Origin of the sequence: Pseudomonas sp. CHM02, from assembly GCF_000612585.1 — a bacterium.
Taxonomy (GTDB): Bacteria; Pseudomonadota; Gammaproteobacteria; order Pseudomonadales; family Pseudomonadaceae; genus Aquipseudomonas.
On the sequence record NZ_JFCA01000006.1, the window covers coordinates 1 to 115,343 of the forward strand.

Consider the following 115,343-nt stretch of genomic DNA (forward strand, 5'->3'; position numbering starts at 1 on the left):
CCGGCAAGCCGGCTCCTACGGTGGGCGGCGATGGCTTAGGCGGCGAGCTTGCCGTTGGCGATGGCCGCCGATGCGGCCACCATGGCGCGCAGCAGCACCGCACACCCTGCCGCCAGGTCATCCGGCGCGGCATTCTCGATTTCGTTATGGCTGATGCCGCCTTCACACGGCACGAAGATCATCCCCGCCGGGCCGAGTTCGGCGACGAAGATTGCGTCGTGCCCTGCCCCGCTGACGATGTCCATGTTCGACAGGCCCAAGCCATTCGCCGCGTTGCGCACCGCGTCCACGCAGCCTTTGTCGAAGTACAGCGGCGGGAAGTCTGCGGTGGGCTCCATTTCAAAACTGAGTCCATGTTTGGCGCAGGTGTCTTCAATCACCTTGCGCACTTGGGCAATCATCGAATCCAAGCGCGCCGGTTCCAGGTGACGGAAGTCCAGGGTCATGCGCACTTCGCCTGGGATGACGTTGCGCGAGCCGGGGTAAGCCTGCAGGCAACCGACCGTGCCACACGCATGGGGCTGATGCCCCAGCGCTGCCGCGTTGACCGCCGCTACCACCGCCGCAGCGCCCACCAGGGCATCCTTGCGCAGGTGCATCGGCGTTGGCCCCGCATGCGCTTCAACCCCACGCAGCTTCAGGTCAAACCACTTCTGCCCCAGGGCACCGAGCACTACGCCGATGGTTTTGTTCTCGTCCTCAAGAATCGGCCCCTGTTCGATATGCGCCTCGAAATACGCCCCCACTTTGTGCCCACTGACCGGCCGCGAGCCCGCATAGCCAATCGCATTCAATGCATCGCCCACGCTGACGCCGTCCACATCGACCTTGGCCAGGGTGTCGGCCAGGGTGAATTTCTCGGCAAACACCCCCGAGCCCATCATGCACGGCGGGAAGCGCGAGCCTTCTTCGTTGGTCCACACCACCACTTCCAGCGGCGCCTCGGTTTCCACTTTGAGGTCGTTGAGGGTGCGCAGCACTTCCACGCCCGCGAGCACGCCGAAGCAGCCGTCGAACTTGCCACCGGTGGGTTGGGTGTCGATGTGGCTGCCGGTCATCACCGGCGGCAGGTTGGGATTGCGCCCGGGGCGACGGGCGAAGATGTTGCCGATGCCGTCGACGGTCACGGTGCAGCCGGCGGCCTCGCACCACTGCACGAACAGGTCGCGGGCCTTGCGATCCAGGTCGGTAAGGGCTAGGCGACACACACCGCCCTTGGGCGTGGCGCCGAGCTTGGCCAGGTCCATCAAGGATTGCCACAAACGGTCGCGGTTGATGTGCTGATGGGTGGATTGCAGAACGTCGAGGGCAGCGTTCATGGGGGATCTCCTCAGGCTACATTTCTTATGGATTGAGCCGATTCCATCAATGGAATGCGGTCATACATGTGGGAGCGGGCTTGCTCGCGAAGAGGCCGTGTCAGTCGCTGCAAATGTCGCCTGAAAGACCGCATTCGCGAGCAAGCCCGCTCCCACATGTGGATTGCATTTCAAATTATTTACAGTGGTGTTTTCACCGCGACCGGGCTGGCCCCGCGCTTGGCATTGAGCCCGTAATACAACAGGCCACCCAGCGCCGAACCGGTAAACCAGCCATAGCTGTAGAACCAGCTGAACGCATCGCTGCCCAGCGACAGCAAGGTCAGCACCACCGGCACGCCAAAGGCGATGAAGCCGCTCCAGTTCCACGCCGGATACACGTCGTCGCGGTACAGGCCCGCCAGGTCAAGCTGCTGTTTGCGGGTGATGAAATAGTCCACCACCATGATCCCGGCGATCGGCCCCAACAGGCTTGAATAGCCGAGCAACCAATTGGAATAAACGGTCTCCAGGCTCACATCGGAAACGATCAACCCGAGTTTTTTCAGCAGTTCATGGGCCATCAACGCCAGCCCGACCAGGCCGGTGAGGATCACCGCCGTGGTGCGATTGATCAGCTTGGGCGCGATGTTCTGGAAGTCGTTGGTGGGCGAAACAATGTTCGCGGCGGTGTTGGTGGACAAGGTGGCGACGATGATCAGCGCCATGGCCACGGCCACCCACACCGGGCTCTGGATATGCCCAATCAGGGTCACCGGGTCGGAGACGCTGACGCCCACCAGTTTCACCGAGGCCGCGGTCATGATCACGCCGAGGGCGGCGAACAGGAACATGGTCAGCGGCAGGCCGAATATCTGCCCGAGGATCTGGTCCTTCTGGCTTTTGGCGTAGCGGCTGAAGTCGGGAATGTTCAATGACAGGGTGGCCCAGAAGCCCACCATCGCGGTGAGGCCGGCCATGAAGTAACCGGTGAGGCTCGCACCCTCGGGACGCTTGGGCGGGATCGCCATCAGTTCGCTGATCGACACGTTAGGCATCGCCCACACCAGCAGGCCAATCCCCACCGCCACCAGCAGCGGCGCCGACAGGGTCTCCAGGCGCTTGATCGACTCGGCGCCGCGCAGCACCACCCACAAGTTCAGGCACCAGAAAATCATGAAGCCAATCACTTCACCCGTGCCGCCGAGGGACTTCCAGCCCTCGAAAATCGAGCCCAGGAACAGGTGGATCGCCAGCCCGCCGAACATCGTCTGGATGCCAAACCAGCCGCACGCCACCAATGCGCGGATCAGGCACGGGACGTTGGAACCCAGGATGCCGAACGACGAACGCAGCAACACCGGAAACGGTATGCCGTACTTCGTGCCAGGGAACGCATTGAGGGTCAGCGGGATCAGCACCACGATGTTGGCCAGCAAAATGGCCATCAGCGCCTCGCCCACCGACAACCCGAAGTACGCGGTGAGTACACCGCCCAACGTATAGGTGGGCACGCAGATCGACATGCCGACCCACAGCGCGGTGATGTGCCACGTGTTCCAGGTGCGTTCATGCACCTTGGTCGGTGCCATGTCGTGGTTGTAGCGGGGGCTGTCGAGGACGTCGGGGCCGGCGTCGAGTTCGTACAGGCCGTTGCGCTCAATGACTTGCGATCTGTTCTGTTGCATGGCCGCTCCACGGTTTTTTCGAATTATTTTTGCTCGCCTGCGGTTGAGTACAGGCGGCCGGAGTACCTCGTAAACAACATGACATCACGGGTCCGGCCAGCCGCCACTGCACTCAATAACCGTGCCGACAACCGTTACCGCACCCACACCGCTTATATAACTGGCTGATGTTAATCAGCTTTCCGATTGAGCCTTCGGTACTTGCCGCGTTACTCAGGCTGGATAACGTGGAAGTTGCCCGAACGATCAGGACTCAATCTGGTGCAACACAATTATTTTTATTCACTGCCTTCGTCAAGAGGCATGTCTCAAGCGTCTGATTTGCAATAAGAAATGTTGCTCAATTTAAGAACCTGTCAAGTGCGTCAAAATGGTGAGAGGGCGCTACATTTTGGTGATTTCTATTTTTTATCCTTACTAATCAACACCTTAAATACAATATAAGCTTATAAAAAATCTTCTTGCCCAATCGAAAAACTCGGGCTAGTTTCTATTCCTGTCACCGATGACAGGAATGAACCGACCATCGGTAAGCAGTATTACAACACTTAGAACTGGCACAAGCCGGTCAAGCCTGTGAGGAACTCGACATGTCGCTGTTGATCCGTGGCGCCACCGTTATTACCCATGATGAAAGTTACCGCGCCGACGTGTTATGCGCAGGCGGTCTGATTCGCGCCATTGGCACGGATCTGGATATTCCGGCCGGCACTGAAATAATCGATGGCAGTGGCCAATACTTGATGCCCGGCGGCATCGACCCCCACACCCATATGCAATTGCCCTTCATGGGCACCGTGGCCAGTGAAGACTTTTTCAGCGGCACGGCAGCCGGCCTGGCGGGCGGCACCACGTCGATCATCGACTTCGTGATTCCCAACCCACAGCAATCCTTGCTGGAAGCCTTCCACCAGTGGCGCGGCTGGGCGGAAAAGTCCGCCGCCGACTACGGCTTTCACGTGGCGATCACCTGGTGGAGCGAGCAGGTGCGCGAGGAAATGGCCGAGCTGGTCAGCCAGCACGGCATCAACAGCTTCAAGCATTTCATGGCCTACAAGAACGCGATCATGGCGGCGGACGACACCCTGGTCGCCAGTTTCGAGCGCTGCCTGGAACTGGGCGCGGTGCCCACGGTGCATGCCGAGAACGGCGAGCTGGTGTATCACCTGCAACGCAAGCTGATGGCCCAGGGCATCACCGGGCCCGAAGCGCACCCGCTGTCGCGTCCGTCCCAGGTGGAAGGCGAAGCTGCCAGCCGCGCGATCCGCATCGCCGAGACCATCGGCACGCCGCTGTACCTGGTGCATGTGTCCACCAAGGAGGCGCTGGATGAAATCACCTACGCGCGTGGCAAGGGCCAGGCGGTCTACGGTGAAGTCCTCGCCGGCCACCTGCTGCTGGACGACAGCGTCTACCAGCACCCCGACTGGCAGACTGCCGCCGGCTACGTGATGAGCCCGCCCTTCCGCCCGCGCGGGCATCAGGAGGCGCTGTGGCATGGCCTGCAATCCGGCAACCTGCACACCACCGCCACCGACCACTGCTGCTTCTGCGCCGAGCAGAAGGCCGCTGGTCGCGACGACTTCAGCAAGATCCCCAACGGCACCGCGGGTATCGAAGACCGCATGGCGCTGCTGTGGGACGAAGGGGTCAACACCGGGCGCCTGTCGATGCAGGACTTCGTGGCGCTGACCTCCACCAACACCGCGAAGATCTTCAACCTTTACCCGCGCAAAGGCGCAATCCGCGTGGGTGCGGATGCCGACCTGGTGCTGTGGGACCCACAGGGTACGCGGACCATTTCCGCCAAGACCCATCACCAGCAGGTCGACTTCAACATCTTCGAAGGCAAGACCGTGCAAGGTGTGCCGAGCCACACCATCAGCCAGGGCAAGCTGGTCTGGGCCGATGGCGACCTGCGCGCCGAGCGCGGGGCCGGGCGGTATGTGGAACGGCCGGCGTATCCGGCGGTGTTCGAGCAGTTGAGCAAGCGGGCTGAGCGTTCCAGGCCCACTGCTGTGAAACGCTAAAAGCGGCCTTCGGCCTATCGCGGGCAAGTCGAATCGTCGCACCGCCGGCTCCCACATTTGAACGATGTGAACCCGATCCCATATGGGAGCTGGCTTGCCTGCGAAAAGGCCAGCAAAGGCAACACAAAAACCAATGCCCATCAGAGGCAGCACCTCAATAACCGTGAGGCCACCACCGTGATCCAGACCCTGACCCACCTCCCACATCCCGTTGAGGATGGCGCCACCCTCGCCAGCCATTTCACCGACCTGGCACCGCCCCTCAACGCCCGCCAGGCACAACTGGAAGCCTCGCGTTGCCTGTATTGCTACGACGCGCCGTGCGTGAACGCGTGCCCCAGCGAGATCGATATCCCGTCGTTCATCCGCAATATCCACACCGAAAACGTACAAGGCGCGGCGCAGAAAATCCTCTCGGCCAACATCCTCGGCGGCAGTTGCGCGCGGGTCTGCCCCACCGAGATCCTGTGCCAGCAAGCCTGCGTGCGTAACAACGCCGAAGAGTGCGCGCCGGTGTTGATCGGCCTGCTGCAACGATACGCGGTCGACAATGCACACTTCACCGAACACCCCTTCCACCGCGCTGCGCCCACCGGTAAGCGCATCGCGGTGGTAGGTGCCGGTCCCGCTGGCCTGGCCTGCGCCCACCGCAGTGCGTTGCACGGTCATGACGTGGTGATTTTCGAAGCCCGGGAGAAAGCCGGTGGCCTGAATGAATACGGGATCGCCAAGTACAAACTGGTGGACGACTTCGCACAGAAGGAGCTGGATTTCCTCCTGCAGATCGGCGGCATCGAGATTCGCCACGGCCAGCGCCTGGGGGACAACCTCAGCCTCAGCGAACTGCATCAGCAATTCGATGCGGTCTTCCTGGGGCTGGGCCTGGCCGCGAGCAAACAGCTGGGCCTGCCCTTTGAGGACGCCCCCGGCCTGCTCGCCGCCACCGACTACATCCGCGAGCTGCGCCAGGCCGACGACCTGACTCAACTGCCGCTGGCCGACCGTTGCATCGTGCTCGGCGCCGGCAATACCGCCATCGACATGGCCGTGCAAATGGCCCGCCTCGGCGCCCGTGATGTCAACCTCGTCTACCGCCGAGGCCTGGCGGACATGGGCGCGACCCATCACGAGCAGGACATCGCCAAAGCCAATCAGGTTCGTCTGCTGACCTGGGCGCAACCGGAAGCCGTGCTGCTGGACGAACAGGGCCACGTACGCGGCATGCGCTTCTTGCGCACGCGCATGGAAAACGGCCGCTTGCACCCCACCGGCGAAACCTTCGAACTGGCCGCCGATGCGATCTTCAAGGCCATCGGCCAGGGTTTTGATAACGAGGCGCTGCACGACCCGCTGGCGCAGCAACTGCACCGCGTCGGCGGGCGCATCTTCGTCGACGAACAACTGCGCACCAGCATTCCCGGGGTGTACGCCGGTGGTGATTGCGTCAGCCTCGGCCAGGACCTCACCGTGCAGGCCGTGCAACATGGCAAGCTGGCTGCTGAAGCCATGCACGCCCAACTCATGCTGAATGTGGAGGCTGCGTGATGGCCGATCTCTCGATTGTGTTCGCCGGTATCAAAGCCCCCAACCCGTTCTGGCTGGCCTCCGCGCCGCCCACCGACAAGGCCTACAACGTGGTGCGCGCCTTCGAAGCCGGCTGGGGCGGCGTGGTGTGGAAAACCCTGGGTGAAGACCCGGCAGCGGTCAACGTATCGTCACGTTACTCGGCGCACTACGGCGCCAACCGTGAAGTGCTGGGCATCAACAATATCGAACTGATCACCGACCGTTCCCTGGAGATCAACCTGCGGGAAATCACCCAGGTGAAAAAGGACTGGCCCGATCGCGCACTGATTGTGTCGCTGATGGTGCCGTGCGTGGAGGAATCCTGGAAAAACATCCTGCCGCGGGTGGAAGCCACCGGTTGCGACGGTATCGAACTGAACTTCGGCTGCCCCCACGGTATGCCCGAACGCGGCATGGGTGCGGCGGTGGGCCAGGTGCCGGAGTATGTGGAACAGGTAACGCGCTGGTGCAAGACGTATTGCTCGCTGCCGGTGATCGTCAAGCTCACGCCGAATATCACCGATATCCGCGTGGCGGCGCGGGCAGCGTATCGCGGGGGGGCGGACGCGGTGTCGCTGATCAACACCATCAACTCCATCACCAGCGTGGACCTGGAACGCATGGTCGCCCTCCCCGTGGTCGGCACCCAGAGCACCCACGGTGGTTACTGCGGTTCCGCGGTGAAGCCGATTGCGCTGAACATGGTCGCCGAAATCGCCCGCGACCCGCAGACCCAGGGCCTGCCGATCTGCGGCATTGGCGGCATCGGCAACTGGCGCGACGCGGCGGAATTCGTCGCCCTGGGCTGCGGTGCGGTGCAGGTGTGCACGGCGGCGATGCTGCATGGGTTTCGGATTGTGGAAGAGATGAAAGACGGATTGTCGCGATGGATGGACAGTCAGGGCTACCAGAGCTTGCAGGACTTTTCCGGGCGGGCGGTGGGCAATACCACCGATTGGAAGTACCTGGACATCAACTATCAGGTGATCGCCAAGATTGACCAGGAAGCCTGCATTGGCTGTGGGCGTTGCCATATTGCCTGTGAGGATACGTCGCACCAGGCCATTGCCAGTCTGAAACAGGCGGATGGCACGCATAAATATGAGGTGATCGATGATGAGTGCGTGGGCTGCAACCTATGCCAGATCACGTGCCCGGTGGCCGATTGCATCGAGATGGTGCCGATGGATACCGGCAAGCCGTTTTTGAATTGGACGCAGGATCCGCGGAACCCCTACCGGGAGGCGGTGTAGGCAAACCTGTGGTGAGCGGGCTTGCCCGCGCTGGGCTGCGAAGCGGCCCCAAATCAGGCACTGAGTTCTGTCTGAAGGACCGAGGTGTTTTTATTGGGGCTGCTTCGCAGCCCAGCGCGGGCAAGCCCGCTCACCACAACAACCAGCGTCACCATAAGGCTCAAGGCTCCAACCCAATCCCCCGCAAGATCACACTTGTCACCGTCTGGATCGCCTTCTCGAACTGCATGTCCGACAACGGCTGGTGATCGTTGAGGATCTTCACCTGGTGATCGAAGTCGGCATAGTGCTGCGTCGAGGCCCAGATCATGTACAGCAGGCTCGACGGCTCCACCGGCAGGATGCGTTTGTCTTCCACCCACTGGCGAATCTTCGCTTCCTTCATCTTGGCCCAGTCGTACAGGCTCTCGTCCAGCGCCTCACCGAGGGTCGGCGCGCCGTGGATGATTTCGTTGGCCCAGACTTTCGAACCATATGGCCGCGTACGCGAACGCTGCATTTTGGCGCGGATGTAACTGCTGAGCACCACCCGGGGGTCATCGAAGGTCTCGAAGCTCAGGGCGTCCTGCTTCCACACTTCCAGCAGGTCGAACAGCACGGCGCTGTACAGCTCGCTCTTGGTGGTGAAGTAGTAATGCAGGTTGGAGCGCGGCAGTTGCACTTCTTCGGCGATATCGGCCATGGCGGTGCTGCCATAGCCTTTCTCGGCGAAGATTTTCTCCGCCGCCAGCAGGATTTTTTCGACGTTGACCCGACGAATTCCGATCTTGTGATTGCCCATAAGGGCTCCCTGACAACAACTTGGCTTAAAGACTACCATCGGCTCTAGGTCGGGGCGACAGGCCATAATGAAACTTCTGACGCGAACCTTTCGCCTGGAAAACGGATTGGTTAGGATCGCGGTCCCCATGAAGGATCATTGCAATGACTATTCGACCTCGCGTGGCCGCTGACGACCCAGTGCTGGGAGCGCTGTGGGAGCGCTCGGTACGCGCCACCCATGACTTCCTCCCCGAGGATGACATTCAACGCTTGCTGCCCCTGGTGCGCGATACTTACCTGCCGATGCCCGCACTCGATGTGTGGGTTTACGAAGACCCACAGGGTATCGCCGGTTTTATCGGCACCGGAGGGCAAAATGTCGAAATGCTGTTTATCGACCCGGACCGTCGTGGCCAGGGCATCGGTCGCCAGTTACTGGATCACGCCCGCGCCCGTCACGACACCCTCACCGTCGATGTGAACGAACAAAACCCCCAGGCCGTGGGGTTCTACCTGCATTATGGTTTTATCCAGGTCGCGCGCTCGCCGCTGGATGGCGAAGGCAAGCCCTTTCCCTTGCTGCACATGGCTCTACCGACTCCCTGAACCTGAAGGTATTGAACAATGCTGATCAAGAAAACCCTGACCACCGTCGCCCTGCTCGCCTCCCTGCTGGGCGCTTCGGCGGCGTTTGCCCACGCCCATCTCAAGAGCGCCGAACCTGCGGCAGACAGCAGCGTGGCTGCGCCCAAGGACCTGCGCCTGACCTTCAGCGAAGGCGTCGAGGCCACGTTTACCAAGGTGTCCCTAAGCAAGGACGGCACCGAAATCGCGATCAAGGGCCTGGAAACCCAGGACGCCGACAAGAAAGTCCTCGTCGTCACGCCCGCCGCACCGTTGGCCGCCGGCACCTACAAGGTGGTGTGGAACGCGGTCTCGGTCGACACCCACAAGAGCAATGGTGAATACAGCTTCAAGGTCGGCCAATAACCCATGGCGACCCTGCTGGTGCTGTGCCGCTTCCTGCATTTCATCGTCGTGCTGTTGATGTTCGGGGCCTGTGTGTTCAGGCCCTGGCTGATGGGCGCTGAACCGCAACCGGCACTCGACCGGCAACTTCACCGTATCACCCGTGGGCTGGCCTGGCTGGGACTGGGCTCCGGTATCGCCTGGTTGCTGTTGATCACCGCCAGCATGGCCGGCAGCTGGGACGCGGCTTGGCAGCCGGCCACGGTGCAACGGGTACTGGGCAAGACCTTCTTTGGCCAGGTGTGGACCTGGCACCTGTTGCTTAACCTGCTGCTGGTGATCGTGCTGGTCAAACCCTGGCCGGCGTTGCGCCTGCCAGTGATCGCGTTGCTGCTGGCGACGCTGGCGCCGGTCGGGCATGGCGCCATGCTCGATGGGCTCGGCGGGCAATTGCTGATGCTCAACCAAGTGGTGCATCTGGTCTGCGTGGGGGCGTGGCTCGGCGGGTTGTTACTGCTCGTACTGATCCTCAGGCAGTCGCACCGCTACCCGTTGCAGCCGATCCTCAAGCGCTTCAGCGGTGTGGGTTATGGCCTGGTCGCCGGCTTGCTGGTGACCGGCTTGATCAATGTGCGCGTCCTCACCGGGCAACTGTGGCCCACGCCGTTGTTCAACGGCTTCGCCCTGATCCTGTTGATCAAAGTGCTGTTGGTACTCGGCATGCTGGCGCTGGCCTTGATGAACCGGCTGCGTATCGAACGCTGCGAAGAGCGACTGGCCACGCTGAAGACCAGCGTGATGCTGGAATGGTTATTGGGTGTTTCAGCGGTCGCCGCCGTATCTCTGCTGGGCATCCTCCCACCGATGGTCATGGCGGGCTAAAAACTGAGGTTGAAAGGCAATCAGTGTGGGCGCTGTTGATCGATCCACGCCAAGTCATCATACAACTTCTGCTTGACAACCCTCGAAGCCCTCGCAAATATTCCGTCAAATGTTGTACGACGACGTACGACAAACAATAAAAACAACAAAAGAAACGGAGCTTCACAGTGAGTCAATTCGCCTGCAATTCCTCCTCGCGTATCGGTTTTATCGGCCTCGGCAGCCTGGCGTTCACCTTGCCCCTCATCGCTCAGGCCGAAGGCTTCGTCGACGATGCCAAGGCCACGCTCAACCTGCGCAACGCCTACTTCAACCGCAACTTCACCCACCCGACCTACCCCCAGGGCAAGGCCGAAGAGTGGACGCAGAACTTCATTCTCGATGCCAAATCGGGCTTCACCCAGGGCACCGTGGGTTTCGGCCTTGATGTGCTGGGCCTGTACGCCCAGAAGCTCGATGGCGGCAAAGGTACTGGCGGCACGCAGTTGCTGCCGATCCATGACGATGGCCGCCCCGCCGACAACTTCGGCCGCCTGGGCTTGGCACTGAAAACCCGGCTGTCGAAGACCGAGCTCAAAGTCGGCGAGTGGATGCCGGTGCTGCCGATCCTGCGCTCCGACGATGGCCGCTCGTTGCCCCAGACCTTCCGTGGCGGCCAGGTCACCTCCAGCGAAATCGCCGGGCTGACGCTCTATGGCGGCCAGTTCCGCGGTAACAGCCCGCGCAACGACGCGAGCATGGAAGACATGTTCATGAACGGCAAAACCGCGTTCACCTCCGACCGTTTCAACTTCGGCGGCGGCGAATACACCTTCAACGACAAACGCACCCAGGTCGGTGTGTGGTACGCCGAACTCACCGATATCTACCAGCAACAGTATTTCAACCTGACCCACAGCCAACCCGTGGGCGACTGGACCCTGGGCGCCAACCTCGGTTTTTTCAACGGCAAGGAAGACGGCAGTGCGCGTGCCGGCGACCTGGACAACAAGACCGCCTTCGCCCTGCTCTCGGCCAAGTACAACGGCAACACCTTCTACGTGGGCCTGCAGAAACTCACCGGCGACAGCCTGTGGATGCGGGTCAACGGCACCAGCGGCGGCACCCTGGCCAACGACAGTTACAATGCCAGCTACGATAACGCCAAGGAAAAATCCTGGCAGCTGCGCCATGACTTCAACTTCGTGGTGCTCGGCATTCCGGGGCTGACCATGATGAACCGCTACATCAGCGGCAGTAATGTGCACACCGGGGCGATCACCGATGGCAAGGAATGGGGCCGCGAATCGGAACTGGCCTACACGGTGCAAAGCGGTGCGCTGAAGGATCTGAATGTGCGCTGGCGCAATTCGAGCTTGCGTCGGGATTTCAGCAACAATGGGTTCGATGAGAATCGGCTCTTTATCAGCTACCCGATTTCGTTGCTATAAACCCACCCGCGCCTATGGGCAGGCGCGTGTTGACAAGGCAGGGAAGCAATAACGATACTTCCCACATAGTCATACGACAACCTACAACAACAATGGAACCCTCATGACCACCACCACTACCCCACCTGTTCCATTCAACCGCCTGCTGCTCACCGGTGCCGCCGGTGGCCTGGGCAAGGTGCTGCGCGAACGCCTGCGCCCTTATGCCCAAGTGCTGCGCCTGTCCGACATCGCCAACATGGCCCCCGCCGCCGATGCGTCCGAAGAAGTGCAAACCTGCGACCTCGCCGACAAACAAGCCGTGCACCATCTGGTAGAAGGCGTCGATGCAATCCTGCATTTTGGCGGCGTATCGGTGGAGCGCTCTTTTGAAGAAGTCCTCGGCGCCAACATCTGCGGCATCTTCCATATCTACGAAGCGGCCCGTCGTCATGGCGTGAAGCGCGTGATCTTCGCCAGTTCCAACCACGTGATCGGCTTCCACAAGCAAGGCGAGATCCTCGACGCCCACTCGCCACGCCGCCCGGACAGCTATTATGGTTTGTCCAAGTCCTACGGCGAAGACATGGCCAGTTTCTACTTCGATCGCTACGGCATCGAGACCGTGAGCATCCGCATCGGCTCTTCGTTCCCGCAACCGCAGAACCGTCGCATGATGCATACCTGGCTGAGCTTCGATGACCTCACACAACTGCTGGAGCGCGCGCTGTACACCCCCAACGTCGGCCACACCGTGGTCTACGGCATGTCGGCCAACCTCGACACCTGGTGGGACAACCGCTACGCCGCTCACCTGGGCTTTGCCCCCAAGGACAACTCCGAAGTGTTCCGCGCCCAGGTCGAAACCCAGCCCCCGGTGGCCGACAATGACCCGGCCAAGGTCTACCAGGGCGGTGCGTTCTGCGCGGCCGGGCCGTTCGGTGACTGATCGATGAGTGCCGAACTGATTGTCGACGCGCGCAATGCCGTGGGCGAATGCCCGGTGTGGGTGCCCGAGGAAAACGCCCTGTATTGGGTGGACATCCCCAATGGCGGGCTGCAACGCTGGAGCGCCGCCACCGGCCATATCGCTGCCTGGAAAGCCCCGCAGATGCTCGCCTGCATTGCCCGCACCACGGCGGGCAACTGGGTCGCGGGGATGGAAAGCGGTTTTTTCCAGCTCACCCCGCACAACGATGGCTGCCTCGACACCACGCCTTTGGCGAGTGTCGAGCACCCACGTGCGGACATGCGCCTGAATGACGGCCGCTGTGATCGCCAGGGCCGTTTCTGGGCCGGCAGCATGGTGTTGAACATGGGCCTGAACGCGGCCGAGGGCATTCTCTACCGCTACGCGTCCGGCGCGGCGCCCCATGCGCAACTGGACGGGTTCATCACCCTCAATGGCCTCGCCTTCAGCCCGGATGGCCGCACGATGTATGCCTCCGATTCCCACCCGCTGGTGCAGCAGATCTGGGCCTTCGACTACGACATCGACACCGGCACACCGTCCAATCGCCGTGTGTTCGTGGACATGCACCAGCACCTCGGCCGCCCCGACGGCGCCGCGGTCGATGCCGATGGCTGCTACTGGATCTGCGCCAACGACGCCGGGCGGATCCACCGTTTCACCCCCGACGGCCACCTGGATCGCTCCTTGGTGGTGCCGGTGAAGAAGCCCACCATGTGCGCCTTTGGCGGCAGTCGCCTGGATACACTGTTCGTCACTTCGATCCGTGATGATCAGCGTGAGCAGTCCCTCTCCGGCGGCGTGTTTGCCCTCAATCCCGGCGTCCAGGGGTTGGCCGAACCCTCCTTCGCGCTCTAGGTGCCTGACGATGCTGATCGAACTGGAAGACCACCTCACCCACCTCACCCTGGCGCCGGCCGTGGGTGGCAGCATCGTCAACTGGCGCGTGCTCGCGACCGGCGAGCCGTTGTTGCGGCACAGCGATGAGCACGCAGTGAACACCGGCCTGCCGGGCAAGCTGGGGTGCTATCCGCTGGCACCCTGGTCCAACCGGATTGCCGAAGGCGGTTTCGACAACCCCGGCGGTTGGCTGGCCCTGACGCCCAACAGCGCGCTGGATCCGCTGCCGATTCATGGTTCGGCCTGGCAGCAGGCGTGGCAGGTGGTCAGTCGATCAACGGATGAAGTGGTGCTGGAAGTGCGATGCGACACGCCGTTCGCCTATCGCGCCGAGCAGCGGTTTCGCTTGAACAACGGGGAGCTGAGCATTGCGCTGCAGGTCACCCATCTGGCTGAGCAGCCTGCGTGGCATGGCTTGGGATTGCATCCTTACTTGCCACGCAGGCCGGGTACGCGGCTGCAGGCTACGGCGTCCCAGGTATGGATGAGTGACGCCTCCAAGTTGCCCACGGGGTTGGCACCGGTGCCGCAGGCCTGGGACTTCCGGGCATTGAAGGCCCTGCCCGAAGGCCTGGTGGACAACGGCTTTTGCCAGTGGGACGGGCACTGCCGGATCGAGCAACCGGAGCTGGGCTATGCGTTGGAATGCCGGGCGAACGGCGCCGATTACTTCCTGCTGTACTGCCCGCCGGGGTTGGGGTTCTTTTGCATCGAGCCGGTGAGCCACCCGGTGAATGCCCATCACCTGCCGGGCAGGCCGGGCTTGAAACTGCTGGAACAGGGCCAGTCAACCCAACTGGATTTCGCTCTGAAATACAGCCCCTTGTAGGCGCCCGGCTTGCCGGCGATAGCGCCCGAATGTCGGGGGGTGATTCGAGGTCCCCATCGCCGGCAAGATAGTGTGTCAGGGCGGGCTGTTTTTCAGACGGCCTGCGGTGTCGATACTGACGACCACCGACAACCCGGGGCGCAACCGCTCGCTCTCGGCCTGATCCGGATCAACCGTAATTCTCACCGGCACGCGCTGGGCGATCTTCACGAAGTTGCCGGTGGCATTGTCCGCCTGCAACAGGCTGAACTCCGAGCCGGTGGCCGGGGAAATATGCTGCACCGTGCCATGGAATTTACGATGGTTCAGGGCATCGACCGTGAAGGTCACCGGCTGGCCGACCTGCACATTGTCCATCTGGGTTTCTTTCATATTGGCGATTACCCACAGTTGCTTCGGCACCAGCGCCATCAACTGCGCACCGGAGTTGACGTAGGCTCCCAGGCGCACGCCAATCTGCCCCAGTTGCCCATCGCGTGGCGCGGTGATGCGGGTGTTGGACAGGTCGATGCGCGCCAGCTCCACTGCCGCCTCGGCACTCGCCACGGCCGCTTCCAGGGAGCCGCGATTGACGATCACCGTCTGCAGGTCCTGGCGCGCGATTTCCAGGCTGGCCTGGGCCTGGGCCACGGCCGCGATGGTCTGCGCGTTGGCGGCGCGGGTCACGTCCAGCTCACGCTTGGACACCGAACCGTCACTGATCAGCTCTTCATTGCGACGCAAGTCGGCCGTGCTCTTGCGCGCCTGCGCCTGGCTGTCCGCCAGTGCCGCCTGGCGCAGCTGGATGGTGGCTTCGGCGCTGTTGCGCTGCTGCACCACATTGGCCAGCGACGCCTTCTGCACCGCCAATTGCGCCAGCGCCTGGTCGAGGCGTTGCTTGTAGATGCGGTCGTCGAGGCGCACCAGCAGGTCACCGGCCTTCACGTACTGGAAATCCTGTACCGGCACTTCGAACACATAACCGCTGAGTTGCGGGCCGATAATCGTCACCTGCCCTCGCACCAGGGCGTTCTCGGTGGTTTCCACCGCACTGCTGAAGGGCGGCAACTGCCAGGCATACAACACGATCAGCACCCCGACGATGGCGATCGCGGCAAAGCCCAGGGACGAGATGATGCGCACCCGCAACGAGCGTGGCTCGGTGACCGTGGCGCCGGGCGGCGTGGTGCCCTCCGGCGTGGAGGCGATGGCGTTGGTGGTCGTGGTGGTAGAAGTCGGTTCGGTCATGAAGAAGCGCCGCTGGGTTGAACGGAAGGGGCTGCTGCCTTGGTGGTGCTCATCAGCCACAGACTGCGGATAAAGATCCAGATCATGGTGAGTATCGCGATGATCGCGATCAGCATGAACACATCGTTGTAGGCCATCACGTTTGCCTCGCGGGTTGCCGCCGTGGCCAGGCTGCGAATGCCCATCAGGTTGCGCAGTTCGGGGTCGGCGACGATGCCACCGTAGGCCGAGCCGCCGCTCTGCACCCGCGCGGCCACACGCGGGTCGAGCAGGGTCAGGTGTTCGACGATCATGCTGGAGTGATACTTTTCGCGCACGATCTGGAACGTCCCCAGCAGTGCCGCGCCAATCAGGCCGCCGAGGTTCTGGCAGATGCCGAACATCACCGAAAAACTCACCAGGTTGCGCGGGTTGGTCAGCACGTTCTTGGTGCCCAGCACCATGGTCGGCCCGAGGAAGAACGTACCGCCGAAGCCTAGCAGGAACTGGCTGATGTACAGGTTCTGTGGCCGCGTGAGGTTGCTGGAAAAGCTGTCCATCACCGACCCCGTGGCCATCAGCGCCAGGGAAATCACCAGCGGCATCAGCAAATGCGCCGGGTTGATCGTCAAGGCACTGACCACCAGCCCGGCAATCGCCCCGGCCAGCATCACCACGTACAGCGTGTGCATCTGCTGGTAGCTCATGTTCAACATCTGCATGAACCCCACCGCGCCGGTGGACTGCTCGGAGAGCACCATGCGGATCAGGATCACCGCCAGTGCCAGGCGAATCATCACGCCACTGCCGAGCCAGCGGGTCATGAGCATCGGGTTGGCGCGGTTATGTTCGATGGCCAGGCCGGCCATGATCAGCACCAGGGAACAGGCCGACGCCACGCCGATCCAGGGTGCTTCCAGCCACCAGTCGATACGCCCAAGGGACAGCACGGCGCAAAGCAAAGCGACACCGCTGGCGAGGATGGCGAAGGTGAGGAAGTCGAGTTTTTCGAAGGTCTTGAAGCGGTCGCCGGGGGGAAGCTTAAGCAGGAATACGCAGCCCAGGCAGATCAGCGCCATGCCCAGTTCAAACAGATACAGTCCGCGCCATTCGGCGATTTGCAGCAGGTCTTCGGAAAACAGGCGCGCCAGGGGTAACGCCAGCTGCGCGGTGCCCAACCCCAGCACCAGCGCCTTCAAGCGCCACTTGGCCGGGAATGCCTGGATCATGTAATACAGACCCAATGAACTCAGCGCCGCGCCCACCATCCCGTGGGCCGCCCGCACGGCGATGGCGGAGTTGAGGTCGTTGACGAACAAATGGCCGAAGGTCACCAGCGCGTACAGCACCAGGAACACTTCGGTGAATGCGCGCAAACCAAACTGTTGGCGGAACTTCACCAGCAGCAGGTTCATGCAGACATTGGTCATCACGTAGGCGGCGGGGAGCCAGGCCATTTCCGCCGTGGTCGCGCCGAGTGCGCCTTGCAGGTATTGCAGGTTGGCGATGACCAACGCATTTCCCAAGCCCCCGGTGATCGCGACCAGCACGCCTACCAACGCGAACAGCCAGCGCTTGTGCGTCGGGTGCAACGGTGTCGACGGCGAACCGGGCAGGCTCGGCCGCTCGTGGGGCTCCCAGGTGTGGGGGGTGTATTTGTTCATTCAATGACCTAGATGACCCGACGAGGAACGTCGGTAGAACCATTACTCAGGGAGTAGTAAACCTGAGCGGAGTTCATCTTGCCATGTTGGGGTTGGGGGTGCAGCTATGGCCTGGGTCCCTATCCGTTACCCAGGTAGCGGCCACGCTGGGTTTTCTGCTCTTGCGCGGCTCAATTTCTGGAAGAGCGCCAGCAGTCACCAAATGCGCGATGGCATCAACCCGGTGTGCCTGATGCACCGAGTTGCCCGCATCGCAGGCAAGCCAGCTCCCACAGAAAAGCAGGTAGGTGATTGATCTCTCAACCAAGTGCGACGGCCTCAAAACCCACTAATTACTCAGCGCCGAACTCGGTCAAAGGTGGGAGCTGGCTTGCCTGCGATAGCCTCAACCCGGTAGGCCTGATCTACCGAGATGCCCGAATCGCAGGCAAGCCGCCCCCCTACACCGGCCCCTTGCGCACTGAAGACACCCACCCAATTTCAAACCCAGCCCAGCCAACTCCAATAAGTCGCCGCAAACACCAGCATCAACAAATAACCCACCACCGTCACCAAGACCCCCACCTTGGCAAACTGCCGCGCCGTAAACGTCCCAGTGCCCAAACACACCATATTCTGCGGCGCATTGATCGGCAGGATAAACCCATAACTCATCACAAACCCCAACAGCATGGTCATTCCCAGGCGGCTGAACTCCCCCGGCAACGTCTGCAACACCGCAATCAGAATCGGCAGCAATGCCGAGGTCAACGCCGTGGCGCTGGCAAACCCCAGGTGAATCACGATCAAGAACGCCCCAAGAATCGCAAACACACCCAACGGCCCGACCTGATCCAACCCCGTGTGGGCCACGACCGTAGCCCCCAACCATTGCCCGGCCTGGGTCGTCAGCAGCGCCGTGCCAAGGCTGATGCCAACCCCGAACACAATCACCGTGCCCCAAGGAATTCGCGACTGCACGTCCTTCCAGGTCATCACGCCTATACCCGGCAACAGCAGGAACACCAACCCGGCGTAGGTGGTCGAGGTGGTGTCGAAACTGTGCAAGCGCCCTTCCGTGGCCCACGCCAGCAGCAATAGCACCGAAACGGTCAACAGGCGCTTCTGCGGCCCGGTCATCGGCCCTATCTCCACCAGCGACTGCGCCACCGCCTCCTTGCCACCGGGAATGCTGTCGGTTTCCGGCGGCAGCAATTTGAGCACAAGGAACAGCAACACCGCCGACATGATCAACGCCCACGGTGCGCCAGCGACCAGCCAGTCGATCCAGGACACACGCTGGCCGAGCATCTTGTCCATGAAGCCGACGGTGAGCAGGTTTTGCGCGGCGGCGGTCTGGATGCCGACGTTCCAGATACTGGTGCCCTGGGCCACCACGATCATGATGCCGGCGGCGATGTTAGAACGCTTGTCCACGCCAAACGCAGCGATCACCCCCATCATGATCGGCACCACGCAGGCACTGCGCGCCGTGGCGCTGGGTACTACAAGACTGAGCAGGATGGTCACCGCAATCGCCCCCAGCAGGATGCGCCGGGTGCTGGTGCCGACGCGACTCAGGGTCACCAGGGCAATGCGCCGGTCCAGCCCGGTGTGGGTCATGGCCGCCGCGATAAACAGTGCCCCCGCTACCAGCGCCAGCGCGGGGTTGGAAAACCCGGTGAGCGCCATGCTGATGGCCGGGCTGGTGCCGATCAGATGGGTGGGGTCTTGCAGCGACGGCGCGGTGCCAAGCAGAAAGGCCATCAGCGAGGTGATCATGATCGCGCTGGCTTCATAAGACACCGCTTCGGTGATCCACACCACCACGGCAAACGCGAGGATCGCCAGCATGCGGTGCCCGGCCACCGGCAAGTCGGCGGGCAGCGGCAGCAGCACCCCGGCCATCACCAGCACAGCGACTACCAGGCCGAGGGGCAGCTTGAAGGATGCAGCGGTTGTCGCGGGGGCGTTCATGGCGGGCTCCGTCAGCCTTCGAATCAAGCTGTGAGCATGGCGCAAAATGCCGCAGGCGGTGTTGACAGGTATCAACACCCTAGGCCGACACCTGCCTCAACACGGTCCTGCCTCCGGCTCAGAGCAACGCGTTGAACAGCATTCCGGCCGCCACCAACAGACACAGGCTGGCAAACCCCACCTGCAAGGTGCGTGCGGGAATCACCGAACACAGGCGCCGACCAGCGAGCATGCCGACGATGCTCGCGCCGATGAACACCCAGCCCAGTGGTTCGATGCGCACACCGGCATGCAACGCACCGGCCACGCCGATCAACGAGAGCAGGCTGATCACCATCAGGGACGTGGCGACGATGCCGCGCATCTGCACGTCAGTGAGTTGCTTGAACGCCGGCACGATCAGAAAGCCACCGCCGACGCCCAGCAGGCCGGACACCGCACCGGTCACTGCGCCGAGGGCGGCCAGGGTTGCGCTGCATTTGGCGGTCCAGGCCAGGCGCCCGGTCTGCTGGTCGAGCATGCAGTTCTTCTGGCCCCAGGACGCGGCGCCATGGTCACTTGGCCCTGCTTCACGTTTTTCACGCTGCAACATGCGCCAGGCCACCAGCACCATCAATGCACTGAACAGGCCCATCAGCAGCGCTTCCGGCAGTTGGTGGGCAAGAAACACCCCCACCGGCGAAAACAGCGCGCCCAGCAAGGCGATCAGCAACGCGGCGCGGTAACGCACCAGGCCGTGGCGCAAACCGTCGATGGCGCCCACCGCTGCCGCTGCGCCCACGGCGAGCAGCGACACCGGTGCGGCCTGGGTCATGCTCAAGCCCAACCCCAGCACCAGCGCCGGCACTCCGAGGATGCCACCGCCTGCGCCGGTCAGGCCCATGACCAGGCCCATCAATAATCCCAACACACTGGCCAGCAGCATTCAGTCCACCTTGCTCAGGCGGGTCAGCCACTCGCGGCCCTTGAGCATGCCGTTCCAGTAGAACCATGGCAGCAAGGTGGCCTTCAGGAACCACATCGAGCGGCGCGCCTGGGTCGGGTCCAGGGGAAAGGTCGGCAGCAGCTTGCCGCCGTAGCCAAACTCGGCCAGCACCACCTTGCCCTTCTCCACCGTCAGCGGGCAGGAACCGTAGCCGTCGTACTTGAGCGGCAGCGGCGCCTGTCTGCGCAGGGCCAGCAGGTTTTCGGCGACCACCACGATCTGCTTGCGCACTGCAGCGGCGGTCTTGGCGTTGGTGGTACCGCACACATCGCCCAGGCCAAAGATGTGCGGGTAGCGCAGGTGCTGCAGGCTGTGGGGGTTCACTTCGCACCAGCCGGCGGCGTCGGCCAGCGGGCTTTGGCGGATGAAATCCGGGGCCACTTGCGGTGGAACCACGTGCAGCATATCGAAGGACTTTTCTGCAACGCTGACGTGGCCTTCGGCGTCTTTCACTTCGAACCAGGCCTTGCGGGCCGGGCCATCGACTTTCACCAGATTGGAGTTGAATGCCAGGCGAGCGTTGTACTTTTCCACGTACTTCATCAGTGGCGGTACAAAGGTCGCCACGCCGAACAGCGCGGCGCCGGCCAGGTCGAATTCGACGTCGATGGTGTTCAGCACGCCCTGTTTGAGCCAATGATCGCAGGACAGGTACAGGGCTTTCTGCGGTGCACCCGCGCATTTGATCGGCATGGCCGGCTGGGTAAAGATCGCCTTGCCGCCCTTGAGTTGCTGCACCAGCTCCCACGTGTAGGCGGCGTGCTGATAGCTGTAGTTGGAGGTGACGCCATGCTTGCCCAGCGTATCTTGCAGCCCTTCGACCTTCTCCCAGGCCAGGCGCAGGCCGGGACACACGATCAGGTTGTTCCAGCTAACGCGCTGGCCATTGTCGAGGACCAGCACCTGCTCGTCCGGCAGCACTTCGGTGACGGCCGCCTGTACCCAGGTAACACCATTGGGCAGTACGTCGGCCAGCGGACGACGGGTCTTTTTCACGTCGTAGGCGCCGCCGCCCACCAGCGTCCAGGCGGGCTGGTAGCAGTGATGGTCGCTCGGTTCGATCAGGGTGATGTTCAGGTGGGGGTCGCGCTTGAGCAAGCTGGCCAGCAGGCCGATGCCTGCCGAGCCGCCGCCGATGACTACGATATCGCCACTGATGGTTGGGCCCCAGTGTTGTTCGGTCATGGTCTATCGCCTTTTTTATACATGCACACAAGGGTCGCTGCCGGATGGCGTCACGCCCAGCTTTTTATGACCGCGCCGCAGTACAGCCCGGACAAGGTCTTCATCACTTGAATCACTTCATGGCTGGCCAGCCCGTAAAAGATGTACTTGCCTTCCCGACGGGTGGCGACCAACCCTTCGTCGCGCAGGATGCCCAACTGTTGTGACAGCGTGGGCTGACGCACGCCGGTCAGGGCTTCGAGCTCGCCGACATTGCGCTCGCCCTGGGTCAGTTGGCACAGGATCAACAAACGGTCCTCATTGGCCAGGGCCTTGAGCAAGGAACAGGCCTTGGACGCCGATGCACGCAGTTGGGCGACTTCGCCCTCACTCAGAGTAGATTCCATTTGCCTCGGGTCCTTTATGTCACTTAAGCTCAAAACATTATGTGTAAACGTAAACTGATTGTAACCACTTTTTTCTTCATCGGGGACAGCCGCCATGCCAGCGTTGATTCACGCTTTTCTGGACGAGGCATCGTCGACCTTCACCTACGTCGTCTATGAAACCGACGGCGGCCCCTGTGCCATCGTCGATTCGGTGCTCGACTACGACCCGGCCTCGGGGCGCACCGACACCGCCCAGGCCGACAAGGTCATCCGCTTTGTGCGCGAGCACGGCTTGCAGGTGCACTGGCTGTTGGAAACCCACGCCCACGCCGATCACCTGTCCGCCGCGCCCTACCTGCGCCGCACGCTGGGCGGCAAGATCGCGATCGGGCAATCCATCAGCAAAGTGCAGGACGTATTCAAGAACCTGTTCAACCTGGAGCCGGAGTTTCGGGTCGACGGGTCACAGTTCGATCACCTGTTTGCACCGGATGAAATCTTTCACATCGGCAGCCTGAAGGCTCAGGCCCTGCACGTGCCGGGGCATACCCCGGCAGACATGGCCTACTTGATCGAGGATCGGTTGATTCTGGTGGGCGATACGCTGTTCATGCCGGACGTCGGCACGGCGCGCTGTGATTTCCCTGGCGGCGATGCGCGGCAGTTGTATGCGTCGATGCGCAAGCTGTTGGCCTTTCCGTTGGAAACCGAGTTGTACGTGTGCCATGACTACCCGCCTGAAGGCCGTGCGGCGAAGTGCCTGACCACGGTGGCCGAGCAGCGCGCGGGGAATATCCATGTGCATGACGGGGTGGATGAGGCGGCGTTTGTGGAAATGCGCACCCGGCGCGATGCCGGGCTGGGAATGCCGACGCTGTTGCTGCCGGCGATCCAGGTGAATGTGCGGGCGGGGAATATGCCGCCGGCGGAGGACAATGGTGTGGTGTACCTGAAGATTCCGGTCAACCACCTCTAACCCAGGTTGATGCCGTTGGCCGGTAGCGGCAATGCGGTTTTGTAGCGCACCTGTTTCAGGGCGAAGCTGGAGCGGATATTGGCGACACCCGGCACTTTGGTCAGAAAGTCCATCATGAAGCGCTCCAGCGACTGGATCGTCGGCACCAGTACACGGATGAGGTAGTCCGGGTCGCCGGCCATCAGGTAGCACTCCATCACTTCGGGCCGGTCGGAGATCGCGCCTTCGAACTGCTGCAACGCCAACTCATTCTGCTTCTCCAGGCTCACATGAATGAACACGTTGACGTGCAACCCCAGCAGGTCGGCATCCAGCAGCGTGACCTGGTCACGAATCAGGCCCAGTTCTTCCATCGCCTTGACCCGGTTGAAACACGGCGTGGGCGACAGGTTGACCGAGCGGGCCAGGTCGGCGTTGGTGATCCGCGCATTCTCCTGCAGGGCGTTGAGAATGCCGATATCGGTACGGTCCAGTTTGCGCATGAGACAAAATCACCTGTTTATTATGTTTATGCAGGTTTTTTATCCGCAAATGATCGCGGGTGCAACGAAACAGAGATAAATATTCTTCTACGCCACGCCTATGATTGTTGTAGGACAAGATTTCTCCTACCCGGAGCCTGACTGTCAGCTAGCGCGCCCACTACAAGAAATTCACAAGATAGAGCGTAGAAAGCCATGACCCAGCAGTACGAACCACTGCGCCTGCACGTGCCTGAACCCTCGGGACGCCCAGGCTGCAAGACCGACTTTACCTACCTGCGCCTGACCGACGCCGGCCTGGTGCGCAAACCCGCCATCGACGTAGAACCCGCCGACACCGCCGACCTGGCCAAGGGCCTGATCCGCGTGCTCGACGACCAGGGCCAAGCCCTCGGTCCCTGGGCTGAAGGCGTCCCCGTCGAGATCCTGCGCAAAGGCATGCGTGCCATGCTCAAGACGCGGATCTTCGACAACCGCATGGTGGTCGCCCAGCGTCAGAAGAAAATGTCGTTCTACATGCAAAGCCTTGGCGAAGAAGCCATCGGCAGCGCCCAGGCCCTGGCCTTGAACATCGACGACATGTGCTTCCCCACCTACCGCCAGCAAAGCATCCTGATGGCCCGCGACGTGCCGTTGGTGGACCTGATCTGCCAACTGCTGTCCAACGAGCGCGACCCGCTCAAGGGCCGCCAGTTGCCGATCATGTATTCAGTGAAAGACGCTGGTTTCTTCACGATTTCCGGCAACCTCGCCACCCAATTCGTACAAGGCGTGGGCTGGGGCATGGCCTCGGCGATCAAGGGCGATACCAAGATCGCCTCCGCCTGGATCGGCGACGGTGCCACCGCCGAATCCGACTTCCACACCGCCCTCACCTTCGCCCACGTGTACCGTGCGCCGGTGATTCTCAATGTGGTCAACAACCAGTGGGCCATCTCCACTTTCCAGGCGATTGCCGGCGGTGAAGCCACCACCTTCGCCGGACGCGGCGTGGGGTGTGGTATCGCCTCCCTGCGCGTGGACGGCAACGACTTCATCGCGGTGTACGCCGCTTCTGCCTGGGCTGCCGAGCGTGCGCGCCGCAACCTCGGGCCAACGCTGATCGAGTGGGTCACCTACCGCGCCGGCCCGCACTCCACTTCCGACGATCCGTCCAAATACCGCCCAGCCGATGACTGGAGCCACTTCCCTCTGGGCGACCCGATCGCCCGCCTCAAGCAGCACCTGATCCAGATTGGCCAGTGGTCCGAAGAGGAACACGCGGCGGTCAGTGCCGAACTTGAAGCCGAAGTGATTGCGGCGCAAAAACAAGCCGAACAGTACGGTACCCTCGCCGGCGGCCAGATTCCAAGCGCCGCGACCATGTTCGAAGACGTCTATAAAGAGATGCCGGAGCACTTGAAGCGCCAGCGTCAAGAGTTGGGGGTCTGACATGAACGATCACAACAACAGCATCAAACCGGAAACCGCCATGACCACCACCACCATGACCATGATCCAGGCCCTGCGCTCGGCCATGGATGTGATGCTCGAACGAGACGACAACGTGGTGGTCTTCGGCCAGGACGTCGGCTACTTCGGCGGCGTGTTCCGTTGCACCGAAGGCCTGCAGACCAAGTACGGCAGCTCGCGGGTGTTTGACGCGCCGATCTCCGAAAGCGGCATCATCGGCGTGGCCGTGGGCATGGGCGCCTATGGCCTGCGCCCGGTCGCCGAGATCCAGTTCGCCGACTACGTCTACCCCGCCACCGACCAGATCATCTCCGAAGCCGCCCGCCTGCGTTATCGCTCGGCCGGCCAGTTCACTGCGCCGCTGACCATGCGCATGCCGTGCGGCGGCGGCATCTACGGCGGCCAGACCCACAGCCAGAGTATCGAAGCGGTGTTCACCCAGGTCTGCGGCCTGCGCACGGTGATGCCGTCCAACCCCTATGACGCCAAGGGCCTGCTGATCGCCTCGATCGAAAACGATGACCCGGTGATCTTCCTGGAGCCCAAGCGCCTGTACAACGGCCCGTTCGACGGCCACCACGACCGCCCGGTAACCCCGTGGTCGAAACACCCGCAAGCCCAGGTGCCGGACGGTTACTACACCGTGCCGCTGGACGTGGCCGCCATCGTGCGCCCGGGTTCGGCCGTGACCGTGCTGACCTACGGCACCACCGTGTATGTGTCGCAAGTCGCCGCCGAAGAAACCGGCATCGACGCCGAAGTCATCGACCTGCGCAGCCTGTGGCCGCTGGACCTGGAAACCATCGTCAAATCCGTGAAGAAGACCGGCCGTTGCGTGGTGGTGCATGAAGCCACCCGCACCTGCGGCTTTGGTGCCGAGCTGGTGTCGCTGGTGCAGGAACATTGCTTCCATCACCTGGAAGCGCCAATCGAACGCGTCACGGGTTGGGACACGCCCTACCCGCACGCGCAGGAGTGGGCGTATTTCCCAGGGCCGTCCCGAGTGGGCGCGGCGTTGAAACGGGTCATGGAGGTCTGAATGGGCACGCACGTTATCAAGATGCCGGACATTGGCGAAGGCATCGCGGAAGTCGAACTGTCGGTGTGGCATGTGAAGGTCGGCGACATGGTCGTCGAAGACCAGGTGCTGGCGGATGTCATGACCGACAAGGCGATGGTGGATATTCCCTCGCCCGTGCACGGCAAAGTGATCGCCCTCGGCGGCGAGCCAGGTGAAGTCATGGCCGTGGGCAGTATTTTGATCAGCATTGAAGTGGAAGGTGCGGGCAACGCCAAGGACGCGCCGGTCGTGAAAGAAGCACCGAAGGAAGTGCCGAAGGCTGCACCGGTGGTTGAAGCCAAGCCTGCGCCGGTGGCCACTGAAAGCAAACCAGCGCCGGCCGTCGCAGCCCGGGCCCCAGTGGCACGCGAAGCCGACGAACGCCCATTGGCCTCTCCTGCCGTGCGCAAACACGCATTGGATGCCGGGATTCAACTGCGTCTGGTGCAGGGCACTGGCCCGGCGGGCCGGATTCTGCATGAAGATCTGGACGCCTACTTGCTCCAGGGTGCGGCGCCCACCAAAACCGCTGCCAACCCCTACGCCGAACGCAACGACGAAGAACAGATCCCGGTGATCGGCATGCGCCGCAAGATCGCCCAGCGCATGCAGGACGCTACCCGTCGTGCCGCGCACTTCAGCTATGTGGAAGAGATCGACGTCACCGCCCTCGACGAGTTGCGCGTGCACCTCAACGAGAAGCACGGCGCCACGCGCGGCAAGCTGACCCTGCTGCCGTTCATCGTGCGCGCCATGGTCGTGGCGTTGCGGGACTTCCCGCAGATCAATGCACGTTACGACGATGAAGCCCAGGTCATCACCCGCCTTGGCGCGGTGCACGTAGGTGTCGCCACCCAGAGCGACGTAGGCCTGATGGTACCGGTGGTGCGTCACGCCGAAGCCCGCAGCCTGTGGGGCAACGCCGAGGAAATCGCGCGTTTGGCCACTGCTGCGCGCAATGGCAAGGCCAGCCGCGATGAACTGTCCGGTTCGACCATCACCCTGACCAGCCTGGGAGCCTTGGGCGGCATCGTCAGCACGCCGGTGCTGAACCTGCCGGAAGTGGCCATCGTGGGCGTCAACCGTATCGTCGAACGGCCGATGGTGATCAAGGGCCAGATCGTGGTGCGCAAGATGATGAACCTCTCCAGCTCGTTCGATCACCGCGTGGTCGACGGCATGGACGCGGCGCAATTCATCCAGGCCATTCGCGGCCTGCTCGAACAACCCGCCAGCCTGTTCCTGGAGTAAGGCATGACTCAGACTTTGAATACCACGCTGCTGATCATCGGCGGCGGCCCTGGCGGTTACGTGGCGGCAATTCGTGCCGGGCAACTGGGGATCCCGACCCTCCTGGTGGAAGGCCAGGGGCTGGGCGGCACCTGCCTGAACATCGGCTGCATTCCCTCCAAGGCCTTGATCCACGTGGCCGAACAGTTCCAGCAAACCCTCCACCACAGCCAGGGTTCGCAACTGGGCATCGAAGTGGGTGTGCCGACCCTGGACATCCGCAAGAGCGTGGAATGGAAAGACGGCATCGTCGACCGCCTGACCACCGGCGTCGCCGCGCTGCTGAAAAAACACAAGGTGCAGGTGATCCACGGCTGGGCCAAGGTCGTGGACGGCAAGACCGTCGATGTCGGCGACCAACGCATCCAGTGCGAACACCTGCTGCTGGCCACCGGCTCGAAAAGCGTCAACTTGCCGATGCTGCCGATTGGCGGTCCGATCATCTCGTCCACCGAAGCGCTGGCGCCGACGCGGGTGCCCAAGCGCCTGATCGTGGTGGGTGGCGGCTACATCGGCCTGGAACTGGGGATCGCCTACCGCAAGCTCGGCGCCGAGGTCAGCGTGGTCGAGGCCCAGGATCGCATCCTGCCGGCCTACGACGCCGAGTTGACCCAACCGGTGAACGAATCCCTCAGGCAACTGGGGGTGAAGCTGTACCTCAAGCACAGCGTCAGCGGTTTTGCGGACAATAAACTGCAGGTGCGTGACCCGAATGGCGACACCCTGTCGCTGGAAACCGACCAGGTACTGGTCGCCGTTGGTCGCAAACCCAACACCCAGGGCTGGAACCTCGAGGCGCTGAACCTGGAGATGAACGGCGCGGCGATCAAGATCGACAGCCGCTGCCAGACCAGCATGCGCAACGTGTGGGCCATCGGCGACCTGAGCGGCGAGCCGATGCTGGCACACCGCGCCATGGCGCAGGGTGAAATGGTCGCCGAACTGATCAGCGGCAAGTCCCGCGAATTCAACCCGGCCGCGATCCCGGCGGTGTGCTTCACCGACCCGGAACTGGTGGTGGTCGGCAAGACACCCGATGAAGCCAAGGCCGCTGGCCTGGACTGCATCGTGTCGAGCTTCCCGTTCGCGGCCAATGGCCGGGCCATGACCCTGGAGTCGAAAACCGGCTTCGTGCGCGTGGTGGCACGCCGTGACAACCACCTGATCGTCGGCTGGCAGGCCGTGGGGGTGGGTGTCTCGGAACTGTCCACCGCGTTCGGCCTGAGCCTGGAAATGGGCGCGCGCCTGGAAGACGTGGCCGGCACCATCCACGCCCACCCGACCCTCGGTGAAGCCGTGCAGGAAGCCGCGTTAAGGGCCCTGGGCCACGCGCTGCACCTGTAAACACGAGGTGAGGCCATCGCGGGCAAGCCCGGCTCCCACAATGGAATGCATTGCAAATGTGGGAGCTGGCTTGCCTGCGATAGCGGTGGATCAGCCATTACAGAGGCTGAATGGTCCGCCCACCCGCTCCCACACCGGCCAAGAATGAAGTATTGTTGCGCCCATCCAGAAAAAAACCGACAAGCCTGCCTTCGACCAGGCGGTTGACCAGAGATAGAGGGTGTCATGGGTAACGAAAGCATCAATTGGGACAAGCTGGGTTTTGACTACATCAAGACCGACAAGCGGTTTCTCCAGGTCTGGAAAAACGGCGAATGGCAAGCTGGCACCCTGACCGACGACAACGTGCTGCACATCAGCGAGGGCTCCACCGCCCTGCACTATGGCCAGCAGTGCTTCGAAGGCCTCAAGGCGTACCGCTGCAAGGACGGTTCGATCAACCTGTTCCGCCCGGACCAGAACGCCGCCCGCATGCAGCGCAGCTGCGCACGCCTGCTGATGCCGCATGTGTCGACCGAAGACTTCATCGAAGCCTGCAAACAAGTGGTCAAGGCCAACGAGCGCTTCATCCCGCCGTACGGCAGTGGCGGCGCGCTGTACCTGCGCCCGTTCGTGATCGGCATCGGTGACAACATCGGCGTGCGTACCGCACCGGAATTCATCTTCTCGGTGTTCGCGATCCCGGTTGGCGCCTACTTCAAGGGCGGCCTGGTGCCACACAATTTCCAGATATCCACCTTCGACCGCGCCGCGCCACAGGGCACCGGTGCCGCCAAGGTCGGTGGCAACTACGCCGCCAGCCTGATGCCTGGTTCTGAAGCGAAGAAATCCGGTTTCGCCGACGCGATCTACCTGGATCCGATGACCCACTCGAAAATCGAAGAAGTCGGCTCGGCCAACTTCTTCGGGATCACCCACGACAATAAGTTCATCACGCCGAAGTCGCCTTCGGTGCTGCCAGGCATCACCCGCCTGTCGCTGATCGAACTGGCCAAGACCCGCCTGGGCCTGGACGTGGTCGAGGGCGAAGTGTTCATCGACAAGCTCGACCAGTTCAAGGAAGCCGGCGCCTGTGGTACTGCTGCGGTGATCTCGCCGATCGGCGGCATCCAGTACAACGGCAAGCTGCACGTGTTCCACAGCGAGACCGAAGTCGGGCCGATCACCCAGAAGCTCTACAAAGAGCTGACTGGCGTGCAGACCGGCGACGTCGAAGCGCCAGCAGGCTGGATCGTCAAGGTCTAACCCATAACAACGCGAAACCAAAATGTGGGAGCGGGCTTGCTCGCGAAAGCGGTCTATCAGCACTGAAATCGGTGACTGACACTCCGCTTTCGCGAGCAAGCCCGCTCCCACATTTGTTCTCAGGTGTTCTCAGGACCGTGTCGGGATGTTTTCGGCAATCTTCTTGCCCATGCTGATCCTCGGCTCCACACGGTATCCCAACGCCTCGTAAAACCCCGCCACCCCGTCATTGCCACTGGTGATCTGCAGGTTGATCTTCATGCAGCCCAGCGCCGTCAATGCCTGTTCCGCATACCGCACCAGCGACGACCCCAGGCCATGCCGCCGATAGTCCGCGTGCACCGCCACCGAATACAGCCAGCCGCGATGGCCGTCGTAACCCGCCAGAATCGTACCGATCACGGTTTTTTTGTCTGTCGCGACGAAAAACAGCCCATCGTTGACCGCCAGCTTTTTATCGATCGCCAGCGTTGGCAGGTTATGTGCCGTGTCATAACCAAACGCCTCCTGCCATAACGCCACCACCTGCGCCCGGTGCTGACGGTCGCGATACGGCCCGATGGGATGCCGGGACAGCAGCGCCTTCTCCATCACCAACGTACGCTCGTTGCCGTGGTAGACGTCGCGCACGGTGTGAAACCCCAGCTTGGTGTAGAACGGTTCGGCGGTCAGCGAAGACGGCACACTCAAGACCGTCACGCCCGCTTCACGGGCGCGCAGTTCGATCTCGATCATCAACAGCCGACCAATGCCCTGCCCTTGCAGCGCCGGGTTGACGAACACCGAGCGCACCACATTGGCGTCGAGGGCGGCGGTGGCGACGATTATCCGCTCCTGAACCGCCACCAGCACCACGCGACGCTTGAGCAGTTCCAGCACCGCCTCCGGCGTGAAGTTAGCGGCGACCCGCGCAATCACATCCGCCGGATAATCCCGCGCATTGCTGCTGTGCAGGGCCGCCAGGATGACCTGGCTGATCCCCTCGGCATCGGCGGTTTGGGCAGTACGAACAGCGGTAGACATGAAGGCTCCCTGCTAAAACCAATCTCACAAGCGACCCATACTAATGTAGGAGCTGGCTTGCCAGCGATAGCGGCCTGTCAGGCTGCCTTTTCCTTGACTGATCCACCGCTATCGCCAGCAAGCCGGCTCCTACGGTTTGACGCCATTCCAGCCGTCACAGCCGATTCGGCTGTCATACCCCGGATTTCAGCTTTACCGGCTGAGCCACCCGCCTGTTTCAGCCGGGATTCTGCGGCGATAACCCACACAATAGCCGCACTGGCCCGGCCCATGGCCCCGCTCTGCGTGCAGCAGAAAACGCTGGCCGTCCCCGAATAACAAGGAGCATTTCCATGACCCGCTATATCGACGTCAACGACCTCTGCTACCTGGTCTCGCAAAAAGGCCTGCAAACCTGCATCACCGAAATGGCCGAGTACATCCGCGCCGACTACCTGCGCTGGCAGGATTTCGAAAAATGCGCACGCCTGGCCAACCACTCGCCGGACGGCGTGATCGAGCTGATGCCGGTGTCCGACGCCTCGCTGTATGCATTCAAATACGTCAACGGCCACCCGAAAAACACCCTGGCCGGGATGCTCACCGTGATGGCCTTCGGCGCGCTGGGCGATGTCGACACCGGTCTGCCGGTGCTGCTGGCGGAAATGACCCTGACCACCGCGATTCGCACCGCCGCCACTTCCGCGCTGGTCGCCCGCTACCTGGCCCGCGACAACAGCCGCAGCATGGCGCTGATCGGCAACGGCTCGCAGAGCGAATTCCAAGCCCTGGCCTTCCACGCCATGCTCGGCATCAATGAAATCCGCTTGTTCGATATCGACGCCAAGGCCACCGCCAAGTTGGCGGCCAACCTCAAGGCCTTCCCGGCGATCAAGGTGATCCTGGCCAGCAGCGTGGCCGAAGCGGTCAAAGGCGCGGACATCGTCACCACCGTTACCGCCGACAAGGCCTACGCCACCATCCTCACCGACGACATGATCGAACCCGGCATGCACCTCAATGCCGTCGGCGGCGACTGCCCAGGCAAGACCGAGCTGGACCGACGCATCGTCGAGCGCGCCCGAGTCATCGTCGAATACGAGCCACAAAGCCGCATCGAAGGCGAAATCCAGCATATGCCGGAAGACTCGCCGGTGACCGAACTGTGGCAAGTGATCAACGGCCAGAAGCCCGGCCGCGAGAATGCGCGCCAGGTCACCTTGTTCGACTCGGTAGGCTTTGCCATCGAGGATTACTCGGCGCTGCGTTATGTGCTGGATGTAGCGCAGGCGCTGGACATAGGCAGTGAACTGGAGCTGGTGCCAGACCTCGCCGACCCGAAAGATTTGTTTGCCCGCCTGGCCCAGCCGCCCGTCGCGCAGCAAAAAAAGCGCGCCTGAGGTTTGCAGGCAAGCCCTCTACCGCATACAGACGTTGACGGAGGAAGGCCGTACCATGTGGAGGGTCTGGCAAACGTGCAATGTTTGCCGCCATTTTTTCCAACCGTTTGAAGTGAATGCCATGGATACCAAGGCCCCCGGCCCCCACTCCGCCCCCGTACTGGATCGCATCGATGAAGCCATCATCGAAGTGCTGCGCCACCAGGGGCGTATCACCTACGAAAAACTCTCGTCGCTGGTGCACCTCACCCCCAGGCCCTGCCTGGAACGGGTGCGCAAGTTGGAGCGACGCGGGGTGATCCGTGGGTATGGGGCGATCATCGATGTGCAGATGGTCTCGCCAGGGCTGTCGCTGCTGGTGCTGGTGGCCTTGTCCAATCAAAGCGGGCGCTCGGCACAAAAGGCCTTCGAAGCCTGCGTGAAGGCCTGCCCCCAGGTGTTCGACTGCCAACTGATCAGCGGGCCGTTCGACTACAGCCTGCGCATGCGCTGCCGGGACATGGAGCACTACCGGGTGCTCACAGAGACCTGGTTGAACAATGACGAGTTGCACATCGATAAGTTGGTGGCGCATCCAGAGTTGGCGGTGGTGAAGAACACCGCCACCGAGCTGGCCTGAAACCCAGTCCACCCAACACTGCATCCCCTTGCCGGCGCCTACAGGGGGGTGTTGATACGTTTCCCGGGCTTGCTACCAATCAGCTTCGCCTGCCCATCCCGCTGCTTCCCCGTCCGCGCCTCGCTGATCAACCCCTGTATCAGCTTGCCCTCCGGCAGGTTCTTCCAGAACCGGCTCGGCAAGTGCCCTTCCATGACTTTGGGATTCAACCGCGCCGGGTTGAAGATATGGCTGTAGTACGTCAGCCACATGGCACTGTGAGGATCCTCGACATTCTGCGCCAGTTGCCGCCACGCCTCGGGGCACTCACGCTGATGAATCAACTGCTCGCCATCGTAGTAAACCCCATCCAACGGCGTGGCGATCATCCAGCGATGACGACCCATGCGCCCGATAAAATGCTGGCTGGCTGATTTCAGGATGTCATGGGCCGGCTCATGCCAGGCCACGTACTCGGGCAATTCCGGCCCCGCCTCCGCCGGCAAGGCAATAAACCGCACAAAGGCATGCAGGTGGTGCGCTTCGCGGCTGACTTGCTTGATCCGTCGCTGCAACTCGCTGCCCAGCTTGTCCCCCGCCAGCATCGCGGTGCGGTCGCCATGACTGACCCGCCACAACACTTCATACAGCAGGCTCCAGCGCTGGTCGCCGTGGTAACAGGCAGCCGCCTCCAACAGTTCCACCAATGCCTTGGGGATCCGCGCTTGAAACGGCCCCAGCCCCTCGGGGATCGGCTCGTCGGTGGCAAACAGGTCGGCCACCTCCGCCTCGCCCCAGCTCACCTGGCTGGGGTCAACCTGATGACTGAGCAGCCAGCGCGCCTGCTCGCGCCAGGTGCTGAACAGGTTGTCGCATTCCAGGCTGATCATCCCCACAGCCCCATTTGCTGCGGTTGCGGACGGTCACGCAATTGTTCGCGCAGCAACACGCTGGTGCTGTCGGCCTGTTGCGGGTGGTAGTCGCTGGTGATGAAAAACGGTTTGGCCTTGGCCAGCACGCAGCGCATGCGCGCCAGGTCTTCGAAACGGATCTTGCGCTCGCGGCGCAGGTCCACCAGGCGCTGGGTGGTGCGCAGGCCGATGCCTGGAATGCGTGCGATCAAGGTCGGTTCGGCGCGGTTCAGGTCCAGGGGAAACACGTCGCGGTTATCCAGGGCCCAGGCCAGCTTGGGGTCGATATCCAGGGCCAGGTGGCCGGGGCCTTCGAACAGTTCGCCCGCGCTGAAGCCGTAGCTGCGCAGCAGGAAGTCGGCCTGGTACAGGCGGTGCTCGCGCATCAGCGGCGGCGCGGCCAGGGGCACGCTTTTCGGGCTGTTGGGGATGGGACTGAACGCCGAGTAATAGACGCGGCGCAGCTTGAAGTTGCCGTACAACGCCTCGGCACCGTGGAGGATGGTGCTGTCATCGGTGTCGTCGGCGCCGACGATCATCTGCGTGCTCTGCCCGGCCGGGGCAAAACGTGGTGCACGCGGCTCGTTGAGCACGGTCTGCTCGCCGGTGTAGATGGTCTGCATGGCCTGCTTGATCGAGACGATCTGTTTTTCCGGCGCCAGGGTGTGCAGGCTGGCCTCGGTGGGCAGTTCGATATTCACGCTCAGCCGGTCGGCATAGCGCCCGGCTTCGGCAATGAGCGCCGGGTCCGCGTCGGGGATGGTCTTGAGGTGGATATAGCCGCGGAAGTCGTGCTCTTCGCGCAGCAGCTTGGCCACGCGCACCAACTGTTCCATGGTGTAGTCGGACGAACGGATGATGCCGGAGCTGAGAAACAGCCCGCTGACGCAGTTGCGCCGATAGAAATCCAGGGTCAGGGTGACCACCTCCTCCGGGCTGAACCGCGCGCGGGGCACGTCACTGGAGCGGCGATTGACGCAGTACTGGCAGTCGTAGAGGCAGAAGTTGGTGAGCAACACCTTGAGCAATGACACACAACGCCCGTCGGGCGTGTAGCTGTGGCAGATGCCCATGCCATCGGTGGAACCCAGCCCGGCCTTGCCCTCGGAGCTGCGCTTGGGCGCGCCACTGCTGGCGCAGGAAGCGTCGTACTTGGCGGCGTCGGCGAGGATGCTGAGTTTTTCGATCAACTGCATGGAGGGTTACCGATACTGGTTTTTTGTACAGTATCAGCCAGCCCTCCAGGTCACAAGTGCAGCCTGTCAGCTCGCGGTGGCGAGCAACAGGTCCTGCACCGAACGCCCTTTGCCGCGCCCACGGTCCAGCGCATACAACGACGCCGCAATCTCATCCGCGCGAATCGGCAGCACCGACAGCAAGGTATCGCTCAAGCCGTGGCTGGCCTGGCTGAACCCTTGGATGTAGATGCCGGCGTTGCAACGCTCGTCAGTGACAATGCGGTAGTCGCGCGCGACTTCGAAGTCACCCAGGTAGTCTTCCAGCGGTGCGAGCAAGGCGCGGTGCGTCTGGCGCTCATAGCCAGTGGCCAGGATTACCGCGTCGTAGTGATTGATGCTGGTGTCGCCGCTGGCGTTGTTGCGCAGCACCAATTCAATGCCCAGCGGGCCTGGGGTGGCCTTCTCGACCACGGTCATGGTGCGGAACGCCTGGCGGGCGATGCCGGAGACTTTCTGGCGGTAGAAGATGCCGTAGATGCGTTCGATCAGGTCCAGGTCGACCACCGAATAGTTGGTGTTCTGGTACTCGGCGACCAGGCGCTCGCGCTCGGCGCCTTCCTGCTGGAACACCAGGTCGGTGAAGGCCGGCGAAAACACTTCGTTGACGAACGGACTGTCATCGGCAGGCTTGAGCGCCGAACCGCGCAGGATCATGTCGACCTGCACCGACGGGAAGCTGTCGTTCAAGTCGATAAAGGCTTCGGCCGCGCTCTGGCCACCGCCGATGATGGCGATGCGCATGGCCTTGCCCTCGACACACGGCTGCGTGGCCATGCGCTCCAGGTATTGGGAATGGTGGAACACCCGGCCGTCCCCCTTGAGGGCCTTGAACGCTTCGGGAATGCGTGGCGTGCCACCGGCGCTGACCACCACCGAACGCGTAGTGCGCACATGCTGCTCGCCCACGGCGTTGCGGGAAATCACGCGCAGTGCTTCAACCTGCTGCTGATGCAGGATCGGCTCGATGGCCAGCACTTCTTCGCCATAGTGCGCCTGGGCCTGGAACTGCCCGGCGACCCAGCGCAGGTAGTCGTTGTACTCCATGCGGCACGGGTAGAAGGTGCCCAGGTTGATGAAGTCCACCAGGCGGTCGTGGGCTTTCAGGTAATTGACGAAGGAGTACGGGCTGGTGGGGTTGCGCAGGGTTACCAGGTCCTTGAGGAACGAGATCTGCAGCTCGCTCTGGGTTACCAGGGTATTGCCGTGCCAGCGGTAGTCGGCCTGTTTGTCGAGAAACAGCACGTCCAATTTGCCCTGGGCCTTTTCGCGCTCCTGCAGGGCGATGGCCAGCGCCAGGTTCGAAGGGCCGAAACCGATACCGATCAGGTCGTGAACCGCGGGCGAAGCAATTGCCTGTGTCATTCCAGTGTCCTCTGGATAAGCCCCTTGGCGGTGGGGCGGGAATACCTTCAAGACCTGAACAACAGGCCATGTGTTGATAGGAAACGAGGACAGTGAAATAAAATTTAACTGATCAGCGATCAGTGCGCTTCCCACTCGCGCATCCGCACCCGGCAGTGCTTCATGGCGTTGACGATGTGTTTTTCCACCAGGGCGCGGGAAATGCACAGGCGCTCGGCGATCTGCAGGTGGGTCAGGCCATCGAGTTTGCGCAGCAGGAAGCTGTCGCGGCAGGCTGGCGGCAGCTCGGCCAGGGCACGCTCGAGCAGTTCCAGGCGCTGGGCGTGGTCGTGGGTGGCGTGGGGTGAACTGGTGGCAAACCGTTCCTCGCTGTCCAGCACGTCCAGGGGCTCGACCTGGCGCAAGGCGTTGCGCCGATGGCCGTCGATCACCAGGTTCAGGGCGGTGCGGTACAAAAAGGCACGGGGTTGTTCGATGGGGGTGTCGCTGGAGCGTTCCAGCACCCGGACATACGCGTCATGCACCACATCCTCGGCCACCTGACGGTTGCCCAGCTTGGCGTTGAGGAAACACACCAGCTCGCGATAGTAGTTTTCCAACATGACTCCCGACCGCCGGGTGGCGGCATTAGGCCCTTGGGTGCAAATAAAGACAGCATTCAGGTGATGGCAGTTTGAGTGCGTGCAATTTATAGTAATTCTCATCTACTTTTAAAGCAGACTTGCATCAACGGACGACTTTTTTCTTCAAGGGAGCTGTAACTGCTTATGTAACCGCCTAAATCCCCGTGCATTTTCCTCGTTTACTTGTCAGCTCCCCGCAACTGCGGTCCGAACTTTCCTGGCTGGAACCAAAGCATGAAACGCCCTCGACCTGCCCGACGCGCCATGTTCGTTATCGCGTGCCTGATTCCCCTCATTGCCATCGCGGCCTGGCAGGTGCTGCCGCCGGGGCGTGACACCCTCACCACCGTCACGGTCACCCGCGGCAATATCGAAAACAGCGTCACCGCACTGGGCACCCTGCAACCTCGCCGCTATGTGGATGTGGGTGCCCAGGCGTCGGGGCAGATTCGCAAGATCCACGTCGAGGCCGGCGACCAGGTCCAGGAAGGCCAGTTGCTGGTGGAGATCGACCCTTCCACGCAAAAAGCCAAGCTCGACGCCAGCCGCTACGCCATCGAAAACCTCAAGGCGCAGCTGCAGGAGCAAAAGGCCCAGCACGAACTGGCGCGCCAGAAGTACCAGCGTCAGCAACGCCTGGCGGCCGGCAACGCCACCCGCGAAGAAGATGTGCAAACCGCCAAGGCCGAACTGAGCGCCACCCAGGCGCGGGTCGACATGTTCCAGGCGCAGATCCAGCAAGCCCAGGCCAGCCTGCGCAGCGACGAGGCCGAGCTGGGTTACACGCGTATCTACGCGCCGATGACCGGCACCGTGGTGGCGGTGGATGCGCGGGTCGGCCAGACCCTCAATGCCCAGCAGCAGACCCCGCTGATCCTGCGCATCGCCAAATTGTCACCGATGACCGTGTGGGCGGAAGTCTCGGAAGCCGACATCGGCCACGTCAAACCGGGCATGACCGCCTATTTCACCACCCTGAGCGGCGGCAACCGGCGCTGGACCAGCACCGTGCGGCAGATCCTGCCGATCCCGCCCAAGCCGTTGAATGAAACCCAGGGCAGCGGCAGCCCCAACAGCTCGAGCAAAAGCGGCAGCGGCCGCGTGGTGCTGTACACCGTGTTGCTGGATGTGGACAACAGCGATAACGCGCTGATGGCCGAAATGACCACCCAAGTGTTTTTCGTCGCCAGCCAGGCCAGGGATACGCTGACGGCACCGGTCGCTGCGCTCCAGGGAACGTCGAACGCCAACCAGCAGCTCGCCCAGGTCGTGGGGAAGAACGGCCGTATCGAGCAGCGCCAAGTGCAGGTCGGCATCAGCGACCGCCTGCGCGTGCAGGTGCTCGATGGCCTGAACGAAGGTGATCAACTGCTGATCGGCCCGGCCGACGGCAACGGGGGTTGAGTTGACCACGCCCCTGATCGAACTCAAGAACATCCGCAAGTCTTACGGCGGCGGCGACAGCCCGCAGGTCGACGTATTGCGCGGCATCGACCTGGCGATCCATGCCGGGGAATTCGTCGCCATCGTCGGCGCCTCCGGCTCCGGCAAGTCCACGCTGATGAACATCCTCGGTTGCCTCGACCGTCCGAGCACCGGCGACTACCTGTTCGCCGGCGAGAACGTCGCGCACCTGGACAGCGACGAATTGGCCTGGCTGCGCCGCGAGGCTTTTGGTTTCGTATTCCAGGGCTACCACCTGATCCCCTCGGGGTCGGCCCAGGAAAACGTCGAGATGCCGGCGATCTATGCCGGCATCAGCGCCGCCGAGCGCCATGCCCGCGCCAACGCCCTGCTCACGCGCCTGGGCCTGGCCGAGCGCACCGGCAACCGTCCGCACCAGCTTTCCGGTGGCCAGCAGCAGCGGGTCTCCATCGCCCGCGCGTTGATGAACGGCGGCCATATCATCCTCGCCGACGAACCCACCGGCGCCCTCGACAGCCACAGCGGCGCCGAGGTCATGACCCTGCTCGACGAGCTGGCCAGCCAGGGCCACGTGGTGATCCTGATCACCCACGACCGCGAAGTCGCGGCGCGGGCCAACCGCATCATCGAGATTCGCGACGGCTTGATCATCAGTGACTCGGCCGATGACAGCGACACCGCCCCCGTCGCCACGACGGGCGCGCTGCAAGCCGTGGACCTGCGCCAGCGCCTGGCCGACGGCGCCGAGCACAATGGTGCCTGGAAAGCCGAGCTGGTGGACGCGGTGCAGGCCGCCTGGCGGGTGATGTGGATCAACCGGTTCCGCACCGCGCTGACGCTGCTGGGTATCAGCATCGGCGTGGCGTCGGTGGTGGTAATGCTGGCGGTGGGCGAAGGCAGCAAGCGCCAGGTGATGGCGCAGATGGGCGCGTTCGGCTCCAACATTCTCTACCTCAGTGGGTCGTCGCCCAACCCGCGTACGCCCATGGGGATCGTGACTCTAAACGATGTGCACGCGCTGGCGGCCCTGCCCCAGGTGCAGCGCATCATGCCCGTCAACGGCAGCGAAGCCGGCGTGCGCTTCGGCAACGTCGACTACATGGCCTATGTGGGCGGCAATGACACCAACTTCCCGGCGATTTTCAATTGGCCGGTGGTCGAGGGCAATTACTTCACCGCAGCCGACGAGCGCGCAGCGGCCACCGTGGCGGTGATCGGTCATCGCGTGCGTGAGAAGCTGTTCAAGGGCGAGGTCGACCCCATCGGCCAATACATCCTGATAGAGAACGTGCCGTTCCAGGTGATCGGCGTGCTCGCGGAAAAAGGCGCCAGCTCCGGCAACAAGGACAGTGACGACCGTATCGCCATCCCCTACACCGCCGCCAGCGTACGCCTGTTCGGCAGCTACAACCCCGAGTATGTGGTGATCGCTGCGGCCGATGCGCGCAAGGTCCACGAGGCCGAGGTGGCCATCGACCAGTTGATGCAAAAACTGCACAACGGCAAGCGCGATTACGAGCTGACCAACAACGCCGCGATGATCCAGGCGGAGGCCCGCACGCAGAACACGCTGTCGTTGATGCTCGGTTCGATTGCCGCGATTTCCCTGCTGGTGGGCGGCATTGGCGTGATGAACATCATGTTGATGACCGTGCGCGAGCGTACCCGTGAAATCGGTATCCGCATGGCCACCGGTGCACGCCAGCGCGACATCCTGCGCCAGTTCCTCACCGAAGCGGTGATGCTCTCGGTGGTCGGCGGCCTGTGCGGCATCGCCCTGGCCCTGCTGGTGGGCGGCGTGCTGGTGCTGGCCAAGGTGGCGGTGCAGTTTTCCCTGGTGGCCGTGCTCGGCGCGTTCGGTTGCGCCCTGGTCACCGGCGTCGTATTCGGCTTTATGCCGGCCCGTAAAGCTGCCCGGCTCGATCCGGTTAAGGCGTTGACCAGTGAATAAACGATCCCTCTACCTGCCCGGCCTGTGCTTGTTGCTCAGCGCCTGCGCCGGCAGCCCGCCGGCCATCGACAGCGGTATCGCACCGCCCACCGCCTGGCAATATGCCGAGCGCGACGCGGCGCAAGTCACCAATCAACGCTGGTGGACCCAATTCGGCAGCCCGCAGTTGAACCGCCTGGTCGACCAGGCCCGCCGTGACAGTTTCGACGTGGCCGCCGCCACGGCGCGTGTGCGCCAGGCCCAGGCCAGTGCGGTGATAGCCGGCGCACCGTTGTTGCCGGAGGTGAAGTTCAACCTCGCCACCAGCCATCAGAAATTGCTGCGCGGCCAAGGTGGGCCGGACCTTGACGCGTCACAAAGCGATGATGCCGTCGACAACTTCGGCGCCAACCTCACCGCCAGCTACGAAGTGGACTTCTGGGGTGGCCGCGCGGCCGCCCGTGACAGCGCCCTGCAGAGCCTGCGTGCCAGCGAGTTTGACCAGGCCACCGTGGAACTGACCTTGCTCAGCAGCGTGGCGGACCGCTATGCCCAAACCCTCGCCGCCCACCAGCGCGAGCAGATCGCCGCGCTGAACCTGACCAATGCACGCAACGTGCTCGACCTGGTGCAAACCCGCTACGACGCCGGCTCCGCCACCGCCCTGGAACTGGCCCAGCAAAAAAGCCTGGTGGCCAACCAGCAACGCCAACTGCCGCTGATCCAGCAACTGGCCGAAGAGTCACGGATCACCCTGGCCGCCCTGCTCGGCCAACCGGTGCAGGCGTTGAATCTGGGTACCGAGCCCTTCCAGGCACTCACCTGGCCGACCATTGACGCCGGCATGCCCAGCCAATTGCTCAGCCGCCGGCCGGATATCGCCAAGGCCGAGGCTCAGTTGGCAGCGGCCCAGGCCGACGTCACCGTGGCCCGCGCCGCCATGCTGCCCGCCGTCACCCTCGGCGCGACCCTGGGCTCGGATGCCTACAAGGCCATGGATATCCTGCGCAGCCCCTACTACACGCTGACCGCCGGCCTGGTCGGTCCGATCTTCAACAACGGCCGTTTAAGCGCTGAACGCGACAAGGCCCGCGCCCGCCAGGACGAACTGCTGCAAACCTATCGCGGCGCGATCATCAACGGCTTTGCCGATGTGGAAAAAGCCCTCAGCAGCATCACCCGCCTCGACCAGCAACGCCAATGGCAAACGGAAGAACTGCAACAGGCGCAGAGCGCCTTCCAGATCGCCGAAAGCCGCTACCAGGCAGGCGCCGAAGACTTGCTCACCGTGCTGGAAACCCAGCGCACCCTGTATGCAGCGCAGGACCAGAACGTGCAACTGCGGCTGTCGCGCCTGCAAGCCAGCATCGCGCTGTACAAAGCACTGGGCGGTGGCTGGCAGACAGCGATCCGATAAACAAAACTCCGATTTCTTACACGATCCGTCTTTTCACCCTACATTCTTCGACCCAAGGTCCTTGGTAAAAAAGCCGCCACTACACGGCCGCCCAGGACCTTCCGATGATTGTTGCAAGACACCTGCTGTGCGCCTGCCTCTGGCTGGTGGCAAGCCTTGCCCAGGCCCGAGCGCTGATTCCACCCACCGCCATCGACTGGCTGCTGGACTGCCCTCTCCCCGCCGTCGAACGCCTGGACCCCGAGGTGTTGCAACGCACCCAATGCGGCATCGTGACCGTACCGCGCAATCATGCCGCGCCCCGGCAAGGCAGCCTGCGCCTCTACCTGACCCGCGTCGGCGCCCTTGACCCGCTGAACCGCGAGGGCGTGGTGTTTGCCCAGCCTGGCGATGCCGCCAGGAAGAACCGGGGCGGTACCTTTGTCGTTCACCTGGCCCGTCTCTGGCGTTCCTACTCCAGCCCGGCCTATCGCACGCTGGTCAATCGCTACGACGTCATCGAACTAGGCAACCGCGACCTCAGCAACGACCACGACATCGAACAGGCCGCTCAGGACCTGGAATTCTTACGCACCCAACTCGGCGATGCCCAGTTGCTCTACCTGGGCCACGCCACTGCCGCCCGCCTGGGCGACCGGTACGCCGCACTGTTTCCCGAGCGGGTTGTACGCATGGTGCTGGTCAACGCACAACCGGCCGAGACGAGCCCTCCCCCGGTCGAACGCCTGCGCCTGAAAGAATCTGCCAGGCAGGACGCCAGCGGGTGTATCAACCGTTGGGTCGGCGACTTCCTGGTCTACGGCAAGCAACCACCGCGATCCACACGTTGTCTTGATTCTGGATCGGAGGAGTAGCAACCCGTTTACGACCTGTTGCCATCGAAAACGACACCCGCCGTTGACGCTGCACTCCGATCGTTATTAAGTGCTATTTATCCGCATTAATACGATAAATCGAACCCATGCTAAGCCGCCCGCTACGACGCAAACGCCAGAAGCTGTCCGATGTGATTGTCGAGTCGGTCAAGCGCTCCATCGTCACCGACGCCTTGAAGCCCGGCGACCGCCTGCCCACCGAGCGCGAGCTGATGGAAAGCTTCCAGTGCTCCAAGGGCTCGGCCCGCGAAGCGCTCAAGGCCCTGGAAGTGGAAGGCTTGGTGAGCACGCGCACCGGCCCCAGCGGCGGCGCCTACCTGAACCAGGCGGGCACCGAACCGGCCAGCCGCGCCCTGCGCAACTACCTGCACTTCCAGCATCTGGATGGCGAGCAGGTGTACCAACTGCGCAAAGTCATCGAAGTGGAACTGGCGGTGTCAGTGCTCGGGCGCTTGAGCGAAGACGATTACCAGGCCCTGCAAGACAACGTGGATTTCTGCAGCGCCCCGGAAGACAGCGAGGCCGGCCAACGCGAGCAACGCCTGGCGGAACTGGAGTTCCACAACCTGCTGGCCAAGGCCTGCCCCAACCCGTTGCTGAGTTTCATGGCGCAGTTCCTCAACGACCTGCTGCGCGACCTGGTGGTGCTGAAAAAAGCCTACAAGCCCAAGCGCAAACAGTTCGATGCCGCCAACCTGGATTATCACAAGCAGTTGCTGATCGCCTTTCGTGCCGGGGATGAAAGCGCGGTGCGCAGCTTGATGCATGAACACATGTGCGATGCCGAACACCACATGACCGCCCTTGAAGGCGAGGTCAGCCCGCACTTTCTACTGGAGTTCGATCACCACCACTGACACACCACGGTACCTACTGTGGCCCCCCAATCAATGTAGGAGCTGGCTTGCCAGCGATGGCATCGACTCAGTTCAACTGACCCACCGGGTTGCCTGCATCGCCGGCAAGCCGGCTCCTACAGAGACAGTGTTTGCCCCAACCAATAACAGGCCTGCCCACAGGCCCTTGCTCCACCGTATCGCCATTGCCACTCCTGCCAATAACTAAACCAGGGAGTCACCCCATGCAGCGTCGTACGTTGTTGAAAGCCAGTCTCACCGCAGCCGCCGCCCTCAGCCTTCCGCTGAGCGTGCGTTCGGCATTCGCCGCCGAGCCTTTTACCTTTTACGGCCTCAAGTCCATGTCTGGCGCGTTTGCCAGCTATGGCAAATTTGCCGACATGGGTTCACGCCTGGCCGTGGAGCAACACCCCGTACTGCTCGGCCGCTCGCTGAACTACAAGGTCATCGACACCGAAGGCAACGCCGGCAAGGCCGTGCGCAAGGTGCAGGAAGCCATCCAGCAGGACGGCGCGCGGTTCTTCCAGGGCTGCACCTTGTCATCGTCGGCACTGGCGGTGGCCAAGGAAGTGGACAAGGTCGGTGGCGTATTCATGACCCCGGTAGGCGCCGATGAAGTCACCGGCAAGGACTGCAACAAGGCGACCTTCCGCTGGTCGGTGCCCACTTATGGCGCGATCCGCGAAACCATGCTGCCGCTGATCAAGCTGCTGCCGGACGCCAAACGCTGGTACACCATCACCCCGCAATACGTGTTCGGCGAAGCGCTGCTCGAAGGCGCCAAGAATGTGCTCAAGGAAAACGGCCTGGAACACATTGGCAACAGCTACCACTCGTTGCAGGAGCAGGAATTCTCCGGCTACCTGACCAACGCCATCGCCGCCAGGCCCGATGTGCTGGTGCTGCTCAACTTCGGCAGCCAGTCGTCCAACACCCTGCGCCAGGCGGTCAACTTCGGCATCAAGGAACGCATGAAAGTGCTGCTGGTGTGGTCCGCCGGCCTCGACCAGTTCCAGGAGCTGGGCAGCGATGTGCTGGAAGGCGTGTACCTCGGCGCGCAGTACTGGCACCAGGTCGACACCCCGCTCAACCGTGAACTGGTCAAGCTCACCCAGGCCAAATACGGCATCAACCCCACCTACCCGCTGGCTGCCGACTACATCAGCACCAAGGTCATGCTCGACACCATCATCGCCACCGGCAGCTTTGACGGGCCGACCGTGGCCAAGGCCATGCAGGGCCTGAGTTTCGAGGGCCCCACCGGCAAGGAATCGATCCGCGCCGGCGACCACCAGGTGATCAAGGATTACTACCTGCTGATCGGCAAAGCCACGGCCGACATGGCCGACAAGGATGACCTGGCCAAGGTGCTCAGCGCCGGCCAGTCGTTCCCGCCCGTGGAGGCCACGGGCTGCACGCTCGGCTGATCCCCTGAATTTTGTAGCGCAGGGCCGCGCAAGCGGCGTCCTGCCGAGGGTTCCTGCATGCTTAATCTTTACCTGTTCCAGATCCTCAACGGCCTTGGGCTGGGGATGATCTACTTCCTGATCGCGGTCGGGCTGACGATCATTTTCGGCCTGCTCAACTTCGTCAACTTCGCCCACGGCGCGTTCTTCCTGTTGGGCGCCTACATCTGCTACACCGCCGTGAGCCTCACCGGCAACTTCTGGCTGGCGCTGCTGATCGCGCCGCTGGTAGTGGCCGCGCTGGCCTGGGCCATCGAGCGATTGCTGATCCAGCGGATCTATCACCTGCCGCACATGTTCCAGATCCTGGTGACCCTGGGCATCGCGCTGATCATCCAGGAAGCCAGCGTGATGATCTGGGGCCCGGTGGGCAAGAGCGTCGCCGTGCCGGAACTGCTGCGCGGCGTGCTGGTGGTGGGCGACTTCGTCTACCCCTACTACCGCCTGTTCCTCATCGTGTTCTCCGGGCTGGTCGGCCTGGGCCTGTGGCTGCTGCTGGAGCGCACGCGCTTCGGCGCCCTGGTGCGGGCCGGCAGTGAAAGCACCGAAACCGTGTCGCTTTTGGGCACGAATATTTTCCGCCTGTTCTCCATGACCTTCGCCCTCGGCGTGGCCCTGGCCGGCGTTGCGGGCGTGCTGTTCGCCCCGTTGCGCGGCGCCCAGCCCTTTGTCGGCCCGGAGATTCTCGGCGTCGCCTTCGTGGTGGTAGTGATCGGCGGCATGGGCTCGTTCAGCGGTGCGCTGGTCGGCGGTTTGCTGGTGGGCGTGGTGCAAAGCCTGATGACCACACTCTGGCCCCAGGGTGCGAGCCTGATGATCTACGGCGCCATGGCCGTGGTGATTCTGGTCCGTCCCTACGGCCTGTTCGGGAGAGCCTGACATGAGCGAGAAAAATCCCCTGCCGTTTGCCAAGACCCAGTCCAAGGCCATGTTGCTGTGGGTGCTGGCGGTGCTGATCGGCCTGCCGTTGATATTGCCCTCGGCGACCCTGGCCACCGAGATCCTGATCTTTGCCATGGCCGCCCTGGCCTGCAACCTGTTGCTGGGCTACACCGGGCTGCTGTCGTTCGGCCAAGGCATCTTCTTCGGGGCCGGCGCGTATTGCGCGGCGCTGCTGATGATCCACCTGCAACTGGGGCTGTTCACCGCATTGCTCGGCGCCGCCATCGCGGGAGGGTTCCTCGCATTGCTGGTGGGCGCCCTGGCGATCCGCCGCACCGGCATCTACTTCGTGATGCTGACCCTGGCCTTCAGCCAGATGGCGTACTTCGTCGCCTACACCCTCAGTGACTGGACCGGCGGCGACAACGGCCTGCTCAGCGTGCCGCGCCCGGAGATTCGCCTGGGAGACACCGTGCTGCTGTCGCTGACCGACGCCCGCGCGTTCTACGGCTTTGTCGCGGTGCTGTTCCTGCTGATCTTCATCGGTGCCCGCCGGGTGATCGCCTCGCCCTTTGGCAGCACGCTGATGGCGATCCGCGAAAACGAAACCCGTGCCTCGGCCATCGGCTATGACACACGCCACTTCAAGATCCTGGTGTTCGTGCTGTCCGGCGCGGTCACTGGCATCGCCGGCGCGCTGTACGCCATGCTGCTGCACTTTGTGCCGCTGTCGAACATCGACCTGGCGATGTCCGAGAACATCCTGATCATGACCATCGTCGGCGGCACCGGTTCGCTGTTCGGTTCGTTGCTGGGCGCCGGCTCCATCGTGCTGCTCGGGGATTTCCTCTCCGACCTGTGGCCACGCTGGCTGATGCTGCTGGGGGTGATCCTGATCCTGGTGGTGATCTTTATGCGCGGCGGTTTGTGGGGCGGCCTGGCGTCGCTGTTCGAGAAGGTGCGCGGCAGCCGCAAGAGCGCCGCTGTCGCCAAGGAGAAAGTGCTATGAGCATCCTGCTGGAAACCAAGGACCTGGAATTGGCCTACGGCGCCTTCCATGCGGTGAATGGCGTCAACCTCAAGGTCGAGGCCGGTACCATCCACACCATTATCGGCCCCAACGGCGCCGGCAAGACCAGCCTGTTCCACTGCCTCACCGGCGAACGCCAGGCCACCGCCGGGGCGATTCATTTCGACGGCAACAACCTGATGCGCAAGCCGGCCCACGGCCGTGTGGGCCTGGGCATGGCGCGCTCGTTCCAGCTCACCAGCCTGTTCCAGAACCTCAGCGTGCGTGAAAACCTGCGCCTCGCCGCCCAGGGCCGCGACGGTGCACGCGCACTGAATTTCTGGCGCCGCGTGGACAGCAAGCGCGAACACCTAGAGATGGCCGACCAGGTGCTGGAACGTCTGCAACTCACCGCCCGCGCCGACACCCTGGCCGGCGAGTTGTCCCACGGCCAGCAACGGGTGCTGGAGGTGGGCATGTCGATCTGCTCCAAACCCAAACTGTTGATGCTCGACGAGCCCACCTCGGGCATGGGCATCGATGACATCCCGATCATGACCCAGTTGATCAGCGACCTTGGCCGCGACCACACGGTGCTGCTGATCGAACACAACATGAGCATTGTCATGTCCATCAGCCAACGCATCACGGTGATGAGCCACGGCCAGATCCTGGTGGAAGGCACGCCGGAATTCGTGCGCGCCGATGAACGTGTGCGCACGGCGTACCTTGGGGAGGCTGCCTGATGCTGATCGTCGAGAATATCCATTCCTACTACGACAAGAGCCACGTGCTGGAAGGCGTGTCGCTGACCGTCAACCCCGGCGAACTGGTGACGCTGCTGGGCCGTAATGGCGCCGGCAAGACCACCACCCTGCGCAGCATCCTCGGCATCATCTGCCCGCGCCAGGGCCAGATTCACTTCAATGGCCAGGCGCTGGTGGGTCAGAAAATCTTTGAAATCGCCCGCCAGGGCCTGGCGCTGGTGCCGGAGAACCGCGGAATTTTCCGCCTGCTCACAGTCGAGGAAAACCTGCGCATCGCCACGCGCAAGACCAGCCGCTGGCAGCTCGAAGACGTCTACGGCATGTTCCCGCGCCTCAAGGAGCGGCGCAAAAACGCCGGCCACGCACTGTCTGGCGGCGAGCAACAGATGCTCGCCATCGCCCGCGCCCTGCTCAACGACCCCAAGCTGCTGATCCTCGATGAACCCACCGAAGGCCTGGCCCCGGTGATCGTCGACGAACTGGTGAAGATCCTGCGCAAGGTCAAGGAAGACGGCCTGCCGGTGCTGCTGGTGGAACAGAACCTGATGGTCTGCGACAAGCTCGCCGACCGCCATTACGTGCTCGAACAGGGCCGCGTGGTGTACGAGGGCAGCGCCGAAGCCTTCCGCGCCGACCCTACGATCAAAAACCGTTATTTGGCCCTGAGTGCCTGACCGGAGATTGCACATGAATAGTTTCGCGCAACCGCTCAAGAGCAACGCCCCGCTGATCAACCGCGACCGCCTGTGGCAATCGCTGATGGACCTGGCCCGACTCGGCGCCACCGCCAAGGGCGGCGTGTGCCGCCTGGCCCTGACCGACCTCGACCGCCAGGCCCGCGACCTGTTTGTGCAATGGTGCGAGGCGGCTGGCTGCAGCGTCAGTGTCGACGCCATCGGCAATATCTTTGCGCGCCGTGCCGGGCGCAACCCCGCCCTACCCCCGGTGATGACCGGCAGCCATATCGACACCCAACCCACCGGCGGCAAGTTCGACGGTTGCTACGGGGTGATGGCCGGGCTGGAAGTGATCCGCACCCTGAATGACCTGGGCATCGAAACCCAAGCGCCGATTGAAGTGGTGGTGTGGACCAACGAAGAAGGCTCGCGTTTTCCGCCCTGCATGATGGGCTCCGGGGTGTTTGCCGGTAAGTTCGACTTGCAGGACACCCTCGACAAAGTCGATGACCAGGGCCTGTCGGTGGGCGCCGAATTGCAGCGCATCGGGTATGCCGGCTCCCGCGCGGTACTCGGCCACCCGGTGGGCGCGTATTTCGAGGCGCATATCGAGCAGGGCCCGGTGCTGGAAGACCAGGCCACTACCATTGGCGTGGTCATGGGTTGCCTGGGCCAGAAGTGGTTCGACCTGACCTTCACCGGCGTCGAAGCCCACGCCGGCCCGACGCCGATGCACTTGCGCAAGGACGCTCTGGTGGGCGCCGCCGAAGTGGTCAGCGCGGTCAACCGCATCGCCCATCAGCAGCAGCCCCACGCCTGTGGCACCGTGGGTTGCCTGAGCCTGCACCCCGGCTCGCGCAACGTGATTCCCGGCCAGGTGCACATGACCCTCGACCTGCGCCACCTGCACGCGGACAAGCTGCAAGCCATGGTCGATGAAGTGCGCGGCGTGATCGAAGCCACGGCCGCCAGGCATGGGCTGACGTTTGAACTGACCCCCACCGCCGACTTCCCGCCGCTGGACTTCGCCCCAGCCTGCGTCAACGCCGTACGGGAAGGCGCCGCGGCCTTGGGCTTGAGCCATATGGACATCGTCAGCGGCGCCGGGCACGACGCGATTTTTGTCGCCGAACTGGGTCCGGCCGGGATGATCTTTGTACCGTGCGAAGGTGGCATCAGCCATAACGAAATCGAAAACGCCGCGCCAGACGACCTGGCGGCAGGCTGCGCGGTGTTGTTGCGCGCCATGGTCAATGCGGCGCAGGGGGAAATCGCATGAGTGAGATCGGCCAACTGACGGCAGTGCAACTGCTGCAGCATTTTCGCGACAAGACCTTGTCGCCGGTGGAGGTCACCGAAGACGCCTTGCTGCGGATCGAACGCTACAACCCGGTGGTGAACGCCTACTGCCACGTGGACCCGGAAGGCGCGCTGAACGCCGCGCGCGCTTCGGAACAACGCTGGCTTAACGGCCAACCCTGCGGCGCGCTGGACGGTGTGCCGGCGTCGATCAAAGACCTGACGTTGACCGTCGGCATGCCCACCCGCAAGGGCTCGCGCACCGCATCGGCCGAAGGCCCGTGGGACGTCGACGCCCCGTTCACAGCCTTTATGCGCAAGGCCGGCGCGGTGCTGCTGGGCAAGACCACCACCCCGGAATTCGGCTGGAAAGGCGTCACCGACAACCCGCTGTACGGCATCACCCGCAACCCCTGGGACACACGCACCACGGCGGGCGGCTCGTCCGGCGGCGCAGGGGCGGCGGCGGCGTTGAACCTCGGCGTATTGCATCAGGGCAGCGATGCGGGCGGTTCGATCCGGATTCCCTGTGCGTTTACCGGCACGTTCGGGATCAAGCCGACCTTTGGTTATGTACCGCAGTGGCCGGCCAGTTCCATGACCATTCTGTCGCACCTGGGGCCGATGACCCGCACGGTGGAAGACAGCGTGTTGATGCTGCAGACCATCGCCCAGCCGGATGCGCGAGATGGCTTGATCGGTGCCCCACGGACCACACCGTGGTTATCGGGCGCGGCGGATTTGAAAGGCTTGCGCGTGGCCTACAGCCCCAGCTTCGGTTACGTCGATGTCGACCCACAGGTGGCCAAGGTGGTCGCCGAGGCGGTTCGCGGTCTGGAACAACTGGGCGCGCAGGTCGAGCAGATCGACCCAGGGTTCAGCGACCCGCTGGAGGTGTTCAGCACCTTATGGGCAGCCGGCGCCGCACGCCTGACTCGGCCGATGAGCGCGGCACAAAAACAGCTGCTGGACCCTGGCCTGCTGCGCATCGCCCAGCGCGGCGAGCGGTTGAGCCTGGATGACTTCAACGCAGCCCTTGAAGCCCGCGCCGCACTGGTGGCACGCATGGCGGCGTTCCATGAGCACTACGATGTGCTGGTGTCACCGATGATGCCGATCACGGCATTCGAAGCCGGCCACGATATACCGCCCGGCTCCGGCTTGCAGGAATGGACACAGTGGACGCCCTTCACCTACCCCTTCAACCTCACCCAGCAGCCGGCAGCGTCGGTCCCGTGCGGGCTGGCGGCGAATGGCTTGCCGGTGGGCTTGCATGTGGTGGGCGCGCGGTTTGCCGACGACCAGGTGTTGCGGGTGTGCCACGCCTACGCGAAGGCCTTCCCGACCCAGCACCTCCAAGCCCCACAAACCCCAACCTGAAATGCCCACCTGTAGGCGCCGGCTTGCCGGCGATGGTGCCGTGTCAGCCCCTCACCCGTCACCGACACACCGCAATCGCCGGCAAGCCAGCTCCTACAAGACCACGTATCCACGATGCGAAGCGAGCCGCTTCTGATCTTGATCCTAGGCGCCCCCCCAAATACCTGTCGGATTACGGGCACACCGAGCCTAGGCGAGGTGCCGAGTGTTGGGGCAAGAGCGTTTTGCTTACTTTGCCGCTTTTGCAAAGTGAGCCGCCGTAAGGGCAGAACCCATAGCAGCCGTTACCGCAGCAACGGATATGTACTCAGTCGCCTGCCAGGCCGCCATCGCAGGCAAGCCAGCTCCCACAGTTTCAACCACATTCCATTACACTGTCCCCCATTCATCCCCGGGGGCTTCATGGACATCGAACTGGCACGCACCTTCCTCGAAATCACCCGCTGCGGCAGCCTGGCCGCTGCGGCCGAGAAACTGCACGTCACCCAGACCGCCATCACCGCGCGGGTCAAAAGCCTCGAAAGCCAGCTAGGCAGCACACTGTTCGTGCGCAACCGCGCCGGCGCCAGGCTGACCGCCGACGGCGAGGCCTTCGTGGTATACGCCAACCAGTTGCTGCAAACCTGGGAAGCCGCAAAACGCGACCTGCCGCTGCCCGATGGCTACCGCAACGTGCTGCACATCGGCGGCGAGGTCAGCCTGTGCAACCCGCTGATGCTCGGCTGGGCCCAGGCCCTGCGCCAACACATCCCCGGCCATGCGCTGCGTACCGAAGTGCGCGAAGGCGACTACCTGTTGCGCCAGCTGGAACTGGGCGTGCTGGACGCTGCCTTGGTGTTCCAGCCGCAGTACTGGCCCGGCTTGCAAGTGGAGCAGGTGCTGGAAGAAAAACTGATCCTGGTGCAGCTGGTGAGCAACCCGGCCCCCTACGTGTATATCGATTGGGGCCCGGGCTTTCGCCAGCAGCATGACGCCGCCCTGCCCGACAAGGCCCGCGCCGCGCTGAGTTTCAACCTTGGCCCGCTGGCGTTGCAGTACATCCTGGAGAACGGCGGCGCCGGCTATTTCCGTACCCGCGTAGTGCAGAGCTACCTCGACAACGGCGTGATGCAGCGCGTGCCCAAGGCGCCGGAGTTCAACTTCCCCACGTTTGTGGTGTATTCGCGGGCACGGGATTCGGCGGTGTTGCAACAGGCACTGGCGTTGCTGCGTGAAGTGGTCAAGGCCGAAAGTGACTGGTCGCAGCGCTGGGACCCGCTGATTTGAAGCAACAATATCCGTCGCGCATGCTAGCCTGCGGGTGTTTCCTTTCGCAGCCTTACCGATGAACAAGAAAAAGTCCGTCACCATCAGCGACATCGCCAAACAGGTCGGCATGACCACCATCACGGTGTCGCGCGCACTGAGCAAGCCCGATCTGGTCAAGCCGGCCACCCTGGCGCGCATCCTCGAAGTGGCGCGGGAAATGGATTATGTGCCCAACGCCTTCGCGCGCGGGCTCAAGCGCAGTGAAAGCCTGATCATCGGTGTGATCACCGCCTCGGTGGACAACCCGTTCTACAGCGAAATGATCAAGGCGATTTCCCGCGAGGCCAAACAGCACGGCTACACCATCATGCTGGTGGACACCGATGAGCTGGAAGAGCTGGAAAGCAAAGCCGTGGATACCTTGTTGGGCTACCGCGTGGCCGGGATCATCCTGTCGCCGGTCTCGGATGAGCCCAGTTACCAGCCCGACTACCTCGAACGCCTGGGCAACGGCAAGACGCCGGTGGTGCTGCTCGATCGCACGATCCATGACAGCCCGTTCAGCCGCGTGGTGCTCGACAACTACCACAGCGGCATCCAGGCCGCGCACTACCTGCTGCGCCAGACACCCAAGCTCAAGCGCCTGCTGGTGCTGACCGGCCCCGAGCACTCGCGCATCACCGTCGAACGCCTCAAGGGCCTGCGCGAAGTGCTGGCCGAACATCCCCAGGTGCAAGTCGAAGTGCAGGCCGGCGACTACACGCTGATGCCCTCCTACCTGCACACCCTCGACTACCTGGCCGAACACTCGGCGCCGGACGCGATCATGGGCTTCAACCAGTTGATCACCCTGGGCGCCCTGCGTGCGTTGCGCATGCACAACATTCCCCACGACAGCCTGACCATCTGCGGCATCGACCGCCTGCCCTTCGCCGATATCTTCGGGGTGCCCATCGCCTGCGTGGCCCACGATGCGTCCCTGGCCGGCAGCAGCGCGGTACGCCTGCTGCTCGACCGCCTCGAAGACCCGCACAAGCCACGGGACAAGGTGGTCATCGCCGGCCAGTTGGAAAACGGCTAGCGGCTGGTGTAGCCGCCGTCGATGGGCAGGCTGACGCCGCTGATCATGCTGGCGGCGCTGCTCAGCAGGAACAGCACCGGCAACGCCACTTCGACGGTTTCAGCAAAACGCCCCAGCGGAATGGCCGCGAGCGCCGGGTCGCGCTTGGCCGGGTCGGACCAGGCCATGGTTGCCATCGGCGTGAGCGTGACCGTCGGGTTGACGCTGTTGACGCGAATGCCGAAGCGGCCCCACTCGGCGCACTGCACGCGGGTGATCGCATCCAGCGCGGCCTTGGAGGCGCAGTAGCCGAGGTGATCGTCCAGGGCCACCAGCGCGGCCTGGCTGGAAACGTTGACGATGCTGCCGGCGATCTTCGCCTCGATCATTTTCGCCGCCACACGGCTGCCGACCTGGGCGGCGGCGCGGGCGTTGACCTGCATCACCTGGTCGAAGGCGTTGGCGCTGATAGCGGCGGCGGGCTCCAGCCGCGAGATGCCGGCGCAATTGACCAGGCCGTGCAGCGGCGGCAGGTCCTTCAAGGCGTTGTCGAGGGCGGCGCTGTCGGCGATGTCCAGGCACAGAGTGTGGCAGCCGAGTTGGTCCAGGGCCTGCGCGTCGCGGCCGAGGGCGAAGACTTCGGCGCCGCTGGCGATGAGCTGCTGGGCAATTTCACGACCGATGCCGCTGCTGGCGCCGGTGACGAGGATGCGCTGGTGGGTGAAGTCAAAGACTGCGTTCATGGATACACATCTCAAAAACAATGGAGATCCCCTTGTAGGAGTCCGGCTTGCCGGCGATGGCGTCCGTGAGATCGCCATCGCCGGCAAGCCGGGCTCCTACAGTTTTTGGGGCGTGTTGGGTCAGTGGGATTGCAGGGTGTGCATGATCGGTTTCAGGGCCGGATACAGCTTCAGGTACTCGCCGAACGCACGGTCGTACGCCTCGACATTTTCCGCCTTGGGCTCAGCCCGCAACGCCAGCTGCACCCAGCCTTTGTCCATCTCCCCATCACTCACCAACCCCACCGTATGCGCCGCCAGCAACGCTGCGCCCAGCGCCGCTTCCACCTCCTGGACAATGGTGTACACCGGGTACCGCGTGACATCCGCGATGATCTGCATCCACAGGTCCGAATGGCTCGCCCCGCCGACCACGATCAAGCGCGGGTCCAGGGAATGCGCGCCGCGCGTGCCTGCTTCGATGTTGTGCCGCAGGGCAAAACTCACCCCTTCCAGCACCGCGCGATACAGGTGGATGCGGCTGTGATAGAGGTTCAAGCCGACGAAACTGCCACTGGCACGGTCATCCCACACCGGGCTGCGTTCCCCCATCAGGTACGGCAGGAACAACAGGCCCTCGCTGCCCGCCGCAATCGTCATCGCGCGCTGTTCCAACAGCACCAGACTGTCCTGGCCGGAGGCCTTGGCCTGTTGCTCCTCGGCCTGACAAAACTGCTCGCGAAACCAGCTCACCGACGCACCGGCCGTGATCGCACCGCCAAAGATGTACAGGTCACGGTGGCCGTTGTACACGTGGGGCATGCTGACCAGGCCGTGATGGGCGTCCACCTGTTGGTTCAGGTAACCCCAGCACATGCTGGTGCCGATCATTGCCACGTGGTTGCCTGGCTGGGTCACCCCCGCAGCCAAGGTTGCCATGGCCGCATCAACGCCACCGGCCAGAATCGGTGTGCCCGCCTGCAGGCCCAGACGCGCAGCCCAGCCTTCCAGCAACCCACCGACGACCTCCCCGGAATACACCAGACGCTCCGGCATCATCGCTTGCGGTATGCCCAGCGCGTCGAGCATCTCGGCAGACCAGCCGCGCGCCTTCACGTCGTAGACGCCGCCGATATTGCCGGCGCTGCTATGGTCCACCGCCAACTCCCCAGTGAGGCACCAGTTGATATAGCTGTTGGGCGGCAGCAGGTAGCGGGTCTTGGCCCACACCTCTGGCTGGTGCTGCTTGAGCCAGAGCATCTTGGTGAAGCCGTAGTAGCTGTCCACCGAGTTACCGGTCACCGCGAACAGCCGCTCCAGGTCCACCTGCTCGCGCACCCAGGCGACCTGCTCGCCGGCGCGGCGGTCCATCCAGATCAGACACGGGTGCAGCGGTGTGATCTGCGCATCCACCGCAATCCCCGAACCGCCATACAGGCTGCTGATGCACAGGGCCTTGACCTGCTGCTTCGCGACACCCGCCTTGGCCATGCACTGCGCCACGCACGCCTCGACCGCCTCCAGCCAGACCTGCGGCCATTGCTCGGCCCAGCGCACTTTTGGGGTATCCACGCGATACCCCTGGCTGTGCTGGGCGATGATCGTGCCTTGACCATCCACCAGCAACGCCTTGGTGCTCTGGGTTCCTATGTCGACCCCCATCACGTAGTTCATGCTCAGACCACCGGCTTCAACAGCACCTTGATCGACTTGGTCGAGTTCGCCAGTTCAAAGGCTTCGGCCCAGTCGTCCAGCGGGAAGTCATGGGTGACGATGCCTTTGGAGGTGACCAGGCCGCGTTCGAACAGGTCGATGGCGATCGGGTAGCAATAAGGGCCAAGGTGCGCGCCGCGAACATCCAGCTCCTTGCGGTCACCGATGATCGACCAGTCGACGCTGGTCTCGGCGCCGAACACACTGAACTCGACAAAACGCCCGAGCTTGCGGATCAGGTCCAGGCCTTGCGTCACACCGGCCGGCACGCCAGTGGTTTCGATGTAGACGTCGCAGCCATAGTTGTCGGTGAGGCCGTTGATGATCGCACGGGCGTTATCGCGCAACGGGTTGATCACCACATCGGCGCCGAATGTCTTCGCCAGCTCCAGGCGCTCGTCGACCATGTCGATCACCACCAGTTTCTTCGGGGTCTTCAACGCGGCGACCTGGACCATGCACAGGCCGAGGGTGCCGGCACCGGCGATCACCACCACGTCGTCGAGCTGGATATCGCCACGGTTGACGGTATGGATCGAACACGCCATCGGCTCCACCAGCGCCGAGTCTTCCAGCGACACCGACTCGGGAATCTTGTGCACGATGGCGGTCTTGGGGATGCGCATGTACTGGGCCATGCCACCTTCGGCCACTTCACGCTGGAAGCCGAAAATGTTGTGCACTTCGCACATCCAGTACTTGCCGGATTTGCAGAAGCGGCACTTGCCACAGGGCACGATCTGCTCGGCGATCACCTTGTCGCCCACCGCGACGTCGAAGTGCTCTTCGGCGCCCTCGCCCGCCTCCACCACATAGCCGAAGAACTCGTGCCCCGGCACCACCGGTGCCTTGACCCACGGGTTGTCGCCGCCCCAGAACATCGCCGCGCCGGAGTGGCACTTGCAATCACTGGCGCAGATGCCACAAGCGGCGATGCGGATCACCAGTTCGTTCGGGCGTGCCGTGGGTTTGCCGATGCGTTCCAGGCGATAGTCTTTGGGGCCGTGGCAAACGACGGCTTGCATTTCAGTGTGCTTGTCCATGGTGTTCGGTCCTGTCTTGAGTTTATTTATGGCGCTGACGGCTGATAAAGATCGCCAGCAAAATGATCCCGCCCTTGATCACGCTCTGGACGTAGGGCGAAACGCCGAGCATGTTCAGTCCGTTGTTCAATACGCCGAGCAGCATGGCGCCGAGCAAGGTGCCGACGATCACGCCACGCCCACCGGCAATCGACGCGCCGCCGAGTACCACGGCGGCAATCGCATCCAGCTCGAACGACACGCCGGCATTCGGCTGGCCGCTCATCAGGCGCGAGGTGAGTACCAGCCCGGCAATCGCCGCCGTCAGGCCGCTGATGCCATACACCAGCAGCTTGAAGCGCGCGGCACGCACGCCGGACAACCGCACGGCTTCTTCATTGCCGCCAATGGCGTAGATGTAGCGGCCGATGCGCGTGTGCTGCAGCAGCACATAGGCGGCGGCGTAGGTGATCAGCATGATCAGGATCGGCACTTCAATGCCGAACAGGCTCTGGCGACCGAAGAAGCCGAACCACTCCGGCAGCCCGGAAATCGGGTAGCCATCGGTGTACATCAGGCCCAGGCCCCGGGCGATGCCCATGGTCGCCAGGGTGACGATGATCGGCGGCATGTGCAGGTAGGCGACGAACAGGCCGTTGCCGATGCCGAAGGCCACGCCGATCAACATCCCCGCGCCAATCGCCAGGCCGGGGGGCAGGCCCGCGACCATCAACCCCGCCGTGAGCGTGCCGGACAACGCCATCACCGGCCCCACCGACAAGTCGATGCCGCCGGTGAGGATCACGCAGGTCATGCCCACCGCGATAATTGCGTTGATCGACACCTGGCGGGCAATGTTCGACAGGTTGCTGGCGGTCAGGAAGGTGTCGCTGGCGAGGATCATCACCAGGGTCACCACCACCAGCCCCACGAACGGGTAGAAGGCCGGCGAGCGCATCAGCCGCGCCAGGTTGAGGCGCAGCCGGCTGCTATCGCCGGTACTAATGGACGTATTCACTTGAGCCCCCTGTTGCATGGCGCATGACCTCTTGAGGATTGACGGCGGACGCCTCCAGCAGCTTGACGATGGCGCCCTTGTGGAACACGGCGACGCGGTCGCACATGCCGATGATTTCCGGCAGCTCGGAGGAAATCATGATGATTGCGTAGCCCTGTTCGGTGAGGCTGCGCATCAACGCGTAGATCTGCGCCTTGGCGCCCACGTCGATGCCACGGGTAGGCTCGTCGAACACCAGCACGTCGCAGTGGTGGTTGATCCAGCGTGCGATCACGACCTTTTGCTGGTTGCCGCCGCTGAGGTTGAACACACGGCTTTCGCTGCTGGGGGCCTTGATCGACAGTTGTTTCATCAGGCCCTCGACACTGGCGCATTCGCGGCTTTTGTCGATCAGGCCCGAGGCGTTCTGGTACTTGGGCAGGTTGTTCAGGGAGATGTTTTCGCGAATGCTGAAGTCGGTGATCAGCCCTTCGCTCTTGCGGCTTTCCGGGAGCAGGCCGATGCCATGGGCCAGGGCCTGGGCCGGGTCGTCGAGGGTGACTTTTTCGCCACGCAGCCACACGTCTTTGCTCACCGACGGCAGCGCGCCCATCATGCCCAACGCCAGTTCGGTGCGACCGGAGCCGACCAGCCCGGCAAAGCCGAGGATCTCGCCCTTGTGCAACTGAAAGCTGTTGTGGGGGCCGTTGCGCACCAGCTGGATGTCCTTGACCTCCAGCAACAGCGGGCCGCGTGCGCTCGTTGGCTTGGGTGGAAAACTGCACGCCAGGCGACGCCCGACCATCATCTCGACCAGGCGGTCGATGTCGCTGTCGGCCACATCGGTGACGCCGACATTGCCGCCGTCGCGCAACACGCTGATGCGGTCACACACCTGGAAAATCTCCTCCAGGTGATGGGAGATGAAAATCACCGCCACGCCCTGGCGCTTGAGCTCGCGCATGATCTCGAACAGCAGCTCGGCTTCGCTGGGCGTCAGCGTCGCGGTGGGTTCATCCAGCACCAGCAGGCGCGCATCCAGGGCCAGGGCCTTGGCGATTTCGACAAACTGTTGTTCGGCCACGCTCAGGTGCTTGACCGCACAGCGCAGGTCGATGGTCACGCCCAGGCGCTTGAACAATGCCTCGCTGGCTTCGACCATTTCGCGCTTGCGCAACAGGCCGAAGCGGTTGCTCAGCTCATGGCCGAGGAAGATGTTTTCCACCGCCGTGAGGTAGGGAATCAGGCTGAATTCCTGGAACACGATGCCGATGCCGGCGGCAATCGCATCACGGTAGGTCGCGAACTGCTGCGCCTGGCCGTCGATCAGGATCTGGCCTTCGTCCTGGTGCTCGACGCCGCCGAGGATCTTCATCAGGGTCGATTTACCCGCGCCATTTTCTCCGAGCAAGGCATGGATCTCGCCGCGCTCGACTTGCAGGTTGATGGACTTGAGGGCCTGTACGCCCGGGTAACGCTTACAGATGTTTTCCAGCTTCAGAAGACTGCTCATACCGCCGACCTCGTATTCAGAAGGATGACCTGGGCCCCACGGTTTGCGTGGGGCCTGGGCGATTTACCAGCTGAAATCCTTGGCCTTGGCCTGGTCGATCAGGGTGATGTCCACCGGAATGGTGGCCGGCACTTGCGAGCCCCACTTCTTGGCCAGGGCGATGCCCAGGGCAAGGCGGATCTGGTCGCGCGGGTATTGGGCCGAGGTGGCGATGAATTTGCTGCCGGGCTTCTGAATCGCCTTGATCGCTTCGGGCGCGCCGTCGACGCTGACCAGCTTCACGTCCAGGCCGCTGGCCTCGATGGCCGAAAGCGCGCCGAGCGAGCCGTTGTCATTCACGCTGAAAATGCCCTTGAGGGTGGGCTGGGCCTGCAGCATGTTCTCGGTGACGGTCAGCGCCTGGTCACGTTCCTGCTTGCCGTTCTGGATGCTGACAATCTTGATGTCCGGGTGCTTGGCCACGGCCTCCTTGCAGCCGCGTACGCGCTCGAGGATCGGCACCACGGCGATACCGTCGAGGATGGCGATATTGCCTTTGTCACCGATGTTCTTGGCCAGGTATTCACAGGCCTGGAAGCCGGCGTCGAAGTTCTTCGAGCCGACGAAGGAATCCAGCGGGCCGTCCGCCTGGGCGTCTACCGCGACGACCACGACACCGGCGGCGTGGGCGGATTTGACCGCCGATTGCACGCCGACCGAGTCGGTGGGGTTGATCAGCAGGATATCGATGCCTTTCTGCAGCATGTCTTCGACGTCACTGACCTGCTTGGACACGTCGTGGCGGGCGTCGGTGATGATCAGTTTCGCGCCAATGGTCGCCCCGGCTTCTTCGAGGGCGTTTTTCATGGTGACGAAATACGGGTTATTGATTTCCTGGAAAGACGCGCCGATGCGGATGGGCTTCGCAGCGTCGGCGAAAGCAGGGGCAGCGGTGCCGAGGGTGATGCTTACAGCCAATAAACACAGGGTTTTCGGGAGCATTTTCATGGCGTGGTTCTCTGTTTTGTTTTTATTTTTAGAGCAAATGTTATCGTTAACATTTTGCCAGAAGCTAGCAAGGAAATAAGGGGTGTGCAAGCCCCCACTGGTCACCTCGCCTTACAGGGCTCCTGCATTGCACCGCAAAAACTCGCACATTCCCTGCCACCCACTAAGCTCAGCCTCCAACAAAAAGAATCCGAGCACCCTGTACCGGGAGCCGCGCGCCCACGACAACCAGGATTCGTCATGAGTACCCGTCCAAAAAAACTGCGTCATCTGCTGTTCGTGTTGTGCCTGGCGGTGATCGCCTTTTTGCTGTTGATGCCGACCAATGTCCAACCGGTGAACTGGGCACCGCCCAAGGCGCCGTCAATGAAGGACGGCCCCTACGCCGAGAACCAGCGCCTCAAAGGTGTGCAGAGAATCGGCGCCCAGGACATCGCCGGCCCCGAAGCCTTGCTGCTGGATGCCCAGGGTTACCTGATCAGCGGTTTGCATGACGGGCGCATCATTCGCACCTCGCCCGACAGCCGCCGCCTGGAAGTACTCGCCACTACCGGTGGGCGGCCGCTGGGCATGGCGCTGCACCCGGATGGGCGCTTGATCATTGCCGATGGGGTCAAGGGCTTGCTGGCGCTGGAGACCAATCGCCAACTGACCACCCTGAGCACCGGCGCCAACGACGTCGCCTTTGGTTTCACCGATGACGTCACCGTGGACGCCAGCGGGCGCTATGCGTACTTCAGCGATGCATCGAGCCGCTGGGGTTATGGGCAGGACGGTGAGGCCGTGATCGAGCATGGCGGCGATGGTCGGCTGCTGCGCTACGACTTCAACAACGGCACCACCGAGGTACTGCTGGACCAGTTGCAATTCGCCAACGGCGTGGCCCTGGGCCCGGATGAAAATTACGTGTTGGTAAATGAAACCGGCGCCTATCGCATCAGCCGCTATTGGCTCAAAGGTGAGCGCGCCGGTACCCATGACTTGTTTATCGACAACCTGCCCGGCCTGCCGGACAACCTCAGCTTCAATGGCCAGGACCGCTTCTGGGTGGCGCTCTATTCGCCGCGCAACCCACTGCTGGACAGCTTCGCCGGCTACCCCCTGCTGCGCAAGGTGATGGTGCGCGCGCTGATGGTGGTGCCCAAGCCGATCGAGCGCAAAGCCTTTGTGCTGGGGTTGGACACCGAGGGGAAAGTCATCGCCAATTTGCAGGATGGCAGCGCGGGGAATTACTCACCCATCACCACGGCCCGGGAGTATGGCGACTGGTTGTACCTGGGTTCGTTGAAGAGCACGAGCATGGCGCGCTTGCCGTTGTCGCAGGCATTGGCCGGCGAATGAAAAAGGGGCAGCCTCGCCAGGCTGCCCCTTCTCACTTGCACCGTTGAATCAATGGATGATGTCTTGGGTGCAGATGTGCCCGAAGGTCACGTAAGGCACATTCTCGCCGCCCACGCCCACACCAGGGAACTCGTCCAGTTCGATACGCCAGCCACCGAAGTTGAAGGTCGTCGCCCAGTTGTATTTGACGCCGGTGCTGCTGTCCGGGTACTCCACACGGTAGTCGCCGAAGCAGTCACCGATACCGGAACTGGCCTGGGAGGTACCCGCACTGTTGGTGGTGGCCTTGAAGTCGGTCCAGTGGAACTCGGCACCGTCGAAGCGTTTGTCGATACGCAGGACCGGCGTGACACCCAACAACGGTGCGCCAGTGGAGTCGGACCAGTTGGTGGTCCAGTTCACCGTACGTGCAGCCTGGGTCGCCATCCAGAAGATCGAAGCCGGCACCCGCACGACGTTGTCACCCTTCACATCCGACGTGTTCAAGCGCGGCGTAGAGCCCAGGCTCAGCTGGTAGTGCCGGGTCGGGTCCTGAACCACGGCCGGGTTGGCCCGTACACGCACCTTCACCGTGGTGCCTGGTGTGACACTCGGGTAGGTCGAGGTAGAGCCCGCCGGGACGGTGACCCAATTGACGCCATCGAAACGATCGAAAATCCACTGGCTGCGGCTGCCGTTCGCATCACCGGCCAGGTACATGCTCACGCTCTGGCCACGCACCGCCTTGAAGTCGAAGTAGTCAACGTCGTTGGCGTTGTCGAGGTTGCCGGTCACCTTGTTCATCGAGTCCGGCAGCACGAAGGCGGTTTGTGGCGTGTCGTTGGGCTCGTAGGCATCGATATTGGTGTCTACCGCCACGCCAAAGCTGAACTGCGAATTGCTGGCGACCTTGGCGACCATGTACCAGTAGTAATCACCGGCCGGCAGTACACCGTTGAGGTATTCATCGGCATTACCCGCGGCATCCGACGAACCCACCACGCTCAAGTTGCCCTGCCCATCATCCTGGAACAGGGTCAGCGACATGTCGGTGCCCGCACTCTGGTTGACCAGTTGCACCTGGACCCGTGCGTTCTCTGGCAGGTTGAAGTGATAGGCGAACTCTTCACCCTGGGCCACGCCGTTGACGGTGTAGAGGGTATTGATATCGAGTGTCGGGAATAGCGGCACAAAGGCCGCAACGGCGGCGCTTTTCAGTTCGGCCTGGCCAGGCTTTTTCAACTCGCCGACCACGGTGTTGAAAGGCGTGGACTTGACCGCCTGGGTAACAGCCTTGGATTGGCCGGTCTTGGCTGCCTGGAGTTTTTGCTTGAGGCTGGCCGGCACCTTCGCCGCGTCCAGCTTGCCGCCAGATTTGAGCGCTTTGTCCACGGCCTGCTTGACCGCTTCGGCGCTGAGTTTCTGAGGGGGTTGCTCGGCCAGGGCGAAGGCCGAAACGAAGCAGGAGGCCGCCATGGCCGCGCCCAGCATAAAGGCTTTTTTCGATTTCATTTTTTATCCATCCATAGTTAAAAAGTGAAGCTCAGGTGACATCCGGTCACCTGGGATGGAATGTAAGATATGACTGTATGCATGTACAGTATTTTTTGAAAAAATTTCAATTTCTATGGAATGGGGATGTCACACCACCAGCGCCAGAAGCTCCAGACAGCCGTCCCGAAGACCCAGATATAGCCAACTTTATATGGCCACACCACCCAACGCTTAAGCGCTAAAGGAACTGCCGCTAATTCAGCCTTCGTCACAATACCGGCTTCCACATAGCGCTTTGAGTCTGAGAAAAACTCAGAAATAAGCAACATGCGATATTGCCTGTCGATCCACTGGTTTCGCCTCCAAAATCGCTTATTGTCTTGAACCCTTTCGTTCTGACAGAAATAACTTTCCACCTCATCGAGCTTTGCATATTCCGCAAAAATCATCAGTCCCAAGACAACAAACGTCCCGACAAACACCACGATGGTGTAGATGAGAAAAAAATCCATGGTTAGGCTCCCTCAGGTAGGAATATCAAATCCCCATCGACTTCCATGATCTCTCCTCCCAAAAACGCCCCAGCACTACCGACCCCATCACCTCCCACATACCCTCCCGCTGAGCCTCCGATTATTCCGCAGGCGAGTTCACCTTTTCCCTTCATGCGAATACCTAGGAACATTGTGCATGCCCTTCGAGCGGCTCCTGCACCGAGTCTTCCCAAAAGGGCAGCTCCTGAGACTCCACCTGCCAACCTCCCCGTCTCCACATACTTCGCCCTTCTACACTGCGCCTCCCTCCCCTCCACACACGCCTCCTTGATCTCCAACCCCGCCACCCCCACATCCAGCGCCAACCCCACATAGGTTCCTTTGCCCAACCACTTCGACATCTGCGCAATCTCCCGCATCCGCATGGCATACCCCGCGATCTCACCTTTATGCAGATAGCTCTTGGTCGACAGGCCCAACACCTTTTTCAACGACTCATTACCCTGCAACCCCGTCCCCAACCGCGCCGCGCCTTGCAGTTGCACTTCCAGCCGCCGGAACAACGCCTGGCGCTGCTGAATAAACGTAGCCCTGTCCAACGCACCGTCTTTCAACCGCTGATGCAAGCGTTCGATGTCATCCAATGTTTGCGCCACTTCATCCAGATGCCGCGCCCAGGCCGACGTCGCACTGCCGATGCCAATCGAACCCTTCGCCATGAAACTCTGCAGCAAGTCATAGTTGTCGATCACCGCCGCGCCGGTCGCTGCATTCCGTTCCAGGTGGCGACGGACTTCTTCGGCGTGGCGCATCAACCACGCTTCCTCGACCGAACAATTCACGCTGTGGCCGTCGGGAATAATCACCAGTTGCCCCGGCGCCACCAGGCCGGGCCTCAGGTGCCGGTTCAATACATCAAAATGATCGGCACGCGGTCGGCTCAGGGCGCCGCCCATCACTCGATTTTTCAAACTTTGATAGTCCGTCGCACGCTCGTTGATAAAGCTCTGCGCCATGCTTCACATCCCGGATGCGATGAAGATGGCGTCGAAATATAAGCAAGCGCCTACGCCCCGGACACAGGTCCAGGGGGGGCGGATTTACATTTGGGAAGCTGCCTACACAGCAAAGAAATAGAGCCTACAGAAACCGCGCTAATACCCGGTCATTTCCAGGTAACCCACCCCACCTTCGAACTTCACCGGCCCTTCCCAGTACGGAATACCCAGGTTCATCCAGGCCTTCGGGTTGACCGCCTGGGTGGTGATATCCAGCTGCTTGCCGGGGATTTTCAGCGACCAGCGTGTGGGAAGCTTGCGACCCTCAATGACGGTGGCATCCAACGGTTTCAGCTGGATATCCGCGTTGTGCAGGGTTTGTGTATGGCCTTCGTGATCAATCCAGGTGCCGGTCAGGTAGGACGCGCCGTCGGTTTGCCGCACCCGGAACAGCATCAACTGTTCGCCACGGTCCAGGTGCAGGGAGAACCAGTCCCAGCCAGTCTGGCTGGCGGTCAGGGGTTGGCTGCTCCACTCCCGGTCGAGCCAGGCCGGGCCGCTGACCTGATAGGTTTTGCCGTCGATGCTGACACGGCCGGCAGCACTGAAAAACGGCTGGCTGTAGTAGTACGACGCCTGGCCCTGGTCAGATTTGCGGCTGTAGCCGTTGTCGCCCTGCAGCACCAAGGGCCGGCTGGAAGTCAGGTGCAGGTCGTAGGCGAATTGCGCGCCACTGGCCTTGAGTTGCATAGCCGACAAGGCGTGCGCGGCACCCGGGCGGGTGGCGAAATTCCAGTCGTCGATCCAGGCGTTGAACGGCACCGCCTGGGCCCCGGCCTGGCCGACGCCGCCGCGCGCGTAACGTTCGGCGGCGTAGTGGTGGGTGGCCGAAGTGACGGCGGCGTGGCCGAGCCAGACGGTCGAGTCGTGCCAGCCCGCCTGCGTCGGCCCGGCCTTGAGGGCGTTGCGAAACAGCGTCCATTGCACCCCGAACACATTGCCCTGCTCGTCCTTCAGGTTGGCGGTGACGTACCACCACTCGATGCGAAACCCATCATGGGGCCCATGGTCCTCAGGGAAGCGGAACACCTTGCCGGGCACCACTTGGGCGAAGTCCGCCGCGTCGCTGCCCAAGCCGGCGAAGCTCTCCTGTGGCGCGGGGACTTTGTCGCATGCGGCCAGTAACAAGCACGTCCACAGCAGGTACTTAATCTTCATTGGCAAACGTCCTCAACAAATCCGCAGGACGGCTGCGGTACAACTGCCACAACGGCCAGGCCGAGGCCAGCAAGGTCGCCAGCATCGCCAACCCGAGCAATTGCGCCAGTTGCCACGGGAACACCTGCAACGGCAAGCGCCAGCCAAAGGCCTGCACATTGATCACTGCATCCAGGCACCAGGCCAGCAGCAGGCCCAGGGGTAAGGCCAGGACCAACGTGAGCACCGCCAGCAGCCAGGTCTGGCCGAGGTTGAGCAGCATCAATTGCCGACGCGTGACGCCCAATGCCCACAGCGGGGCGAGTTGACCAAGGCGACTCTGGCTCTGGGTCAACAGGCTGATAAACAACGCCACCCCGGCCACGCCCAGCGTCAGGCTGTTCAGCGCGGCGGTGGCGGCGAAGGTGTGTTCGAACACCTGGCTCGACCAGCCCTTGAGTTGTTGCTGATCGACGATGCGGCTGTCGTTCAGGGCAAAGGCGCGTTGCACCTCACGCACCAGCGGCGCCACATCCGCCGGCGCTACCCGCAGGTTGAAACGCGCCGGTGACAGCGTCGGCCAATGGGCCAGCAAGTGCTGGGCGTTGACCAGCACATGGCCCTTGGGGTTGCCGTAGTCGGCGTAGACCCCCACCACCTTGGGCGCCCAGGCGCCTTGGGGCGTGGGAATGCTCACGGTATCGCCCAGGCGCACATCGAGCCGGCGCGCCAGTTGCTCGCTGAGCATCAGGGTATCGCCGTGCTGCAACTGGTCCCAGGGTTCACTCGCCGCCTCCAGCAGCGGCCAATGCTGGCGATAGGTGGGGTCGTCGACCACGCCAAACAGGTCCGCGGGCCAACCCTGCAATTGCACGGCGACCTGCCAGGTAGGCAGCACGGTGCGCACCAATGGCTGTTGCGCCAGCCAGGTACTGAGTTGTTCAGCCTGGGCCGGGGTTTGTGGGTTCAGATACAGCTCGGCGGTGAGGCGTTGTTCGAGCCAATTGCTGAAGGTGTGACGAAAACCCGAGGTCATGGAGCCCGCACCGATATTCGCGGCCAGGGCCAATAGCAGCGCCATCAGGGCCAGGCTCAAGGCCGGCAACTGCTGACGGCAGTCGGCGAGAAACCATTGGCCGAGCACCGAACGACGGCGTCCCAACACCGCCTTGAGCAGGCCATTGAGCACCACCGGCAGGCCGAGGGCAGCACCGAGCAGCAACGCGGCCATCAGCACAAAACCGGTGGCCAGGCTGTTGCCCAACCACAGCGCCAGTACAGCGACCAACAGTGCCCCACTGGCCACCCACCCTTGGCGGCGCAACCAGCGCCCATGGGCCTCATGCCAGGCCTGGGCGTTGGCCAGCGCCAGCAATGGCAGACGCGCCGCCCGCCACAAGCTGCTGGCACCGGCAAGCAAGGCGCCGAGCAAGCTCAAGCCCAACCCTGCGCCCCACCACCACGGGCTCAGGCTCAACTGCCCCGGCACTTCGGCGCCATACAACCCACGCAGGCTGGCGGCCACATCCGGCAGCAACAGGCTGGCCAGCAGGTAGCCGCTGGCCACGCCGAGCACACCGCCCAGCAACGACAGCACACCCAACTCCACGCTCAAGCTGACCAGCAACATTCGCACGCTGACCCCACAGGCGCGCAAGGTCCGCAGCAGCCCGCGCCGTTGCTCCAGGGCCAGGCCAATGGCGGCGTGCACGATAAACAGCCCCACCACGAAGGATAGGAAGCCCAGCGCATCGAGGTTCAGGTGAAAGCTCTCGGTGAGGCGCGCGAGGTTATTGTCCTCGCCCTGCTTGAGCTGCAGCCCGGCGGGAGGCGTGGGCTGGCCGGCGGCGAACGGCTTGTCCACCAGCAGGCGCGACAGGCGCTCGGGCATCTCCAGCACGGGTTGGGCGAAACCGATGTCAGTGAGCAACAGGCCGGGGGCCATATCCGCTTGGGCGTGCAGCGGCGGCAGTGTGTGACCACTCAGGGTGGTCGGCTGCTGACCTTCGCGCAGCCCCAGAGCCTGCAAGGTCTGCGGCGCGATCCAGGTACGCCCCGGCGGCTCGAAGAACGCCAGCATCTGTGCCTGGCTCAAGCGTTGCCCCGCCACTGCGCCACTGCCGGGCAACGACACCGGGTCAATGCCCATCAATTGCAGGCGCACGTCCTCCAACCCCTTGAGCTGCACCCGCCCCTGCACCACCGGCGACACCGGCCAGCCGGCACGACGCAGTTGCGCAAACAGCGCCTGGGGCACACTGGCGCCGTCCGGCGCGCTGAGCGTGGCCTGGGGTTCACCGCCGATCAATTGGCTGGCGCGGGCATAGCTGTCGCGCGCCTGGTTGTTGAGGGCCTGCACGCCAATCAGCAGTGCGGTTGCCAGCCACAGGCCGGTGAGCACGCTGAAAAACTGCACGGGATGCCGCCGCCAGTGACTGAGCAACGCACGCAATGTCCAGTGGAACACCGCCATCTCAAGCGCCGCCTGCGGGGACGACACGGCCGCGCTGCAGCACCACTTGGCGATCCAGCCGTGCGGCGATGCGCGGGCTGTGGGTGACCATCAACAGGCTGGTGGGGGTGTCGCGCAACAGGTCCAGCAGCAGTTGCAGCACTTCGTCGCTGGTGCCTTCGTCAAGGTTGCCGGTGGGTTCGTCAGCCAACAACAGGCCCGGCCGCGACGCCAATGCGCGCCCTACCGCCACCCGTTGTTGCTGGCCGCCAGAGAGTTGTTCGGGGTAGCGCTTGAGCAGTTCGCCCAGGCCCAGGCGCTCCACCAACTGCGCCTGCCACTGTGGGTCGAAACGCCCCGCCAGCCGCGCCTGGAACGCCAGGTTGTCCTCGACCCGCAAACTGCCGATCAGGTTGAACTGCTGGAACACCAGGCCGATCTCCGTGCGCCGCCAATGGGCCAGTTGCGCTTCGCCGAGCTGGTCGAGGCGTTGCTCGCCGACCTGGATAGTGCCGCCGTCCACCCGATCCAGCCCGGCCACCAGATGTAACAGGGTGCTCTTGCCACTGCCCGACTCGCCCATCAAGGCCAGGCTGCCGCGCTCGGCCAGGTGCAGGTCCACACCGGCCAACACCGCCAGCGGCCCTTGGGGAGTGGAATAGCTTTTGGACACACCTTGCACGTGCAACATGGCAACTCTCATTGGATGGGCGGCAATCGAGAATAACGGCTGGCGCTCAAGACCACGCAAATTTTTCACATGGATTTCACCGGCTGCCCACCCGCCACACTTTAAATTGCCGCCCAAGGGTCATTCGTCGGCAACTTGTTAGTTGCCTCGCGTGGCAACTTTTAACCGCAATATGTTCAGCGAAAAGACAGCCTGCCTGTGACAGCCTTCTGCTCCACTGCGGGCATTCGCCAACACATTGCACCTAACTAATTAAAACACTGCCAAACAATGCCCATGGTGAATGAAGTGGTTGACCTTACCCTGACCAAAGCGCGCTCGCGCCGGGCCTTTATCAGGCGCCTGCGACCGCTGGGGCTGGGGTGCCTGGTGGTTGCGCTGCTGCTCGGCGGCAGCCTGTTCTGGCATGCTTCGCCAAGGGACCTGGGCATCGGCAACCGCCTGCTGACCTCGCAGGTACTGCCCCTGTGGCGCGATGGCGACCTGATCGTACTGGTGCGCCACGAAGAACGCTGCGACCGCTCGACCAACCCCTGCCTGGGCCCCATGGAAGGCCTCACGGCCAACGGCAGCCAGCAGGCCGAAACCCTGGGCAAAGCCTTTAAAACACTGGGCATGGAGGGCAGCGACGTGCTTGCCAGCCCGGCCATCCGCACGGCCCAGACCTTGCGTTTCATGTTTGGTAAAAACGAGCTGACCTCCGGCCAGCAGGCCGTCTGCGGCGCGGCCATGGGCGAAGAACTGCTGAGCCACAAAACCCCGGGGCGCAACCTGGTATTCGTCACCCACAGCGGCTGCATCGCCGACTTCGAAAGCACCCTGGGCTTTCCCCATGCATCGTTCCCCCAGTACGGCAGCGCGCTGTTCGTGCAGGTGCTGCCTCACGGCAAATTCAAGCCCCTGGGCATCGTCAATAACCCGGACTGGCCCGCCGCGCTGAAACAACTCTAATAACTTACCTTTCTGCCTGTTCAGCAAAAAGACAGCCCTGTTCTGGCATGTTTAGTTGCGCCTTTTAATTAAGGACATCATGAATATCTTCTGCAACTCAGTGAACGCTGTGACTTTTTTCGCTATTACTTCATTACTTCTTATATCTGCGACTAAACGTCAGGGAGTGACGTTTTCATGACCCGATTAAAACCCCTGCCGGTATTGTTACTCGCCATTCTCGCGTTTTACCTCTTGCCCCTGGGCCTGCACGGTTTGTGGATCCCTGACGAAACCCGCTACGCGCAGATCAGCCAGGAAATGCTCCAGAGCGGCAACTGGGTGGCGCCGCATTTCATGGGGGTGCGCTATTTCGAGAAACCCGCCGGCGGCTATTGGTTGATCGCCCTGGGCCAGGCCGTGTTTGGCCAGAACCTGTTCGGCGTGCGCATCGCCTCGGCCCTGACGACCGCCCTGAGCGTGCTGCTGGCCTACCTGATCGCCCGTCGCCTGTGGAACGACCCGCGCAAAAGCTTCGCCTGCGCCCTGCTCTACCTGAGCTTCGGCCTGGTGGCGGGGCAAGCGGGCTATTCCAACCTCGACCCGCAATTCACCCTGTGGGTCAACCTGAGCCTGGTGGCCCTGTGGTTCGCGCTCGACAGCCCCACGACACGTGGGCGCCTGGGGGCCTGGACGGTGGTGGGCCTGGCCTGCGCCCTGGGGTTCCTGACCAAGGGCTTCCTGGCCTGGGCGCTGCCGGTGCTGATCGCCGTGCCCTACATGCTCTGGCAGCGGCGCCTGGGCGAATTGCTGCGCTACGGTCCGCTGGCAATGGCGGTCGCCATGCTAGTGTGCGTGCCGTGGATGCTGGCGATCCACCTGCAGGAACCGGACTTCTGGCGCTTCTTTTTCTGGAACGAGCACATTCGACGCTTCAGTGCCGACAACGCGCAGCACGTGCGCCCGTGGTGGTTCTTCCTGCCGATCATCGCGGTGTCATGCCTGCCTTGGGCCGGGCTGTTGCCCAGCACCCTGCGCACAACCTGGCAGCAAAAACGCCAACCAGCCATCGCCTTCCTGGCCCTGTGGCTGATGCTCCCCCTGGGTTTCTTCAGCCTGAGCAACGGCAAGCTGCCGACCTACATCATGCCGTGCCTGCTGCCCCTGGCCTTGTTGATGGGGCATACCCTGGTCAATCTGATCAGCAACGGCCGTGCGCGCCCCCTGTGCCTCAACGGCCTGCTCAATTTCGTGATCGGCATGGTCGCCATGATCGGCCTGATCTACCTGCAAATCGCCCGGCCGCTGTACAGCAACAGCCACGCCGAGATGTTCAGCCTGTCCCTGGCTTTTATCGTGCTGCTGGTGTGGATCCTCACCAACCTGCTGCAAGCGTTTCGCCCGCTGACGCTGTGGGCCATGCCGGCCCTGGGCATCGGCCTGCTGGTGATCCTGTTGCCGGCAAGCATGCCGGCGTGGATCGCCGACAACGAAATGCCCGACCAGTTTGTGCTTGAACACCTGGAAGAGTTGCAGCAGACCCAGGCACTGCTGAGCAATGAACTGAGCAGCGCCAGTGCCCTCGCCTGGCGCCTGCAACGCCCCGAAGTGGCGCTGTATGACACCGAGGGCGAGCTGCGTTACGGCTTGCAGTATGCGGAGGCGACGCAGCGCAAAGTGAACCTGGAAGAGGTCCAGGCCTGGCTCGAGCATGCACGCCAGCACGGCTCGGTGGGGGTGCTGATGCGCGTCAGGAGCACCAGTGAAATGCGCGAGGCGGGCCAACTGCCGCCTGGGGGCAAGCGGTATCACAAGGGGTATCTGGAACTGATTGTGTATCCGCAACTGCGATGAGATCAGCGGGGCTTGGTCTGTGCCGGGTTCATCACCTCGACCGCGGTGAGAGTGCTGCCCAACCCCGCCACCTGCTGCTGCACCGCGCGCCCCTCCGCCCGGTTGCGAATGAACCCGGCGCGGGTAAACCGTTCCAGAAAGGGCACCGGCAAGGCCTTGTCAGGGGACACCGCTGGATGTTCGGCCACATCCCCAAACAGGGTGTAGGCCGCACTCGGCAAATGCCGGGTATTGAGGTCGCTGGTGAGTCGACCTGCCTGCAACACGATCGCGCGATTGGTCACCCGTTGCAGGTCGGACAAGCGCTGGGAGATGTAGAGGATCGCCACGCCCCGTGCGCGCTGGCTGTCGATCAGGCCGAGCAGGCGTTCGGCGTCGGTTTCCGACAGGGCCGCGGTGGGTTCGTCGAGGATCAGCAGTTTGGGTTGCAGGGCAAAGGCGCGGGCCAATACCAGCAGTTGGCGATCGGCCTGGCCGAGGCGTTCGATCGGATGTTGCAGCGGCAGGTCCAGGCCCAGTCCGGCGGCGATGGCTTCGGCGCGTTGCAGCAGGCTTTTGCGATTGAGCAGAAAATCCGCATCCGGCTGGCCCAGTTCATCGAGCAACAGGTTCTCGGCCACGCTCAGGCCAGGGGCAATGGCGTCATCGGGCTGTTGGTGCACGGCCACGATGCCGACCCGGCGCGCCGACAGCGGCGAGGTAAAGCGTTGACGCTGCCCGTCGACCCACAGCTCACCGCTATCCGGCGCCAGGCTGCCGCTGAGAATCCTGACCAACGTCGATTTACCCGCCCCCGTGGCACCGAGCAAGGCCACACCTTCTCCGGGGTAGATATCCAGGGTGACCTGATCCAGCGCCCGCTGGGCGCCAAAGGTCTTGCACAGGCCCAGCAGGCGGATCAGGGGCTCGGGGGCAACGGGGTTACTCATGGCTAATCTCTAAAGCGGAACGATGACTCATTACAACGCGCGAGGGCGCTGATTTATTCCGAACAACAATGAGTTAGGCCCCGAATTAAATGCATTACCTCATGAACAATCCAATAGCTGGATCGCATAGCCGAAAAAAATTGAGTTATAAGGCCCTTGCCAGCAGTGTGTTGAATGCTTTCAGCACCGCATCAGGTTTCTCCAGCATCAGCTGATGGCCGCAGGCTTCGAGCACCTGGAAATCGGCATCCGGCAACTGCCCCGCCAAGGCCTGGCCACCGCTGGCGGGCGTCAGGCCGTCGCTGTCACCGGCCAAGACACTGACGGGCAACACCAGGCTGGGGATCTGCGCGGCGTCCGGCCACTGCGCGTTTTTGGTCAGGGCCTTGAACATGTGCAGGCGGTTGCGCTCGGTGAGTTTTTCTTCATAGGCCACCAGCGCAGGGTCGGCCGAAGCGTGCCAGGCGCGCTCGCGAAACCCCTTCGCCAATAACGGGCGCAGCCATTCGAGGATCCACGCCGGCAGCGACATCAACCCGCCGCTGACCACCGGCCGGTACAACTGCGTGCCCAGCAGCAGCGCTGCATCAATCGACACCGGCGGCCTGGCCAGCAACGCACTGAGGCTCAAGCCGGTGCCGAAGGAATGCGCCACGATGAGGTTTCGCACACCGCCGTAGCGTTGCAGGATCGCCAGGTAGTCCGCCACCAGTTCGGGCCAGGCATAGGCCTGGTCCTCTCGCGGACGAGCGCTGTCGCCATGACCCAGCAGGTCCCAGGCCACCAGGCTGTAGCCCTCGGCCTTGAGCGCCTGCCATTGCGGGCGCCATTGGTCTTTGTTGCCGCCGGCGCCATGGCAGAAGAACACCACCGTGTCGGGTTGAGTGGTGCCCACGTGATGGGCGATGCTCAAGGTGCGATTGGGGCGGATGTCCAGGCTTTGGCCGCGAACTGTCGGTAGATCTGAAACGTTGATACTCATGAACACCACATTCCTTGATGAATAAACTCGGTCAATGTGGGAGCAAGCTCCCTCGCCACAACAAGCCCGGCGCCCACATCAGCTAGCGTCAGCCACAAGGACCGAGGCACTCGGCACACACTGCAGCAGCGTGCGCGTATAGGGATGCCGCGCATCGTCGAACAACGCCGCCGTGTCGCCCTGCTCCACCACCCGTCCGTTCTGCATCACGGCAATGCGATCACACAAACGCGCCGCGACGCGCAGGTCGTGGGTGATGAACACGATGCTCAATTTCAGCCGGCGTTGCAGGGATTCCAACAGTTCCAGGATCTGCACCTGAATCAACGCATCCAGCGCCGAGACACACTCATCGGCGATCAGCACCTTGGGCTGCACGGCCAGTGCCCGTGCAATGCCGATGCGTTGGCGTTGGCCGCCGGAAAACTCATGGGGGTAACGTTCAAACGCCGTGGCCGGCAAGCCCACCAACGCCAGCAGGTCCCGTGCACGCTGCTCGGCCTCGGCCTGCGAATGGCCCTGCACCCGTGGCCCGGTCATGATAATGCGACCCACAGTCTGGCGCGGGTTGAGGGAGGCGAACGGGTCCTGGAAGATCATCTGCACATCACTGCGCAGCGGCCGCAAACGCCCTTCGGAGAGACCCGCCACGTCCTGGCCGAGCCATTGGACCTGCCCGCTGTCGGCGCGCAACAACCGCACCAGGCAGCGGCCCAGGGTGGATTTTCCCGAGCCCGACTCACCGACGATGCCCAGGGTCTCGCCCTCGCGCAGGTCCAGTTGCACCGCATCCAGCGCCTGGGTGATGCGCTTGCCCCACCAGCCACTGCGGCTGCGGAACACCTTGTTCAATCGCTCGGCCTTGAGCACCACGGGGCCCGCGACCACAGCCCGCGGCGCCAGCGGTTGTGCCGACACTGCCGCGAGCAGTTGCCGGGTGTAGGGCGCCTTGGGTTCGAGCAGTACCTGTCGGGCACTGCCCTGCTCGACCGACACGCCTTTTTCCAGCACCAGCACACGGTCGGCAATGGCCTCGACCACGGCGAAGTCATGGGTGATGAACAACAGCGCCATGCCCTTGTCCTGTTGGATTTTGCGCAACAGGTCGAGGATCTGCGCCTGGGTGGTCACGTCCAGGGCCGAGGTGGGTTCATCGGCGATCAGCAATGCCGGATCGAAAGCCAATGCCATGGCGATGACCACGCGCTGGCGCTGACCACCCGAGAGTTCGAAAGGATAGGCCTGGCGCAGGCGTTCAGGCTCGGGCAGGCCGACATAACCGAGCAAGTCGACCACCCGTTGGCGACGCTCGCGTGCCGATGTCATCCCGTGGGCGCGCAGGGTTTCATCGATCTGCTCACCCACGCGCAACAGCGGGTTGAGCGCGCTCATGGGCTCCTGGAACACCATGCTGATATCGTGCCCGCGCAATTGGCGCATGGCGGTTTCACTGAGGCTCGCCAGGTCTTGACCGCGAAACACCAGGCGCCCGCTTTCCACGCTCAGCGGGGTCGGCAGTTGCCGCAACAGCGCCTTGGCCAACATGGATTTGCCCGAACCGGACTCGCCCACCACACACAGGCATTCACCGCTGCGCAGTTGCAGCGACACGTCATACAGCGCATGGCTGCGGTCCGCACCGGCCGGCAAGGCGATACGCAGGTTTTCCACACTCAGCAGTGTCATAGCGACCTCTGCGGTTCAAAGGCCACGCGCAGGCCTTCGCCCACCCGGTTCACCGCCAGCACACACACCACAATCGCCAGCCCCGGCAGGAAGCTCATCCACCAGGCATCCCGCAGCAGGCCACGGGATGCGTTGATCATGTAGCCCCAGCTCATGGCCTCCGGGTCACTCAGGCCGAGGAACGCCAGGGCCGACTCGGTAAGAATCGCCGTGGCCATCACAAAGGTCATCACCACCAGCAACGGCGCCAGGGCATTCGGCAGGATCTGTTGGCTGATGATGCCCCACGGCGACTGGCCCAGTACTCGCGCCGCCTGCACGAATTCGCGCTGGCGCAGGGTGAGGAATTCACTGCGCACCAGCCGCGCAACGCCTGGCCACGCCACCAGTGAAATCGCCAGTACGATGGAACCCAGCGACGGCTCCAGCACCGCCACCAGGATCACCGCCAGCACCAGTTGCGGGATGATCTGGAAGAATTCGGCGATGCGCATGAGCACGGCATCCACCCAACCACCGAAGTAACCGGCGATGGCGCCAACGATCAACCCCGCCAACAAGGTCGCCAGGCTGGTCAGCGCGCCCACGGCCAGGGACACGCGGGCGCCATAGAGCAAGCCGCTGCCGAGGTCGCGGCCGAGCAAGTCGCTGCCCAGCCAATGGGCGGGGTCGTGGAACGGCGCCAGCATCGGTTGGGTGTTCATTTCCCACGGCGAGCTGCTGGTGAGCCACGGCGCAGCCACCGCCAGCCCGGCCAACAGCAGCAGGAACAGCGCACCGATCAGCGCCGACGGTTGGCGCACAAAACGCTTCAGCACCCTCATCAACCTTGCCCTCCGGCGCCGATTCGCGGGTCGAGAAAACGGCAAATCACATCGGTCAACACGTTGAAGCCCACCACCAGTAACGAGATCACCAGGAAGCCACCCATCAGCACGCCGTAGTCGCGCTGGGCCAGGGAGTCATACATCAAGCGCCCGATGCCCGGCCAGGAATACACCACCTCCACCAGCAGCGCGCCGCTGGCCAACTGGCCGAGTTGCAAGCCGGCAAAGGTCACCACCGGCAGCAACGCATTGCGCAGCACATGCACGTAGAGAATCCGCCGGGGATGCAAACCCTTGGCGTGGGCAGTGCGAACGTATTCCTGGCCGAGGGCGTCAAGTACGGCGGCGCGGGTCAGGTGGATGTACAGGGCGAGGAACAACACGCTCAGGGACAGGCACGGCAGCAACAAATGCTGCAGGCGATCCAGCAGCGAGAAGTCGCGGCCCACGGTTTCCATGCCAAATGCCGGCAGCCAGTCCAGGCTCACCGAAAACAGCAGGATCATCAGCATCGCCAGCCAGAACGGCGGCATCGCGTACAGCAACAAGGCGCCATGGGAGATCACGCCATCGAGCCAATGGCGCTTCTGCCGGGCGCGTGCCGCCAGCACGCCAAGGGTCACACCGAGCACGGAAGACACCACGAATGCCGAGCCCATCAGCGCCAATGTCGCGGGCAAACGCTCGCTAATCAGCGACCACACCGAGGTCTGGTTACGGTAGGAATAACCCAAATCCAGGTGGGCGATATTGCCCAGGTAAATCAGCAGTTGCTGGAGCAGCGGTTTATCCAGGCCCATGGTCTGGCGCAACTGCTCGATGAACTGCACGTCGTCCACCCCGGCTTCACCCGCCAGCAGCAACGCCGGATCACCCGGCGCCAGGCGGATCAGCAAAAAGCTCAACACCAGCACCGCCACCACCATCAGCAGCGCCTTGAACAGGCGTCCGCCGAGATACAGCACGCCGTTCATGGCGCAGGTGCGTCGAGGTAGACGCTTTCGTAGTCTTCGTTAAGGCTGGTGGCGGTCTGCAGCAGGTTTTTCACCTGCGTGTGGAACAGCGTCGGGTAACGCATCTCGAAGATCGGTGCGATCGGCAGGTCGGTGTTCAAGACGTTTTCCAGCTGGCTGTAGAGCTTTTTGCGCTCCGGGCCTTCCGGCGTGTCGGCGACCTTGCTCCACAGCGCATCGGCTTCGGGGCTGTTGTAGCCGCTGACGTTGGCGAACGGCGAGGTCTTGAGGATGTAGTCGGAGCGGAACAGGTAGGCGCTGGTCAGGTACGGGTCGCCGATCTGGAAGATGAAGTTGTAGGTCAGGTCGAAGTCCCAGTCACTCACGCGCTGGAACCAGGTCGCCGCGTCGGACGTCACCACCTGAACCTTGAAGCCCAGGGGCTGCAGGGACTGCTTGGTGTATTCGGCCAGGCGTTCCCAGGCCCCGCCCTTCTCGCCATTGAGCAGGCGGATACGCACCGCGCCCACGTCGACGCCGGACTCGGCGATCAGTGCCTTGGCTTTTTTCACGTCATAGCTGTACTGCGGCAACTGCGGGTCGTGGTACGGCGTGGTCGACACGAACTCGCCCTGGGCGACCTTGCCCGAGCCGAAGAAGATGTTGTCGACGATGAACTGGCGGTTCAGCGCATACAGGATCGCCTGGCGCACCTTGGGGTTGTCCAGCGGCGGCTTGCGCGTGTTGATTTGCAGGAACGCCAGGCCGGCATACAACTCCCAGCCCTTCTCCGACGACTGCACATTCGGCAAGGCGGTGAGGCGCTTGAGGTCGGCGTAGTCGGCATCGCCGCTGCGCAGCACTTGCACGTCATTGCGCTCGAAGGCAGCCGCCCGCGACGAGGCATCAGGAATCACGTGAAAGATGATGCTGTCGAGGTGCGGCAGGCCTTTTTTCCAGTAGTTGGGGTTCTTGGCCAGCTTGATGTAGGCACCGCGTTTCCACTCCACGAATACAAACGGTCCGGTGCCGACCGGCTTGAGGTTGTAGGGGTTGTTGCGAAAGTCCGTGTTCTCGTAGAGGTGCTTGGGCACCACCGGGCGCAGGCCGCTGCCCAGCGCCGAGAGCAACGGAGCAAAGGGTTTCTTCAGGTGAAAGACCACTTGCAGCGGCCCTTTGGCGGTGATGCTGTCGACGTACTCGGTAATGATGCCGCCGAGGCGCTTGTCGACTTCGGGGTAAAAGGTCTGGAAGCTGAACACCACATCATCGGCGGTGAAGGCCGGGCCATCATGCCAGTGCACACCGTCCTGCAAGTCGAAGGTGTAGGTGAGGCCGTCCGGGGAAATGCTCCAGGCCTTGGCCAATACCGGCTTGGGCGCCAGGTCGGTGTCGAAGGTCAACAGGCCCTGGAGCACTTTGCCGCTCACGTATTGGGTGGACACATGGCTGACCACACCGTGCATCAGCGACGGCGGTTCCGGCTGGGCCACCAGGTTGAGCACCCCGCCCTCCTGGGGTTGCGCGTGCGCCTGGCCGGCCAGCAACGCGGTGCACAGTGCCGCGGACGTGAGGGCACGGCGGAAAGAAAATGGGCGCATGGAGGCTCCTCGACTGAAAAGATATGCAGAGGATTTTGCAAGGGCTGTGCCATGGGGGGTTTGGCAGGGATTGCAGGGTTTGACTGCCTGCAGGGTGATGAAAAAACCACAGCAACCTGCGCGACTGTGCAAAAAGCAACACCCCCTGTAGGAACCGGCTTGCCGGCGATAGCAATGTATCAACCGGCAAACAAGCAAGCTGATAGACCGCTATCACCGGCAAGCCGGCTCCTACAAGGTGTCAGGGAGTTGGGTGGCACAAGGTTTGCCCTGCAATGCGTATCTGAACTCAAGAGCCTGAACCGCATGTCACTGGATTACCTGGGCAACCCCATCGACACCACCGACCCTGTCACCCGCCAAGGGCTGGACGATTTCATCGGCGGCTTCCTCGGCTATCAACCCCGCGCCGAAGGCATCCTCGCCGCCGCCGATGCCAACCCCGACTCTGCGCTGGCCAACGCGTTTGCCGGCTTGCTGCTGATGTTCATCGAGTCCCCCGAAGGCCCGGCGCTGGCGGAAAAATACCGACAGCGTGCAGCACACGCCGCTCACCCGCGCGCCCAGCTGTACCTTGGCGCGCTGCAAGCCTGGATCAGGGACGACCTCGATCAAGTCCTGCGTGTGAGCGAAAGCCTGCTCGACCGCTACCCCCGCGACCTGTTCGCCGCCAAGCTCAACCAGTACCTGGAATTCAACCGCGGCAACTGGCCTGCCCTGCTGCGCATCGGCCTCAAGGCCACGGCGGGCGCACCCGACATTGCTCACAGCCACGGCCTGCTGGCGTTCGCCTACGAGCAATGCCACTTGCTCGAAGAAGCCGAAGCCAGCGCACTGGAAGCCTTGCGCCTGCAACCCTCGGAGCCCTGGGCCCAGCACGCCCTGGCCCATGTGATGCTGACCCAGGGCCGCATCGAGGAAGGCACGGCGTTCCTGGAAAACGTGGCCCACCATTGGGACGGTTTGAACTCGTTCATGTACACCCACAACTGGTGGCACCTGGCGTTGTTCTACCTGGCGCGGGGCGAGGATCAACGCGTGCTGGAGATTTACGACCAACACGTGTGGGGCATCCTCCCGGAATACTCCCAGGACCAGGTCGGTGCCGTGTCACTGCTCGCGCGCCTGGAACTGGCCGGCATCGACGTGGGCCAGCGCTGGCAGGCGCTGGCGCCCTACCTGCAACGCCGGGTCGGCGATACGGTGCAGCCGTTCCTGAGCGTGCAGTATCTGTATGGGTTGGCCCGGGCCGGCAAGCCGGAGGCGGATGGGCTGCTCGCCGCGTTGCGGCAGTACAGCTCCGCCGCACGGCCGGTGTGGGGGGAAGTGACGCTGCCGTTGGCGAACGGCTTGCTGGCCCATGCACGCGGAGAGTGGCAACAGGCACTGGCACAACTGACTGTCGCCCTGCCGAGGCTGAACGAGATAGGTGGCAGCCATGCGCAGCGCGACCTGTTTGCCCAGGTCGAATTGGATGCGCGATTGAAAGCGGGGGACTGGTTTGGAGCGCAACAAACGCTGGAATTGCGGCGCCGGTATGACGGGTGGGATGTGCCGACGAATCGGAGCCTGGTGCGGGTGTATGAAGCGTTGGGGTTGCCGGAGCAGGCCGCAAAGGCCCAGCAGCGGGCCTCGCGCTTCACCCAACGGTAGAAGCCGGCTTGCCGGCGATAGCGGCAGGTCGGCTTGCACCTTTTCCAACTGACAGATCGCTATCGCCGGCAAGCCAGCGCCTACATTGAAGGGCCCCGAGCGGCGAACACTCCCCTGGCAATCGCCCGCGCCACGCAATCCGCCGCCGCCGAACCAATACAGCCAATCTCCACCTGCCGACGCGGCCCGTCCGTCAATTCGACCGCCGCCGACGCCAACGCAAACACCGTGTCGCCATCAAACGGCAGATGCGCCGGGCGTACGGCGCGGGCGATGCCGTCCTGGGCCATGATCGCCACACGCTTGCACTCGGCGACGGTGAGACGCGCGGTGCTGGCAACCACCACCAGCGTCGTGTTGGCCCCGGCTTGCAGGCGGCCCATGGAATCCAGGCGTGACAGCTCCGGCATCGGGTCGCTGCAATTCATCTCGGCTTCAGGCCGCTGGCCGCCGAACTCCCCCGCCACTTCCCAGGGCCAGGCCCAGAAGGTCTTGCCGTCGGGCATGTACACCGAGCCAATCGGGTTGGCGACCACCAGCGCGGCGACGATCAAGCCATCGCCCAGGTCCAGTGAAGCCGTGCCCAGCCCGCCTTTCAACACTCCCGCCATGGCGCCACGGCCGGCGCCGACGGAGCCCAGTTCGAAGTCCGCGCCGGCATTCGCCAGCGCTTCAAAGCCTAGGCGCCGGTAAGGCGGTTCCAGGCCCCAATCCTTGTCACCGCCATTGGCCAGGTCGTGCAACACCGCAGCGGGCACGATGGGGATCGCCGGGGCACCGGGTTTCAGGTGCAGGCCCACCTGGTCCTGGGACAATTTTGCAGCCACCGCATCGGCCGCGCCCAGGCCGAACACCGAGCCGCCGGCGAAGACCAGGGCGTGGAGTTGGCCGACCATGTTTTCCGGCTCCAGGGCGGCGGTTTCGCGCCCGCCGGGGCCGCCGCCACGGATGTCGATGCTGGCAGTCCAGAAACCATCGGGGCGGATCACCGTGACGCCGGTGTCGACGTGCAGGTCCGTGGCGTGGCCGACCGTGAGGCCTGGGATATCGGTGAGGGCGTTGCGCGGGCCGGGTCTAGGCATACAGAAAAAGCTTCCTTGGGTTTAGGTATGGCGCTGAGTCAGCAAGGGCTGTGCCAAGCACCTCTCCCGTAGGCGCGAGCGTGCTCGCGAAAAACGTGAGGGCTCTGCGTTCACTCAGGCAACCCTTTTCATCGTTGACGTTCTTCGCGAGCACGCTCGCTCCGACAGGGATCGGTGCCCTGCACAAAAACCAACAGCCTGCCCTTTGCCCTGTTAGAAAAACACCAACCCTCCAGCGTGTCACCAATCAAGCCACTGTTTTCAAACAACTTTTACAGATGGCACAGCCCTTGCTCTCCCGCTTCCCACCAGAGCTTGAACTCAACAAGCCACCTTACCCATTGGAGTGTTGCCCATCATGAATACGTCCCGCAGGCCCAACCGAGCCTTCGCCCACACGTTGTTATTCGTCGCCCTGTGCGAGGCCGCCAGCTACAGCAGCCTGACCCTCGCCGCCGACGCCGCGGCCAGCGACAACCCGCTGGACACCGTGGTGGTGATCGGCAACCGTGGCCAGGCGCGCACCCTGGCCGAAAGCCCGGCGCCGGTGGATGTGATCTCGTCCAAACAACTGCTCGCCACCGGCCAGGGCGACCTGACCCGTGCGCTCAGCAAAGTCTTGCCATCGCTCAACCAGCCAGCGTCGTCGGGCTTCGGCTCTACCTCGGTGGTGCGTCCGATCAGCCTGCGTGGCCTCAACGGCGACCAGGTGCTGGTGCTGGTCAACGGCAAGCGTCGCCACAACAGCGCGCTGCTCAACAACGGCACCTACCTCAACTCCGGCTCGCAGCCGGTGGACCTGGACATGATCCCCACCGCCCTGGTGGATCACGTCGAAGTGCTGCGCGACGGCGCCTCGGCCCAGTACGGCTCGGATGCAATCGGCGGCGTGGTCAACGTAGTGCTCAAACAGACCGACCACGGCGGCAGCCTGTCCACCAGCTACGGCCAGAACTATGAAAACGGCGACGGCGAAACCGCACGCCAGACCGGCAATATCGGCCTGGCGCTGCCCAATGACGGTTTCATCAACCTCGCCCTGGACGTGAAGAAACAGAAGATCTCCGACCGTTCCGACAAGGCCCCGTACACCGACAGCGCCGGCAACACCAGCCTGGAGCACACCTACTACGGCACCGGCCTGCCCGAAGCGCGCAACTTCAGTTTCGGCTACAACGCCGAGCTGCCGGTGGACGACGCCCTGACGCTGTACTCGTTCTCCACCTACACCCGGCGCAACTCGGAAAAACCCCTGGCCTTCCACCAGCCCGGCAGCTTCGACGGCATCCAGACGCCGTTCTCCGAAGGCGTCGAAGACACCCTGCGCTTCATCGAGAATGACTTCCAGGTCGCGTTCGGCGGCAAGGGCGAACTCGCCGGCTGGAACTACGACCTGTCCAGCACCTACGGCCAGGACCACGCCGAAGCCACCCTGCGGCACACCTACAACCTGAGCTACGGCCCGGACTCGCCGACCTCGGTGGACACCGGCGTGAAAACCTTCAGCCAGTGGACCAACAACCTCGACCTGACCCGCGCCTTCGACCTCGGCCTGCACAAGCCCACGCAGATTTCCTGGGGCCTGGAACAGCGCTACGAGAACTACAAGATCGGCAAGGGCGACTACGCCTCCTACGCCAGCGGCCCGTTCACCACAGGGGCCAGCGGTGGCCTGATCGCACCGGGCACCATCTCCGGTGCCGGCACCACGCCTGAAGACGCCGCGCAAAAAGGCCGTACCAGCCTGGCCGGCTACGGCGAGATTGGCCAGGACTTCACGGACAAATGGCACGTTGACCTGGCGGGTCGCTACGAGCACTACAACGACGGCTCGGGCACCACCACCAACGGCAAGTTCGCCACCCGCTACCAGTTGACCCCGATCCTGGCCGTGCGCGGGTCCTTCAGCACCGGCTTCCGCGCGCCGTCGCTGGCCCAGCAGATCTACAGCTCCACCTCACAAACCAGCGTCAACGGCCAGTTGTTCGACTACCGCAACGTGGCCGTGGATTCAGCTGTGGCCAAGGCCCTCGGCGCCGAAACCCTCAAGCCGGAGAAATCCACCAACTTCGGCCTGGGCCTGACCCTGCAACCGACGGACGCGACCAGCATCACCCTTGATGCCTACCAGATCAAAATCAAGGATCGCATCGCGCAGACCGGCTACCTGGGCGGCACGGCGCAGATCAGCGCGATCCTCGCCGCGGCCGGGCTCAACCCGAACCAGGCGGTGACCTACTTCACCAACGCCCTCGACACCACCACCCGTGGCGTCGACCTGGTCGGCGACTACCGCCAGAGCATCGGTGCCTACGGCAACCTGCGCTACACCCTGGGCTTCAACTGGAACACCACCGAGATCGACGACATCCACGCCTCCAGCGTGGCCCAGCAAGCCCTCGGCCCAACCGGTGGCTATGACCGCCAGCGCCAGGGCAACCTCAAGTACGGCCTGCCGCAATCCAAGCTGCTGCTGGGCACCACCTGGACCTACGAGAAACTCGAAGTCGGCCTCAACCTGACCCGCTACGGCGAATACACCCAGTACGGCACCGCCGAAGCCTTCGACCGCACCTTCTCGCCGGCGTGGATCACCGACCTGAACATCGACTACCACCTGACCCCGGCGATCACCCTGAATGCCGGCGCCAACAACCTGTTCAACCAGTACCCGGAACGCACAAAACTGGCCAGCAGCTCGGGCGCTTTCCCGTACGGCAACTTCTCTCCGTACGGCACCACGGGCGGCTACTGGTACACCGGCGTGACGTACAACTTCTAACCCAGCTCCACGGGGCCGGTTCGCCGGCCTCTTGCCTGACTCACAAGGGAGCCTGTTCATGACCCGCCGCACCGATCAACTCAAACTGGGAGCCTTCCTCGCCAACAGCGGCCACCACGTCGCCGCCTGGCGCCACCCGCTGGCCCAGGCCGATGCCAGCCTGGATTTCGACCATTTCAAACACATCGCCCAGACTGCCGAGCGCGGCAAGTTCGATGCCCTGTTCATCGCCGATGTGGTTGCGCTGTGGGGGCATCACCACGATGCGCTCAGCCGTACCGCCCGTGCCGAACACTTCGAGCCGCTGACATTGATGTCGGCGCTGGCAGCCGTCACACGCAACATCGGCTTGATCGCCACCGCCACCACCACCTACAACGAGCCGTACCATATCGCGCGCAAGTTCGCTTCCCTCGACCACCTCTCCAAGGGCCGCGCCGCCTGGAACCTGGTGACCTCGGTGGTCTCCGATGAGGCCTGGAACTTCGGCCGTGAACACCACGTCGACCACGGCGACCGCTACCAGCGCGCCGAAGAATTCCACGACGTGGTCAAGGACCTGTGGGACAGCTGGGACGACGACGCCTTCACCCGCGACAAAGCCAGCGGCGAGTACTTCGACCCGGCCAAACTGCACACCCTCAACCATCGCGGCGAACACTTTGCCGTGCGCGGCCCGCTCAACGTGGCGCGCCCACCCCAAGGCCATCCGGTACTGGTACAGGCCGGTGCATCCGAGCCAGGCAAGCAACTCGCCGCCCGCGTGGCAGAGCTGATCTTTGCCCATTCCCACAACGTGCAAGGCGCGCAGGCGTTCTATCAGGACATCAAGGCACGCGCCGCCGCCCTGGGCCGCAACCCCGACCACATCAAGATCCTGCCCGGCGTCACACCGTTCATTGCCGACACACGCGACCAGGCCCAGGCGTTGTTCGAGGAATTCCAGGCGTTGATCGACCCGGTGCTGGGCTTGCGCCTGCTGGCCGATACTCTCGGCGATGACATCGACCTGTCCGGCCATGACCTCGACGGACCGTTGCCGGACACGCCCGTGGGCCAGCGCGGCAGCCGTCGGGACAAGGTGCTGGAACTGGCCCGCACGGAGAACCTCAGTATCCGCCAGCTGTACCTGCGCCTGGCAGGCGGCAACCCGGTGATCGGCACCGCCGACGATATCGCCGATTACTTTGAACACTGGTTCGAGGCACGGGCCTGCGATGGCTTCAATGTGTTCTTCCCTTACTTCCCGGGCAGCATCGACTTGTTCGTCGACCAGGTGATTCCGTTGCTGCAGGCCCGTGGGCTGTTTCGCCACGAATACGAAGGCACCACCCTGCGTGAAAACCTCGGCCTGCCGCGCCCGGCCAACCGCTTCAGCACAGGAGCAACCGCATGAAACACCGCGCATGGATGCTCGCCTTCGCCAGCGTGATCGCCCCCAAAGCGTTCGCCCTGAATATCCTGTTGAGCAACGACGACGGCTATCAGCACCCGAACATCCGCGCCCTCTACACCGAGCTCAAGGCCCAGGGGCATAAGGTGAAGATTGCCGCGCCGCAGAGCGACCAGAGTGCGCGTGGCGGATCGTTCTTTTTCGGTCGCGAAGTCACGGTCGGCCACGACAGCGACCCGGCCTACCCGGACAGTTACTCCATCAGCACCACCGAGAAAGGCGTGTGCCAGAGCAGCGAATGTGCCGGCAAGGACGTGCAGATCGAAATCAGCGGCACGCCGGTGATGGCCGTGCTGATGGGCCTGAACAAGGTAATGCCACACCCCGACCTGGTGATCGTCGGCCCCAACCCAGGCAACAACCTGGGAGCGATCAATATGGCGTCCGGCACCTTCAACGCCGCCAGCGTGGCGCTGCAATCGGGGATTCCGGCCTTGGCGGTGAGTACCGACCTGAAGGAGAAAGACCCGCAGCGCGCCGCCCAACTGGTCGCCAAGCTGGTGCACGCCCTCGACCAGCATCGCCAACCCGATGGCGCGCTGCTGCCGCCGGGCCTGGGCTTGAATATCAACCTGCCCAAGGACCCGCAGATCAAGGGCGTGAAGCTCACTCGCGTAGGCAGTTACGTGGGGTTTGAAGCGCTGTACACCGACGACCTCAAGCAATTCAACCTGCCCGGCAAACCGGGTATCGGCTTCCAATACAGCGCCGCCCCCACCCCAGCCCAGCAGAACGATGAAGCGGTGTGGCTGAACAAGGGCTACCTGACCATCAGCCCCTTCAGTGGCCTGCCGGAATCCATCAGCGCCGGGCCCGCGTTGCAGAAGCAATTGGCCCATGAGGTGAAACCATGAGTGCAGGCTTTTCCCTCGGGTTTCTAAGCCGGGTCTACAGCCCCGTGTTTGATCCCAAGGTGTACCGCGACACCCTGGAACTGTTCAAGGTGGCTGAAGAGCTAGGCTTCGACAGCGGCTGGGTGGCGCAGCACCACTTCGCCAGTGAGCACGGGCGCCTGCCCGCGCCGCTGGTGTTGTTGGCGGCCATCGCCCAGCGCACGCGACATATCAGCCTGGGCACCGGAATTATTGTGTTGCCCCAGGAAGCCCCGCTGCGCCTGGCCGAAGATGCGGCCGTGCTGGATTTGCTCAGCAACGGCCGGCTGGAGCTGGGCCTCGGCGCCGGCTTTGACCCCCAGACGTTCCTGGCGTTTGGCCGTGAGCATGAGGCGCGTCATCGCGACTATGAACAGCACCTGCAGCAGTTGCTCAATGCCCTGGGCAACGCGCCGCTGACCGACAGCGGCTCGCGCCTGTTGCCGCGGGCCAATGGCCTGAGCCATCGCCTGTGGGAGGCCACGTCTCGCGTGGAGCTGGTGGCCGAGCGCGGCCACGGCCTGATCATGGCGCCCAACCCGCACTTGCCGGCCGAGGCCGGTGTAGAACGGGTGAACCGCTACCGCAACGCCTGGACCGGCGACAACGGCACGCCTGCCCGGGTTGCACGGGTGCAGGCCCTGCTGCCGTCACCGGACGACGCCACCCGCCGCGATATCCAGGCCTACGTGCAACGCCAGCAAAGCATCGGCGTACTCGAGGGCGGGCTGGACGCTGATTTCGACACCACCCTCAAGCGCCTCGGCGTGTTGCACGGCCCGGTGGAGCAGATCATCGAGCAATTGCAGCAAGGCCCGGCGCTGACCATCCACGACCAGTTGATCCTGCAGGTGCAGACCACCAGCACGCCGCTGCGCGAGGCGATCCGCGCCTTGGAAATCATCCGCGAGCACATCGCGCCGGCCCTGGGCTGGCAGCCCACAGGAACCCCGTCATGACCTTCAAACTGGGCTTTCTCAGCCACGCCTTTGGCGACGACCCGCAACAGGTCTACCGCGACCTGATCGAACAATTCGAAGTGGCCGAAGCCCTCGGCTTCGACGGTGGCTGGATTGCCCAGCACCACCTGAGCAACGGCTTCGGCCGCCTGCCGTCACCGCTGGTGCTGCTGGCGGCAGTGGCCGAGCGCACGCGGCATATCGAGCTGGGCACGGGGGTGATCGTGCTGCCGTTCGAAGACCCGATCCGCCTGGCCGAAGACGCCAGTGTGCTCGACGCCCTGAGCGGCGGGCGGGTGCAATTGGGCCTGGGCAGTGGCGGTGCCAACCTCGACAACTTCAGCGCGTTCGATCGCGACCCGGGCCAGCGCCAGGCGGACTTCGCCGAGCGTCAGCAACGTCTGCAGCACCTTGTGCACGGTCACGCACTGACCGGTGACTTGACCTTGCAACCGCCCGCTCCAGGCCTGGGCGAACGCCTGTGGCATTCCCACGGGAGCACCGACGGCGCGGTCTACACCGCCCGCCAAGGCAATGGCCTGTTGCTGGGCACCGCCACCCATGATCCGCTGACCGTGCAAAAACCCTTGGCCGACGCGTATCTGCAGGCGTGGGCACATGCCGATCGCCCCCCGCGCATCGGCGTGGTCCGCGCGATTTTCCCTGCTGCCGACCGCGCCAGCGCCCAGGCCGAGCTGGCGGTGGATATCGAGCGGCATATCCCGCGCCTGCAACGCGAAGGGTTGATCGACCAGGCGGTGGACTTGCAGGAACACCTGCGCCTGATGAACGTGCACCACGGCCATCCCGATGAAGTGATCGAAAGCTTGCAACAGGATCCCTCCCTGCTGCCTTATGCTGATTATGTGATCGCCGTGGTCCAGGCGGAAAGCTCGACCCAGGCGCAGATACTCAAGCGCCTGGAGATCCTCGCGCGGGATATCGCGCCGGCGCTGGGTTGGAAAAGACGATGAATAACGGAGCCTGTGCATGCCTCTTGAATTCAGCTGGTTGATGCCCCTGTGCACCCCCGACTGGGCGGCGCGGCCGGGTCAATGGATCCAGTTGGCCCAGGCCGTGGAGTACGCCGGCCTCGATGGCGTGTGGATTCCCGGCGGCGCCTTGTGCGCCGACAGCCTGGGCGTGGCGGCGGCGCTGTGTGCGCATACGCGGCGGCTGCGCTTGTCGGTGAGCGTGCCACCCGAAGTGATGTTGCCGGCGGCACTGGCTACCACCTTGCAGAGCCTGCAATCCATCAGCGGGCACCGGGTGCAGTTGCATCTGCCCAACAGTGAGCGCAGTGCCTTTGGTGAGTGGCTCAACCGTGACCAGCGCAGCGAGCGCATTGGTGAGTACTTGCACATCCTGCAGCAACTGCTCACGCCCAATGACGGCGGCCTGGATTACCAGGGCCTGTACTTTCAACTGGAAAACGCCGGTGTGGCCCGTCGCGAACTGCCCGCGCCCAGCCTGGTGCTGGACGATAGCCAAAGCCATGCGCTGGTGGCGGCCCATGCGCAGGCTTGCCTGCTCGCACCCGGCCATCCCCAGTGGCTGGCCAGGGAGATCCAGCGCTGGCGGACGGTTCAACCGTCGCTGCAACTGGCCTGCACCTTCGGCCTGATCCTCGGCGACAGCGAAGACCTGGCCTGGGAAAGCGCCGCCAGCTTGCTGCCGGTACCGGAGTTGCCCGCCGAACCACTGGCCACCCTGCCCCGCGCCCGGCATCCGCTGCGCCAGTGGGAGGTGCACCCGAACCTGTTGCAGCTGCAACCTGGGCAGCCGCTGATCCTGGTCGGCACCCCGCAACAGGTCGCCACGCGCCTGCAGGAGCTGCACGGGCTGGGGCTGGGCCATGTGGTTCTGGAAGGCGGCCCGGCCGTCAGTGAAGTGCTGCGCTTCGGCGAGCAAGTCGTCCCCCTCTTGCGCAAGGAGCGCCCGTAGCATGAACGCAGATGCACGCCCACCGATCCAGTTGGATTGGTTCTTGCCCACCAATGGCGACGGCCGTCACCTCACCAGCAGCGGCCTGCCCAAGGTCGGGTTGTTCCAGCAAGGCGAACGCGCGCCGACCCTGGACTACCTGCGCCAGATCGTGCGGGCCACCGAACAGGCCGGCTTCGACGGCATCATGGTGCCGACCGCCAGCGGCTTCGAAGACCCGTGGCTGATCACCGCCGTGCTGGCCCAGGAAGTGCGCCGCCTGAAATTCCTGCTCACCCTGCGCCCAGGCACCGAACTGCCCGCGTACACCGCGCACCGTGCAGCCACCTTGCAACTGCTCAGCGAAAACCGCCTGGCGCTGCATGTGGTGACCGGTTCCAGCCGCTTCGAACAACGCTCCCTGGGCGACTTTCTGGAACACGACGAACGTTACGCACGCACCGCCGAATTCCTCCAGGTGTTCCAGGCCGTCTGGGCCGGCCAGCCACCGGCGCATCCGGGGCGTTACTACCGCAGCGGCATTCACACCCCGATTGCGCCAGGTGCTGACATCCCCTCGATCTACTTTGGCGGTGCCTCCGAAGCCGCCGAGCGTGTCGGCGCGGCCCACGGGCAAACCTACCTGATGTGGTGCGAACCCCCGGCGATGATCGCCGAACGCATCCAGCGCATGCGCGAACTCGCCGCCGCCCAGGGCCGCACCCTGCGCTTCGGCCTGCGCCTGCACGTCTTCGCCGCCCCCACCGACGAGGCAGCATGGGCACACGTAGAACGCTTGCTGGAAGAAATCCCCAAGGACGCCATCGACCAGGCGCAACGGCAGATGGCCGCGTATGAATCCGTGGGTCAGAGCCGCCAGACGCAACTGATGCAAGGCCGCGGACGCGGCGCACGGGAGCTGGAAGTGTCAGCCAACCTGTGGGCCGGCGTGGGCCTGGTACGCGGTGGCGCCGGCACCGCACTGGTGGGCAGCTATGCACGGGTCGCGGAACGGATCGAGGAGTATCACCAGTTGGGCGTGGACAGTTTCATCCTGTCGGGCTTTCCGCATTTGGAAGAAGCCATTCATGTCGGGGCGCAAGTGTTGCCGTTGTTGCGCAAACTGGCAGCCTCGCAGCAAGCGCCCGGTGGGACGGCGCTTGCTCCCGATGGAAATGGGTCAATTTGAGCGACGTTATCGGGCTCAGGGCTTGCCCTGCGCCACCCGCCAGACCTTGTTCCCCACATCATCCGCGACCAGCAACGCGCCCTGCCCATCGAGGGTCACACCCACTGGCCGGCCTTGCGCTTCACCCTCGGCATTGAGGAAGCCGGTGAGGAAGTCGACCGGTGACCCTGAAGGCTTGCCGTCCTTGAATGGAATGAATACCACCTTGTAGCCCGCCTGCGGGTTGCGGTTCCACGAGCCGTGCTCGCCGACGAATACCCCGTCGGCAAAGGCTGCCGGCATGCCGCGTGCATCGGAGAAGGTCAGTCCCAGCGGTGCGACGTGGGTGCCGAGGGCATAGTCCGGGGCGATGGCCTGGGCGACTTTGTCCGGGCGTGGCGGTTGCACGCGCACGTCGACGTGGTTGCCGTAATAGCTCCACGGCCAGCCATAGAACGCGCCGTCCTGTACTGACGTGAGGTAATCCGGCACCAGGTCGCTGCCGATTTCGTCGCGCTCGTTGACCACGGTCCACAGTTGGCTGGAGCCGGGTTTCCACGCCAGGCCGTTGGGGTTGCGCAAGCCGCTGGCGAACAGGCGTTTTTCGCCGCTGGCCACGTCCAGCTCCCAGATAGCCGCACGCCCCTCTTCGGCGTCGAGGCCGTTTTCGCCGACGTTGCTGTTGGAGCCCACGGTCACGTAGAGCCGGGTGCCTTCGGCGTTGGCCAGCAGGTTCTTGGTCCAGTGATGGTTGATACCGGCCGGCAGGTCGGTGACTTTTACCGGGGCGGCGTCGATGTGGGTCTGGCCTGGGGTATAGGGCACCTTGACCACCGCGTCGGCGTTGGCGATGTACAGCTCATTGCCCACCAGGGCCATGCCGAAAGGTGACATCAAGCCGCTGAGGAATTCAGTGCGCACCTCGGCATGCCCATCGTGATCGGCATCGCGCAGCAAGGTGATGCGATTGGCGCTGGGGGTGTCGGCGCCGACACGGCCCATCACAATGCCCATCGCTGTGCGGCGTGCCCAGGCGATCAACCCCGTGCCGCCGTCAGTGGCGCCTTCGGGCATGGGTGGGTGATTGCTTTCGGCGACCAGCACATCGCCATTGGGCAAGGTGTAGACCCAGCGCGGGTGGTCGAGGTTGTCGGCCAGGGCCGTGACGGTGAAACCTGCTGGCGCGGTGGGTTGCACCTGGTCGGGCCAGCCGACGGCCTTGGAGACCTTGAGCGTGGGGATCAGCGAAGTGCTGGGCTCCGGCAACTGCGGCGCAGGGCCCACGCCTGCCTGGAACGGTAATTTGAACGACTCGCCACAGGCGCTGAGAACAGCGGCTGCGGCGATCAGGAGCGCAAGACGGCTCGGTACATTCATGGTTCAAACCTCAGGGCAAAATCCTGAGGGAGTATTGCGTGATGGGCCCAGGGTAAACACCGAGGGTGGCGCAATTGAGTATTGACCGGGGGGCACGAATGGCAGCCTTGTGGGAGTCGGGCTGGCCTGTCGGTTGATCTGCGTTCGACATTGGATCATCGCTGCTATCATCAAGCCATTACTGACGATAGGGAAGTCGCTATGCGCCTGATAACAGCGCCCGCTTGTATGCTGGCCGCCTTGGCCGTGACTGGCTGCAGCATCACGCAAACCGTCACCCCGGTGGCCTTCACCGGAGCCCAGGCCCCTGAGATCTGCATGATCCCCGCCGAAGGCTTGCGCGCAGGGTTCAATACGACCTACACCGCACAACTGCGCAGCAAGGGGTTCCAGACTCGGGAACTGCGGCCCGGCAGCCCACCGGCAAGCTGCGCGCTGTCGACCACGTACATTGGCCAATGGAGCTGGGACCTGGCGCTCTACATGAGCTATGCCGATATCCAGGTGTTTGAAAACGGTCGGCAGGTGGGCAAGGCGTTGTACGACTCGACCTCGGGTGGCGCTCGGATGGGCAAGTTTATCGATGCACACAGCAAGATCATCGAAATGACCAACCAGTTGTTCCCGAAGGCCTCCTATGGTCCGGGCCAGCCTACCACCGCCCCGTCGCCAGACTGAACGGCGAAAACTCCGCGAACTGCCAGCGCAACGCCAATGCCGCCGGGCGGCGGACCACGTGTTCCGCGGTCACCGTCCACAAGCGCTGGGCGCCCTCGAACCGGGCCACTTCGGGGCCGTCGAGGATCAACGAAGTGCGTCCGGCGACTTGCAGCACATCCCCCGATGCAAAATCGATGAACAGCAAGCCCGCCACCGGGTTCACCTGCAAATTGCCCAGGGTGTTGAAGAACAGGTTGCCAGCGAAGTCGGGAATGGTCAGCAGGTTGCCTTCAACCCGCACAAAACCGGTATTGCCACCCCGATGAGAAACGTCCACCGAGCGCTGGCCGTCGCCCTCGACGTAGCTGGCGACGAAGAAGGTGTCGGCGTTGCGGATCATGCTTTGGGCCGCGTCGTCCAGGTGGTTGAAACGCTCGACCAGCGTACCGGGTTTGCGTGCAATGGAATCGACCGGCCGTAGCTGGATGTACTTGGAGCAGTTGCCGAAGGTGTGCACCACCTCGACGGAAAATCCCTCGTGATCGAGCGCATTCACCCGGCCGTTCATGCGGTTGCGGCGGCGGGTGTTGAGGTCGATGCCCAGCAGGCCCACCGATGCGCCGTCGAGCAATGCGCTGCGGGCCGGGTCGCCTGCGGACGGCAGGCTGTCGACCTGCAAGGTCTGTGGGTCCGGCGAGTGGGCAAACCCTGGGGCGCCTTCGATCAGGGTCGCCCAGGGGATGCCCTGGGCGTCCACCACGCCCAGCAACAGGTACGGCAACAAGGGGTAGAAGTCCCGATGCTGTTCCGGCAGGTGATCACGAATCACCTTGGGCCCGACCACGGCCATGCGGTCGGCCACGCCCACCGCTGCTTGCAGCTGCCGTTCGCCGGCGTGCCAGGGAGTTTGTTCGATCAGGTTCATGGCGAGCACCTCATAGTGAATGGGTCGATGCTGCGCCCTGCCAGCCAGCGAGAGAATAACCACGCCAGGCAATCCACTCTTACGCCAGCTGAAATGCCGGGTGTTCTCGCAGGGCCGCCAGGCAGTGGTCGACAAAACTGCGCACGCGCATCGACGCGTTGCGGCCTTGGCGATACACCACGTGCACGGGCAGTGGCGGCAGCTCGAAATCCGGCAACACACGGCGTAATTGCCCTCTGAGCAAATGCTCGTGGACCGGGTAGCTCAGGCAGCGGATCAACCCCGCGCCATGCACCGCCGCATTGATCGCACCCTGCACCGTGGCGCACCCCAGGCGCGCACGCGCCTTGAGCGGGTAACCATGGAAATCCCAGTGCACCTGGTCGGCACTGGCGATCAGCCGATGCTGCTTGAGGTCGGCAGGGTGCCGGGGTTCGCCATGGGCGGCGAGGTAGTCGGGACTCGCGCAGAGGATGTGCCGCACCTGCCCCACCGGCCGCGCAATCAACGACGAGTCGGGCAGTTCACCGACCAGGATGGCCACGTCCAGCCCCTCTTCATGCAGGTTCGGGTAGTAGTCGTGGTAATGGACCGCCAGGTGCACCTCGGGATATCGGTCCAGATAGTCGGCCAACACCGGCGCCATCACATAGCGGCTGAACAAAAAGGGCAGGAACACGCGCAGGTTGCCCTGGGCCTGCACATGCAAACCCTTGGCCGAGGCTTCGGCGGCCTCCACGGCAGCGAGCAGGCGCACGCAGTCCGCCAGGTACGCGCTGCCGGCGTCGGTCAGGCTCACACCTCGCGTACTGCGTTCAAGCAACGGCACGCGCAACCGCGCTTCCAGGCGTGCAATTGCCCGTACCAGGGTCGGGCCCGAGACGTACGCACCCCGCGCCGCTGCGGCCAGGCTGGGTTGGCCGGCCAGCGCGGCGAACAGCTGCATATCGCGATAACGCTCCATCAGTTGCGCCGTTTCATCGCCGGGTTCAGGGCGGCGTCCTGGCCCAGGCGATGGCTGAGGAAGTCGACAAACGTATTGACCTTGGCCGGTACGCGGGCGCTTTTCTGGAACACTACCTGGATCGGCAGCGGCGCGGCTTCATAGGCTTCGAGGACAATCTCCAGTTCACCCGCCGCCACCGCTGTTGCGATCTGGTAGGACAGCACCCGCGTCATGCCCCAGCCCAGGCGCGCCAGGTTGATGGCGGCGTTGTTCGCCGTGACCACCAGGCGCGGCTCGATGGGCACGGTCAACGACTGGCCACGGTCGACGAACTCCCAGCCACTCACCAACTGGCTGGACGACGACGTCGCAATCTTGGCCTCGCGCAACTGCGAAGGATGCTGAGGCCGCCCATGCTGGTCGAGATAGGCCGGCGACGCGCACACCACCCGGCGTACTTCGCCGACCTTGATCGCCTGTTGCCCCGGCTCGTGCAGATGGCCGATACGCACCGCCACATCGACCCCCTCATCAGTCATGTTGACCACGCGGTCGACCAGCAAGGCGTTGATGTTCACCAGGGGAAACCGGTCCAGGTATTCCCCCAGCACCGGCGCCACATACAGTTCGCCAAACAGCACCGGCGCCGTGACCGTCAGGTGGCCACAGGGGATGGAATAACTGCCCGCCGCCGCTTCCTCGGCCTCATCGAGCTCCGCCAGGATGCGCCGACAATCTTCCAGGTAGCGCTGGCCGGCTTCGGTCAGGTGCAAGCTGCGGGTGGTACGCGCCAGCAGTTGCGTACCGATGCGCTCCTCCATGGCGGCAATGGCCCTTGTCACGCTCGGCGGCGAGGTTTTCAGGCGACGCGCAGCGGCGGCGAAGCCCTCCTCCTCGGCCACCGCCAGGAACACCTGCATTTCATGAAATCGATCCATCGGCGCGCCTTCCAGTTGAATGAACATCACCTCCTGTGGCGAGCGAGCAAGCGCCCTCGCCACAACAGGCGCCCTGATCACAAGGTATCCACATTATTGCGCCTGCAGCCCCACCGCCGTGCGTGGCATGCCGACAAAGCCCGGCAACGCCTCGATGCTGGCGAGCCAGGCACGCACATGAGGGTAGTCGGCCAACGAGACATTGCCTTCCGGCGCGTGGGCGACGTAGGTGTAGAAGGCAACATCGGCAATGGTCGGTCGTTCGCTGGCCAGGAAGCGGCTTTGGCCAAGCTGCGCCTCCATCAGCTTCAGCAACGCGTGGGACCGGGTAATCGCGGCGGCGGTGTCGACCTCGGCACCAAACACCAGGGCAAGGCGTGCAGTCGCCGGCCCGGCGTGGAGTTGACCGGCGGCGGCCGAAAGCCAGCGCTGCACGCGGGCCTGGCCTACCGGGTCGCTCGGCAGCCATTGACCTTTGCCGTAGGTGTTCGCCAGATAGACCAGGATCGCATTGGAGTCCGCCAGTACAACGCCGTTGTCATCAATGGCGGGGACCTGGCCGAAAGGGTTGATCGCAGCAATAAACTCGGGGGCTTTGTGGGCGCCTTGCTTGAGGTCCACCAGGATAACGTCCGTGGGCAGGCCCAGCAGGGACAGCATCAGCTCGACCCGATGGGAGTGGCCGGACAACGGGAAACCGTAGAGTTTGATCATGAAAGGCTCCAAAGGAATGGGGTATCGACGCCCCGCATGTTCCACCGCTGCCCCGACCGTTGGAATCACCAGGATTTACAATCCAGCATTTCATCCGGCGAAACAATCACTCACGTGAACACAACCCAACATCTCCCCATCAGAGCAAATCCCCTGTGGGCGCTTCGTCGTGGCGCAAATTCTGCCAACAAAGCAGCTCCCAAACCGGTCAGTGGCGTGCTCAACGCTCTTCGAGCCGATCACGCAAGAATCGATGGCTGCTGGAAAACAACCGTCGATAGGTGAGCAACACCGCCCCCACCGTGCCCAGCGCCGATGACGCGGCGATCAGAAACATGATCACGATCTGGTACCGCACCGCATCCTCCGGGCTCTCCCCCGCCAGCACCTGCCCGGTCATCATGCCGGGCAGGCTGACGATACCCACCACGGTCATCTGGTTCAGCGTCGGGATCATGCCTGCGCGCACCGCCTGGCGGATCGCTTCCTGCGCCGCTTCCCAGCGTGAGCCGCCGAGGGCCAGGATCATCTCGATGGTGTTGCGCCCCGAGGTCAGTTCCTGGGTCATGCGTTCGATGCCCAGGGACACGCCGGTCAGCGTGTTGCCGAGGATCATGCCGAGGATCGGGATCGCATACTGCGGCTCGTACCACGGGTGAATACGGATCACCGCAAACAGGCCCACGGCCGTGACCAGCCACGAACTGCCCCACACCGACAGGATGCTATCGACCCGCTGGCCCCGGTAAGTCCGCCGCCCACGCCCGGCGGCCGAGAGACCGGCGATCAGGGTCATCGCACACATCAACGGCAGCACCACGTACCAATAAGCGAACTCGAATACCCAGCCCAGCAGATAACCGATGGCCAACAGTTGCACCACGGTGCGCACCGCCGCCCACAGCAGCTGGCGGCCCAGGCCCAAACGCAGCAGCAGCGACAGCGCGCCATTGATGAGGATCAGCGACGCGGCGATGCCCATGTCCAGCGCGGTGAGGTTCTGATAATTCATCGCTGGGCTCCTGCGCTCAGTACACCGGCACTCATCTGCAAGTGCAGGTCACTCATGCGCCGGGCCTGGTCCAGGTCGTGGGAGACCCAGATACAGGCGCGGGACGGGTCACCGGCAAACCAGGCATCGATCAGTGCCTCGACCTCGCGGGACGAGGTGGGGTCGAGGGCGGCGGTGGGTTCGTCCAGCAACAGCACCTCGGGGTTGAGTTGCAGGGTGCGGATCAGCGAAACCACCTGGGATTCGCCGCCGGACAGGTCGGCGGCGCGCTTGGCCAGGAAGTCCGGCGCCTTGCCGGCATGCCCGAGCAGTGTGGTCACGGCCGCCAGATCGAAGCGGCGCTTGCGCAAGGTCTTGAGGCTGAAGGGGAAGCGCAGGTTGTCTTCCACCGAGCCTTCGAGCAGCGCCGGGCGCTGCGACAGGTAGCTGATATGGCTGCGGTAGTGGGGAATCTGCGCGTAGCCGATCGGCTGATTGTTCCACAGGACCTGCCCGGACGTGGGTGCATCCAGCAGCGCCAGCGCGCGCAGGAACACGCTTTTGCCGGAGCCGGACGCACCGGTGATCGACACGCGGTCGCCGGCATGCAGGGTGAAATCCGTGGGCTGGAGCAAGGGCACTTGGCGGCGCTCGTCCATGCGCGTGAGGGCGCGGGTTTCGATCAGTGCGCTCATGGAGGCGGTGTTCCTCTTCAAACCTGTTGGGCGCAATGGTGCGGCAGGCGCACGAAGTTTTCATGAAAAAATTCAAACCATCGCACCCCATGTCGTTCACACCTTCACGTGCAACGCTGAGCAGGAGGCGACATGCAATACCGACAACGGGGCCATTCCGGCCTGCTGGTATCCGAAATCATCCTGGGCACCCTGCCCTTTGACGGTCGCACCGACGCTGCAAAACGCGGATCGGTGGACGTGCCCCAGGCCCGGCGCATGTTCGATATCGCGCCTGAAGGATCGATCGGGGATCACTTCGCTGACTGTCGACGCATGATAGATAAAACCCTGCCCATCTGGCACGGCTGACGCCTGCCCCGGCAGTCAGCGCTTGGGCGACAGGCCGATCGCACAGGCGAATACCGCCGGGTCCCCCTGGCAGGTGGCTCGCCTGGCCATCGACTGTTTGCTCGCGCGGGGCGCCGCCCCCTCCGTATCAACGGCGCGCAGTGCCGGACGCTCCAGGGGCTGCCTACCTTGCGCCGGATCCACGATTTCCATGCAGCGACGCAACGAGTTGAAGTCCGGCGACTGCGACAGCGACAAGTGCAGGGTCTGGCTCACTGACACCGACACCAGCGAACTCTGCGCACATTGCCCGTCGTAGATCAGCGTGTGGCGAATCAGCGGGTTGTCGTGGCAGTACTTCAGCAGGTTCACCTGCCGCGAGCGCACCAGCGCGGTGTCGATGATCAACAGGTCGAACGCCACGCCTTCGGAGCGCGTCAACGCTTGCAGTTCGTCGAACGAACTCAATGGGGCGATGCGGTAATAGCCCAGTTGGTTGAGCATTTTCTCGATCTTGATCCGTTGCAGAAGGTCGGCATCGGCAATCAGCAGGCGTAACGCTTTATTGGACATAGGGTAGACCTGACAGTTGGGCATCAGCGTCGATCACGGTAACGGTCAGGGGCAAACATGACTTTAAGGCGATTCTGAAACGGTAGGCGGTGGCAGTGGCGCACTTTTAAGAATCGCCTCAAAGCCCTCGCGCCGCCCGCGCCCTACCATGGAGCGCGTCCCTAAACGCCCCATGGAATTCACCTGTGTTCATGTTTCTACTCAGAATGGTGCTGTTGGCCGGCGGGCTGCTGGCCCTCGCGCCATCGCCCGCCGATGCGGCGCTGCAGATCGAGGGCACGCGCCTGATCTATTTCGGCCAGGACAAGGCCGCCAACATCGGCGTGGTCAACCAGGCATCGCGTGAGGTCGTGGTGCAAACCTGGATCAGCGGCGAGGATGACTCAGCCGGGCACGATGTGCCGTTTGCCGCCACCGAGCCGCTGGTGCAACTGGCGGCCGGCGAGCATCACCCGTTGCGCATCCTGTATGCGGGCGAAGGCTTGCCCGTGGACCGCGAGTCGTTGTTCTGGCTGAACATCATGGAAATCCCGCTCAAGCCGGAAGACCCCAACAGCGTGCAGTTCGCGATACGCCAGCGGCTCAAGCTGTTCTATCGGCCGCCCGCGCTCAAAGGTGGTTCGGCCGAGGCGGTGCAGCAGTTGGTATGGAACACCGATGGGCACAGCGTCACGGTCAGTAATCCCAGCGCGCTCCACCTGTCGCTGATCAATGTGCAGACCGACAGCCAGACGCTCAGCGATTATCTGCTGCTCAAGCCCCGTGAGCGCAAAACCCTGAGCGCACCGAGCCCCTTGCCAAAAGGCACCACCCTCCAGTTCACCGAAATGACCGATATCGGCTTGCAGGCCCGCCACAGCGCGGCGCTCAACTGATGGATCGCGAGGTATTTGCCCCCATGTCACTCACCAAACGATGCTTACCCCTGCTGTTGTGGGCCTGCGCGGTCCTGCCCGCCACCAGCCATGCGCTGGCCTGCCGTGAGGATGGCAGCGGCTCGATCATCACCCAGGAGGCGCTGGGCACTGCGCTGGCGGTAGCCGCCGATGCGCCCAACGGCAGCATCATCTGGGAATCCGGCCCACGCTCCACCGATGTGATCTGCAAAGACGACTACAACTACGGCCGCGAGGAAATATATCTCTACGTCAACCCGGCCAATGTGAGCATCGGCACCGGCATTCGCGTGGGCATCCGCTACAACAACCAGCCCATTACCCAAAGCACCGGCAAGGTCGGTACCGGGTTCTTTTCCGATCGAGGCTGCACCTCCAACTGCATCGGCTGGGACAAGGCGCGTTTCACCCTCAACTTCAGCGTGTTCATCGAGAAATACGACCCCACGCCCCCAAGCGGCCAAGCCAGTACATTGACCTCGTACCGCGTGTTCCAACTGGACGGCGTGCGGGGGCTCAACTCACGCCCCAACAGCAACTTCAACTACGTGGTCACCGGCATGAACGGCATCCGTTTCGTGCCGTGCACGCCGGAGCTGACCATCACCCCGAGCGTGGTCAACTTCCCCACGCCGTCACGCAAGGCCTCGATCGGTGAAGTCGCCAGTTCCGCGAACTTCAGCCTGAACCTGCGCAAGGGCTGCGACACGCCCTACACCGTCAGCGCACGCTTCGCCACCACGGCGGGCGGCGGCAGCGTGATCAACAATCTGCTGGTACCGGACAACAACCGCTCGGTGGGCATCTCGCTGTCCCGCGCCGAGAGCCAGCAACAGTTGCCGTTCAACAACTGGTTCACCCTGCAGGAGCTGATGGGGCTGGGCCAGAGCCACGATGAATTCCGTGCCGACCTGAAGTGGCGCACGCTGCCGATCCCCGGCGCCTTCGATGCGGCCGTGGTGGTGGATATGTATTACAAGTAGGCCGCTTTTAAGGATCGTCTTATGCCTCGCGCGACGGCTGGCGCTTAAAGTTCGCCGATGCGATTGAAAAGTTATCTGCTCCAGATCAACCCCGTCCTCTCCCGACCCGAAGCAGCCAGAAGGCTGCTTCGCATTTTTGCGACCGTGCTGCTGATCGGCATCCTCAGCGGGGTCTATACCTTCCTGCTGTCCACCTTCAACAACGATATTTCCCAGCGCCGCGGCTACATGAGCAGCGCCATCGCCGAAGCCCACACCTTTTTCACCAACCGCGAGGCCTTGCTCGAAAGCCTCAGTCTGTCTGCGGTGCGTCGGCCATCGAAGACGCCGGTCTACACCTTTTCCCCGGAAGAGCAGCACTTGCTATTGGGCGACGTGCCGGCCAACCAGTGGAGCATCTGGCTGACCACGCGCATGCGCGATTACCTGAAGGCCAAGCAACTCAATTTGCTGTACGTGAACGCCGGGCCTGCGCCTCAAGTGACACGCCTGTTTGACGCCACCGTAAAAGTGCTACCGATTTCCAAGTGCATGCTCAACCGCCTCAAGACCCTGCGACACAGCGATCCAGCCAGCCTTAACGAGGTATGGCTGAGTGACAAGACCGAGGGTCACTCGCACCTGTACATCTTTATCCGCCTGGATGAGCGCGATCCCGAGTCAGGTTGGCTCGGCATGGAAATGGAAAGTCGCGAAGTGTCCTCGACCCTCAGCGACAAAAGCGCCGGCGAGTTCATGATGCTCAGTTCTCAGGGCATGCTGGTGTTCACCAACAGTGACAACGCACAGTTGAGCCAGCAACGCCTGCGGCCCGGGGAAGACAGTTTCTTCGGCTTTGTCGGCAACGGCTGGCTGCCCGATCACCTGGTGATCCGCAAGCACCTGAAGTCCTCGGACTGGCAACTGATGTACTCCATCGACCTGCGCGCCGTAGTCACTGGCTTGTGGAAGCAGTTGCTTGGCTCCCTGCTGTTCTGCCTGTTCAGCCTGACGCTGATCTGGCTGGTGATGCGTCGGGTCGACCAGCGTTTCATCATTCCGTCGATCCATCGCATCCAGGCGCTGATCGAAAGCGAAGCATTCGGCCGCGATGTGATCCAGACCGCGCCGGTGGCCCTGTGCGTGCTGCGGCGCACCGACGGCCAGGTGGTGCTGGAAAACACCCTGGCCCAGCAATGGCTGGGCCACGGCCCGGAGCGCGAGCGCTTGCGGGCCGGCTGGATCGAGCAGGCGTTCGCCGACGGCCCGTCCGAACGCAGCGACTATTTCGAGACCATCGACGGCCGCCACCTGTACCTGAGCAGCGCGCCGACCCGCTACAGGGGCGAGGACGTGCTGTTTTGCGCCTTCAGCGATATCAGTGCGCGCAAGCAGGTGGAGGCGGCGCTGGAAGAAGCCCGGCACTCCGCGGATGCGGCCAACGCCGCGAAAACCCTGTTCCTGGCGACCATGAGCCATGAAATCCGCACACCGCTGTATGGCGTGCTGGGCACCCTGGAACTGTTGGCGCGCACGCAACTGGATGCCCAGCAGAAAGATTATCTGCACGCCATCGAGGGTTCGTCCTCGACCTTGCTGCAACTGATCTGCGACGTGCTGGATGTATCGAAAATCGAAGCTGGCCAACTGGCGCTGGAGTTGAGCGAGTTCTCACCACTGGAGCTGGTGCACGAAATCATCCAGGGCTATGCAGCCGCCGCCCAAGGCAAAGGCCTGCAACTGTACGCCTGCTTCGACCCCAAGTTGCCGGAGCGCTTGATCGGCGATGTGACGCGTATCCGCCAGATCCTCAACAACCTGCTCAACAATGCGGTGAAGTTCACCGACTACGGGCGCGTGGTGCTGCGGGTCAAGGTGCTCGGTCGCGATGGCGAACGCTCGAGCCTGCTGTGGCAAGTCTCGGACACTGGCAAGGGCATCACCCAGGAAGACCAGGCGCTGATTTTCGAGCCGTTCTACCAGAGCGAAGGCAACACCAATGTGGTCGCCGGCACCGGCCTGGGCCTGCCGATCTGCCAACGCCTGACCCAGTTGATGAACGGCCATATCCGCATGGTCAGCGAGCTCGGCCTGGGCAGCAGTTTCAGCCTCACCCTGCCGCTGGAAGAAGCACCGACCGCGCCGATGCCCCCGCTGCTGGCCGAGACCATCTACGTGGCCTCGCCGATCCCGGAACTGGCCCATTCCATCAGCGGCTGGTTGCGCCGTTGGGGCGCACGGGCCCAGACCGGCCTGCCAACCTTGCCGGAAAGCCATCTGCTGCTGCAATTGCATCCCGGCAGTGTCGATCCACTGTTGGTGCCCGACTGGCCGGGGCCCGTGATCCATGTCAGCAGCAACGCCTGCAACGCCCTCGAAGCGGAGGCCGGCGCGTGGCACGTCAACCTCAACCACCTGGGCGCGATTCACCAGGCGGTCAGCCAGGCCCAGGGGCTGTGGGTGGCCCGCGCCGATGAGCAGACGCGCCAGCGCGACCTGAAGAAACTCAACCTGCACCTGCTGGTGGCCGAGGACAACATCATCAACCAGCTGATATTGCGCGACCAACTCGAAGAACTCGGCTGCACCGTAGAACTGGCGGCCGATGGCCAGGAAGCGTTGCAGCTGTACACCGCCGGCCAGTTCGACGTGGTGCTGACGGACGTGAACATGCCCCACATCAACGGCTACGAACTGGCACGCGAACTGCGGCGCCAGGGCTGCCCGTTACCGATTATCGGGGCTACCGCCAACGCCATGCGCGGCGAGGCCGACCTGTGCCTGGCCGCCGGCATGGACCATTGCCTGGTCAAACCCTTTGCGTTGCGGGCTCTATTCAACTCCCTGGCGCCTTATGCACGGATCACCCATGAAGCCCCTTAGTATTCTGATCGTTGAGGACCATCCCCTGCAGCACATCTACCTGCAGCACCTGCTCAGTGAGCTGGGGGATTTCATGCTCGAAACCGCCGAGGATGGCAAACAAGCGCTGGAGCGGCTGCGCCAGCGTGATTTCGACCTGGTACTGACCGACCTGCTGATGCCCGGCATGGACGGCGTGCAATTTATCCAGTGCCTGGCCAGCCTGCGCTGCAAGCCGGCCCTGGCGATCATGAGCGCTGCGTCACGCCGCATGCTGATGGCCGCCAGCCTGGTGGCGAAGAACCTCGACGTGGAAGTGATCGGGCTGATTTCCAAGCCGGTCGCTGCCGACGCCTTGCGCAGCCTGGTGGACCAACTGCGCAACCGCGTACGCAGCCCCTCCTCCCCCACCTTGCCCGAGCACCTGGACATCGACCGCCACACGCTGATCCAGGCCATGGGCAACGGCCAGTTCCAGGCCTGGTTCCAGCCGAAGAAATCCCTGGCCAACGGGCGCATCGTCGCCGCCGAAGCGCTGGTGCGCTGGATGCACCCCGAGCAAGGCGTGATGCTGCCCGCCGCGTTCCTGCCGGCCATAAAAGCGTTCGAACTGGAAGAGCGCCTGTTGTGGGTGGTGCTCAAGCAGGCCATCCACGCCCAGGAGCGCTGGCGCCAGCGCGGTTACGAGATCCCCGTGGCGATCAACCTGCCCACGCACCTGCTCAACAGCCACGACCTGGCCGACCGCCTGCTGGAATTCGTGCTGCACCACGATGGCATTCCGGGAATGATCTGTTTCGAGCTGATGGAATGCTCGGTGCCCCAGGACATCAGCAACTTCTATGCGGGCGCCTGCCGCTTGCGCATCAAGGGCTTCGGGTTGTCCCAGGACGATTTCGGCAAAGGCTACAGTTCGTACCTCAACCTGGTGTCCACGCCCTTCACGGAACTCAAGATCGACCAGGCGCTGGTGCAGGGCAGCCACGACAACGAAGGCATTGCCCAGGCCCTGGCCAGCATCATCGCCCTGGGCCGCAAGCTCGGCCTGACCGTGGTCGCCGAAGGCGTGGAGACGCCCCAGCAACTGGCGCTGTTGCGCAAGATCGACTGCAACCAGGTGCAGGGTTTCCTGATTTCCCACGCAGTTTCTTCGGAACAATTTCAACAACTACTGAACAATGATGGCCCCGCGACATCTCACTAGCAGCCGGCCACGGATGATGCGTCCAATATAGGACTAAGCTCCATCCAGTGCCGATGTGTCCTGCGCCTGCGGAAACCCATGATGAAGCACAACAACGCGATCCTCGAAGCCTTTACCCGCAGCTCCCTACGCTTGAACAAAGGCCTGATGGTGCTGATGGGGATCGCGTTGCTGCTGGTCCTCACCAATTACTGGTCACTGCAACGGGGGGTCGAGACCCGCTACGGCGCCACGCGCTTTCATTTCGCGCGCCTGATGGAAAACCTCCAGGAACAGCAGTCGTACCTCAAGAGCCTGACCCACCCGGGGATCCAGGCCGAACTGTTGCGCGCGACCAACGTTCAGGTCAGCCTCAAAAGCCGCATGGTCGATAACCGCCGAACCCTGTACGAAGGCCAGAAGTACTCGTTTTCGGTGCCGTTCAGCGTCAAGTTCGATGAGCAGCAGGTCGGTGCCGCCGCCAGGCCGCAAATTTTCGCCCTGGGTGCGCACCTGACCAGCTACTACAGCGCGTTCTGGTCCTCATCCCCTTACGAGGCACCGCAAACCTTCCTGCTCAACCGCCAGACGAACTACGCCATCACCATTCCGTCCGTGGGCTACCAGCGTCGGGAAAGCACCGAGGACACCGGCAACCTGGTGGCACTGGTCAACGCGGTGCAGCAAACCCTGGAAGAGACGCCGCAGCCGTTGGAGCAGGACCGCGTGTACTGGCAGGCCGGCCCCGCCCCCGAGCACTTGCTGGCCTACATCGGCCTGCCGCTCGACGGCACGGCCCAGGCGGTGGTGGGCACCGTGCTGGACCTGGCCCGGGTCGACGACGTGCAGCGCGCCCTGGATCACTCGGCGTTTGACCGCTTTACCTTGATCGCACCCGACGGCAACCGGCTGGTCGGGCCAGAGGCAGCTACCTCGCGCAGCGACGGCGTGCACTTCACACTGGACGGCTTCGAATTCAAGATCACCCAGGCCGGGGACCAGCCCTGGAGCGCGGTGTATGGCCTGAATTACTCGCACTTCTTCCACTCGGCCCTGTGGCCGCTGAGCAGCCTGGCGCTGTTCCTCGCCAGCCTGATCGCCCTGGGCTGGGCCGGCAGCCGCTGGTATCGGCGCCAAGTGATTGCTCCGGCACGCCTGGCCCACGAGCGCATTGCCGAAAGCGTCGCGTTCAGCCGGGTGATCATCGACACCGCCCCCACCGGCTTGTGCGTGGTACGCCGCAGCGACGCCAAGGTGTTGATCGAGAACCAGCGCGCTCAACAGTGGCCCGGCACCGCGCGCCTGGTCGCCGCCCTGGCCAGTGTGCACGACAGCGCCGAAAGCGGCGAAACCCACCTGGAGATCGAGGGTCGACACCTGCAGGTCGGCTTCGTGTCCACCCGTTACCAGGCCGAAGACGTGCGCCTGTATGCCTTCAACGACATCACCCGGCACATCGAAGACGCCCAGGCGCTGGACGATGCTCGCCACGCCGCCGATGCCGCCAATGAAGCCAAGACGCTGTTCCTGGCGACCATGAGCCACGAAATCCGCACCCCACTGTATGGCGTGCTCGGCACCTTGGAATTGCTCGGCCTGACCAACCTGGACCCGCACCAGAAGACCTACCTGCACACCATCCAGCGTTCGTCCGCCACGCTGTTCCAACTGATCAGCGATGTATTGGACGTGTCGAAGATCGAGTCCGGGCAAATGGCGATCGAGACCGTCGAGTTCTGCCCGCTGGACATGCTCGAAGACACGCTGCACACCTACACCGCTTTCGCCCAGCGCAAAGGCCTGCAGCTCTACAGTTGCATCGACCCACGGCTGCCCGACTGCGTGGTGGGCGACCCGATGCGTATCCGCCAGATACTCAACAACCTGGTGAGCAACGCCATCAAGTTCACCGACATCGGCCGCGTGGTGATTCGAGCGCGGCTCACGGCACTCGACAGCGAGCACGTCAGCCTGGAATGGCAAGTCACCGACTCCGGCGTGGGCATTCCCGAAGCGCAGCAATCCAAGCTGTTCGACCTGTTCTACCAGGCGCCGGACACGGTCGGTGAAGGTGGCGCCGGCCTGGGCCTGCCGATTTGCCGCTGGCTGGCGCAGATGATGGAGGGCGAGATCAAGGTGGTCAGCGAGCCGGGCCTGGGCAGCAGCTTCACCCTGAAGATGCGCTTGCCGCTGAGCAGCGGCGCCCTGACTCAACTGCCGCTGATCGAGCCCAGCCCGACGCCGGTGTATGTGCAGGCACCGGTGCGCGAACTGGCGCAGTCGATCTGCGACTGGCTCAACCGCCTGGGCATCAGCGCGGCACTGGCGGCGAACGGGCAGGAACAGCACGACCGTCACGCTGTGTTGGTGGATGCACTGCCCGGCGAGCCCGCCCAGTCCTGGGCCGGCCAGCGCGTGGCCTGCCTGCCGGGTGCCCACAGCCCGCCACTGCATACCGACGAAGGCTGGCGCGTGGACCTGCACGATGTGCGCAGCATCGCTGCCACCGTGTCCCTGGCCCAGCACGGCAAGCGGGAGCAATCGTCGGCCGCCCAGCCGCAAAGCGCCGGGCACTTGGGGCTGCGCATCCTGGTGGCCGAGGACAACCCGATCAACCAGGCCATCATCAAGGAACAACTGGAGGCGCTGGGCTGCTCGGTGACCCTCGCCGCCAACGGCGAACAGGCGATGCACCTGTGGCAACCGCAGACGTTCGATCTGGTACTGACCGACGTGAACATGCCGCTGATGAATGGCTATGACCTGGCCCGGACGCTGCGCGCCCATGATCCGGGCTTGCCGATCATCGGCGTCACCGCCAACGCGATGCGCGAGGAAGGCGTGCGCTGCCTGGCGGTGGGCATGAATGCCTGGATCGTCAAACCCTTGAGCCTGCAGACGTTGCGGGCGCAGTTGGTCAAGCTGTGCAGGGTCAAGCCGCCAGTCGAGCCTCAGCCCGAACCACCCGTCGAGACCTGCAACGACAGCGTGCAGCTGTCGGACACGATGCGCCCGCTGTTCATCAGCAGCGTGCAGCACGACCTGCAGCGTATCGGCGCGGCACTCGAGCAGCGTGATGCCCACGGTCTCGGCCAATTGCTGCATTCGGTCGCCGGCGCCTTGGGCGCGGTGCAGGTACTCGACCTGTCCCAGGCATGTATCGAACTGGAAAACGCGCTGAACCGTGGCAGCTTCGACACCGCGCTGGTACTCCGGGTGAAGGCTGTCATGCAGCGTCTGTCGGCGGTGCTGGAAACGCTCCAGCCCGGGCACACTTCACTCACTTGAACTGGCATTACGGACGGCCCTTTATGAAAACATTCAACGTGGTAATCGCGGACGATCACCCGATCGTGCTGCTCGGGGTACGCGAACTGGTGGAGCGTGACACGCGCTTTCAGGTGGTGGGCGAGGCCGTCTGTTCGGCAGGCCTGATCGAGTTGTTGCAGCGCCAGGGCGCCGACATCGTGATCACCGACTACAACATGCCCGGCGACTCGCCCTATGGCGACGGGTTGAAGCTGGTCGAGTACCTGAAACGGCATTTCCCGCAGGTGCAGATCCTGATCCTGACGATGATCTCCAACCACCTGATCCTCACCCGCCTGCAGGAACTGGGGGTGGTCGGCATCATCCAGAAAAGCCAGTTGCACACCGAGATTCAATTGGCGCTCAAGGCGATCGCCCAACAGAGCGCCTACCGCAGCCTGGAACCGCCCAAGACCTCGGTGATCGAGACCCTCACGGCCATCGACGAGCGTTTCTCTACCTTGTCGCCCAAGGAGTTTGAAATCCTGCGCCTGTTTATTTCCGGCATGAGTGTGAGTGATATTGCGCGCAGTCAGAACCGAAGTTCAAAAACCATCAGCGCGCAAAAAATATCGGCCATGCGCAAACTTGAAGTCAGCAGTGACCAGGATCTTCTTGCCTATTGCCTGGCGCGTAACATCTTCAACTAAGCGGCAACTTTAAAAGCCATTTTGGGACAATGACTTAAGCCTATAACTGCTGGTCCCCACCCTTCCATAAATGCAACTAGACCGCCCCCTCCCACGCTTATAAGAATCGTCTTATTTGCTCGTCTGCACTCGCCTCTTACTATTTCCCGGCAGTTCAGAAACCGCACTTTTCCAACTCACACTTATGGACATCATCATGAAGAAGTTTTCCCTGGCTGTTATCGCCTCGGCCATTATTTGCGCGGCCGGCAGTGCATTCGCCGAAGAGACTGCGGCACCGACACCGACGCTGGGCGGCAGCGGCAAAATCACCTTCACCGGCATCATCAACAACGATGCCTGCTCGGTTGACGGCGCCAACTCCGACCGCACCATTTCGGTGGACATGGGCAACGTCTCGATCAAGGACATGGGCACCGCGGAAAACCCAACCGCAGGTCGCGTAACCGCCAAAGACTTCAACCTGAACGTCAACTGCAACCAGGGCACCAAGGTCGCGATGATCTTTGACGCCAACAACGGCGGCTCGGGCCTGGTGACCGGCAAGAACGTACTGGCCCTGAACCCGGGTTCGGCCACCGCACAAAACGTCGGTATCGCCCTGCTCGACAGCAAAGGCACGCTGATCGACCTGAGCTCGCCAGCCACCGCACGCATCGAAAGCACCATGCACGGCCAAGGCACCGAAGGCGGCGACGCCACCCTGAGCTTCGCGGCGGCCTACGTCACCACCGGCGCCGCCGGTGCATCGACGGCCGGTCGCGGTGACGCCACCCTGCCGTTCATCCTGCAATACGAATAAACCCGGCGCCTGTGCACCGAACGCGCGAGGCCTTGCGGCCTCGCCATTCCCCTTCTGACGACACCGGACCCACCTCATGCTGCCTCGTTCTATCGCCGCGGGCCTCGGCCTGCTGGGCATGCTCATGGCTGCCCAGGCCACCGCCAGTATTTCATTGAATGCCACGCGTATCGTGTTCGATGGCGACCACAGGGAAGCCAATATCACCGTGCGCAACGGTAACCAGGATGTGCTGATCCAGTCCTGGGTCGACCGCAACGACACCAGTGGCAGCCGCGCCCCGTTTGCCGTCACCCCGCCGTTGGCACGGGTGTTCGCCAAGGAACAGCAACTGCTGCGCATCTTGTATGAAGGCACCGGCATGCCCACCGACCGCGAGTCCGTGGTGTGGCTCAACGTGCAGGAAATCCCCAAGGCCAGTGAAGCCGAGAACACCTTGCAGTTGGCCATCCGCCAACGCATCAAGATTTTTTTCCGCCCTGCCGGTTTGCCGGGCAGTGCGTTGCAGGCCCCTGCCCAACTGGAGTGGACACTGGCCAGGCACGGCGCGCAAAGCGTGCTGACGGTGAAAAACCCGACGCTGTACCACGTGTCCATGGCCGACATCAAAGTGCAGGAACAACTGGCCAGCGACTCCACCATGGTCGCCCCGGGCGAAGAAAGACAGTTCCCGCTCAAGGGCCTGACCGCCAGCGGCGCGGTGCAGTTGTCGTTCTCCAGCATCAATGACTACGGCGCGCAGAACCATTACACCGCCTCCCTGGCTGGCGGCACCACACACGCCAGTGAATCACGCCGCAAACCCTGAGCACATCGCCTCAGGCTCACGCTTGTTCGCCAACCAGGGATGCCACAGGTCTTCGCATGTCTTTTCTTTCCAGCAACAGGTCCGCGCGTGGCGCACTGAAATTAAAGACGCTGTCGCTGGCGATTGCCGCCAGCCTGCCCGCCTGGGCCCTGGCTGACGAAGCGGCGGAGACCTTCAACACCACGTTCCTGCAGGGCTCGCAGTCTCCGGTCGACCTGCAGCAATTGCTCTCGGCCAACAGCGTGTTGCCCGGCAACTACCGCGTCGACCTGTACAGCAACGAAGTGCTGGTGGGCCGGCGCGATATCGACTTCAAGCGCAACCCGCAGAACGGTCGGGTCGAAGCCTGCCTGACCCTCGACCTGCTCAAGCAACTGGGCATCGACATGGCCCGCCTGGAGGCCCAGGGCAAACTCGACCCGCAACAACCGCAGGAATGCTACCCGCTGGCGGAGTTGATCGAAGACGCCAGCGTGCGCTATGACAGCAGCCGCCTGCGCCTGCTGGCGAGCATTCCGCAGGTGGCCATGCAGCGTGGCCTGCGCGGCTACGTCGACCCGCAACTGTGGGATGAAGGCGTGCCCGTGGCGTTCATCAACTACCAGCTCAACAGCAGCCGTACCGCCGGCGACTACGACACACGCATCGCCAATAACCTCGGCCTGCGCAACGGCATCAACCTGGGCGCCTGGCGCCTGCGCAACGAGTCGAACCTGAGCGGCGGCACCGGGCGCTCGAACACCTACACCAGCAACCGCACCTATGTGCAGCATGACGTGACCGCTATCAAGGGCCAGTTCAGCGCCGGTGAGATCTTTTCCGACACCGACCTGTTCGACAGCGTGCGTTATCGCGGGGTCAAACTGGCTTCCGACGAAGGCATGCGTGCCGACAGTGAGCGTGGCTATGCGCCGGTGATCCGCGGTGTGGCGCAGACCAACGCGACGGTGGAAATCCGCCAGAACGACTACATCCTCTACACCGCCAACGTCGCGCCGGGGCCGTTCGAGATCAACGACATCTACCCCAGCGGCTCCAACGGTGATTTGCAGGTCACCGTGATCGAGGCCGACGGCACTCGCCGTGTGACGATGCAGGCGTTTTCCAGCTTGCCGATCATGGTGCGTGAGGGCCAGGTGAAGTACAGCGTCTCGGCGGGCCGCTTCAACAGCAACACCGACGGCCTGGCGACCCCGCGCTTCCTGAGCGGCACCCTGGCGTATGGCTTGACCAGCAACCTCAGTGGCATCGTCGGCGTACAAGCCAGCGATGACTACAACGCACTGTCCCTCGGGGCCGGGCGCAACACCGCGTTGGGCGCGGTATCGCTGGATGTGACCCACTCCTCAAGCAAGGCCCAGGGACAAACCACCCAGGGCAGCAGCGTGCGTGCGCTGTACGCCAAGACCTTTGCCGGCACCGACACCAACTTCACCCTCGCCGCCTACCGCTACTCGACCGAGGGGTATCGCAGCTTCAACGACCACGTCGAAGACATCAGCGACAGCATCCGCGTGCGCAGCGGCCATTCGAAAACCCGCACCGACCTGACCATCAACCAGAGCATCGGCCGCAACAGCCAGTTCGGCAGCCTGTACGTGAACGCCAGCGACCAGCGTTACTGGAACCGTGGCGGCTCCCAGAGTTTTTCCGCCGGCTACACGAGCAACTGGGGCAACCTGAGCTACAACCTCGGCGTGACGCGCACCAAGCAGATCGTCACCTGGGGCGAGCCGAGCAGTGACACCCAGGTGAACCTCTCGGTGTCCTTCCCGCTGGGCAGCCAGGCCCGTGCACCGCGCGCGTTTGTCACCACCAGCCACCAGCGCGGCAACACCACCACCCAGGCCGGCATCAATGGCTACGTCGCCGATGCCAGCGACACGTTCTACTCGGTGCAGGCCGGCCACAGCGACACCAGCGGCGATTCCGGCTCGGCGAATATCAACAGCCGCACCGCCGTGGCGGATGTGAGTCTGGGCTACAGCCAGGGCCAGGGCTACAACTCGCAGAACGTCAACCTGGCCGGTTCCGTGGTGGCCCATGGCGGCGGGATCAACCTGGGGCAGACCGTCAGCGAGACCTTCGCACTGGCCGAGTTGCCAGGCGTCTCCGGGGCGAAGATCAGCAGCTACAGCGGTGTGGAGACCGGTTACAACGGCTACGCGGTGATTCCGAATGCGCAGCCTTACCGCGTCAACTGGATCAGCCTGGATACCCGCGACCTGGGCGGTGACGTGGAAATCACCAACGCTACCCAGCAAGTGGTGCCACGCCGTGGCGCGGTGGTGGTCGCACGTTACAGCGGTACCACGGGGCGGCGGGTGTTGTTTGAATTGATGGATGCGCAGCATAAGCCGCTGGGGTTTGGGGCTTCGTTGGAGGACTCGACGGGGAAACAACTGGCGATTGCTGATCCGAATGGGAATGCACTGGCGTTGGTGGAGGAAGACCAGGGGACGTTGGTGATCAAGTGGGGAGAGCGTCGGTGCAGTGCTTCGTATGTGTTGCCAGTGCAGAACAAGGCACTGAATTATGAGCGGCAGGCTCTGGTGTGTGAGCCTTGATAGTTCGAGTACATATCGGCACCTCGCTTACGCTCGGTGTGCCTGTAATCCGACAGTGATTTGGGGCGGCTAGAATCAAACGCAAAAGCGCGACAACCTGATAGCCGACCGGTATTGAAAGCCGATCTCGGTCAACTGTAGGCGCTGGCTTGCCTGCGATGGTCGTTAACGATGACGCGGGGCACCAAGTGTTGGGGCGAAGCGTTTTTGGCGCTCTTCCAAACACCCGCGTGCATCGATTACGGCATATCCATAGCAATAAACGATATTGGTATATACCAGATTGCTCCCTTATAAATCGCCCCCATCAAAGGACGTTGGGTTGGAGTGGCAAGCGATGGTGTCGGTAAAGGTAATGCTGGAGTACTTTCATCCGTGGCCGAATTCGGCGGGTTTGTACCTGGCACGGGAACGCGGCTGGTATGAGGAACTGGGACTGGACGTGGAACTGGTGGTGCACGACCCCTACCGTGGCGACACCTTGCAGCACCTGCTGACCGGCGCCGCGGATTTTGGTGTGTTCCCCAGCAACCGCCTGCTGGTGCGACGAGGCCTGGGCCAGGCCTTGCAAGGCATCGCGGCGATCAATCATGCGGGGCTGGAGTCGATCCAGACCCTGACCGACTCCGGCATCCGCCGCCCTCGCGACCTGGTGGGCAAGCGCCTGGCGCTCAACCCTACGCCACGGGGCCTGGCCATGGTGCGCCACTTGGTGAGCCGCGACGGTGGCGATCCCGATGGGGTGATCCTGGTGGACAGCGGCGTGCGCGAACTGCGCCCCGAGCAGTTGGCCGAAGGCGTGGCCGACGCGAGTTTCGGGGGCTACTGGGCCTGGGAGGCGTTGATGCACAGCCCCATCGAGGCGGCGCGCCGCGTGGTGTTGCCGGTGGACGACATTGGCGCGCCGGCCTATCACAGCTACCTGCTCGGCGCCCATGAGCGCACCCTGGCGGGCAAGCCCGAGGTGGTACGCGATTTCCTCGCCGCCACCGCCCGCGGTTACCTGGCCGTGGCGCAGGAACCGTCGATTGCACTCGCGGCCTACGAACACACCACCCCGTATTTCCCGGCAGAACTGCTGAGCGCCTCGCTGCATAAAATCGCCCCGACCTGGCTGCACGACGGCCGCTGGGGCGAGCAGCGCCAGGCACTGTTGGCGCCGTATGCCGAGTGGCTGCATGCGCACGCAGTGCTCGACAACCCGCAGGTGTGGCAAGGCGCAACCACCAACGCCTACCTGCCAGAGGTACAGGCATGAACCCACAACGCACCGCCCATGGCTTGGGGCTGGACCCGGTCGCCGCCGACTGGCCGGCCCTGCACGAGAACGATATCGAACAGCTGCTGCGTGACTACCCACAACTGGGCCCACTGCACAGCCTGCACTGGCACAGCCCACGGCCGTTCTCCGCTGCCGGCTTGATCACGACTCGCGACGCGACGCTGTTCGTCAAACGTCATCACCAGCACGTGCGGCAAGCGGCGTGGCTGGAGGAGGAACACCGCCTGATCGCCCACCTGCATCAGCAGGGCGCGCCCGTGGCAGCGGTGGTCCCGAACCGCCAGGGGGCGACGGCCACGCTGCACGGCGAGTGGACCTATGAAGTGCACCACCTCGCCGAGGGCCTCGACCTGTACCGCGACGCGCTGTCGTGGTCGCCGTTTCAAAATAACCAGCACGCCCTCGCCGCCGGCCAGGCCTTGGCCCGCCTGCATCAGAGCGCCGAACACTACGACGCGCCGCAACGCCATACCCCTGTGCTGCTGGCCAATGCGCGACTGATCGAACAGTCGGCGCCCCTGGACGCCATCGGTAATCTTCACAGCCCTTATCTCGCCGACAAGGACTGGCACGCCCAACTCAGCGAGCTGCTGTTGCCGTGGCACCAGGCGCTGCATCCTCTGCTGCGTGAACAACCAGCGCTGTGGACCCACAACGACTGGCACGCCTCCAACCTTTTGTGGACGGCAGACGGCAGCGTCTCCAGTGTGCTGGACTTCGGCCTGGCCGACCGTACCTTCGCCCTCTTCGACCTGGCCACCGCGATCGAACGCAACGCCGTGCCCTGGCTCGAACTGGACAATGGCGGCACCGCCCGCGCCGACCTCGACAGCGTTGATGCCCTGCTAGCCGGCTATCACCAGGTGCGTGCGCTGAGCACAAAAGACCTGCACACCCTCGCCGCCTTGCTGCCGCTGGTGCATGTGGACTTCGCGCTGTCCGAGGTCGCGTATTTCCAGGACATAGTCGGCTCCACCGCCAGCGCCGATGTGGCGTACTACGCGTACCTGCTCGGCCATCTGCGCTGGTTCGCCGGTACCGAAGGGCAACGTTTGCTCGGCCATATCCGGCGTAAACACGTATGAGCCTCCTGGTTGATGTTCACTGGCTACAGGCACACCTGGGCGATCCCACGCTGGTGGTGCTGGATGCCACGGTGCGGCTGCCGTCACCGGCATTCGATGGTGACTATCGCGTTGCCAGCGGTTACGACGGCTGGTTGCAGGCGCATATTCCTGGCTCGCAACATGCGGACCTGGTGACCGAACTGGCGGACACACAGGCCAGTTTCAGCTTCGCCATGCCCGCGTCCGATGCGCTGGTGCACGCCTTGGCGAACCTCGGCGCGGGTGTGGGCAAACATCTGGTGATCTACGACCGTGCCGATGGTTTCTGGGCGGCGCGCCTGTGGTGGATGCTGCGCA

The 115,343-nt window shown here is 63.2% G+C and carries 99 protein-coding genes (1 of these 99 running past the window's edge); 57 read left to right on the forward strand and 42 right to left on the reverse strand.

Going from position 1 to position 115,343, the window contains the following annotated elements:
- Nucleotides 1–35 precede the first annotated feature (35 nt).
- Nucleotides 36–1,319: a Zn-dependent hydrolase gene (locus tag BM70_RS0104380; protein WP_025854866.1), complete on the reverse strand. Its 1,284-nt coding sequence runs from the start codon at nt 1,317–1,319 to the stop codon at nt 36–38.
- A gap of 179 nt (nt 1,320–1,498) precedes the next feature.
- Nucleotides 1,499–2,986: an NCS1 family nucleobase:cation symporter-1 gene (locus BM70_RS0104385; RefSeq protein WP_025854867.1), complete on the reverse strand. Its 1,488-nt coding sequence runs from the start codon at nt 2,984–2,986 to the stop codon at nt 1,499–1,501.
- Between the two features lie 590 nt (nt 2,987–3,576).
- On the opposite strand from BM70_RS0104385, the gene hydA reads away from it, so the two are divergent.
- From hydA to preA, 3 genes are all read left to right on the forward strand, one after another.
- The gene (hydA, locus tag BM70_RS0104390) at nt 3,577–5,016 is read left to right on the forward strand and encodes a dihydropyrimidinase (protein ID WP_025854868.1); all 1,440 of its coding nucleotides are present in this window, start codon (nt 3,577–3,579) and stop codon (nt 5,014–5,016) included.
- Nucleotides 5,017–5,193: 177 nt separating this feature from the next.
- Nucleotides 5,194–6,561 carry an NAD(P)-dependent oxidoreductase gene (locus BM70_RS0104395; RefSeq protein WP_025854869.1) on the forward strand — a complete coding sequence of 456 codons (1,368 nt, stop codon included), beginning with the start codon at nt 5,194–5,196 and terminating at the stop codon, nt 6,559–6,561.
- Nucleotides 6,558–7,835, forward strand: coding sequence for an NAD-dependent dihydropyrimidine dehydrogenase subunit PreA (preA, locus tag BM70_RS0104400; protein ID WP_177326531.1), 1,278 nt, complete (start codon nt 6,558–6,560; stop codon nt 7,833–7,835). Before BM70_RS0104395 ends, preA begins: the two co-directional genes overlap by 4 nt.
- Nucleotides 7,836–7,995: 160 nt before the next feature.
- Here preA and BM70_RS0104405 read toward each other — a convergent pair whose 3' ends face one another.
- Nucleotides 7,996–8,616: a TetR/AcrR family transcriptional regulator gene (locus tag BM70_RS0104405; protein ID WP_025854871.1), complete on the reverse strand. Its 621-nt coding sequence runs from the start codon at nt 8,614–8,616 to the stop codon at nt 7,996–7,998.
- A 143-nt stretch (nt 8,617–8,759) separates the two neighbouring features.
- On the opposite strand from BM70_RS0104405, the gene BM70_RS0104410 reads away from it, so the two are divergent.
- From BM70_RS0104410 to BM70_RS0104440, 7 genes are all read left to right on the forward strand, one after another.
- On the forward strand, nt 8,760–9,203 hold the full coding sequence (locus BM70_RS0104410; RefSeq protein ID WP_025854872.1) for a GNAT family N-acetyltransferase: 444 nt from the start codon (nt 8,760–8,762) through the stop codon (nt 9,201–9,203).
- A gap of 18 nt (nt 9,204–9,221) precedes the next feature.
- The gene (copC, locus tag BM70_RS0104415) at nt 9,222–9,587 is read left to right on the forward strand and encodes a copper homeostasis periplasmic binding protein CopC (protein WP_025854873.1); all 366 of its coding nucleotides are present in this window, start codon (nt 9,222–9,224) and stop codon (nt 9,585–9,587) included.
- A 3-nt stretch (nt 9,588–9,590) separates the two neighbouring features.
- Nucleotides 9,591–10,448 carry a copper homeostasis membrane protein CopD gene (gene copD, locus BM70_RS0104420; RefSeq protein ID WP_025854874.1) on the forward strand — a complete coding sequence of 286 codons (858 nt, stop codon included), beginning with the start codon at nt 9,591–9,593 and terminating at the stop codon, nt 10,446–10,448.
- A 167-nt stretch (nt 10,449–10,615) separates the two neighbouring features.
- On the forward strand, nt 10,616–11,878 hold the full coding sequence (locus BM70_RS0104425; RefSeq protein WP_025854875.1) for an OprD family porin: 1,263 nt from the start codon (nt 10,616–10,618) through the stop codon (nt 11,876–11,878).
- Between the two features lie 103 nt (nt 11,879–11,981).
- Entirely contained in the window at nt 11,982–12,806 is an 825-nt protein-coding gene (locus tag BM70_RS0104430) for an NAD(P)-dependent oxidoreductase (RefSeq protein WP_025854876.1), read from the forward strand.
- A 3-nt stretch (nt 12,807–12,809) separates the two neighbouring features.
- Nucleotides 12,810–13,685: an SMP-30/gluconolactonase/LRE family protein gene (locus BM70_RS0104435; RefSeq protein ID WP_025854877.1), complete on the forward strand. Its 876-nt coding sequence runs from the start codon at nt 12,810–12,812 to the stop codon at nt 13,683–13,685.
- A gap of 10 nt (nt 13,686–13,695) precedes the next feature.
- On the forward strand, nt 13,696–14,556 hold the full coding sequence (locus BM70_RS0104440) for an aldose 1-epimerase (RefSeq protein WP_025854878.1): 861 nt from the start codon (nt 13,696–13,698) through the stop codon (nt 14,554–14,556).
- Nucleotides 14,557–14,631: 75 nt separating this feature from the next.
- On the opposite strand, the gene BM70_RS0104445 is transcribed toward BM70_RS0104440, so the two are convergent.
- The 6 genes from BM70_RS0104445 to BM70_RS0104470 form a co-directional block, all read right to left on the reverse strand.
- Entirely contained in the window at nt 14,632–15,783 is a 1,152-nt protein-coding gene (locus BM70_RS0104445; RefSeq protein WP_025854879.1) for an HlyD family secretion protein, read from the reverse strand.
- Nucleotides 15,780–17,426: an MFS transporter gene (locus tag BM70_RS0104450; protein WP_025854880.1), complete on the reverse strand. Its 1,647-nt coding sequence runs from the start codon at nt 17,424–17,426 to the stop codon at nt 15,780–15,782. Before BM70_RS0104450 ends, BM70_RS0104445 begins: the two co-directional genes overlap by 4 nt.
- 480 nt (nt 17,427–17,906) lie before the next feature.
- The gene (locus BM70_RS0104455) at nt 17,907–19,382 is read right to left on the reverse strand and encodes a DASS family sodium-coupled anion symporter (protein WP_025854881.1); all 1,476 of its coding nucleotides are present in this window, start codon (nt 19,380–19,382) and stop codon (nt 17,907–17,909) included.
- A 118-nt stretch (nt 19,383–19,500) separates the two neighbouring features.
- The gene (locus BM70_RS0104460) at nt 19,501–20,307 is read right to left on the reverse strand and encodes a sulfite exporter TauE/SafE family protein (RefSeq protein WP_025854882.1); all 807 of its coding nucleotides are present in this window, start codon (nt 20,305–20,307) and stop codon (nt 19,501–19,503) included.
- Nucleotides 20,308–21,552 carry an FAD/NAD(P)-binding oxidoreductase gene (locus BM70_RS0104465; protein WP_025854883.1) on the reverse strand — a complete coding sequence of 415 codons (1,245 nt, stop codon included), beginning with the start codon at nt 21,550–21,552 and terminating at the stop codon, nt 20,308–20,310. It abuts the gene before it with no gap.
- Between the two features lie 50 nt (nt 21,553–21,602).
- On the reverse strand, nt 21,603–21,938 hold the full coding sequence (locus BM70_RS0104470; protein WP_005789341.1) for a helix-turn-helix transcriptional regulator: 336 nt from the start codon (nt 21,936–21,938) through the stop codon (nt 21,603–21,605).
- Between the two features lie 94 nt (nt 21,939–22,032).
- Here BM70_RS0104470 and BM70_RS0104475 point away from each other — a divergent pair, with 94 nt between their 5' ends.
- A complete protein-coding gene (locus BM70_RS0104475) occupies nt 22,033–22,896 on the forward strand; it encodes an MBL fold metallo-hydrolase (protein WP_025854884.1) in 864 nt (287 codons plus the stop codon).
- Here BM70_RS0104475 and bkdR read toward each other — a convergent pair.
- The gene (gene bkdR, locus BM70_RS0104480) at nt 22,893–23,378 is read right to left on the reverse strand and encodes a Bkd operon transcriptional regulator BkdR (protein WP_010209335.1); all 486 of its coding nucleotides are present in this window, start codon (nt 23,376–23,378) and stop codon (nt 22,893–22,895) included. The genes BM70_RS0104475 and bkdR overlap by 4 nt on opposite strands.
- A 195-nt stretch (nt 23,379–23,573) precedes the next feature.
- Here bkdR and BM70_RS0104485 point away from each other — a divergent pair, with 195 nt between their 5' ends.
- From BM70_RS0104485 to BM70_RS0104505, 5 genes are all read left to right on the forward strand, one after another.
- Nucleotides 23,574–24,809 carry a 3-methyl-2-oxobutanoate dehydrogenase (2-methylpropanoyl-transferring) subunit alpha gene (locus BM70_RS0104485; protein WP_025854885.1) on the forward strand — a complete coding sequence of 412 codons (1,236 nt, stop codon included), beginning with the start codon at nt 23,574–23,576 and terminating at the stop codon, nt 24,807–24,809.
- Nucleotide 24,810: 1 nt separating this feature from the next.
- A complete protein-coding gene (locus BM70_RS0104490; protein ID WP_025854886.1) occupies nt 24,811–25,869 on the forward strand; it encodes an alpha-ketoacid dehydrogenase subunit beta in 1,059 nt (352 codons plus the stop codon).
- Nucleotides 25,870–27,141 (forward strand): dihydrolipoamide acetyltransferase family protein, encoded by a 1,272-nt coding sequence (locus BM70_RS0104495; protein WP_025854887.1) that lies wholly within the window; start codon nt 25,870–25,872, stop codon nt 27,139–27,141.
- Between the two features lie 3 nt (nt 27,142–27,144).
- On the forward strand, nt 27,145–28,524 hold the full coding sequence (gene lpdA, locus BM70_RS0104500) for a dihydrolipoyl dehydrogenase (RefSeq protein WP_025854888.1): 1,380 nt from the start codon (nt 27,145–27,147) through the stop codon (nt 28,522–28,524).
- A 225-nt stretch (nt 28,525–28,749) separates the two neighbouring features.
- Nucleotides 28,750–29,769 carry a branched-chain amino acid aminotransferase gene (locus tag BM70_RS0104505; RefSeq protein WP_025854889.1) on the forward strand — a complete coding sequence of 340 codons (1,020 nt, stop codon included), beginning with the start codon at nt 28,750–28,752 and terminating at the stop codon, nt 29,767–29,769.
- A gap of 129 nt (nt 29,770–29,898) precedes the next feature.
- On the opposite strand, the gene BM70_RS32155 is transcribed toward BM70_RS0104505, so the two are convergent.
- Nucleotides 29,899–30,792 (reverse strand): GNAT family acetyltransferase, encoded by an 894-nt coding sequence (locus tag BM70_RS32155; RefSeq protein WP_081782035.1) that lies wholly within the window; start codon nt 30,790–30,792, stop codon nt 29,899–29,901.
- A 332-nt stretch (nt 30,793–31,124) separates the two neighbouring features.
- On the opposite strand from BM70_RS32155, the gene BM70_RS0104520 reads away from it, so the two are divergent.
- Both BM70_RS0104520 and BM70_RS0104525 read left to right on the forward strand, forming a co-directional pair.
- Nucleotides 31,125–32,171, forward strand: coding sequence for an ornithine cyclodeaminase (locus BM70_RS0104520; RefSeq protein ID WP_025854890.1), 1,047 nt, complete (start codon nt 31,125–31,127; stop codon nt 32,169–32,171).
- A 121-nt stretch (nt 32,172–32,292) separates the two neighbouring features.
- Entirely contained in the window at nt 32,293–32,790 is a 498-nt protein-coding gene (locus BM70_RS0104525) for an Lrp/AsnC family transcriptional regulator (RefSeq protein ID WP_025854891.1), read from the forward strand.
- 38 nt (nt 32,791–32,828) lie between these two features.
- Here BM70_RS0104525 and BM70_RS0104530 read toward each other — a convergent pair whose 3' ends face one another.
- The 4 genes from BM70_RS0104530 to BM70_RS0104545 form a co-directional block, all read right to left on the reverse strand.
- Nucleotides 32,829–33,659 (reverse strand): TIGR03915 family putative DNA repair protein, encoded by an 831-nt coding sequence (locus BM70_RS0104530; protein ID WP_025854892.1) that lies wholly within the window; start codon nt 33,657–33,659, stop codon nt 32,829–32,831.
- Complete coding sequence (locus tag BM70_RS0104535; protein WP_025854893.1) at nt 33,656–34,876, reverse strand: putative DNA modification/repair radical SAM protein; 1,221 nt, start codon at nt 34,874–34,876, stop codon at nt 33,656–33,658. Before BM70_RS0104535 ends, BM70_RS0104530 begins: the two co-directional genes overlap by 4 nt.
- Nucleotides 34,877–34,942: 66 nt before the next feature.
- Nucleotides 34,943–36,280 carry a lysine N(6)-hydroxylase/L-ornithine N(5)-oxygenase family protein gene (locus tag BM70_RS0104540; protein ID WP_025854894.1) on the reverse strand — a complete coding sequence of 446 codons (1,338 nt, stop codon included), beginning with the start codon at nt 36,278–36,280 and terminating at the stop codon, nt 34,943–34,945.
- Between the two features lie 119 nt (nt 36,281–36,399).
- Complete coding sequence (locus BM70_RS0104545; protein WP_025854895.1) at nt 36,400–36,882, reverse strand: sigma-70 family RNA polymerase sigma factor; 483 nt, start codon at nt 36,880–36,882, stop codon at nt 36,400–36,402.
- Between the two features lie 255 nt (nt 36,883–37,137).
- Between BM70_RS0104545 and BM70_RS0104550 the strand changes: the two genes are divergently transcribed.
- From BM70_RS0104550 to BM70_RS0104615, 14 genes are all read left to right on the forward strand, one after another.
- The gene (locus BM70_RS0104550; protein ID WP_025854896.1) at nt 37,138–38,307 is read left to right on the forward strand and encodes an efflux RND transporter periplasmic adaptor subunit; all 1,170 of its coding nucleotides are present in this window, start codon (nt 37,138–37,140) and stop codon (nt 38,305–38,307) included.
- A 1-nt stretch (nt 38,308) separates the two neighbouring features.
- A complete protein-coding gene (locus BM70_RS0104555; protein ID WP_025854897.1) occupies nt 38,309–40,279 on the forward strand; it encodes a MacB family efflux pump subunit in 1,971 nt (656 codons plus the stop codon).
- Complete coding sequence (locus BM70_RS0104560) at nt 40,272–41,675, forward strand: efflux transporter outer membrane subunit (protein ID WP_025854898.1); 1,404 nt, start codon at nt 40,272–40,274, stop codon at nt 41,673–41,675. Before BM70_RS0104555 ends, BM70_RS0104560 begins: the two co-directional genes overlap by 8 nt.
- A gap of 104 nt (nt 41,676–41,779) precedes the next feature.
- Nucleotides 41,780–42,529, forward strand: a complete 750-nt coding sequence (locus BM70_RS0104565; protein ID WP_025854899.1) for an alpha/beta fold hydrolase — start codon at nt 41,780–41,782, stop codon at nt 42,527–42,529.
- Nucleotides 42,530–42,636: 107 nt separating this feature from the next.
- Entirely contained in the window at nt 42,637–43,407 is a 771-nt protein-coding gene (locus BM70_RS0104570) for a FadR/GntR family transcriptional regulator (protein ID WP_025854900.1), read from the forward strand.
- A 224-nt stretch (nt 43,408–43,631) separates the two neighbouring features.
- The gene (locus BM70_RS0104575; RefSeq protein WP_025854901.1) at nt 43,632–44,834 is read left to right on the forward strand and encodes an ABC transporter substrate-binding protein; all 1,203 of its coding nucleotides are present in this window, start codon (nt 43,632–43,634) and stop codon (nt 44,832–44,834) included.
- Nucleotides 44,835–44,891: 57 nt separating this feature from the next.
- Nucleotides 44,892–45,752: a branched-chain amino acid ABC transporter permease gene (locus BM70_RS0104580; RefSeq protein ID WP_016974865.1), complete on the forward strand. Its 861-nt coding sequence runs from the start codon at nt 44,892–44,894 to the stop codon at nt 45,750–45,752.
- A 1-nt stretch (nt 45,753) separates the two neighbouring features.
- Entirely contained in the window at nt 45,754–46,764 is a 1,011-nt protein-coding gene (locus BM70_RS0104585; protein WP_025854902.1) for a branched-chain amino acid ABC transporter permease, read from the forward strand.
- A complete protein-coding gene (locus BM70_RS0104590) occupies nt 46,761–47,510 on the forward strand; it encodes an ABC transporter ATP-binding protein (protein ID WP_025854903.1) in 750 nt (249 codons plus the stop codon). Before BM70_RS0104585 ends, BM70_RS0104590 begins: the two co-directional genes overlap by 4 nt.
- Complete coding sequence (locus BM70_RS0104595) at nt 47,510–48,205, forward strand: ABC transporter ATP-binding protein (protein WP_025854904.1); 696 nt, start codon at nt 47,510–47,512, stop codon at nt 48,203–48,205. The genes BM70_RS0104590 and BM70_RS0104595 overlap by 1 nt, the downstream gene beginning before the upstream one ends.
- 13 nt (nt 48,206–48,218) lie before the next feature.
- Nucleotides 48,219–49,487: a Zn-dependent hydrolase gene (locus tag BM70_RS0104600; protein ID WP_025854905.1), complete on the forward strand. Its 1,269-nt coding sequence runs from the start codon at nt 48,219–48,221 to the stop codon at nt 49,485–49,487.
- Entirely contained in the window at nt 49,484–50,887 is a 1,404-nt protein-coding gene (locus BM70_RS0104605; protein ID WP_025854906.1) for an amidase, read from the forward strand. The genes BM70_RS0104600 and BM70_RS0104605 overlap by 4 nt, the downstream gene beginning before the upstream one ends.
- Nucleotides 50,888–51,289: 402 nt before the next feature.
- Nucleotides 51,290–52,153, forward strand: coding sequence for a LysR family transcriptional regulator (locus tag BM70_RS0104610; protein ID WP_025854907.1), 864 nt, complete (start codon nt 51,290–51,292; stop codon nt 52,151–52,153).
- 58 nt (nt 52,154–52,211) lie between these two features.
- Nucleotides 52,212–53,216 carry a LacI family DNA-binding transcriptional regulator gene (locus tag BM70_RS0104615; RefSeq protein ID WP_025854908.1) on the forward strand — a complete coding sequence of 335 codons (1,005 nt, stop codon included), beginning with the start codon at nt 52,212–52,214 and terminating at the stop codon, nt 53,214–53,216.
- On the opposite strand, the gene BM70_RS0104620 is transcribed toward BM70_RS0104615, so the two are convergent.
- From BM70_RS0104620 to BM70_RS0104645, 6 genes are all read right to left on the reverse strand, one after another.
- On the reverse strand, nt 53,213–53,938 hold the full coding sequence (locus BM70_RS0104620; RefSeq protein ID WP_025854909.1) for an SDR family oxidoreductase: 726 nt from the start codon (nt 53,936–53,938) through the stop codon (nt 53,213–53,215). The genes BM70_RS0104615 and BM70_RS0104620 overlap by 4 nt on opposite strands.
- Nucleotides 53,939–54,058: 120 nt before the next feature.
- Complete coding sequence (locus tag BM70_RS0104625) at nt 54,059–55,591, reverse strand: FGGY-family carbohydrate kinase (RefSeq protein WP_025854910.1); 1,533 nt, start codon at nt 55,589–55,591, stop codon at nt 54,059–54,061.
- 2 nt (nt 55,592–55,593) lie between these two features.
- Entirely contained in the window at nt 55,594–56,673 is a 1,080-nt protein-coding gene (locus BM70_RS0104630; protein ID WP_025854911.1) for an alcohol dehydrogenase catalytic domain-containing protein, read from the reverse strand.
- 22 nt (nt 56,674–56,695) lie between these two features.
- The gene (locus tag BM70_RS0104635; protein ID WP_025854912.1) at nt 56,696–57,688 is read right to left on the reverse strand and encodes an ABC transporter permease; all 993 of its coding nucleotides are present in this window, start codon (nt 57,686–57,688) and stop codon (nt 56,696–56,698) included.
- On the reverse strand, nt 57,654–59,162 hold the full coding sequence (locus tag BM70_RS0104640; protein ID WP_025854913.1) for a sugar ABC transporter ATP-binding protein: 1,509 nt from the start codon (nt 59,160–59,162) through the stop codon (nt 57,654–57,656). Before BM70_RS0104640 ends, BM70_RS0104635 begins: the two co-directional genes overlap by 35 nt.
- Nucleotides 59,163–59,225: 63 nt before the next feature.
- On the reverse strand, nt 59,226–60,149 hold the full coding sequence (locus tag BM70_RS0104645) for a substrate-binding domain-containing protein (RefSeq protein ID WP_025854914.1): 924 nt from the start codon (nt 60,147–60,149) through the stop codon (nt 59,226–59,228).
- 240 nt (nt 60,150–60,389) lie between these two features.
- On the opposite strand from BM70_RS0104645, the gene BM70_RS0104650 reads away from it, so the two are divergent.
- Entirely contained in the window at nt 60,390–61,490 is a 1,101-nt protein-coding gene (locus tag BM70_RS0104650) for an SMP-30/gluconolactonase/LRE family protein (protein ID WP_025854915.1), read from the forward strand.
- 48 nt (nt 61,491–61,538) lie between these two features.
- Here the strand turns inward: BM70_RS0104650 and BM70_RS0104655 are convergent, their stop codons facing one another.
- From BM70_RS0104655 to BM70_RS0104685, 6 genes are all read right to left on the reverse strand, one after another.
- Entirely contained in the window at nt 61,539–62,981 is a 1,443-nt protein-coding gene (locus BM70_RS0104655) for a PPC domain-containing protein (RefSeq protein ID WP_025854916.1), read from the reverse strand.
- Nucleotides 62,982–63,094: 113 nt separating this feature from the next.
- On the reverse strand, nt 63,095–63,475 hold the full coding sequence (locus tag BM70_RS0104660) for a hypothetical protein (protein WP_025854917.1): 381 nt from the start codon (nt 63,473–63,475) through the stop codon (nt 63,095–63,097).
- A 2-nt stretch (nt 63,476–63,477) separates the two neighbouring features.
- Entirely contained in the window at nt 63,478–64,473 is a 996-nt protein-coding gene (locus BM70_RS0104665; RefSeq protein ID WP_025854918.1) for a hypothetical protein, read from the reverse strand.
- A gap of 138 nt (nt 64,474–64,611) precedes the next feature.
- A complete protein-coding gene (locus BM70_RS0104675) occupies nt 64,612–65,673 on the reverse strand; it encodes a lipocalin-like domain-containing protein (protein ID WP_025854919.1) in 1,062 nt (353 codons plus the stop codon).
- Nucleotides 65,663–68,125, reverse strand: a complete 2,463-nt coding sequence (locus BM70_RS0104680) for an FtsX-like permease family protein (RefSeq protein WP_025854920.1) — start codon at nt 68,123–68,125, stop codon at nt 65,663–65,665. The genes BM70_RS0104675 and BM70_RS0104680 overlap by 11 nt, the downstream gene beginning before the upstream one ends.
- 1 nt (nt 68,126) lies before the next feature.
- Nucleotides 68,127–68,795 carry an ABC transporter ATP-binding protein gene (locus BM70_RS0104685; RefSeq protein ID WP_025854921.1) on the reverse strand — a complete coding sequence of 223 codons (669 nt, stop codon included), beginning with the start codon at nt 68,793–68,795 and terminating at the stop codon, nt 68,127–68,129.
- A 276-nt stretch (nt 68,796–69,071) separates the two neighbouring features.
- Here BM70_RS0104685 and BM70_RS0104690 point away from each other — a divergent pair, with 276 nt between their 5' ends.
- Nucleotides 69,072–69,746: a histidine phosphatase family protein gene (locus BM70_RS0104690; RefSeq protein ID WP_025854922.1), complete on the forward strand. Its 675-nt coding sequence runs from the start codon at nt 69,072–69,074 to the stop codon at nt 69,744–69,746.
- A 177-nt stretch (nt 69,747–69,923) separates the two neighbouring features.
- The gene (gene arnT, locus BM70_RS0104695) at nt 69,924–71,579 is read left to right on the forward strand and encodes a lipid IV(A) 4-amino-4-deoxy-L-arabinosyltransferase (protein ID WP_025854923.1); all 1,656 of its coding nucleotides are present in this window, start codon (nt 69,924–69,926) and stop codon (nt 71,577–71,579) included.
- A gap of 2 nt (nt 71,580–71,581) precedes the next feature.
- Here arnT and BM70_RS0104700 read toward each other — a convergent pair whose 3' ends face one another.
- From BM70_RS0104700 to BM70_RS0104725, 6 genes are all read right to left on the reverse strand, one after another.
- Nucleotides 71,582–72,508: an ATP-binding cassette domain-containing protein gene (locus BM70_RS0104700; RefSeq protein WP_025854924.1), complete on the reverse strand. Its 927-nt coding sequence runs from the start codon at nt 72,506–72,508 to the stop codon at nt 71,582–71,584.
- Between the two features lie 145 nt (nt 72,509–72,653).
- Nucleotides 72,654–73,490 (reverse strand): alpha/beta fold hydrolase, encoded by an 837-nt coding sequence (locus BM70_RS0104705; RefSeq protein ID WP_025854925.1) that lies wholly within the window; start codon nt 73,488–73,490, stop codon nt 72,654–72,656.
- Nucleotides 73,491–73,568: 78 nt separating this feature from the next.
- Complete coding sequence (locus BM70_RS0104710; RefSeq protein ID WP_025854926.1) at nt 73,569–75,176, reverse strand: ABC transporter ATP-binding protein; 1,608 nt, start codon at nt 75,174–75,176, stop codon at nt 73,569–73,571.
- The gene (locus BM70_RS0104715) at nt 75,173–76,000 is read right to left on the reverse strand and encodes an ABC transporter permease (protein ID WP_025854927.1); all 828 of its coding nucleotides are present in this window, start codon (nt 75,998–76,000) and stop codon (nt 75,173–75,175) included. The genes BM70_RS0104710 and BM70_RS0104715 overlap by 4 nt, the downstream gene beginning before the upstream one ends.
- Complete coding sequence (locus tag BM70_RS0104720) at nt 76,000–76,977, reverse strand: ABC transporter permease (RefSeq protein ID WP_025854928.1); 978 nt, start codon at nt 76,975–76,977, stop codon at nt 76,000–76,002. The genes BM70_RS0104715 and BM70_RS0104720 overlap by 1 nt, the downstream gene beginning before the upstream one ends.
- Nucleotides 76,974–78,557, reverse strand: a complete 1,584-nt coding sequence (locus tag BM70_RS0104725; protein WP_025854929.1) for an ABC transporter substrate-binding protein — start codon at nt 78,555–78,557, stop codon at nt 76,974–76,976. Before BM70_RS0104725 ends, BM70_RS0104720 begins: the two co-directional genes overlap by 4 nt.
- Before the next feature lie 306 nt (nt 78,558–78,863).
- Here BM70_RS0104725 and BM70_RS0104730 point away from each other — a divergent pair, with 306 nt between their 5' ends.
- A complete protein-coding gene (locus tag BM70_RS0104730) occupies nt 78,864–80,210 on the forward strand; it encodes a tetratricopeptide repeat protein (protein WP_025854930.1) in 1,347 nt (448 codons plus the stop codon).
- An 80-nt stretch (nt 80,211–80,290) separates the two neighbouring features.
- Here BM70_RS0104730 and BM70_RS0104735 read toward each other — a convergent pair whose 3' ends face one another.
- Entirely contained in the window at nt 80,291–81,292 is a 1,002-nt protein-coding gene (locus tag BM70_RS0104735) for a P1 family peptidase (RefSeq protein WP_025854931.1), read from the reverse strand.
- Between the two features lie 358 nt (nt 81,293–81,650).
- On the opposite strand from BM70_RS0104735, the gene BM70_RS0104740 reads away from it, so the two are divergent.
- Genes BM70_RS0104740 through BM70_RS0104770 form a run of 7 tightly spaced genes read left to right on the forward strand, consistent with a single transcriptional unit; the run spans nt 81,651 to nt 90,470 of the window.
- Nucleotides 81,651–84,074: a TonB-dependent siderophore receptor gene (locus BM70_RS0104740; protein ID WP_025854932.1), complete on the forward strand. Its 2,424-nt coding sequence runs from the start codon at nt 81,651–81,653 to the stop codon at nt 84,072–84,074.
- A gap of 58 nt (nt 84,075–84,132) precedes the next feature.
- Complete coding sequence (locus tag BM70_RS0104745) at nt 84,133–85,470, forward strand: LLM class flavin-dependent oxidoreductase (protein ID WP_025854933.1); 1,338 nt, start codon at nt 84,133–84,135, stop codon at nt 85,468–85,470.
- Nucleotides 85,467–86,381: a 5'/3'-nucleotidase SurE gene (locus BM70_RS0104750; protein WP_025854934.1), complete on the forward strand. Its 915-nt coding sequence runs from the start codon at nt 85,467–85,469 to the stop codon at nt 86,379–86,381. The genes BM70_RS0104745 and BM70_RS0104750 overlap by 4 nt, the downstream gene beginning before the upstream one ends.
- Entirely contained in the window at nt 86,378–87,358 is a 981-nt protein-coding gene (locus BM70_RS0104755) for an LLM class flavin-dependent oxidoreductase (protein ID WP_025854935.1), read from the forward strand. Before BM70_RS0104750 ends, BM70_RS0104755 begins: the two co-directional genes overlap by 4 nt.
- On the forward strand, nt 87,355–88,332 hold the full coding sequence (locus BM70_RS0104760) for an LLM class flavin-dependent oxidoreductase (RefSeq protein WP_025854936.1): 978 nt from the start codon (nt 87,355–87,357) through the stop codon (nt 88,330–88,332). Before BM70_RS0104755 ends, BM70_RS0104760 begins: the two co-directional genes overlap by 4 nt.
- Before the next feature lie 16 nt (nt 88,333–88,348).
- Complete coding sequence (locus BM70_RS31095) at nt 88,349–89,302, forward strand: LLM class flavin-dependent oxidoreductase (RefSeq protein ID WP_043274161.1); 954 nt, start codon at nt 88,349–88,351, stop codon at nt 89,300–89,302.
- Between the two features lies 1 nt (nt 89,303).
- Complete coding sequence (locus BM70_RS0104770; protein ID WP_025854938.1) at nt 89,304–90,470, forward strand: LLM class flavin-dependent oxidoreductase; 1,167 nt, start codon at nt 89,304–89,306, stop codon at nt 90,468–90,470.
- A 15-nt stretch (nt 90,471–90,485) separates the two neighbouring features.
- Here BM70_RS0104770 and BM70_RS0104775 read toward each other — a convergent pair whose 3' ends face one another.
- Nucleotides 90,486–91,826 carry a sorbosone dehydrogenase family protein gene (locus BM70_RS0104775; RefSeq protein ID WP_025854939.1) on the reverse strand — a complete coding sequence of 447 codons (1,341 nt, stop codon included), beginning with the start codon at nt 91,824–91,826 and terminating at the stop codon, nt 90,486–90,488.
- Between the two features lie 201 nt (nt 91,827–92,027).
- Here BM70_RS0104775 and BM70_RS0104780 point away from each other — a divergent pair, with 201 nt between their 5' ends.
- On the forward strand, nt 92,028–92,504 hold the full coding sequence (locus BM70_RS0104780; protein ID WP_025854940.1) for an Sbal_3080 family lipoprotein: 477 nt from the start codon (nt 92,028–92,030) through the stop codon (nt 92,502–92,504).
- Here the strand turns inward: BM70_RS0104780 and BM70_RS0104785 are convergent.
- From BM70_RS0104785 to BM70_RS0104810, 6 genes are all read right to left on the reverse strand, one after another.
- Nucleotides 92,479–93,411, reverse strand: a complete 933-nt coding sequence (locus BM70_RS0104785) for a pyridoxamine 5'-phosphate oxidase family protein (protein WP_025854941.1) — start codon at nt 93,409–93,411, stop codon at nt 92,479–92,481. The two genes, BM70_RS0104780 and BM70_RS0104785, sit on opposite strands and share 26 nt — an antisense overlap.
- 79 nt (nt 93,412–93,490) lie before the next feature.
- Nucleotides 93,491–94,375, reverse strand: coding sequence for a LysR family transcriptional regulator (locus tag BM70_RS0104790; RefSeq protein WP_025854942.1), 885 nt, complete (start codon nt 94,373–94,375; stop codon nt 93,491–93,493).
- The gene (locus tag BM70_RS0104795) at nt 94,375–95,295 is read right to left on the reverse strand and encodes a LysR family transcriptional regulator (RefSeq protein WP_025854943.1); all 921 of its coding nucleotides are present in this window, start codon (nt 95,293–95,295) and stop codon (nt 94,375–94,377) included. The genes BM70_RS0104790 and BM70_RS0104795 overlap by 1 nt, the downstream gene beginning before the upstream one ends.
- 93 nt (nt 95,296–95,388) lie before the next feature.
- Nucleotides 95,389–96,009: a glutathione S-transferase family protein gene (locus tag BM70_RS0104800; RefSeq protein ID WP_025854944.1), complete on the reverse strand. Its 621-nt coding sequence runs from the start codon at nt 96,007–96,009 to the stop codon at nt 95,389–95,391.
- 220 nt (nt 96,010–96,229) lie between these two features.
- Nucleotides 96,230–97,021, reverse strand: coding sequence for an iron export ABC transporter permease subunit FetB (fetB, locus tag BM70_RS0104805; RefSeq protein WP_025854945.1), 792 nt, complete (start codon nt 97,019–97,021; stop codon nt 96,230–96,232).
- On the reverse strand, nt 97,018–97,695 hold the full coding sequence (locus BM70_RS0104810; RefSeq protein WP_025854946.1) for an ATP-binding cassette domain-containing protein: 678 nt from the start codon (nt 97,693–97,695) through the stop codon (nt 97,018–97,020). Before BM70_RS0104810 ends, fetB begins: the two co-directional genes overlap by 4 nt.
- Nucleotides 97,696–97,827: 132 nt before the next feature.
- On the opposite strand from BM70_RS0104810, the gene BM70_RS33895 reads away from it, so the two are divergent.
- Nucleotides 97,828–98,046: a hypothetical protein gene (locus BM70_RS33895; protein WP_025854947.1), complete on the forward strand. Its 219-nt coding sequence runs from the start codon at nt 97,828–97,830 to the stop codon at nt 98,044–98,046.
- A 15-nt stretch (nt 98,047–98,061) separates the two neighbouring features.
- Here BM70_RS33895 and BM70_RS0104820 read toward each other — a convergent pair whose 3' ends face one another.
- Entirely contained in the window at nt 98,062–98,598 is a 537-nt protein-coding gene (locus BM70_RS0104820; protein WP_025854948.1) for a hypothetical protein, read from the reverse strand.
- Nucleotides 98,599–98,789: 191 nt separating this feature from the next.
- On the opposite strand from BM70_RS0104820, the gene BM70_RS0104825 reads away from it, so the two are divergent.
- The 12 genes from BM70_RS0104825 to BM70_RS0104880 all read left to right on the forward strand — a co-directional run.
- Nucleotides 98,790–99,473 (forward strand): molecular chaperone, encoded by a 684-nt coding sequence (locus BM70_RS0104825; protein ID WP_043274166.1) that lies wholly within the window; start codon nt 98,790–98,792, stop codon nt 99,471–99,473.
- Nucleotides 99,474–99,496: 23 nt separating this feature from the next.
- Entirely contained in the window at nt 99,497–100,477 is a 981-nt protein-coding gene (locus tag BM70_RS0104830) for a fimbrial protein (protein ID WP_025854950.1), read from the forward strand.
- 57 nt (nt 100,478–100,534) lie between these two features.
- A complete protein-coding gene (locus BM70_RS0104835) occupies nt 100,535–103,339 on the forward strand; it encodes an ATP-binding protein (protein WP_025854951.1) in 2,805 nt (934 codons plus the stop codon).
- Nucleotides 103,326–104,522 carry an EAL domain-containing protein gene (locus BM70_RS0104840; RefSeq protein WP_025854952.1) on the forward strand — a complete coding sequence of 399 codons (1,197 nt, stop codon included), beginning with the start codon at nt 103,326–103,328 and terminating at the stop codon, nt 104,520–104,522. Before BM70_RS0104835 ends, BM70_RS0104840 begins: the two co-directional genes overlap by 14 nt.
- A gap of 81 nt (nt 104,523–104,603) precedes the next feature.
- A complete protein-coding gene (locus tag BM70_RS0104845; RefSeq protein ID WP_025854953.1) occupies nt 104,604–107,789 on the forward strand; it encodes a hybrid sensor histidine kinase/response regulator in 3,186 nt (1,061 codons plus the stop codon).
- Between the two features lie 23 nt (nt 107,790–107,812).
- The gene (locus BM70_RS0104850; RefSeq protein WP_025854954.1) at nt 107,813–108,460 is read left to right on the forward strand and encodes a response regulator; all 648 of its coding nucleotides are present in this window, start codon (nt 107,813–107,815) and stop codon (nt 108,458–108,460) included.
- 196 nt (nt 108,461–108,656) lie between these two features.
- Nucleotides 108,657–109,262: a fimbrial protein gene (locus BM70_RS0104855; RefSeq protein ID WP_025854955.1), complete on the forward strand. Its 606-nt coding sequence runs from the start codon at nt 108,657–108,659 to the stop codon at nt 109,260–109,262.
- A 76-nt stretch (nt 109,263–109,338) separates the two neighbouring features.
- The gene (locus tag BM70_RS0104860; RefSeq protein ID WP_025854956.1) at nt 109,339–110,070 is read left to right on the forward strand and encodes a molecular chaperone; all 732 of its coding nucleotides are present in this window, start codon (nt 109,339–109,341) and stop codon (nt 110,068–110,070) included.
- Nucleotides 110,071–110,126: 56 nt separating this feature from the next.
- On the forward strand, nt 110,127–112,637 hold the full coding sequence (locus BM70_RS0104865) for a fimbria/pilus outer membrane usher protein (RefSeq protein ID WP_025854957.1): 2,511 nt from the start codon (nt 110,127–110,129) through the stop codon (nt 112,635–112,637).
- A 337-nt stretch (nt 112,638–112,974) separates the two neighbouring features.
- The gene (locus BM70_RS0104870) at nt 112,975–113,895 is read left to right on the forward strand and encodes an ABC transporter substrate-binding protein (RefSeq protein WP_025854958.1); all 921 of its coding nucleotides are present in this window, start codon (nt 112,975–112,977) and stop codon (nt 113,893–113,895) included.
- Complete coding sequence (locus BM70_RS0104875; protein ID WP_025854959.1) at nt 113,892–115,004, forward strand: phosphotransferase enzyme family protein; 1,113 nt, start codon at nt 113,892–113,894, stop codon at nt 115,002–115,004. The genes BM70_RS0104870 and BM70_RS0104875 overlap by 4 nt, the downstream gene beginning before the upstream one ends.
- Nucleotides 115,001–115,343, forward strand: partial view of a sulfurtransferase gene (locus BM70_RS0104880; RefSeq protein ID WP_025854960.1) — the beginning only. Its footprint extends 527 nt past the window's final position; only the first 343 of its 870 coding nucleotides appear in the window; the start codon lies at nt 115,001–115,003; its stop codon lies off the right edge, out of view. The genes BM70_RS0104875 and BM70_RS0104880 overlap by 4 nt, the downstream gene beginning before the upstream one ends.

Bases quoted from the DNA above. Each gene is read 5' to 3' on its own strand.
- BM70_RS0104380 (WP_025854866.1), bottom strand. From the start codon at position 1,319: ATGAACGCTGCCCTCGACGTTCTGCAATCCACCCATCAGCACATCAAC.
- BM70_RS0104385 (WP_025854867.1), bottom strand. From the start codon at position 2,986: ATGCAACAGAACAGATCGCAAGTCATTGAGCGCAACGGCCTGTACGAA.
- hydA (WP_025854868.1), top strand. From the start codon at position 3,577: ATGTCGCTGTTGATCCGTGGCGCCACCGTTATTACCCATGATGAAAGT.
- BM70_RS0104405 (WP_025854871.1), bottom strand. From the start codon at position 8,616: ATGGGCAATCACAAGATCGGAATTCGTCGGGTCAACGTCGAAAAAATC.
- BM70_RS0104410 (WP_025854872.1), top strand. From the start codon at position 8,760: ATGACTATTCGACCTCGCGTGGCCGCTGACGACCCAGTGCTGGGAGCG.
- copC (WP_025854873.1), top strand. From the start codon at position 9,222: ATGCTGATCAAGAAAACCCTGACCACCGTCGCCCTGCTCGCCTCCCTG.
- copD (WP_025854874.1), top strand. From the start codon at position 9,591: ATGGCGACCCTGCTGGTGCTGTGCCGCTTCCTGCATTTCATCGTCGTG.
- BM70_RS0104430 (WP_025854876.1), top strand. From the start codon at position 11,982: ATGACCACCACCACTACCCCACCTGTTCCATTCAACCGCCTGCTGCTC.
- BM70_RS0104435 (WP_025854877.1), top strand. From the start codon at position 12,810: ATGAGTGCCGAACTGATTGTCGACGCGCGCAATGCCGTGGGCGAATGC.
- BM70_RS0104440 (WP_025854878.1), top strand. From the start codon at position 13,696: ATGCTGATCGAACTGGAAGACCACCTCACCCACCTCACCCTGGCGCCG.
- BM70_RS0104445 (WP_025854879.1), bottom strand. From the start codon at position 15,783: ATGACCGAACCGACTTCTACCACCACGACCACCAACGCCATCGCCTCC.
- BM70_RS0104450 (WP_025854880.1), bottom strand. From the start codon at position 17,426: ATGAACAAATACACCCCCCACACCTGGGAGCCCCACGAGCGGCCGAGC.
- BM70_RS0104455 (WP_025854881.1), bottom strand. From the start codon at position 19,382: ATGAACGCCCCCGCGACAACCGCTGCATCCTTCAAGCTGCCCCTCGGC.
- BM70_RS0104460 (WP_025854882.1), bottom strand. From the start codon at position 20,307: ATGCTGCTGGCCAGTGTGTTGGGATTATTGATGGGCCTGGTCATGGGC.
- BM70_RS0104465 (WP_025854883.1), bottom strand. From the start codon at position 21,552: ATGACCGAACAACACTGGGGCCCAACCATCAGTGGCGATATCGTAGTC.
- BM70_RS0104470 (WP_005789341.1), bottom strand. From the start codon at position 21,938: ATGGAATCTACTCTGAGTGAGGGCGAAGTCGCCCAACTGCGTGCATCG.
- BM70_RS0104475 (WP_025854884.1), top strand. From the start codon at position 22,033: ATGCCAGCGTTGATTCACGCTTTTCTGGACGAGGCATCGTCGACCTTC.
- bkdR (WP_010209335.1), bottom strand. From the start codon at position 23,378: ATGCGCAAACTGGACCGTACCGATATCGGCATTCTCAACGCCCTGCAG.
- BM70_RS0104485 (WP_025854885.1), top strand. From the start codon at position 23,574: ATGACCCAGCAGTACGAACCACTGCGCCTGCACGTGCCTGAACCCTCG.
- BM70_RS0104490 (WP_025854886.1), top strand. From the start codon at position 24,811: ATGAACGATCACAACAACAGCATCAAACCGGAAACCGCCATGACCACC.
- BM70_RS0104495 (WP_025854887.1), top strand. From the start codon at position 25,870: ATGGGCACGCACGTTATCAAGATGCCGGACATTGGCGAAGGCATCGCG.
- lpdA (WP_025854888.1), top strand. From the start codon at position 27,145: ATGACTCAGACTTTGAATACCACGCTGCTGATCATCGGCGGCGGCCCT.
- BM70_RS0104505 (WP_025854889.1), top strand. From the start codon at position 28,750: ATGGGTAACGAAAGCATCAATTGGGACAAGCTGGGTTTTGACTACATC.
- BM70_RS32155 (WP_081782035.1), bottom strand. From the start codon at position 30,792: ATGTCTACCGCTGTTCGTACTGCCCAAACCGCCGATGCCGAGGGGATC.
- BM70_RS0104520 (WP_025854890.1), top strand. From the start codon at position 31,125: ATGACCCGCTATATCGACGTCAACGACCTCTGCTACCTGGTCTCGCAA.
- BM70_RS0104525 (WP_025854891.1), top strand. From the start codon at position 32,293: ATGGATACCAAGGCCCCCGGCCCCCACTCCGCCCCCGTACTGGATCGC.
- BM70_RS0104530 (WP_025854892.1), bottom strand. From the start codon at position 33,659: ATGATCAGCCTGGAATGCGACAACCTGTTCAGCACCTGGCGCGAGCAG.
- BM70_RS0104535 (WP_025854893.1), bottom strand. From the start codon at position 34,876: ATGCAGTTGATCGAAAAACTCAGCATCCTCGCCGACGCCGCCAAGTAC.
- BM70_RS0104540 (WP_025854894.1), bottom strand. From the start codon at position 36,280: ATGACACAGGCAATTGCTTCGCCCGCGGTTCACGACCTGATCGGTATC.
- BM70_RS0104545 (WP_025854895.1), bottom strand. From the start codon at position 36,882: ATGTTGGAAAACTACTATCGCGAGCTGGTGTGTTTCCTCAACGCCAAG.
- BM70_RS0104550 (WP_025854896.1), top strand. From the start codon at position 37,138: ATGAAACGCCCTCGACCTGCCCGACGCGCCATGTTCGTTATCGCGTGC.
- BM70_RS0104565 (WP_025854899.1), top strand. From the start codon at position 41,780: ATGATTGTTGCAAGACACCTGCTGTGCGCCTGCCTCTGGCTGGTGGCA.
- BM70_RS0104570 (WP_025854900.1), top strand. From the start codon at position 42,637: ATGCTAAGCCGCCCGCTACGACGCAAACGCCAGAAGCTGTCCGATGTG.
- BM70_RS0104575 (WP_025854901.1), top strand. From the start codon at position 43,632: ATGCAGCGTCGTACGTTGTTGAAAGCCAGTCTCACCGCAGCCGCCGCC.
- BM70_RS0104580 (WP_016974865.1), top strand. From the start codon at position 44,892: ATGCTTAATCTTTACCTGTTCCAGATCCTCAACGGCCTTGGGCTGGGG.
- BM70_RS0104585 (WP_025854902.1), top strand. From the start codon at position 45,754: ATGAGCGAGAAAAATCCCCTGCCGTTTGCCAAGACCCAGTCCAAGGCC.
- BM70_RS0104590 (WP_025854903.1), top strand. From the start codon at position 46,761: ATGAGCATCCTGCTGGAAACCAAGGACCTGGAATTGGCCTACGGCGCC.
- BM70_RS0104595 (WP_025854904.1), top strand. From the start codon at position 47,510: ATGCTGATCGTCGAGAATATCCATTCCTACTACGACAAGAGCCACGTG.
- BM70_RS0104600 (WP_025854905.1), top strand. From the start codon at position 48,219: ATGAATAGTTTCGCGCAACCGCTCAAGAGCAACGCCCCGCTGATCAAC.
- BM70_RS0104605 (WP_025854906.1), top strand. From the start codon at position 49,484: ATGAGTGAGATCGGCCAACTGACGGCAGTGCAACTGCTGCAGCATTTT.
- BM70_RS0104610 (WP_025854907.1), top strand. From the start codon at position 51,290: ATGGACATCGAACTGGCACGCACCTTCCTCGAAATCACCCGCTGCGGC.
- BM70_RS0104615 (WP_025854908.1), top strand. From the start codon at position 52,212: ATGAACAAGAAAAAGTCCGTCACCATCAGCGACATCGCCAAACAGGTC.
- BM70_RS0104620 (WP_025854909.1), bottom strand. From the start codon at position 53,938: ATGAACGCAGTCTTTGACTTCACCCACCAGCGCATCCTCGTCACCGGC.
- BM70_RS0104625 (WP_025854910.1), bottom strand. From the start codon at position 55,591: ATGAACTACGTGATGGGGGTCGACATAGGAACCCAGAGCACCAAGGCG.
- BM70_RS0104630 (WP_025854911.1), bottom strand. From the start codon at position 56,673: ATGGACAAGCACACTGAAATGCAAGCCGTCGTTTGCCACGGCCCCAAA.
- BM70_RS0104635 (WP_025854912.1), bottom strand. From the start codon at position 57,688: ATGCAACAGGGGGCTCAAGTGAATACGTCCATTAGTACCGGCGATAGC.
- BM70_RS0104640 (WP_025854913.1), bottom strand. From the start codon at position 59,162: ATGAGCAGTCTTCTGAAGCTGGAAAACATCTGTAAGCGTTACCCGGGC.
- BM70_RS0104645 (WP_025854914.1), bottom strand. From the start codon at position 60,149: ATGAAAATGCTCCCGAAAACCCTGTGTTTATTGGCTGTAAGCATCACC.
- BM70_RS0104650 (WP_025854915.1), top strand. From the start codon at position 60,390: ATGAGTACCCGTCCAAAAAAACTGCGTCATCTGCTGTTCGTGTTGTGC.
- BM70_RS0104655 (WP_025854916.1), bottom strand. From the start codon at position 62,981: ATGAAATCGAAAAAAGCCTTTATGCTGGGCGCGGCCATGGCGGCCTCC.
- BM70_RS0104660 (WP_025854917.1), bottom strand. From the start codon at position 63,475: ATGGATTTTTTTCTCATCTACACCATCGTGGTGTTTGTCGGGACGTTT.
- BM70_RS0104665 (WP_025854918.1), bottom strand. From the start codon at position 64,473: ATGGCGCAGAGCTTTATCAACGAGCGTGCGACGGACTATCAAAGTTTG.
- BM70_RS0104675 (WP_025854919.1), bottom strand. From the start codon at position 65,673: ATGAAGATTAAGTACCTGCTGTGGACGTGCTTGTTACTGGCCGCATGC.
- BM70_RS0104680 (WP_025854920.1), bottom strand. From the start codon at position 68,125: ATGGCGGTGTTCCACTGGACATTGCGTGCGTTGCTCAGTCACTGGCGG.
- BM70_RS0104685 (WP_025854921.1), bottom strand. From the start codon at position 68,795: ATGTTGCACGTGCAAGGTGTGTCCAAAAGCTATTCCACTCCCCAAGGG.
- BM70_RS0104690 (WP_025854922.1), top strand. From the start codon at position 69,072: ATGGTGAATGAAGTGGTTGACCTTACCCTGACCAAAGCGCGCTCGCGC.
- arnT (WP_025854923.1), top strand. From the start codon at position 69,924: ATGACCCGATTAAAACCCCTGCCGGTATTGTTACTCGCCATTCTCGCG.
- BM70_RS0104700 (WP_025854924.1), bottom strand. From the start codon at position 72,508: ATGAGTAACCCCGTTGCCCCCGAGCCCCTGATCCGCCTGCTGGGCCTG.
- BM70_RS0104705 (WP_025854925.1), bottom strand. From the start codon at position 73,490: ATGAGTATCAACGTTTCAGATCTACCGACAGTTCGCGGCCAAAGCCTG.
- BM70_RS0104710 (WP_025854926.1), bottom strand. From the start codon at position 75,176: ATGACACTGCTGAGTGTGGAAAACCTGCGTATCGCCTTGCCGGCCGGT.
- BM70_RS0104715 (WP_025854927.1), bottom strand. From the start codon at position 76,000: ATGAGGGTGCTGAAGCGTTTTGTGCGCCAACCGTCGGCGCTGATCGGT.
- BM70_RS0104720 (WP_025854928.1), bottom strand. From the start codon at position 76,977: ATGAACGGCGTGCTGTATCTCGGCGGACGCCTGTTCAAGGCGCTGCTG.
- BM70_RS0104725 (WP_025854929.1), bottom strand. From the start codon at position 78,557: ATGCGCCCATTTTCTTTCCGCCGTGCCCTCACGTCCGCGGCACTGTGC.
- BM70_RS0104730 (WP_025854930.1), top strand. From the start codon at position 78,864: ATGTCACTGGATTACCTGGGCAACCCCATCGACACCACCGACCCTGTC.
- BM70_RS0104735 (WP_025854931.1), bottom strand. From the start codon at position 81,292: ATGCCTAGACCCGGCCCGCGCAACGCCCTCACCGATATCCCAGGCCTC.
- BM70_RS0104740 (WP_025854932.1), top strand. From the start codon at position 81,651: ATGAATACGTCCCGCAGGCCCAACCGAGCCTTCGCCCACACGTTGTTA.
- BM70_RS0104745 (WP_025854933.1), top strand. From the start codon at position 84,133: ATGACCCGCCGCACCGATCAACTCAAACTGGGAGCCTTCCTCGCCAAC.
- BM70_RS0104750 (WP_025854934.1), top strand. From the start codon at position 85,467: ATGAAACACCGCGCATGGATGCTCGCCTTCGCCAGCGTGATCGCCCCC.
- BM70_RS0104755 (WP_025854935.1), top strand. From the start codon at position 86,378: ATGAGTGCAGGCTTTTCCCTCGGGTTTCTAAGCCGGGTCTACAGCCCC.
- BM70_RS0104760 (WP_025854936.1), top strand. From the start codon at position 87,355: ATGACCTTCAAACTGGGCTTTCTCAGCCACGCCTTTGGCGACGACCCG.
- BM70_RS31095 (WP_043274161.1), top strand. From the start codon at position 88,349: ATGCCTCTTGAATTCAGCTGGTTGATGCCCCTGTGCACCCCCGACTGG.
- BM70_RS0104770 (WP_025854938.1), top strand. From the start codon at position 89,304: ATGAACGCAGATGCACGCCCACCGATCCAGTTGGATTGGTTCTTGCCC.
- BM70_RS0104775 (WP_025854939.1), bottom strand. From the start codon at position 91,826: ATGAATGTACCGAGCCGTCTTGCGCTCCTGATCGCCGCAGCCGCTGTT.
- BM70_RS0104780 (WP_025854940.1), top strand. From the start codon at position 92,028: ATGCGCCTGATAACAGCGCCCGCTTGTATGCTGGCCGCCTTGGCCGTG.
- BM70_RS0104785 (WP_025854941.1), bottom strand. From the start codon at position 93,411: ATGAACCTGATCGAACAAACTCCCTGGCACGCCGGCGAACGGCAGCTG.
- BM70_RS0104790 (WP_025854942.1), bottom strand. From the start codon at position 94,375: ATGGAGCGTTATCGCGATATGCAGCTGTTCGCCGCGCTGGCCGGCCAA.
- BM70_RS0104795 (WP_025854943.1), bottom strand. From the start codon at position 95,295: ATGGATCGATTTCATGAAATGCAGGTGTTCCTGGCGGTGGCCGAGGAG.
- BM70_RS0104800 (WP_025854944.1), bottom strand. From the start codon at position 96,009: ATGATCAAACTCTACGGTTTCCCGTTGTCCGGCCACTCCCATCGGGTC.
- fetB (WP_025854945.1), bottom strand. From the start codon at position 97,021: ATGAATTATCAGAACCTCACCGCGCTGGACATGGGCATCGCCGCGTCG.
- BM70_RS0104810 (WP_025854946.1), bottom strand. From the start codon at position 97,695: ATGAGCGCACTGATCGAAACCCGCGCCCTCACGCGCATGGACGAGCGC.
- BM70_RS33895 (WP_025854947.1), top strand. From the start codon at position 97,828: ATGCAATACCGACAACGGGGCCATTCCGGCCTGCTGGTATCCGAAATC.
- BM70_RS0104820 (WP_025854948.1), bottom strand. From the start codon at position 98,598: ATGTCCAATAAAGCGTTACGCCTGCTGATTGCCGATGCCGACCTTCTG.
- BM70_RS0104825 (WP_043274166.1), top strand. From the start codon at position 98,790: ATGTTTCTACTCAGAATGGTGCTGTTGGCCGGCGGGCTGCTGGCCCTC.
- BM70_RS0104830 (WP_025854950.1), top strand. From the start codon at position 99,497: ATGTCACTCACCAAACGATGCTTACCCCTGCTGTTGTGGGCCTGCGCG.
- BM70_RS0104835 (WP_025854951.1), top strand. From the start codon at position 100,535: ATGCGATTGAAAAGTTATCTGCTCCAGATCAACCCCGTCCTCTCCCGA.
- BM70_RS0104840 (WP_025854952.1), top strand. From the start codon at position 103,326: ATGAAGCCCCTTAGTATTCTGATCGTTGAGGACCATCCCCTGCAGCAC.
- BM70_RS0104845 (WP_025854953.1), top strand. From the start codon at position 104,604: ATGAAGCACAACAACGCGATCCTCGAAGCCTTTACCCGCAGCTCCCTA.
- BM70_RS0104850 (WP_025854954.1), top strand. From the start codon at position 107,813: ATGAAAACATTCAACGTGGTAATCGCGGACGATCACCCGATCGTGCTG.
- BM70_RS0104855 (WP_025854955.1), top strand. From the start codon at position 108,657: ATGAAGAAGTTTTCCCTGGCTGTTATCGCCTCGGCCATTATTTGCGCG.
- BM70_RS0104860 (WP_025854956.1), top strand. From the start codon at position 109,339: ATGCTGCCTCGTTCTATCGCCGCGGGCCTCGGCCTGCTGGGCATGCTC.
- BM70_RS0104865 (WP_025854957.1), top strand. From the start codon at position 110,127: ATGTCTTTTCTTTCCAGCAACAGGTCCGCGCGTGGCGCACTGAAATTA.
- BM70_RS0104870 (WP_025854958.1), top strand. From the start codon at position 112,975: ATGGTGTCGGTAAAGGTAATGCTGGAGTACTTTCATCCGTGGCCGAAT.
- BM70_RS0104875 (WP_025854959.1), top strand. From the start codon at position 113,892: ATGAACCCACAACGCACCGCCCATGGCTTGGGGCTGGACCCGGTCGCC.